Source organism: Vibrio sp. B1FLJ16 (genome assembly GCF_905175385.1).
GTDB lineage: Bacteria > Pseudomonadota > Gammaproteobacteria > Enterobacterales > Vibrionaceae > Vibrio.
Window position 1 is genome coordinate 576,419 of the sequence record NZ_HG992750.1, and the last position, 115,343, is coordinate 691,761.

84 protein-coding genes, 1 tRNA gene and 14 pseudogenes (1 of these 99 cut by a window edge) are annotated in these 115,343 nt (G+C 43.5%); 56 read left to right on the top strand and 43 right to left on the bottom strand.

What is annotated here, in order from left to right; all coding sequences use genetic code 11:
- Positions 1–781, top strand: partial view of a heme o synthase gene (gene cyoE / locus KHN79_RS16665; RefSeq protein WP_182011433.1) — the 3' portion only. It extends 128 nt beyond the left edge of the window; the window shows 781 of its 909 coding nt (coding positions 129–909); the start codon falls outside the window, past its left edge; its stop codon occupies positions 779–781.
- Between the two features lie 52 nt (positions 782–833).
- Here the strand turns inward: cyoE and KHN79_RS16670 are convergent, their stop codons facing one another.
- Positions 834–1,307: an FKBP-type peptidyl-prolyl cis-trans isomerase gene (locus KHN79_RS16670; protein ID WP_182011432.1), complete on the bottom strand. Its 474-nt coding sequence runs from the start codon at positions 1,305–1,307 to the stop codon at positions 834–836.
- Positions 1,308–1,583: 276 nt separating this feature from the next.
- Positions 1,584–2,219, bottom strand: a complete 636-nt coding sequence (locus tag KHN79_RS16675; protein ID WP_182010138.1) for a thiol:disulfide interchange protein DsbA/DsbL — start codon at positions 2,217–2,219, stop codon at positions 1,584–1,586.
- A gap of 277 nt (positions 2,220–2,496) precedes the next feature.
- On the opposite strand from KHN79_RS16675, the gene KHN79_RS16680 reads away from it, so the two are divergent.
- Positions 2,497–3,120 carry an OmpA family protein gene (locus KHN79_RS16680; protein ID WP_182010137.1) on the top strand — a complete coding sequence of 208 codons (624 nt, stop codon included), beginning with the start codon at positions 2,497–2,499 and terminating at the stop codon, positions 3,118–3,120.
- A 66-nt stretch (positions 3,121–3,186) separates the two neighbouring features.
- On the opposite strand, the gene KHN79_RS16685 is transcribed toward KHN79_RS16680, so the two are convergent.
- The 4 genes from KHN79_RS16685 to KHN79_RS16700 all read right to left on the bottom strand — a co-directional run bounded on the left by KHN79_RS16685 (position 3,187) and on the right by KHN79_RS16700 (position 5,042).
- Positions 3,187–3,546, bottom strand: coding sequence for a glutaredoxin (locus KHN79_RS16685; RefSeq protein WP_182010136.1), 360 nt, complete (start codon positions 3,544–3,546; stop codon positions 3,187–3,189).
- 116 nt (positions 3,547–3,662) lie between these two features.
- Positions 3,663–4,217: a hypothetical protein gene (locus KHN79_RS16690; RefSeq protein WP_182010135.1), complete on the bottom strand. Its 555-nt coding sequence runs from the start codon at positions 4,215–4,217 to the stop codon at positions 3,663–3,665.
- Positions 4,218–4,221: 4 nt separating this feature from the next.
- Positions 4,222–4,749 carry a YaeQ family protein gene (locus tag KHN79_RS16695; protein ID WP_182010134.1) on the bottom strand — a complete coding sequence of 176 codons (528 nt, stop codon included), beginning with the start codon at positions 4,747–4,749 and terminating at the stop codon, positions 4,222–4,224.
- A gap of 83 nt (positions 4,750–4,832) precedes the next feature.
- Entirely contained in the window at positions 4,833–5,042 is a 210-nt protein-coding gene (locus tag KHN79_RS16700) for a cold-shock protein (protein WP_005375625.1), read from the bottom strand.
- A 432-nt stretch (positions 5,043–5,474) separates the two neighbouring features.
- Here KHN79_RS16700 and KHN79_RS16705 point away from each other — a divergent pair.
- The 8 genes and pseudogenes from KHN79_RS16705 to KHN79_RS16740 all read left to right on the top strand — a co-directional run bounded on the left by KHN79_RS16705 (position 5,475) and on the right by KHN79_RS16740 (position 13,872).
- Positions 5,475–5,722, top strand: a pseudogene (locus tag KHN79_RS16705) (ribosome alternative rescue factor ArfA).
- 167 nt (positions 5,723–5,889) lie between these two features.
- Complete coding sequence (locus tag KHN79_RS16710; protein ID WP_182010133.1) at positions 5,890–6,636, top strand: outer membrane lipoprotein-sorting protein; 747 nt, start codon at positions 5,890–5,892, stop codon at positions 6,634–6,636.
- A 30-nt stretch (positions 6,637–6,666) separates the two neighbouring features.
- Complete coding sequence (locus KHN79_RS16715) at positions 6,667–7,896, top strand: FtsX-like permease family protein (protein WP_182010132.1); 1,230 nt, start codon at positions 6,667–6,669, stop codon at positions 7,894–7,896.
- Positions 7,886–9,122, top strand: a pseudogene (locus KHN79_RS16720) (FtsX-like permease family protein). The gene KHN79_RS16715 and the pseudogene KHN79_RS16720 overlap by 11 nt, the downstream one beginning before the upstream one ends.
- Positions 9,122–9,835 carry an ABC transporter ATP-binding protein gene (locus tag KHN79_RS16725; RefSeq protein ID WP_182010130.1) on the top strand — a complete coding sequence of 238 codons (714 nt, stop codon included), beginning with the start codon at positions 9,122–9,124 and terminating at the stop codon, positions 9,833–9,835. The pseudogene KHN79_RS16720 and the gene KHN79_RS16725 overlap by 1 nt, the downstream one beginning before the upstream one ends.
- Positions 9,828–11,025: pseudogene (locus tag KHN79_RS16730) on the top strand (hypothetical protein). The gene KHN79_RS16725 and the pseudogene KHN79_RS16730 overlap by 8 nt, the downstream one beginning before the upstream one ends.
- Before the next feature lie 144 nt (positions 11,026–11,169).
- Entirely contained in the window at positions 11,170–13,170 is a 2,001-nt protein-coding gene (locus KHN79_RS16735; protein WP_182010128.1) for a methyl-accepting chemotaxis protein, read from the top strand.
- Between the two features lie 225 nt (positions 13,171–13,395).
- Positions 13,396–13,872, top strand: coding sequence for a Dps family protein (locus tag KHN79_RS16740; protein ID WP_182010127.1), 477 nt, complete (start codon positions 13,396–13,398; stop codon positions 13,870–13,872).
- 70 nt (positions 13,873–13,942) lie between these two features.
- On the opposite strand, the gene KHN79_RS16745 is transcribed toward KHN79_RS16740, so the two are convergent.
- The 5 genes from KHN79_RS16745 to KHN79_RS16765 all read right to left on the bottom strand — a co-directional run bounded on the left by KHN79_RS16745 (position 13,943) and on the right by KHN79_RS16765 (position 18,148).
- Positions 13,943–14,566 carry an HAD family hydrolase gene (locus KHN79_RS16745; RefSeq protein ID WP_182010126.1) on the bottom strand — a complete coding sequence of 208 codons (624 nt, stop codon included), beginning with the start codon at positions 14,564–14,566 and terminating at the stop codon, positions 13,943–13,945.
- A 54-nt stretch (positions 14,567–14,620) separates the two neighbouring features.
- Positions 14,621–15,697, bottom strand: coding sequence for a PQQ-dependent sugar dehydrogenase (locus KHN79_RS16750; RefSeq protein WP_182010125.1), 1,077 nt, complete (start codon positions 15,695–15,697; stop codon positions 14,621–14,623).
- Positions 15,698–15,861: 164 nt separating this feature from the next.
- A complete protein-coding gene (yiaY, locus tag KHN79_RS16755) occupies positions 15,862–17,010 on the bottom strand; it encodes an L-threonine dehydrogenase (protein ID WP_182010124.1) in 1,149 nt (382 codons plus the stop codon).
- 331 nt (positions 17,011–17,341) lie between these two features.
- Positions 17,342–17,992, bottom strand: coding sequence for an isoprenoid biosynthesis glyoxalase ElbB (elbB, locus tag KHN79_RS16760; protein ID WP_182010123.1), 651 nt, complete (start codon positions 17,990–17,992; stop codon positions 17,342–17,344).
- Positions 17,993–18,004: 12 nt separating this feature from the next.
- Positions 18,005–18,148, bottom strand: a complete 144-nt coding sequence (locus KHN79_RS16765; protein ID WP_182010122.1) for a hypothetical protein — start codon at positions 18,146–18,148, stop codon at positions 18,005–18,007.
- 120 nt (positions 18,149–18,268) lie between these two features.
- On the opposite strand from KHN79_RS16765, the gene yddG reads away from it, so the two are divergent.
- Complete coding sequence (gene yddG, locus KHN79_RS16770) at positions 18,269–19,210, top strand: aromatic amino acid DMT transporter YddG (RefSeq protein WP_182010121.1); 942 nt, start codon at positions 18,269–18,271, stop codon at positions 19,208–19,210.
- Positions 19,211–19,238: 28 nt separating this feature from the next.
- Here the strand turns inward: yddG and KHN79_RS16775 are convergent, their stop codons facing one another.
- Complete coding sequence (locus KHN79_RS16775; RefSeq protein ID WP_182010120.1) at positions 19,239–20,132, bottom strand: cation diffusion facilitator family transporter; 894 nt, start codon at positions 20,130–20,132, stop codon at positions 19,239–19,241.
- Between the two features lie 176 nt (positions 20,133–20,308).
- Positions 20,309–21,187, bottom strand: a complete 879-nt coding sequence (locus KHN79_RS16780) for a LysR family transcriptional regulator (RefSeq protein ID WP_182010119.1) — start codon at positions 21,185–21,187, stop codon at positions 20,309–20,311.
- Positions 21,188–21,378: 191 nt separating this feature from the next.
- Between KHN79_RS16780 and KHN79_RS16785 the strand changes: the two genes are divergently transcribed.
- Positions 21,379–21,954, top strand: coding sequence for a methyltransferase domain-containing protein (locus tag KHN79_RS16785; protein WP_182010118.1), 576 nt, complete (start codon positions 21,379–21,381; stop codon positions 21,952–21,954).
- A 102-nt stretch (positions 21,955–22,056) separates the two neighbouring features.
- Here KHN79_RS16785 and KHN79_RS16790 read toward each other — a convergent pair whose 3' ends face one another.
- Positions 22,057–24,030, bottom strand: coding sequence for an acetoacetate--CoA ligase (locus KHN79_RS16790; RefSeq protein ID WP_182010117.1), 1,974 nt, complete (start codon positions 24,028–24,030; stop codon positions 22,057–22,059).
- Positions 24,031–24,252: 222 nt separating this feature from the next.
- Here KHN79_RS16790 and phhA point away from each other — a divergent pair, with 222 nt between their 5' ends.
- Both phhA and KHN79_RS16800 read left to right on the top strand, forming a co-directional pair.
- Positions 24,253–25,047 (top strand): phenylalanine 4-monooxygenase, encoded by a 795-nt coding sequence (gene phhA / locus KHN79_RS16795; protein WP_182010116.1) that lies wholly within the window; start codon positions 24,253–24,255, stop codon positions 25,045–25,047.
- Positions 25,037–25,375, top strand: a complete 339-nt coding sequence (locus tag KHN79_RS16800) for a 4a-hydroxytetrahydrobiopterin dehydratase (RefSeq protein WP_182010115.1) — start codon at positions 25,037–25,039, stop codon at positions 25,373–25,375. The genes phhA and KHN79_RS16800 overlap by 11 nt, the downstream gene beginning before the upstream one ends.
- A 107-nt stretch (positions 25,376–25,482) precedes the next feature.
- On the opposite strand, the gene KHN79_RS16805 is transcribed toward KHN79_RS16800, so the two are convergent.
- A complete protein-coding gene (locus KHN79_RS16805; protein ID WP_182010114.1) occupies positions 25,483–27,252 on the bottom strand; it encodes a choice-of-anchor I family protein in 1,770 nt (589 codons plus the stop codon).
- A gap of 204 nt (positions 27,253–27,456) precedes the next feature.
- Between KHN79_RS16805 and KHN79_RS16810 the strand changes: the two genes are divergently transcribed.
- Positions 27,457–27,801 (top strand): HopJ type III effector protein, encoded by a 345-nt coding sequence (locus KHN79_RS16810; RefSeq protein ID WP_182010113.1) that lies wholly within the window; start codon positions 27,457–27,459, stop codon positions 27,799–27,801.
- Between the two features lie 39 nt (positions 27,802–27,840).
- Here KHN79_RS16810 and KHN79_RS16815 read toward each other — a convergent pair whose 3' ends face one another.
- Entirely contained in the window at positions 27,841–28,149 is a 309-nt protein-coding gene (locus KHN79_RS16815; protein ID WP_182010112.1) for a cysteine-rich CWC family protein, read from the bottom strand.
- A gap of 121 nt (positions 28,150–28,270) precedes the next feature.
- Between KHN79_RS16815 and KHN79_RS16820 the strand changes: the two genes are divergently transcribed.
- From KHN79_RS16820 to KHN79_RS16830, 4 genes and pseudogenes are all read left to right on the top strand, one after another.
- Positions 28,271–28,486, top strand: a complete 216-nt coding sequence (locus KHN79_RS16820) for a DUF3820 family protein (RefSeq protein WP_182010111.1) — start codon at positions 28,271–28,273, stop codon at positions 28,484–28,486.
- A 29-nt stretch (positions 28,487–28,515) separates the two neighbouring features.
- Positions 28,516–28,758 carry a hypothetical protein gene (locus tag KHN79_RS16825; RefSeq protein ID WP_182010110.1) on the top strand — a complete coding sequence of 81 codons (243 nt, stop codon included), beginning with the start codon at positions 28,516–28,518 and terminating at the stop codon, positions 28,756–28,758.
- A 464-nt stretch (positions 28,759–29,222) separates the two neighbouring features.
- A pseudogene (locus KHN79_RS21640) lies at positions 29,223–29,360 on the top strand (flavodoxin family protein); the annotation flags it as partial.
- Between the two features lie 131 nt (positions 29,361–29,491).
- On the top strand, positions 29,492–29,857 hold the full coding sequence (locus KHN79_RS16830) for a helix-turn-helix domain-containing protein (RefSeq protein ID WP_182010109.1): 366 nt from the start codon (positions 29,492–29,494) through the stop codon (positions 29,855–29,857).
- 82 nt (positions 29,858–29,939) lie between these two features.
- On the opposite strand, the gene KHN79_RS16835 is transcribed toward KHN79_RS16830, so the two are convergent.
- From KHN79_RS16835 to KHN79_RS16850, 4 genes and pseudogenes are all read right to left on the bottom strand, one after another.
- A complete protein-coding gene (locus KHN79_RS16835) occupies positions 29,940–30,479 on the bottom strand; it encodes a redoxin domain-containing protein (protein ID WP_182010108.1) in 540 nt (179 codons plus the stop codon).
- A gap of 86 nt (positions 30,480–30,565) precedes the next feature.
- A pseudogene (locus KHN79_RS16840) lies at positions 30,566–31,223 on the bottom strand (DsbA family oxidoreductase).
- Positions 31,224–31,300: 77 nt separating this feature from the next.
- Entirely contained in the window at positions 31,301–31,867 is a 567-nt protein-coding gene (locus tag KHN79_RS16845) for a carboxymuconolactone decarboxylase family protein (protein WP_182010106.1), read from the bottom strand.
- Between the two features lie 10 nt (positions 31,868–31,877).
- A complete protein-coding gene (locus KHN79_RS16850) occupies positions 31,878–32,462 on the bottom strand; it encodes an NAD(P)H-dependent oxidoreductase (protein ID WP_182010105.1) in 585 nt (194 codons plus the stop codon).
- 329 nt (positions 32,463–32,791) lie between these two features.
- On the opposite strand from KHN79_RS16850, the gene KHN79_RS21765 reads away from it, so the two are divergent.
- The 5 genes and pseudogenes from KHN79_RS21765 (at position 32,792) to KHN79_RS16870 (ending at position 36,464) form a co-directional block, all read left to right on the top strand.
- Positions 32,792–33,178, top strand: a complete 387-nt coding sequence (locus tag KHN79_RS21765) for a low temperature requirement protein A (protein WP_259345769.1) — start codon at positions 32,792–32,794, stop codon at positions 33,176–33,178.
- A 22-nt stretch (positions 33,179–33,200) separates the two neighbouring features.
- Positions 33,201–33,983 (top strand): low temperature requirement protein A, encoded by a 783-nt coding sequence (locus tag KHN79_RS16855; protein ID WP_259345768.1) that lies wholly within the window; start codon positions 33,201–33,203, stop codon positions 33,981–33,983.
- A gap of 98 nt (positions 33,984–34,081) precedes the next feature.
- The gene (locus KHN79_RS16860; RefSeq protein WP_244812766.1) at positions 34,082–34,786 is read left to right on the top strand and encodes an ion transporter; all 705 of its coding nucleotides are present in this window, start codon (positions 34,082–34,084) and stop codon (positions 34,784–34,786) included.
- Positions 34,787–34,891: 105 nt separating this feature from the next.
- Positions 34,892–35,028 (top strand): annotated as a pseudogene (locus KHN79_RS16865) (DUF3820 family protein); the annotation flags it as partial.
- 185 nt (positions 35,029–35,213) lie between these two features.
- Positions 35,214–36,464, top strand: a complete 1,251-nt coding sequence (locus tag KHN79_RS16870) for a DEAD/DEAH box helicase (RefSeq protein WP_182010103.1) — start codon at positions 35,214–35,216, stop codon at positions 36,462–36,464.
- A gap of 289 nt (positions 36,465–36,753) precedes the next feature.
- On the opposite strand, the gene trpB is transcribed toward KHN79_RS16870, so the two are convergent.
- The gene (gene trpB, locus KHN79_RS16875) at positions 36,754–37,977 is read right to left on the bottom strand and encodes a tryptophan synthase subunit beta (RefSeq protein WP_182010102.1); all 1,224 of its coding nucleotides are present in this window, start codon (positions 37,975–37,977) and stop codon (positions 36,754–36,756) included.
- A 414-nt stretch (positions 37,978–38,391) separates the two neighbouring features.
- Positions 38,392–38,640: a hypothetical protein gene (locus KHN79_RS16880; protein WP_182010101.1), complete on the bottom strand. Its 249-nt coding sequence runs from the start codon at positions 38,638–38,640 to the stop codon at positions 38,392–38,394.
- A 209-nt stretch (positions 38,641–38,849) separates the two neighbouring features.
- Here KHN79_RS16880 and pcp point away from each other — a divergent pair, with 209 nt between their 5' ends.
- The 3 genes and pseudogenes from pcp (at position 38,850) to KHN79_RS16895 (ending at position 42,162) form a co-directional block, all read left to right on the top strand.
- Positions 38,850–39,488 (top strand): pyroglutamyl-peptidase I, encoded by a 639-nt coding sequence (gene pcp / locus KHN79_RS16885; RefSeq protein WP_182010100.1) that lies wholly within the window; start codon positions 38,850–38,852, stop codon positions 39,486–39,488.
- 259 nt (positions 39,489–39,747) lie between these two features.
- Complete coding sequence (locus KHN79_RS16890) at positions 39,748–40,734, top strand: GTP-binding protein (protein ID WP_182010099.1); 987 nt, start codon at positions 39,748–39,750, stop codon at positions 40,732–40,734.
- A 136-nt stretch (positions 40,735–40,870) separates the two neighbouring features.
- A pseudogene (locus tag KHN79_RS16895) lies at positions 40,871–42,162 on the top strand (DEAD/DEAH box helicase).
- 68 nt (positions 42,163–42,230) lie between these two features.
- Here KHN79_RS16895 and KHN79_RS16900 read toward each other — a convergent pair.
- Both KHN79_RS16900 and KHN79_RS16905 read right to left on the bottom strand, forming a co-directional pair.
- Positions 42,231–43,082: an arginase gene (locus KHN79_RS16900; RefSeq protein ID WP_182010098.1), complete on the bottom strand. Its 852-nt coding sequence runs from the start codon at positions 43,080–43,082 to the stop codon at positions 42,231–42,233.
- 6 nt (positions 43,083–43,088) lie between these two features.
- Positions 43,089–43,823, bottom strand: a complete 735-nt coding sequence (locus KHN79_RS16905) for an IclR family transcriptional regulator (RefSeq protein ID WP_182010097.1) — start codon at positions 43,821–43,823, stop codon at positions 43,089–43,091.
- 316 nt (positions 43,824–44,139) lie between these two features.
- Here KHN79_RS16905 and KHN79_RS16910 point away from each other — a divergent pair, with 316 nt between their 5' ends.
- Positions 44,140–45,606 (top strand): EAL domain-containing protein, encoded by a 1,467-nt coding sequence (locus KHN79_RS16910; protein WP_182010096.1) that lies wholly within the window; start codon positions 44,140–44,142, stop codon positions 45,604–45,606.
- Positions 45,607–45,633: 27 nt separating this feature from the next.
- Here the strand turns inward: KHN79_RS16910 and modF are convergent, their stop codons facing one another.
- A complete protein-coding gene (gene modF / locus KHN79_RS16915; RefSeq protein WP_182010095.1) occupies positions 45,634–47,088 on the bottom strand; it encodes a molybdate ABC transporter ATP-binding protein ModF in 1,455 nt (484 codons plus the stop codon).
- Positions 47,089–47,548: 460 nt separating this feature from the next.
- Between modF and KHN79_RS16920 the strand changes: the two genes are divergently transcribed.
- On the top strand, positions 47,549–48,691 hold the full coding sequence (locus KHN79_RS16920) for an endo alpha-1,4 polygalactosaminidase (RefSeq protein ID WP_211907308.1): 1,143 nt from the start codon (positions 47,549–47,551) through the stop codon (positions 48,689–48,691).
- Between the two features lie 25 nt (positions 48,692–48,716).
- Here KHN79_RS16920 and pelG read toward each other — a convergent pair whose 3' ends face one another.
- The 7 genes from pelG to KHN79_RS16955 are packed head-to-tail and all read right to left on the bottom strand — an operon-like array spanning position 48,717 to position 60,627.
- Positions 48,717–50,090, bottom strand: coding sequence for an exopolysaccharide Pel transporter PelG (gene pelG / locus KHN79_RS16925; protein WP_182010094.1), 1,374 nt, complete (start codon positions 50,088–50,090; stop codon positions 48,717–48,719).
- Positions 50,071–51,609 (bottom strand): GT4 family glycosyltransferase PelF, encoded by a 1,539-nt coding sequence (pelF, locus tag KHN79_RS16930; RefSeq protein ID WP_182010093.1) that lies wholly within the window; start codon positions 51,607–51,609, stop codon positions 50,071–50,073. The genes pelG and pelF overlap by 20 nt, the downstream gene beginning before the upstream one ends.
- Positions 51,606–52,574, bottom strand: a complete 969-nt coding sequence (locus tag KHN79_RS16935; protein ID WP_182010092.1) for a HEAT repeat domain-containing protein — start codon at positions 52,572–52,574, stop codon at positions 51,606–51,608. Before KHN79_RS16935 ends, pelF begins: the two co-directional genes overlap by 4 nt.
- Positions 52,552–53,883 (bottom strand): PelD GGDEF domain-containing protein, encoded by a 1,332-nt coding sequence (locus KHN79_RS16940; RefSeq protein WP_182010091.1) that lies wholly within the window; start codon positions 53,881–53,883, stop codon positions 52,552–52,554. Before KHN79_RS16940 ends, KHN79_RS16935 begins: the two co-directional genes overlap by 23 nt.
- A gap of 45 nt (positions 53,884–53,928) precedes the next feature.
- Positions 53,929–54,447: a hypothetical protein gene (locus KHN79_RS16945; protein ID WP_182010090.1), complete on the bottom strand. Its 519-nt coding sequence runs from the start codon at positions 54,445–54,447 to the stop codon at positions 53,929–53,931.
- A 12-nt stretch (positions 54,448–54,459) separates the two neighbouring features.
- Positions 54,460–57,996, bottom strand: a complete 3,537-nt coding sequence (locus KHN79_RS16950; protein WP_182010089.1) for a tetratricopeptide repeat protein — start codon at positions 57,994–57,996, stop codon at positions 54,460–54,462.
- A 21-nt stretch (positions 57,997–58,017) separates the two neighbouring features.
- The gene (locus tag KHN79_RS16955) at positions 58,018–60,627 is read right to left on the bottom strand and encodes an endo alpha-1,4 polygalactosaminidase (protein WP_244812769.1); all 2,610 of its coding nucleotides are present in this window, start codon (positions 60,625–60,627) and stop codon (positions 58,018–58,020) included.
- 916 nt (positions 60,628–61,543) lie between these two features.
- On the opposite strand from KHN79_RS16955, the gene KHN79_RS16960 reads away from it, so the two are divergent.
- The 4 genes from KHN79_RS16960 (at position 61,544) to KHN79_RS16975 (ending at position 68,967) form a co-directional block, all read left to right on the top strand.
- The gene (locus KHN79_RS16960) at positions 61,544–64,120 is read left to right on the top strand and encodes a DNRLRE domain-containing protein (protein WP_182010087.1); all 2,577 of its coding nucleotides are present in this window, start codon (positions 61,544–61,546) and stop codon (positions 64,118–64,120) included.
- 649 nt (positions 64,121–64,769) lie between these two features.
- The gene (locus KHN79_RS16965; protein ID WP_182010086.1) at positions 64,770–66,161 is read left to right on the top strand and encodes an amidase; all 1,392 of its coding nucleotides are present in this window, start codon (positions 64,770–64,772) and stop codon (positions 66,159–66,161) included.
- Complete coding sequence (locus KHN79_RS16970) at positions 66,161–67,132, top strand: C45 family peptidase (protein ID WP_182010085.1); 972 nt, start codon at positions 66,161–66,163, stop codon at positions 67,130–67,132. The genes KHN79_RS16965 and KHN79_RS16970 overlap by 1 nt, the downstream gene beginning before the upstream one ends.
- Positions 67,133–67,431: 299 nt before the next feature.
- Complete coding sequence (locus tag KHN79_RS16975) at positions 67,432–68,967, top strand: hypothetical protein (protein ID WP_211907309.1); 1,536 nt, start codon at positions 67,432–67,434, stop codon at positions 68,965–68,967.
- Positions 68,968–69,435: 468 nt separating this feature from the next.
- Here the strand turns inward: KHN79_RS16975 and KHN79_RS16980 are convergent.
- A pseudogene (locus KHN79_RS16980) lies at positions 69,436–70,465 on the bottom strand (IS110 family transposase).
- Between the two features lie 251 nt (positions 70,466–70,716).
- Here KHN79_RS16980 and KHN79_RS16985 point away from each other — a divergent pair.
- The 6 genes and pseudogenes from KHN79_RS16985 to KHN79_RS17010 all read left to right on the top strand — a co-directional run.
- Positions 70,717–70,985: pseudogene (locus tag KHN79_RS16985) on the top strand (transposase); the annotation flags it as partial.
- Between the two features lie 90 nt (positions 70,986–71,075).
- A complete protein-coding gene (locus KHN79_RS16990; RefSeq protein WP_182010084.1) occupies positions 71,076–72,218 on the top strand; it encodes a caspase family protein in 1,143 nt (380 codons plus the stop codon).
- Entirely contained in the window at positions 72,215–73,522 is a 1,308-nt protein-coding gene (locus KHN79_RS16995; protein ID WP_182010083.1) for a hypothetical protein, read from the top strand. The genes KHN79_RS16990 and KHN79_RS16995 overlap by 4 nt, the downstream gene beginning before the upstream one ends.
- Positions 73,515–74,612, top strand: a complete 1,098-nt coding sequence (locus KHN79_RS17000) for an MBL fold metallo-hydrolase (protein WP_182010082.1) — start codon at positions 73,515–73,517, stop codon at positions 74,610–74,612. Before KHN79_RS16995 ends, KHN79_RS17000 begins: the two co-directional genes overlap by 8 nt.
- Positions 74,613–74,801: 189 nt before the next feature.
- Positions 74,802–76,097: a DUF2235 domain-containing protein gene (locus KHN79_RS17005; RefSeq protein WP_182010081.1), complete on the top strand. Its 1,296-nt coding sequence runs from the start codon at positions 74,802–74,804 to the stop codon at positions 76,095–76,097.
- 73 nt (positions 76,098–76,170) lie between these two features.
- Positions 76,171–77,076: pseudogene (locus KHN79_RS17010) on the top strand (IS630 family transposase).
- A 286-nt stretch (positions 77,077–77,362) separates the two neighbouring features.
- Here KHN79_RS17010 and KHN79_RS17015 read toward each other — a convergent pair.
- A complete protein-coding gene (locus KHN79_RS17015) occupies positions 77,363–77,515 on the bottom strand; it encodes a hypothetical protein (protein WP_182010080.1) in 153 nt (50 codons plus the stop codon).
- Positions 77,516–78,840: 1,325 nt separating this feature from the next.
- The gene (locus KHN79_RS17020) at positions 78,841–78,981 is read right to left on the bottom strand and encodes a hypothetical protein (RefSeq protein ID WP_182010142.1); all 141 of its coding nucleotides are present in this window, start codon (positions 78,979–78,981) and stop codon (positions 78,841–78,843) included.
- A gap of 86 nt (positions 78,982–79,067) precedes the next feature.
- On the opposite strand from KHN79_RS17020, the gene KHN79_RS21770 reads away from it, so the two are divergent.
- Positions 79,068–79,190 (top strand): hypothetical protein, encoded by a 123-nt coding sequence (locus KHN79_RS21770; protein ID WP_259345767.1) that lies wholly within the window; start codon positions 79,068–79,070, stop codon positions 79,188–79,190.
- Here KHN79_RS21770 and KHN79_RS17025 read toward each other — a convergent pair.
- Positions 79,187–80,071: pseudogene (locus tag KHN79_RS17025) on the bottom strand (IS3 family transposase); the annotation flags it as partial. The gene KHN79_RS21770 and the pseudogene KHN79_RS17025 overlap by 4 nt on opposite strands.
- A gap of 68 nt (positions 80,072–80,139) precedes the next feature.
- On the opposite strand from KHN79_RS17025, the gene KHN79_RS17030 reads away from it, so the two are divergent.
- On the top strand, positions 80,140–81,171 hold the full coding sequence (locus KHN79_RS17030; RefSeq protein ID WP_182010079.1) for an IS110 family transposase: 1,032 nt from the start codon (positions 80,140–80,142) through the stop codon (positions 81,169–81,171).
- A gap of 222 nt (positions 81,172–81,393) precedes the next feature.
- Here KHN79_RS17030 and KHN79_RS17035 read toward each other — a convergent pair.
- Positions 81,394–81,662 (bottom strand): annotated as a pseudogene (locus KHN79_RS17035) (transposase); the annotation flags it as partial.
- A gap of 36 nt (positions 81,663–81,698) precedes the next feature.
- On the opposite strand from KHN79_RS17035, the gene KHN79_RS17040 reads away from it, so the two are divergent.
- From KHN79_RS17040 to KHN79_RS17065, 6 genes are all read left to right on the top strand, one after another.
- On the top strand, positions 81,699–82,085 hold the full coding sequence (locus KHN79_RS17040; protein WP_244812772.1) for a hypothetical protein: 387 nt from the start codon (positions 81,699–81,701) through the stop codon (positions 82,083–82,085).
- A 264-nt stretch (positions 82,086–82,349) separates the two neighbouring features.
- Entirely contained in the window at positions 82,350–83,648 is a 1,299-nt protein-coding gene (locus tag KHN79_RS17045; protein ID WP_182010078.1) for a hypothetical protein, read from the top strand.
- A gap of 31 nt (positions 83,649–83,679) precedes the next feature.
- Positions 83,680–89,442, top strand: coding sequence for a hypothetical protein (locus KHN79_RS17050; protein ID WP_182010077.1), 5,763 nt, complete (start codon positions 83,680–83,682; stop codon positions 89,440–89,442).
- A gap of 11 nt (positions 89,443–89,453) precedes the next feature.
- Positions 89,454–92,966, top strand: coding sequence for a hypothetical protein (locus tag KHN79_RS17055; protein WP_182010076.1), 3,513 nt, complete (start codon positions 89,454–89,456; stop codon positions 92,964–92,966).
- Complete coding sequence (locus tag KHN79_RS17060) at positions 92,894–95,968, top strand: hypothetical protein (protein ID WP_182010075.1); 3,075 nt, start codon at positions 92,894–92,896, stop codon at positions 95,966–95,968. The genes KHN79_RS17055 and KHN79_RS17060 overlap by 73 nt, the downstream gene beginning before the upstream one ends.
- Before the next feature lie 64 nt (positions 95,969–96,032).
- Complete coding sequence (locus KHN79_RS17065) at positions 96,033–96,701, top strand: hypothetical protein (RefSeq protein ID WP_182010074.1); 669 nt, start codon at positions 96,033–96,035, stop codon at positions 96,699–96,701.
- Positions 96,702–96,789: 88 nt separating this feature from the next.
- On the opposite strand, the pseudogene KHN79_RS17070 reads toward KHN79_RS17065, so the two are convergent.
- Positions 96,790–96,981: pseudogene (locus KHN79_RS17070) on the bottom strand (transposase domain-containing protein); the annotation flags it as partial.
- Between the two features lie 73 nt (positions 96,982–97,054).
- Here KHN79_RS17070 and KHN79_RS17075 point away from each other — a divergent pair.
- The 4 genes and pseudogenes from KHN79_RS17075 to KHN79_RS17090 all read left to right on the top strand — a co-directional run.
- Positions 97,055–97,297 (top strand): annotated as a pseudogene (locus KHN79_RS17075) (transposase); the annotation flags it as partial.
- Between the two features lie 56 nt (positions 97,298–97,353).
- Positions 97,354–97,530, top strand: a complete 177-nt coding sequence (locus tag KHN79_RS17080) for a hypothetical protein (RefSeq protein WP_182010073.1) — start codon at positions 97,354–97,356, stop codon at positions 97,528–97,530.
- A gap of 692 nt (positions 97,531–98,222) precedes the next feature.
- Positions 98,223–99,236, top strand: coding sequence for an integrase domain-containing protein (locus KHN79_RS17085; protein ID WP_182010072.1), 1,014 nt, complete (start codon positions 98,223–98,225; stop codon positions 99,234–99,236).
- Positions 99,237–99,239: 3 nt separating this feature from the next.
- Positions 99,240–99,542 (top strand): hypothetical protein, encoded by a 303-nt coding sequence (locus KHN79_RS17090; protein ID WP_182010071.1) that lies wholly within the window; start codon positions 99,240–99,242, stop codon positions 99,540–99,542.
- A gap of 31 nt (positions 99,543–99,573) precedes the next feature.
- Here the strand turns inward: KHN79_RS17090 and KHN79_RS17095 are convergent, their stop codons facing one another.
- The 3 genes from KHN79_RS17095 to KHN79_RS17105 all read right to left on the bottom strand — a co-directional run bounded on the left by KHN79_RS17095 (position 99,574) and on the right by KHN79_RS17105 (position 102,283).
- Positions 99,574–100,734, bottom strand: coding sequence for a site-specific integrase (locus KHN79_RS17095; protein ID WP_182010070.1), 1,161 nt, complete (start codon positions 100,732–100,734; stop codon positions 99,574–99,576).
- A 121-nt stretch (positions 100,735–100,855) separates the two neighbouring features.
- Positions 100,856–102,112: a tyrosine-type recombinase/integrase gene (locus KHN79_RS17100; RefSeq protein ID WP_182010069.1), complete on the bottom strand. Its 1,257-nt coding sequence runs from the start codon at positions 102,110–102,112 to the stop codon at positions 100,856–100,858.
- A gap of 80 nt (positions 102,113–102,192) precedes the next feature.
- Positions 102,193–102,283: transfer RNA gene (locus KHN79_RS17105), tRNA-Ser, on the bottom strand.
- 327 nt (positions 102,284–102,610) lie between these two features.
- On the opposite strand from KHN79_RS17105, the gene KHN79_RS17110 reads away from it, so the two are divergent.
- Positions 102,611–103,291 carry a MaoC family dehydratase gene (locus tag KHN79_RS17110; RefSeq protein WP_182010068.1) on the top strand — a complete coding sequence of 227 codons (681 nt, stop codon included), beginning with the start codon at positions 102,611–102,613 and terminating at the stop codon, positions 103,289–103,291.
- Positions 103,292–103,354: 63 nt separating this feature from the next.
- Here KHN79_RS17110 and KHN79_RS17115 read toward each other — a convergent pair whose 3' ends face one another.
- On the bottom strand, positions 103,355–104,182 hold the full coding sequence (locus KHN79_RS17115; RefSeq protein ID WP_182010067.1) for a phosphate ABC transporter substrate-binding protein: 828 nt from the start codon (positions 104,180–104,182) through the stop codon (positions 103,355–103,357).
- A 211-nt stretch (positions 104,183–104,393) separates the two neighbouring features.
- Here KHN79_RS17115 and KHN79_RS17120 point away from each other — a divergent pair, with 211 nt between their 5' ends.
- On the top strand, positions 104,394–104,747 hold the full coding sequence (locus KHN79_RS17120; protein ID WP_182010066.1) for a DUF3024 domain-containing protein: 354 nt from the start codon (positions 104,394–104,396) through the stop codon (positions 104,745–104,747).
- Positions 104,748–104,823: 76 nt separating this feature from the next.
- On the opposite strand, the gene rnb is transcribed toward KHN79_RS17120, so the two are convergent.
- Positions 104,824–106,827, bottom strand: coding sequence for an exoribonuclease II (gene rnb / locus KHN79_RS17125; RefSeq protein WP_182010065.1), 2,004 nt, complete (start codon positions 106,825–106,827; stop codon positions 104,824–104,826).
- 508 nt (positions 106,828–107,335) lie between these two features.
- Here rnb and KHN79_RS17130 point away from each other — a divergent pair.
- The 3 genes from KHN79_RS17130 (at position 107,336) to KHN79_RS17140 (ending at position 115,034) form a co-directional block, all read left to right on the top strand.
- Entirely contained in the window at positions 107,336–109,858 is a 2,523-nt protein-coding gene (locus tag KHN79_RS17130; protein WP_182010064.1) for an EAL domain-containing protein, read from the top strand.
- A 298-nt stretch (positions 109,859–110,156) separates the two neighbouring features.
- Positions 110,157–112,652: an EAL domain-containing protein gene (locus KHN79_RS17135; RefSeq protein WP_182010063.1), complete on the top strand. Its 2,496-nt coding sequence runs from the start codon at positions 110,157–110,159 to the stop codon at positions 112,650–112,652.
- Between the two features lie 438 nt (positions 112,653–113,090).
- Entirely contained in the window at positions 113,091–115,034 is a 1,944-nt protein-coding gene (locus KHN79_RS17140) for a DEAD/DEAH box helicase (RefSeq protein ID WP_182010062.1), read from the top strand.
- Positions 115,035–115,343: the final 309 nt, after the last annotated feature.

A 115,343-nucleotide genomic window follows, 5' to 3' on the forward strand; every position in this document is an offset into this window, starting at 1 on the left:
CGTTGAGGTTTTTCCCTGGGTACAGGCAGCAATAGGACTAACGGGAATAGGATTGATGGCTGGTTCAGCTGCGGCGTTTAACCATCTTATCGACCGCCGGATCGATGCAAGAATGGCCCGAACACATAAACGCCCATTACCTTCTGGTTATACGAGTCCGATGTCGGTAGCAATATTTGCCATGTGTTTAGGTTTACTGGGATTTGTGCTGTTGTTTGTTTGGGTAAACCCGCTTACCGCATGGATGACGTGCTTGAGCTTACTTGGCTATGCGGTTGTCTACACCATGTATTTAAAACGGGCAACACCGCAGAATATTGTGATTGCAGGTATCGCAGGTGCAATGCCGCCATTACTTGGCTGGACTGCAGTAACGGGTGAGTTACATGGTAACGCGTGGCTTTTGGTTATGATCATCTTTATCTGGACGCCGCCGCACTTCTGGGCTCTGGCGATTCACAGAGTAGAAGAGTATCGAAAGGTGGATATTCCCATGTTGCCGGTCACTCACGGTATTGAATACACCAAAACTTCTATTCTGCTGTATTCGGTATTACTCACTCTGGTCTGTTTGATGCCGGTATTGGTCGGTATGGTGGGATCTGTTTACCTGTTTGCTTCACTGCTGCTTAATGCCGGGTTTATTTATCACGCCTGGAAACTGAAGTACGCATCGGAGGATAACAGCGCCATTGAGACGTTTAAGTTTTCTATTTATCACCTGTTTGTACTGTTTATCGCCTTACTCGCTGACCACAACATTGATTTTACATTGATGTGAACACTCGGATAGAAAAATGCCGGACTGTTAAGTCCGGCATTTTTGGGTGGGCTTATTGGATTTCCAATAACTCAATATCAAAGATCAACACACTTGCTGGTGGAATTGGACCCGTACCGCCTTTTCCGTAACCCAGCGTGCTTGGAACGAACAAGCGAATTTTCTCGCCTTCTACCATGTACTGAACACCTTCTTGCCAGCCTTTAATCACTTGGTTCAGACCGAATGAGATTGGCTCGCCACGATTCACAGAACTGTCGAAAACGGTGCCATCGATTAATGTGCCGTGGTAGTGCACTTTAACTTTGCTGGTCGCAGTCGGGTGAACATCACCAGTACCTTTTTCCAGCACCATGTACTGAAGGCCGCTTTCGGTTGTGATAACGCCTTCTTTCTTGGCGTTTTCTAACAGGAACGCTTGTCCTTTAGCAAAGTTTTCATCTGCAACTTTATGGTTTGTCCATGTGCGGTAAATGAAAAACGCCGCCAAAATAAAAATGATGAGGGGAAACAAAAATTTAGACACGTTGGCTCCTTGTCTATTTAGGTTGCTGTAGGGTCTGTTGACCTTTCGAGCTGAATTTTGCAGCGATTTGTGGGTTCTTTATACAAGGCAGAGGCTTTGAAATGTAGTTGCTCTACCTGAAAAGCCGATAACGCAGTAGAAAGGGCCCACAAATGCTGCCCGAAGGGTTCGGCTAAAAGCGTTTTACTCTTTGTTGAGAGGTGTTTTGCTTAGAATGACTAGGCTACAAACCTCTCGCCGCGATTAACACGCTTTTATCTCGAACAAAATTAACCGCTAAAGGTCAACAGACCCTAATAAATAATTAATGGTCTCAGCCATCGCTTCAACACTTTCATGACCACTGGAAATGACCTGATATTTACCATTGATGATAAATGTTGGTACTGAGTTAATCTGACCGCGAGTCGTTATTGCTTCTGCTTTTTTAATGTATTCAAAAAGCTGCGTTTGTTGTGCTTTATCGAGTTGATAAGGACTGATCAGGTTACGGGAATCAAACGCTTTTTCTACTGCAGCCTGGCGTTCTTCAGCCGTTGCATCGGGCGCCATTTGAACAGCAGCAAATAGATCTGCCATAAAGGCTTTATCCGGAGTTGCTTCTAACTGCATTACAGCTGCATAGAAAATGATAGCGCTGATTTGAGCACTTTCATTAAAAGTAACATGCATCTTTTCGACTTGCTGATTGGTCAGAGACTCAATTTGAGGGATAAACTCTTCCATCGAACGGCAATGACCACAGGTTAACGAGAAAGCCTCAGTTACCGGAGCCAGCTGGTATTCCTGAAGAGATATAGGCAGAAGTTCGTATTGTTTGCCCTGTAGTGGCTGAGAATTGCCGCTGTCGCATGCAGAGAGCGCCGTTACGGCGGCAATAAAAGCAAATCCTTTCAAAATGTTTTTGAACATATTAACGCTCTAATGAGAAATTTTCGTTAGTTTATCGGTTAATGTTAACGACTAAAACCATTAAAACCGATTGTTACACTAAAGTGGGGCGATAATACCTCAATAGAGGCTTTCTGGCGGGATTATGTCAGTAGTCAAAGTGGCACGATCAGTGCATTTAAGTTGATTATCTCAATGTCTTTTGGCATTAGATTAAATTTCGAATGAACAAAAGTGCTAAAGAGAACACGCACTTAGTCGACACAGTAAGTAAGAGTTTTTCTACGTTGGTAACGGTATGAAGCAGTGGTTTTTAATTGTTTGTTGCATTCTTTCGGGATGTGGCAGCGTCAGTAAAGATATGGTTCCTGGAGCCAAGATGTTAGACACAGCGCCTAAAACGAACACTGAATTGAGACATCCGGAGTGGGGCTATGCACGCTCAACGGGTGTTATTGCTCCTCGTGTGCAAAAAACAACGAGCACTGCTGCAACAACGTCGCAAAATGTAGCGTCGTTGGAGATGTTCTTAGACAGGCATAATATTGCCCACGAGACGATTCGCGGCGGCCACTTGATGGTGCGCTTAAAAGATCAGGTTCACTTTCAGACAGGCTCTGCGCAGTTATCGTTACAGTCTCAGGAATGGTTAAGAAGTCTTGGCCATTACCTTTCAGGCCGAAGTGATGTAGATATCGTCATTAATGGTCATGCGGATAACTCAGGTACTGCAAGTTTTAACGATACGCTGTCAGAGAAGCGTGCGCGTGAGGTGGAAAGTCAGTTACTTAGAACCAATATGCCTCGTCAGCGAGTCTTCTCTCGTGGGTTTGGTGAGTACGTTCCACAATGCAGCAATGATACATCTACTGGCAAAGCATGTAACCGACGCGTAGAACTGATGCTGATCGTCAGTGAGTAGCTAAAACAGAAAAGAGGCACCAATCAATGGTGCCTCTTTTACATCCGCCAGTGTTCTAGGGGGAACTTAGGCAAATTCTTTTTCGATGTAGTTAACGATGTCCGATGACTCGTAAAGCCATTCTGTCTTACCATCTTTTTCGATTCGAAGGCATGGCACTTTTACTCGGCCACCGCCTTGCTCAAGATCCTGGCGATGACGTGGGTCGTTCTTCGCATCACGCAGTTCAATATTCACTGATTGGCGCTTCATTGCACGGCGTACTTTTACGCAGAAGGGGCACGCTTCAAACTGGTACAGAGCATAGTCTTCAGATTTTTTATCGACACTCATCTGGTCATCAGCACTACGTTTGATCCCGCGAGGTGAAAAAACGGCATTAAGCAATAATATGATTTTGCCTAAAAACCAACGGATAAACTTCATAACAAATCCTTGTGTTCTATAGATGGATGCCTTTTACATTTGCAATCATGATTAGTACCAGTATTGCGCCAGCGGTGGAGTCTATCAGTTGTTCGTGTTAGATAAAACCATGCTTTTTATATGGCTTTTTGTATGGAAAGCAGTCGCTTAAGTTTGCCTATTATGCTTTCGTTTGTTGATGGGTTAGCTTCTCGACCTAGGTAAAAACTGCGCATTAGTTCAGATCGGAATGCGTTCAGGTCAATGCATTTAATCACCAATTCACGCTGCAATATTGTTTGAGTTTGCTCTGCATGGTCGTGAGCTAAGCTGAAATCCATGTTTAGATAACCTTGGATGTAAAGCCAAAGGTGCGTAATAAGAGTAAGTTCTTCTGCTGAATTATTCGTAAACTTATTGGCGTGTTCATTACCGACAGAATCCGTTAACGCCTGGTGCATCTGCAGAGTCGTTTGGGCGTGTTGCTCATAAAGGGCACTGGCCTCGATATGTGATTTAGTCAGTAGACCCAGCAAATGTAGCACGGGAGCGGTTGCCGGCTTGTTTTCACATACTCGCATGAATAGTGAGTTTTGCTCATTTAACCAGCGTTTCTTTGCTGCTTCATGTTCAGTTACGAAGGGAATCGTTTTGATTCCCATCTCTTCAATCAGTTCACTCAGTGGCGTCATGACGTTACAGTTCCTTCACTGTTACTTCTATATGTTGGTCGTTTATATCAACATATATTGATGTACCAGTGATCATAACAGACAGGTTTGCGCCTCGGTCAAGGTACTGACAAATCCTGTCAATAGCTTCGTAATCAAAGTTTTCAACAGTGACTGGAAGCATTGAAAACTTGCCAGATACTTTTTCCCACCATACTGAAGCTTTAGTGTTATAGCTGTAAACCTTCACGTTCTTGGCCAGACGAGTCGCTTTTTTAACTCTCTCCGGATCCGGTTCGCCAATTTCTATCCAGTGGGTGATAGTCTGGTCGTCGGCTACGTGCCATAAATCGGGTTCTTCGGTGGTTGATAACCCTTTGGTAAATTCCAGCTCACTTGTTGCATTCAGACAGTATGCTAAAACGCGAGCTAACATTCGTTGAGGTTTTTCAGAGGGATGCAGAGCGATGGTCAGTTTGTGTGAATTATAATAGTCGTTGTTCATATCGGATATATCGATACGAAACTTATAAATTGTTGGTTTTAGCGCCATGTTCTTATCGTTGTGTTGTGCTTATAAATGGGCAAAAAAATAGCCAGCTAAAAAGCTGGCTACCATATCAAATTCTTTAAGAATTAAAGTACTTTGATTTGCTCTGCTTGAGGGCCTTTTTGACCTTGAGAGATAACAAATTCTACTTTCTGGCCTTCAACTAGAGTACGGAAGCCGTCACCAGTGATTGCAGAGAAGTGAGCAAATACGTCAGGACCGTTTTCTTGTTGAATGAAACCGAAGCCTTTAGTTTCGTTGAACCACTTTACTGTGCCAGTAGCTGTGTTAGACATGTCTATTTTCCTAAATATCTAAATTTGTGTAATCTTTCGCCTCAACGGCGCTTATAGCGTGGAAAAAATAAATTGCTATTGCGTACCACAGGACGACGGAGTTACGAGTAATCCAACGAAATGTGAAAACAAAGAACTTTCTTTCTAGCCGTAAATGAGTCTAGGTTAAATCCGGTAAGAGTCAACTGATATTAGTAGTTTAAGGGAAAATATTTGTAATTAGTCACTATTTAAACAGCATGTTTTTGAGTATTTTTCAATTAAATGACGCTGTTGTGAAGTTTTTGAGCACAATTTTTATTTTTATCAACTAAATTGACTTATTTTTATAGCAAAATATTTTTAAGGCAACTATCGCTTCACGAGCGTGTATCTTGAGGTAGTTTGGGTATATACTTTCGCTCAATCCGGCCAGACCATTAAGGAGAGTTTATGGCGAAGTTAAGACCTCGTCCTCAGTCGAGTGAGTGTGATAGAGACACGGAGTTCGGCAGAGGGCAAATAAAAGACAATGCATTAAAAGCGGTTGTCACAAGTCAGTTATTTACAACCAGAGTGGTACAAGCGAAAAAAGGTAAAGGCAGCTTCCGCCGTAAAATGAAGCACAGAGGCAAAGAGCCCTATTCAAAGTTCTCCCGGAGTGGATTTTGAATAGGGCTTTTTTCATGTCTTCCGCCTAGCCTTTACTCCTTTTCACTCACTCCCTTACCTTTATATGCCTCAGCTTTGATATTTCTGCCTTGCTTCACTTAGGCACAATCAGTTCCTTGCTATACTCAATTGAATTTCATGTTTTTATTATAATTTCTGGCGTTTGCTTCCAGGACGAGTTGGCAAGTTGAGACTTATGTTTAAACCGTATTTATTTATGATATCTATTATATTCTCCCCGTTCACGTTTGCTGTTTCTGCTTTTGATATTGTCCAAAAGTCTGATCAGATGATGCGTGGTGAATCGAGCTATAGTGAAGCGACCATGGACATTATCCGACCGGACTGGCACCGCTCAATGACGATGAAAAGCTGGACGAAAGGCACTGAGTTGTCCATGGTTTTGGTGACGGCACCTGCTAAAGATAAAGGAAGTGCATCTCTGAAGCGTTATAGAGAGATGTGGAACTGGGTACCCAGTATAGAACGAATCATTAAAATAGCGCCTTCCATGCTAAGCCAATCCTGGATGGGCTCCGACTTTACCAACGATGATCTTATAAATCAGTCTTCCATTGTTGTGGATTACGAGCATACCTTGGTGGGAGAGGGGGCCTTTGATGGCGACAACGTTTGGAAAATAGACGCCGTAGCAAAACCTGATGCACCTGTCGTCTGGAATAAAGTCTCTCTGTGGATTTCTAAAGATACCTATTTGCAGCGCAAGATAGAGTTCTATGACGAGTTTGATGAGTTAATCAACGTGATGACCACTTTCGACATCAAAATGTTAGGTGGCAGGACGGTTGCGACTCGCATGGAAATGCAGCCGATGGATAAGCCGGGTAATAAAACGGTGTTAATCACGCATCAGGCGCAGTTCGATTTCAACATTGATGATGATTTCTTTTCTCAGCAGCAGATGAAGTTATTGAGGGACTAAGTGAACTGTTAAAGGAAAAGAGGCGGGCGTATGCTGATTAAACTTGCATGGCGGAACTTATGGAGGCAAAAGCGAAGGACGCTGCTGACAGCGACGGCATTGGCTTTAGTACTCTTTCTCTCCCTGATAACAAGAGCGTTCCAGGAAGGTAGCTATACATCCAACATAAAAAACGCCGCTAAGTTCTACACTGGTTTGATTCAATTACAAAATCCGGAATTCAGCGACTCTTCCAGTATTGATGATGTCTTGCCCCAAAGCGAAGCTTTTATCTCTGTCGCGAAAGATAATCCCAGTATTGACGTCGTTCTGCCACGATTAGAATCTTTTGCCCTTGCGGCTAAAGATGAGCGTTCTAAAGGAGCGTTAATTATCGGAGTTGATCCCGAAGCCGAAGATAAATACTCCGGTATCAGCAGTAAAATCGTTAAGGGGACTTATATCGCTTCGGGAGAGAACTCAGTGCTTGTTGGGTCAGGGTTAGCCCATTATTTGCATCTAGACGTCGGCGATGAGTTGGTCTTGTATGGCATGGGGTATCATGGTCAGACGGCTGCAGGGCTATATTTTGTTTCAGGTATTTTACATTTCCCTCTGCAACAGCTAGATACTCAACTGGTATACATGCCCCTTGATACCGCTCAATCGTTATATTCTCTTGATAAACAAGTCACCGCCTGGGTGCTCAACGCGAAAAGCTTACGCAATTTGCCTAATGTCGTTGATCAGTTAAGCAGAGACTATGGTAAAGACGTTGCAGTTAAAGACTGGAAAGCATTATCGCCGGAGTTGTCGCAACAGATAGCTTTAGATAAAGCGGGCGGGATCTTTCTGATTTATATCCTCTATGGCATCGTTGGTTTTGGGCTGTTTGCTACTATTCTCATGACAACGTTAGAGCGACAAAGAGAGTTTGCCGTCATGCTCGCTACCGGGATGCTGAGAAGGCAGTTAATTTCCTTGATAACGATTGAATCGTTGTTCATTTCCGTTCTTGGGGTTCTGATTGGACTATGCATCAGTGCACCCGTTCTAGGCTACTTCTACTTCAATCCAATTGAAATCACCGGTGAAGCCGCGCAGGTCATGTTGGAAACCGGTTTTGAACCCATCGTACCTGTATCAGTTGATCCCCATCTGGCACTGAATCAAATTCTGGTTGTACTCCTTATACTCTTCTTATGCCTCTTGTATCCGATGGTGCGTTTATTACGTTTACCGATTGCAAGTGGGCTAAAAGGAGGCGCTCATGTTGATTAAATTGGCTTGGCGCAACTTATGGAGAAATAAGCTCAGGACGTCGATTATGATAGGGGCTATGGTGTTCGGCCTGATGGGTGTGGTTGCCATGATAGGTTTTATGAACGGCTTGGTTGATAGCATGATAAAAAAACGCGATTACCTGGCAAACCAGCCATTTGCAGATTCATCAAAGTGAATACCTGATTAACCCTGAAATTAAAGAAATTATCCCAAACTCAGATGTAATTGCCACGACCTTAGCCAATCAACTTGACGTAAAGGCGGTGTCTGAGCGTTTTTTAGCAGATGGAATGATTGCTTCTGCGCGCAGTACACGTGGCATTCGTATCAATGGTATCAATATTGAACAGGAAGGACGAATTACGCCCCTTGCCAGACATATTCAGCAAGGAGAGTGGTTGAATGAAGAGGGGAAGAACCCGCTTTTGGTTTCCCAAAAAACTGCGCAAAGATTAAAGCTGCGTATCGGTTCTAAAGTGATTTTGACGCTTTCTGATATTAAGGGTGATGTTTCTGGTGCGGCTTTTCGTGTAAGAGGGATTTTTAAAACGCCGTCTACAACTTTTGATGACCGCAATGTTTACGTTCGTAAAGCGGATCTGGAAAAAATAGCAGGGCTTGTAGGCGCTCATGAGATTTCCATCTTGCTCAAGTCAAACGACGAGAACGTTCTCGAACAAACCAGAGCTTTTACCCAGTCGTTACTATCTCAATCTATAGGTGACCAGCTTGTCGTAAGAAAGTGGCTGGAGATACAACCGTTGCTTTCTACTATGATGAGTTCGATGAACATCTCCAATCAGGTCATGCTGGTGGTGTTTGTATTAGCCCTGACTCTGGGAATTATCAATATTATGCTGATGTCGGTTTTCGAGCGAACGCGAGAGTTTGGAGTGTTGATGGCGGTTGGCATGCAGCAACATAAAATCCGCACATTGATTATTTTAGAGACCCTGTTTTTAGGCTTATCAGGTTGTGCTTTAGGCTTACTTGGCAGTGCTGTTATGCTAAAAATTCTGAGTATTACAGGTTTGTCTCTTAGCGGCTTGGCGGACGGGCTCGGAGCCTATGGCGTTGATACCTTGTTATTTCCCAGGGTGTCTTTTTCTGAATATCGAATGATCATTGTAGCAATTTTTGTTGCTAGCCTCTTTGCTGCTTTGTATCCGGCACGACAAATTCTCAAGCATCGACCAGTGGATGCCATGGCGGAGAAAACTTGATGACAATAAAACTCGAGCGGCTGACCAAAACATATAACCCTGAGAGTGATTTTCCGGTTCATGCAGTTCAGTGCGTGGATTTGGAAATAAAACAGGGAGAGTTTGTTGCCATTATGGGACCATCTGGTTCAGGAAAAACAACGTTATTGAACATGCTGGGTGGAATTGATGCGCCGACATCCGGAAGAGTTGAGATAGATGGTTGCCTTATTTCAGAAATGTCGGAGAAAGAGCTGATTGCTTACCGAAGAGATAATATTGGCTTCATCTTCCAGGATTACAGTTTACTGCCCGTTTTGACGGCATTGGAAAACGTTGAGTTTGTCATGCAGCTGCAAGGAAAGACTGAGCGAGAATGTCGTGAACGCGCGACTTCTTTATTGGAACAAGTCGGTTTGTCTGAGCAGATAGATAAGCGACCAAGTAAAATGTCCGGAGGACAACAACAACGTGTCGCGGTAGCGCGGGCACTGGCTCCGAAACCACGTTTTGTTATGGCCGACGAACCAACAGCCAATTTAGATGCGAAAAGTACGGCTGAGTTGCTCGATATTATGGAGCAGCTTAGCGAGCAGGAGGGTACAACCTTCATCTTTTCTACCCATGATCCCAGGGTGATCAAACGCGCACATCGCATAATCGTTTTCGAAGATGGGCGCTTAGCGAGAGATTTTATTAATATCGGTAATACGGCAGAGAAAGCCCATGCATAGACGGACAGGTAAACCAAAGTTCAACGGGTCGTTGGCCGTCTCTTTTCTGGCATTGGTAAGCGCTCAAGCCATCGGGGCAGTTCCTGGTTTAGAAGCAGAAAAGTCCTGGGACTTAGATGGTTATGTCAAATATATGGCCACCTATAGCATTCCGGAAAAACAGAGCAACACGCTCGATCATCTTATTCACAACCGTTTTAATTTCGAATATCGCTTTTCTCCGAGCTGGCATATCAATATCGGCATCAGAAATCGCGCGCTGTGGGGTGATGCGCTGGATATTGAACAGTATCCACAGTTAGTGGCTCTGGATAACGGCTATTTCGACATAAGCAAAAATTGGCGTGAAGATGGCGTCATCCTGAACACTCAGATCGATCGACTCTATATTTCCTGGCAACAGGATGACTGGAGAGGGCTGCTCGGCCGATTCCGTGTTAATTGGTCTATGAATACGATCTGGAATCCAAACGATATCTATAACGCTTACTCTATTTATGATTTTGATTATGAAGAGAGGGCCGGAACCGATGCAGTTATGGCTAGTAAAACATTAGATTTTGCCAGTGGTATCGATTTAGTTTTTGCACCAGCTAAAAAACCGGCGAAAAACAGTCTGTCATTGCGCTATTTCGCTAATAAATCTGGCTGGGATTATCAGGTGATTGCCGGGCGCTCTAAACGGGATTTCGTGTTAGGAGCAGGCTTTGCAACGGACATTTATGAAGCTGGTATTCGAGGAGAGCTATCATGGTTCGACCCCATTGACTCCCAGTTCGTAAGTGACAATACCGAAAGAACCATGGTCGGGAGCCTTGAAGCAGACTATAGCTTTGGAGGATCGCGCAGTTGGCTAGGGCGCGTTGCCTGGTTGTATATCTCTGAACCGCAGAAAGCGTTAAGCGCACTGGCTTACCTTAACTTGCCACTAGATGCCAAAACACTAAGTTTCACACAACATACTCTGTATACCGATATGAGCTTTGACCTTACCTCACTTAATCGTTTTACCGCCTCAATAAGTTATTATGATGATGGATCGTTTTTTTTCTGGCTTGTCGAATAGTTATTCACTTGCGACTGATTGGCAGTTGCTTACTGTTTTACAAAGCTTTAACGGAACAAGTGACAGCCTGTTTGGTGAAACTCCGGCGGTTTTGTTGTACGCAAATATACGATACAGCTTTTAGAGCATGCTTCAGATTAGTCGTTGTATCTAAATAGTTTTATTAATAACAAATAAAACCTTGTTTTTAATCCATTTGTGTTACTTATATTTAATGTTTTTGTAAATAGCGTTATATTTGAGGTTCATCGTTTTCAGGAGTTTATGGATGAACCTTACGATTTCAGGGAAGTTGCAGCTGAGTTTTATGCTGCTTGCCGTACTTTTTATTACTTCTGCGCTCTTTACTTATCGCAGCATCACTACCGTAGAACAACATGCTTCTTCACTGCTTACGTCAGATCTACCGACAGTAGATACGAGTCGTGGTATTCAACAATCTGTTCAAGCGTCGCTGTCTTCCATTCGAGCATACATGTTGCTTGGCGGAGATGAAGTGGCAGCAGAACAACTCAGCCAGGATGTGCAAAATATTATCTCGTCGACAGATGAATCATTGCCGACTCTGCAAGCCTTGATTTCGGAGCAAGATTTTCTCGATATTCAAAGTCAGTGGCATGGCATGAAAGGCTTTTTAAATCAGCTGCTTGAACTTGGTCATAGTGACGAAAATTTACCTGCACATAGCTTATTTACCAACGAAGCGGCGCCTATCGCTGAAGTGGCGCTCGATCAGATCCAAAGTCTGATAAATGAAGAGTCAGGAAACCTGTTTGGCGGTGATCGTAAACGACTTTTCAAAGTCTATGCAGACAGCTATACCTCACTTTCGAATGCCCTGTCAGCACTGCGTGACTTCCTTTTGTATGGACAAGAAGAACACCTCGATAAATATCGGGATTTGATCAAGTTCCATAATCAATCTGTTGAGGAGATTGAAGGGAAACTAGACAGGTTATCGGATAACGATAAATCACTGTGGTCATTGTTCAAGGAGATGCAGGGTCTGTATTTCCCGTTAGCTGAGCAGGTGATTACTTTGCGCCGCTCACCAGAATGGAATCAGTCAAACTTATTGATGGCAAATGAACTGTTACCTGCTGCAAATTCGCTGGACAAGAGCCTGGAAGCGATAGTAATGGCGCAACAGAATCGGGCGAATCAGAGTGGTGAAGGTATCAGCCAGTCCATTCAAAATGTACTGACATCAACGTTGATTGCTGCAGTACTTGTGATTGTGGCTGCCATCGCGAGTTCTAAATACATGGGGAACACGATTGGCCGCAGAGTCAGACAAGTGTCCGAGCGTGCAAAGACGATCGCCTCTGGAGATGTTTCCCAGCCGCCACTTAATGTTTCAGGTAAGGATGAGCTTGCTGTATTGACTGAATCTATCAACCGCATGAACGAGTCGCTGGCCAACATTGTAGCCGGCGTAAGCGGTAAAGCGTCCCAGGTCGATATCAGCATGGGAGAACTTTTAGAGTCCGCACAGGTAACGTCGACTAATGTGGAGCAGCAGCAAACTAACATTGTTGAAATGGGACGTCAGCTTGAAGAGATAGCAACTGCAGCGCGGAATACGTTGGCGCAAGCGCATCAGTCGGTTCAGAAATTGTCTGATTCTAAAGGTGAAATTGAGCAAGGTCGAGATGCGTTAGAGCAAAACAAAATCACGATGGACAGTTTGCATAGCAGCATAGAAAACGCGAGTTCTCGTGTTACACAACTAAGTAAAGAGAGTGAAGCGATAGGCCGGGTTACTGAAGTGATCGAAGGCCTGGCAGAACAAACCAATTTGCTAGCCCTCAATGCCGCGATCGAAGCGGCACGTGCAGGAGAGCAGGGGCGTGGATTTGCTGTTGTTGCAGATGAAGTACGCATGCTCGCATCGAGAACAACCCAATCAACGACAGAGATCAATAACATCATCAACGCTATACAGAGTTCAACGAACTTAGTTGTTGAAGAAATAGAGCACAGTCAGTCGCTTGCAGAAACCGGTGCTGAACATATAGAGAAGGCGGTGAGTAAATTAGTCACAAGTACTGAGCAAATCAGTTCACTAAACGACCAGATGGCTGAACTAGCAGCTGCTGCGGAACAACAGTCACATGCAACGCAGTCAATTACTGGTTTAATGAATGATATTACTCACTCTGTGGATGAGGTATCGAGCAACAGCCAGCATGCTTCTGACACTTCTCTACAGGTCAAAGAGCAGGTGACAGAGCTTAACCAGCAAATGGCCGCATTTAAAACCGCTTAAACGAAGCTGATTATCGCCCAACCATTACTCTATCGAGTATCACATGGTTGGGCTTTTTTTTATCGTTTCCTTAATCTCTCGATATCAATCACTTTTGATCTATTGAATTTGGTTATCAAAGCTATAGCTAAAACCGAATTTCCTTACTCAGTGCACCGATTTAATATAACTCCATCAGCAGCGAACACTGCAAAATAAGTTTTAACGTATTACCAGGAGCAAGATATGAGTACACAAGTAAGCCTAATTGGTCTGGATCGCGAACATTCTGAACAACTAGCACAACAGTTGAATCAACTACTTGCCCACTACCAAGTGTTGTACATGAACACACGTGGTTACCACTGGAACATCAAAGGGCATCAATTCTTTGAGCTACATGTAAAATTTGAAGAAATCTACACCGACCTGCAAGTAAAAATTGATGAACTGGCAGAACGTATTTTGACCTTGGGTTATACCCCAGCACATGCCTTCAGTCACTATCTGGAATCCAGTGAGATTCGTGAGCATCAAAATGCAACCTCCGGAGATGAATGTGTTAAAGGCCTTGTCGATGGTTTTAGCGTTCTCCTTCTCAAGCAGCGTGACATTCTATTCAACGCAGGAGAAGCGGATGATGAAGGTACAGCTGCATTAATGGGCGATTATATTCGTGAACAAGAAAAACTGATGTGGATGCTTAACGCTTATCTGCAGTAAGGAAAAAGAATCGGGAAATAAGATCAAAAGAGCACTTAGGTGCTCTTTTTTTTTTCGTTTGTTCGCCTGGTTAGTAATCTTGGCGTTGTAGGGACGATTGAAAGTAATTTAATAAATCACTGAGTTCTTTTACTGAGAGTGATGCCGAGTTAGCGAAGTCTGATACGTTACCATGGTGGACGAGACAAGAAGGCATCTTTGCATTGTAAGCCGCCTGCAAATCGTATAGGAAGTCACCAACATAAAGGACTTCATGCGGCATCAGACGCCAGTCTTTTGCTAATATCTGCAACGATAATGGATCGGGTTTAGGCGGGTAGCACTCACGTGTAATAACGCGTTCAACCTCAATTTGGTTATGTTCGAGTTTTCGCTGTGTTGCAATTTGGCAATTACGCGTAACGATTGCTGTTCTGATATTTTCTTTATCTAAGTAAGCCAGTATGTCGTGACATCCGAGCATCGGTGACGACTGTTCGGCATCAGAAATCTCATGATCAAAAATTACGTTATGGGCGTGCTCTTGATGATGCGGGTGTTCTAACTTTTCAACAAACTCCAGTAAGTCTTCAGACTGTGGGCAACCAAGCTGTTGGCGCAGCGTCTTGAAATCCATGTCCGAACTCACAAGTGTATTATCGAGATCGAAAATCACGGCTTTAATGCCATTTACGACTAGTGGGAACGGAATCATTGTGACCTCATGAATGCTATTTAAGATATTTTAAAAACCTAAGCCCAGTTTGGTTTATTTCTGCTCGAGACGAAAGATCTTTCCCGAGTCGGTTGAAAAGTAGAGATAACCATCAGGGCTGATGGTGATGTCCCTGATTCGCTCTCCAAGGTCTTCCATCAGGCGTTGATACTCGGTGAGTTCTCCATCTTCGACAGACACCACATTGATATGGGTAAGCTTTAGTGCCCCAGCCACAATTTTTCCGTCGAGATCCGGATATTTGCCCCCACGATATAGGACTAAGTTACTTGGTGCGATAGAAGGTATATAGACCAGTTTTGGATCTTCCATTTCAGGTAAGGACTTTGCCTCACCGACATCCAGCGGTCCCCAATACTCTTTCCCTTGAGAGACTCGTGCCCAGCCATAGTTGCTGCCCTTTTTAATCAGGTTTATTTCATCACCGCCTCTGGGGCCGTGTTCGATAGACCATAATTGATGGGTTGCTTCATCGTAAAATAAACCCTGTGGGTTACGGTGGCCATAACTCCAGATTTCAGGACGGGCATCAGTGCTTTTGAAAGGATTATCTGCGGGAACACTGCCGTCCAGATTTAGGCGTAAGATGGAACCTGCGTGAGTTTGCCGGTTTTGTCCGTTGTCGAGCTCACCACGGTCTCCAATCGAGAAATAAACTTTATCGTCAACAAACGCAATACGGCTTCCGAAATGCCTTCCGGTATCAGTAACCGCATCAGCGACCAAAAGATCGTTCCAGTTGACTAACTTGTTATTTTCGAGAGTTGCTGTCGCCAGAGCGACAGTATTTCCTTCGCTGGTACGTTTACTGTAAGTAAAGAAAAGCTGTGGGCGAATCTTGTCTGCATTTGGTGCAAGAGCAACATCTAATAAGCCTGCCTGACCAGAGGTATTGACATCAGAGACGGAATATAACTTTGTGCGTTTACCTGACTCAATATTGAGTAGTGAAATCGTGCCATTCTTTTCGTTAACCACAACCTCTTTTGAGTTAAGAAACTCTATTCCCCAAGGGATTTGGAATCCGTTTGCGATTTCCTTTGCTTCGTATTGAGCGCAGAGAGCGGTAAGCGGTAAACAAGCTAGCAGAGTGGTGATGACAGTTCTCATGGTTCCTTCCAATATCGACATCGTCGGTTAATATAACCTAACATCAGATAGACAAGTTTGTCAGGAAATCTACTGTATACAGATGTAAAAAAATCCCCGATGCAGGATCGGGGATTTCTAGGTTCAATAGACACTAATCTATCAGGAAAAGTTTCTCTTAAGCGTTACATTGCCGCTTCAAAGATTGCACAGATTTCTTCATGCGTAGCTTGTTTAGGGTTTGTGAAACCACAAGCATCTTTTAGCGCGTTGTCTGCAAGTGTAGGGATGTCTTCTAGCTTAGCACCAAGCTCTTTGATACCAGCAGGGATACCTACATCTTTCGCTAGTTCAACAATTGCATCAATCGCTGCTGCTGCGCCTTGCTCAGCAGACATACCTTCAACATTAACACCCATTGCTTTTGCCACATCAGCCAGACGCTCAGGACATACTTGTGCGTTGTAGCGCTGTACGTGAGGAAGCAGAATTGCGTTACATACGCCATGTGGTAGATCGTAGAAACCACCTAGTTGGTGCGCCATTGCGTGAACGTAACCCAGCGACGCGTTATTAAATGCCATACCCGCCATGAACTGTGCGTATGCCATTTGCTCACGTGCTTCTAAGCTTTCGCCATTTTTCACAGCTGTGCGCAGGTGTGCTTGAATCAGTTCAATCGCTTTGATCGCTACCGCGTCAGTGATTGGTGTTGCGCCAATTGATACATAAGCTTCAATCGCGTGAGTCAGAGCGTCCATACCCGTAGCCGCAGTTAGTGAAGCAGGCTTAGCAAGCATCAATTCTGGGTCGTTAACAGAGATAAGTGGAGTAGTGTGCTTATCTACGATAGCCATTTTAATGTGGCGCTCTTCATCTGTGATGATACAGAAACGTGTCATCTCAGATGCTGTACCAGCCGTTGTATTAATCGCGATAAGTGGCAGCATTGGTTTTGGCGACTGATCTACACCTTCGTAGTCTCCAATTTGGCCACCGTTTGACGCTACGAGTGCGATACCTTTTGCACAATCGTGTGGAGAGCCACCACCAAGTGAGATTACGAAATCACAGTCATTTTCTTTTAAAAGTGCTAAGCCATCGTTAACGTTAGTGATTGTTGGGTTAGGTTGAGTACCATCAAATACAACCGTTGGTACATTTCTTTCGTTAAGAAGTGCTTGTACCTGTTCTACTACGCCGATTTGGTTAAGGATTTTATCTGTTACGATCAAACCTTTTTTGAAACCTTGTGATTGAATACTGTTCGCCGCGTCTTTCAGGCAGCCAGCACCCATCAGGTTTACCGTAGGGATAAAAAATGCAGTTGTCATATGGATTGCTCCGTCGTTTCTTTTAAAAGTTGTAACTCATTTGAATTTACTGTCGCATACCCTTCTCCGGTACCAAGTTGATCTAGGACAAGTTACATCGGTGAGGGAGACTTTCATCGAAATAAGTGTGACAGCGATCTCGTTACACGCTATATCGGTGTAACACCAATATAACTTAGTCGAAATACTAATTTAATGGCTTAAAAGAATGTTAAAAATTGGGATCTATTGATGATTTGTATCTAATCTAGACCAAAGTATAAGAAAACCCCATTGATATTATATTTGTCAATGGGGTTGAGATTTTTGTATATAAGTTATCTATCAATAATCAGGCTATCTGGATAAGTTTATGTATCAACTTTTCGATGCCTGAGGCTGCTTGGGAGATGTTTTCCGCTAACATATAAGCTGGCGTTGAAAGTACATTGTGTTTTTCATCAAACACATACTCATCGACGGTACATTCAATGTGCTGTCCACCCATTTGATTAAAAGCGGCTGATGTCGCTTCATCATTACCAATCGTTCCCTGTACTCCTTGTTCATAAATCATCGGAATGATGACGGGCGCAATACAAAGATAACCAGCTGGCTTATTCGCATGGGCGAATTCACGGCAGGCTTGAGCGACATGTGTATTGATGGAACACTCCGCACCAGACACCGCAAAGTCAGTCAGGTTTTTTGCAGCGCCAAATCCACCTGGCAAAAGTAGCGCATCAAAATCGTCGACGTTGAGTCTGGCAACGTCTTCGATATTTCCTCGAGCGATACGCGCGGATTCCACTAGTACATTTCTTGTTTCGTCCATCTCTTTGCCGGTCAGATGGTTGATGACGTGTAACTGTTCAATATTGGGAGCAAAGCAATGCCATGTTGCGCCCGCTTTCTCTATAGCATAGAGAGCTAATACAGCTTCATTAAGTTCTGTTCCGTCATAAACACCAGAACCGCTGAAGATTACCGCGACTTTTTTCATCTGAGAGCTCCTTTATTCAATGATTTCCGTTTGTTGCTCTTTTTCTTTCAGAGATTGATTCGTTTCGACGACTTCGTTTTCGTCTTCTGCTTCTTCATCATAGTAGCGCACTAAAAAAGGTGTGAGCATTATCGTAGACGGGAGAAAGTGCTTCATATCAGCTCCAGACAGGTAGTGGGATAATTTTTATACCTATTTTTATAAAGGAGTAGGTTGAAGCGGATCATTTTTGCGTTAAGCTAGCGTTTTAGTTGGCATTCATGAGTAGTAGGTCACATGGAATCTGCGCAGTTTCGGTTCACGCTTTACGGCGGTATTGCCATCCTTTCCTGGAGTTGTTTGTTAGGCATTGCAAGGCTGGTTACTGAGAGTCTGGGGCCTGTCGGTGGGGCCGCCATACTGTACTCTCTTAGTTCTGTATTTCTACTGATAGTGGTTGGTATTCCCAAACTCTCTTACTTTTCTCCTAAGTATCTGATCTTAGGGGGAGCAATGTTTGTTTGCTATGAGATTTTTCTCGCTCTGGCTTTGGGGTACTCCAACTCTCGTGCACAGGCTATAGAAGTGTCAATCGTGAACTACCTCTGGCCAGCGTTGACCGTATTGTTTGCTGTGCTGGGCGGTAATAAGAAGCCGAACTGGTTACTCTATCCCGCGGTTACACTGGCGTTTATAGGTGTTGCCTGGACAGTGAGTGGTGATAATGGTTTGTCCATGCAGCAAATCATTACCAATGTCAGCAGTAACCCGTTAGTTTATTTTATGGCGTTTACGGGGGCAATAATCTGGGCGATTTACTGTAATCTGACTAAAAAGCAGCAATCGGGCCATAACGCGATAACACTGTTTTTCATCGCTACCGCGGTTTCTTTGTGGATTAAGTTTGCCCTGACTGATGAACCAGCTATGACATTCTCTTGGTCCGCCCTAGGCTATTTGCTGGCGTCTTCTGCTTTAATGGCTGGTGGATATGGCTTATGGAACGTAGCGATTGTGGGCGGAAACATGGTCTTTCTTGCAACACTGTCTTACTTTACGCCGATTTTTTCTGCATTGTTCTCCTCAATCATTCTTGGAGTCAGCTTAAGCCAAAGCTTTTGGTATGGGGTCGCCATGGTAACCCTAGGTTCTTTATTGTGCTGGTTGGTTACAAAAGAGAAGCGTGAGGAAACCGCGCAGGGGAAGATAGCCGCAGATACAGAAAAGCTCCCGGGTTAGGGAGCTTTTTATCATTGATAACTGTTTATTAATAAGCGACATTTAGCTGAAGCTGGAGCTTAAATCTATGTTTCGACAAGCGTGTGGTGAGTTGCTTACGTGTTTGCTCTAACGTTTCCAGTTCAAGCGTATCATCATCCACATGAAGATCGATGTTTACTCGTAACTCCTGACCAACTTTAGTTATTCCAGCCACTGTTAGTTGGTGGTCTGATACTTTTTCTATCTCAAGTACATCGTTATCTACCACCTGACATAGCTCTTTGCTTGGTGACATCATAAGTAGTTCGCGTAAAGCACCACATAACATATCAAACGGTACTTTCAGGAAGTAGAAGCCCATCAAAATCATCATTACCGGGTCTGCGTAAGTAGCGTATTGTGAAAATGGTGATAGGGAGACTAACCACGCCGCTACGAAACCTACAGTCACTGCCACACTTAATAGGGTATCCATTTGCCACTGCTTTGTTTCCGCTTCAACAAGACCTGATGCAGTACGACGGCTTTGTTTTGCCATAAACCACCAAGCATAAGAACAGCCTAATATGTTTACAACACCAAAGATTGTTGCCACAGATGCGTCGACTTCACGGCCGCCTGACATCAGTGATGAAATAGCAGAGTAAAGCGAAAACAGCACGACAACGAGAATAACTGATGCCTTGATCGCAATTACTACTGGCTCTAAGACTGCTTTACCAAATGGAAATACTGAATTCGATGGCTTGTTAATATAGTAAGAGGCTGCGAGTGACAATAATGTTAACAGTAAGCTGACTAAAGAGTATACACCGTCAAAAACAATAACAATTGACCCGACAAGCAGTCCTAGCACGATACCACCAGCAGCAAACCCAGACGCTAAAAGGGCTGAGATTGTTAGGATATAGTTTTCGTTACTGCTTTTGCGGACACACATGATAAATACCTTGAAGTTTTTTTTTCAGGTATATTCTTTGCTCACAACGCAATATAGGCAACCACAATTTGAACAATTACAGATGAGGAAATGAAGGTGTAGGGATTTGTCTTTTAAAAACAGGCTCTTACATGTTGCTTGAGGTGTCATTAAAATTGACGCTCACTGTAATGTGTTTAGAAGTCGAATAAATAATCGCTGAGTTTGTCTGCGAGCCATGTCATGGCCGGGTGTTCAATTTGACCGTTTGTGGTAAACATACAATAGTCTTCCTGAGTTAAACCATATGTGTGTTTGATTACGGCTAGCTTCTGTTGACGCAGGTAATGGCGAATCAATGGTTCAGGTAAAACGCCCCATGCATCTTCTTCCAGAATTGTGTTTAGCATGTAGTCAAAACTAGAGAATCCGATATACCGTGTAGAGAATGGCTGTAACTCAGGATTGTCTTTTTCGTTTAGGTAAACCATCAGAGCTTGCATTTGACTGCGTAACTCTTCGTCGGAAACACGGCGCATTTTGCTAAGTCGATGTTCTGCGCTGCATACCGACATCATTCGTATTTTACCCAGAGGATTTGTGACAATATGGGGATCATTTACGCGCTCGTAGTCGACACCAAAAGCGAAGTCTACCTGATGGGTGCTCACTAGGTTTGCCAGATCACCACTGGAAGCGAGGATTAAGTTAAAAGTTGTAGACGGAAACCGGTTATTTAATTTATGCGAAAGCTCCTGCCAAAGATCGTCAGGTAATGAATCGTCCCGTGCAATCCAAACTTCCGCGTTGAATCCGTCTGAAACCTGGCCGCAGGTCTTACGTATACGCTGTGCAACCACTAAAAGGTATTCGCAGTCTTTGTAAATTGCTTTACCTGCTTCTGAGAGAGTAAGTTGGTTGCCTGTTCGAACAAATAACTCGACATCGAGCTCCTTTTCCAGCGCTTTGATCGACATGCTGAGCTTGGTTCGGTTACAGTCGAGCTGCCGTGCGGCCTCGGATACGGAACCACATTCAGCGATAGTACAAAAGGCTTCTACTTGCGTTAAGTTCATGATTTAGCACGACCGAATAATAATTTGAAATCAAAAGGGATAGGGTAGATCCTTGGTCCCAAAGCAGTGAAAGGTTAACGAAAAAAATCCCAATTCGCCAGATAAGTCTATGGTCTTTTTGTGGTTTTGGGGTACCCTATACGTCACATGGCGATATGCGTGATATATAAGAAGTGAACATGGAGGCCACGATGGCACAAGATTGGGATGGCTTAGCAAAGAACTGGGAATCAAACCCTGCAACAAAGCAATTTGCGCAGTCAGTGTTAGAACAGCTACAACAATTAACTCAGCTTGATGGCATTAAAGTACTAGATTTTGGGTGCGGAACAGGTCAACTCAGCCAGTTATTGTCACCAATAGTGAAAGATATCGTGGCGCTTGACGCATCTGAAGAGATGATAGAAGAGTTAGATAAAAAGGAACTGGCTAACGTTGAACCTGTTGTGGATACCTTATCACGCGGTCTTGTGGCGCAGCATCCTGCGTTTCGCGGTCAGTTTGATTTAGTGGTCGCATCTTCGGTTTTAGCCTTTGTCGATGACGTAGATAGCGCATTGGACATCTCGCACTCGCTGCTTAACCACGGCGGTTTTTTTGTCCACTTCGATTTTGTATCGGAAGAGGGACAAGAAGGTTTGTCAGTCGCAAAATCACGAGATGCGCTCATTAAAGCGGGTTTTAATGATGTCGAAGTGAAGTCGGTTTTTGATATCACATCAGACGGGCAAACCATGTCGGTAATGATGGGTGTAGGACAACGCTAAGCCATTGTTAGTCTGAGAAAGATTGAATACAAGAAAAAGCGAGCCACCACTGAGCTCGCTTTTTTTGTTTGCTGTGTACTGTCCTAAAAAAGTTGATACCTTCTAGACGGAGATAAGCTTTTTAATTTCATCCAACACGTTGGCGTTAGCAATCGCACCGATGTTATCTATTTCTCTGCCATTAATTACTTGTTTGACGGCAAGTTCAACCAACTTACCTGATCGTGTTTTTGGAATATCACTGATAGCAAAAATTTCGCTTGGAACATGCCTTGCTGAACAGGCAGATTTAAGCTGGGACTTGATTTTCCTTATCATGTCATCGTTTAGTGAATCACTACTTTCCAGCTGAACAAATAGCCAGATTTGCTCGTTTCGGTCAACTTCTTTTCCGACGGCTATTGAGTCAACAATGCCTTCGATAGCGTTGACTTGCTGGTATATTTCAGCAGTGCCGATTCTTACGCCCCCTGGGTTCAAAGTTGTGTCACTTCGCCCATAAAAGATATAGCCGCCCGTTGTCGAACTTTTTTCAACATCGTCACCGTGGTGCCACACATTATCGAACTTGTCCCAATACGCATTGTGGTAACGCTCGCCAGTGTCATTCCAGAATTTGGCAGGGAAGTTAGGAATTGAATTAGCGCATACAAGCTCACCGCGTTCACCGACGATGTCATGCCCCTGAGGGTTAAAGACTCTTGCGTCAACTCCTAGCCCGGCAGACTGGCATTCACCCCGGTAAACAGGTGATACAGGGTTTCCTAACACAAAACAGCCACAAATATCGGTACCTCCAGAAATGGAAGCCAGATGAACATCTTCTTTTAAATGCTGATAGACGTAATCAAATTGTTCAGGGTACAGAACAGATCCGGTAGAACAGATGGTTTTCAGTGTTGGAAGTGAACGACTGCCTTTGGCTGAATATCCCGCTTTTTCGAGTGCTTCCAGGTATTTTGCTGAGGTGCCAAATAGTGATACTTCCGCATTTTCAGCCAGATTCCACAACACCTTATGCGACGGATACATCGGACTGCCGTCAAAAATCACGAGGCATGCTCCGCTCGCCAGGCAGGACACGTGCCAGTTCCACATCATCCAGCCACAAGTGGTGTAATAAAAAACTCTATCGTGAGGTTGGATATCACAATGAAGCTGATGTTCTTTTACGTGGTTAAGTATGGTGCCACCAACAGAGTGTACGATGCATTTTGGTTTTCCGGTTGTTCCAGACGAGTACAGAACAAACAATGGATCGTTGAAATTGACACGAGTATAAGTAAGTGGCTCAGGAGCGTATTGATTCAAAACGTTTTGCCAGTCTTGTGTACAAACATCACACTCAAAAATATATGGTTTCAGATAGCTGATTTGGCAAACTTGCTTCAATCCAACTAAGTTATCAGAGATGTACTGATTTTTCTTCGTCATGTCGAATACTTTGCCATTAAACGTATAACCGTCACATGTGAAAAGTACCTTGGGTTTTACCTGTCCAAAGCGTTCCAAAACGCTCTCTACACCAAAATCCGGAGAAGTTGACGTCCAGGTAGCTCCTAAACTGGTTGTTGCCAGCATTGCTATGACAGTTTGAGGAAGGTAAGGCAGGTAACCTGCAACCACGTCCCCTTGCTTTATCCCGCACTCTTTCAACCATTGTTGAACACTGGAGACTTCCTCGCAAAGTTGTTTCCAGGTGTAGGTTTGGCGCTCTTCACGTTCATTCTCAAACCAAATTGCGACATTATCGGCTGCTTCGTATGCGTAACTGAGTAAGTTTTCTGCGTAGTTAATCTGAGCCTCAGGGAACCATTGCGCATCGCGGTTGGGAACCGGCTGTTGCCACTTGCTTTTAGCTTGGCATTTTACCGTTTCTCCGGTCGTTCCAATTACGTCACAAAATAACCAGACTTCTTGCCAAAACTGCTCTGAGTGATCCAAAGACCATTGATGTAGTTCGGCAAAATTTTTGATGTCATTCCCTTGTCTGTTTATGTGTTCGATAAACTGGGTCACGTTGGCTTCGTTGATGCGGCTTTCGCTCGGCTGCCATACTTTGTTGTCGTCGCGCATAGGTTCCTTCTATAACAAGCTGATAACACTTTAAGTCTGTAAGTAATCGTCAATAAAGTCAAACTGTCGGAATTGTATTCGATGGTAGTAATATCATCGTGTTACATGATTATGTAAACAAATTGTTACACTCAATCGCGGTAAAGAAAATCGTTCAGGGATTGGAAGCGTGAGGGAGTGCGGATAGGCTTTATGTAAAGGAATTGTTAATGGAGAACTGCCATGACTCAATATCATTCTAAGCCCGTAGACCAGGATGGAAGGGTGGAATGGAGCCACGAAGAAGATGCTATTTGGCGTGATTTGGTGACGCGACAAATGAGTGTTATCCAGGACCGTGCGTGTCAGGCTTATCTACATGGCTTAACGCTACTGAATTTACCCCGAGATCATGTTCCGCAGTTACCGGATATCAACCGGGTGTTGATGGAGACGACTGGTTGGCAGGTAGAGCCGGTGCCGGCTTTGATCGACTTTGATCGATTTTTTAACTTATTGGGTAATAAGCGTTTTCCTGTCGCGACTTTCCTTCGTAGCCGAGAGGAGTTCGACTACCTTCAGGAGCCGGACTACTTCCATGAGATTTTTGGCCATTGTGCCATGTTGACGAACCCTGACTTTGCTGCGTTTACAGAGCATTACGGACAGTTGGGGCAAGCTGCAACACCTAAACAACGAGCGTATCTTGCGCGCTTGTACTGGTTTACCGTTGAATTTGGCCTAGTACAAGAAGGTGACAAAACCAAAATTTATGGTGGTGGTATTCTCTCTTCACCGGGTGAAACCATTTATTCACTGGAAAGTGATATCGCAATTCGAGAAGCTTTCGATTTACAAACCGTACTGAGAACGCCTTACCGCATCGATATCATGCAGCCGAAATATTATGTCATAAATGATTTCTCACAGCTTTATCAGATCAGCCAGTTAAACTTATTGAAGCAAGCCGATACGGCGATTGAGGCTGGATTGCTTCCCCCACTATTTGAACCAAAGGAACCTGCTAATGTTGAATGAACAAAAATGTGAAGCTTGTAGTTTAGATGCCATTGCACTGAGTAAAGATGAACAACAGTCTCTGCTTTTGCAGTTATCTGACTGGCAGATCATTGAGAGAGAGGGCATTCCTCAGTTAGAAAAAGTGTATAAGTTTAAAAACTTCAAACAGGCTTGGGCGTTTAGCAATAGCATCGCTGAGTTGGCAGAGGATGAGTTTCACCATCCGTCTATTTTGCTGGAATGGGGCAAAGTTACAGTAACGTGGTGGAGCCATTCAATTAAAGGACTGCACAAGAACGATTTTATCTGTGCATCCAAATGTGATGGATTAGCTATCTCAGGTTAGCTATTGCAGGATAACCAAGTCATTTAATCACTGACCAACTCAATCATATATAGATACAGATACGCCCGAATATGAGTTCGGGCGTACTTATTAGTGAGAAAAGTGCGTTAGAGCTCTATTCGGTACACAGAGGTCGTACCCGATACTTCGTTTCCTACTGCGAGAAAGTGATCACCATTACGGGTAAAGTAGTTAATAGACTCTGGTGCGAGATCCCCTGCCAATGGGTTGTAGTTATCATTTGCACATTCGTTATCCTTAACTTGTGTACACACTGGCTGGTCGTAGTCACGGTTATTTATATAGTGAAGGAACACAGCCTGCTTAGGTTGGCTTATGTCGTAAACCATTATGCCACCCTGGCGTTCCAGCCCTATAAATGCATAGTGGCGACCGTTAACTTCTGCAACTTCAATTGCTTCAGGTTCAACCCCTTTGTCGTCACTACGATCGTCTCCGCTGTCATTACTGTCGTTGGTACTGTTAAAGTGCTTTCCTTCATTAATCAGAGCGATCCTCGCGAAATCATCACCACTGTCAAAAACGAGTTCACCGTTTTCATCCCAGATGGAAAAAGATCGGGCACCAAAAGCCTGTACATTGTCGTTAGTAGACAGGGCCGCCGCTGGTTTTATGACTTTCAGACGAGCTAATTGGTTATTATCTTTTAATGCGGCAGCAAGAGGGTGGTTGTCGGCAACGTTAAGTTTTTTCCCGCGAACTTCATCTACATGACTTAAACAAGTACCTTGCTTGCTGGTGTAGTTGTCAGTCCCCAGGTAGTCATCCTCATCCCATTTCAAGTTTGCCTGATCGCAACGCTCTTGAGTGGTTTTAAACCCATACTCACGCCCATCGCCTTCATTAGCGGAAACGATGTAGGTTTTACCATTCACAGAATAACTATCGAGTGTGTCTGGCATATACAAGCCTACTAACTGAGGATAGCTCTTTAAGTTACCAACGATCTTGTCTTTATTGGATGCGTCTAACTTCGCCTCAGACCATGATTTTTCACCTAGCCCGACGATTTTTTCTACCGACTTGGTTTCTGGGTTGATGATGGCCATGGCGTTATTTTCTTGCAATGCCACATAAATCTTGCCGTTGTCACCAAAAGTTAAGTACTCAGGTTCCAGATCCTGAGCGACAGTCGCGTTCGGACCGGAGATGCGTACGTTTTTAGGTAGTTCGTTTGCACGCGAGCCATCAAAGGCTCTGAAATCGATTTGTGTTACCTCCGCATTCGCAACGCCTTGGCTTAAATCAACCAAGGTTACGCTACCTTCTGGGTCTACACTGTAATCGCCGTTTGGTTCGCCTTCATTGGCAGCAGCAATGTAACGCCCATCTTTAGAAAAGCCGACCATGTCTGGAAGTGCTCCGGCAGGGAAGGTGGTAATCAGAGATAAGTCATCTGAGCGGTAAAGCGCGATAATACCGTTGTCTTGCTTGTTACTGTTTTCGATAGCAACCGCAATAAGACCATTTGATACTGCAACACTGTTGGCTGCGCCAATATTAATGGATGCGGCGATCCCTGCACTATTCAGGTCAATGAAGGTACTTAGCGTCGGAACGCCTTGCTCATCCATGGATAACACATCCACACGTTTTGCCTGCGCATTGACGACATACAGTTTGTAGCTACAAGCGTCGTAGCTGACAATTTCTGCAGCAGAAGAAGCAAACGGAGCATCTGCAACAGACCTACCTAAAAAGGTCAGACTTTGGATGGTCGTTTCACCAGCAACGGGTGCAACAGTTGCTTTACACTGTGACGAATAGGAAGTGAGTGTACTCTCTGGTTGTGAGGAACATGCGATAGCAAGTGAAGAGAGGGCAATTACACCTATTGCTCTGTATGGGGTGGACATGATATCTCCTTATTAATCCGATATAATCTTATTTAATGCATTAATTTTTAATAACTATTCGCGATTATACGTGAGTGCTTTTGAAGCATTGGCTGACGTATGATTGGAAAAGGTATGAATATATGTATGATTAATTACTTTTTTATTGGCTTTTTATTAAATAAAGATGTCATCTGAATGATCGTATAAGGATTTGAAATTAAAATGGAACTACAACAGTTTTTGGACATGCTAGCGTCAACACCAGAACACATAGACTTTGAAACGACCATCGCTGTAATTGAAGGGAACTATGATTTCACGCCGACAGTATTTACGAATGGTTCGACAGAAAATGCAGTTGGTGAGAATAATGGCTCATGCAAAATCTTTGCATTTGGCTTACTGCATAACCTGGATAAGGACGCGACGCTTGCCTGTTTTGGACGTTTTTACCGTGAAGATGTTCTGAAAAATCCGGAAAATAACGATCACCAGAACATTCGTAACTTTATGGTTAGCGGATGGGATGGCGTGAAGTTCGAATCTCCGGCGCTTCAAGCTAAATAACCTAAGTTCAGGCTAAATAATCAAAGTTGAGCCAGTCGGTTATGCGACTGGCTTTTTCTCCAGACATTTTCTGCAAAGGCATAACTGTCCTTCGGTAGGTTTTGGTAAGTCTCTGGCCTCAATCTCAAAACACCAACATGTTTCTTTGCCTGCTGCGATATCGCAGTGCGCCTGAGTATTACACTCGGGACATTCATGTGTAGCGTCATTACCAGTAATTTGGTCTATGAGCACTTCTCGCTGTTCATCTGTCTTATCTTTCCACTGGATGATTTCTTCTATCGTTCTGTGACAACCAGAACAGATGCCGCCATTATTTTTACAAGCGGCACGACACGGTGACTTCATTGTTTTCTCTTAGTTACTTCTAAAGCCGCTCACTTTAGCATAAAGAATGTGGAACTGGTCGGAAGATCGCTGGGGTGGTACCCTTAGGCGAATTAAACTTACGACATTTCTAGTACAATTTATGTTAGAAAAAGAAAACCTGATAAAACTGGCCAGAACGCAAATGCCTTTTGGGAAATATGCAGGAAGAGTCCTGATTGATCTGCCGGAAGAATATTTGTTGTGGTTTGATAAGAAGGGATGGCCAAGTGGTGAGTTGGGTGACCTACTCAAGTTATGTCTAGCGCTGAAAATTGAAGGTTTGGATAGTGTTGTGAAGCCTTTAAAGCGCATGTAACCTGCCACAAATTAATTAAAAGATTTATTATGAATTTTGATATCGATGCACTGAAACACCACCAATTGGTCGAAGATGGTCAACTAGAGGGATGTTACATTCATCAGCCTGCTCAAGGTAGTCAGCAAGATGACAAAGCTGTTTTAGCAGAACGCCAAGCGTTGGAAAAGATGGGGTATAAGGTAATGCAGGTTAAAGCTAAAGGGCGGATAACAACGTTTTCCGAGGCGATGAAAAAGCTTGCGAAGAAGACTGGTCATAAGACTAAGTAGCAAGCTAGTGTAACCTGCCAAAGCCCTCCTAATTTCTCCACGATACCATGCGTTTTCATTAGAAAGAGCCAGACCGTCAGGCTGACTCTTTTTTGCCCCTTTGTTGGTTAAGTGTTGAAGTTTAAACAAGGTTGATCTTTTAAAGTTGACTTACAAAAAAGTAATTCATCAAATGCTAAATGGCGAAACTCATTTATGTCCAAGGACGTGCTGACGAAACAAGTTACAGTATGAAATAAGTTACGGTCATGTATATTGATAAGAAAAGTAAGCCGCATTTGCCTCAGGAAAACCAATAATACAGCCTATTTATGGAGGCATTATTGTCAATTACGCCAATTCATGCTTGGATTAGGTTACTAAAAGTATACTACTTGCATTCAATCTTTAGGTAACTAATATATACCGCAAGGTACCAGTGGCGTAGCGTTCACTTGTGTATCCACTTTATTTGCTAATTAACTATAAGTAACGTTCTTATCTTAAATGTCCACCAGCCATCTCTATTCTCTGAAAGAAAACTAAATGCGTCTTTGGTAGATAAAGTGGTGACGCTTTTAGAACAAGAACGTCATTCAGTTCGCGTAATGACCATGCAAGAACGATCTTTACGGTGAACTTAATTCAATTGATGTACTGTGTTACTAGGACGTAACACAGTACATCAAAGAGCTGCGGTTTCATGTCATTGGGGGAAATCGCAGCTATCTAGTTTCTGGATTGGCGAGGCTGTATGAAAGCAAAAGTTGAAGTTGACGTAAAAGGGCGTAAAAGTGTTGTTGATACCTGTACGGAGCCTTGTGCGATAGAAAAAGGTATGCGGATCTTGGGGGCAAAATGGAAAGGCTCAATCATCTACCATCTGAAAGATGGCCCTGTGAGGTTTAATGATCTTTCAAGAATGTTGGGCGGTGCAAGTAAGAAGATGGTAGACCAGCGTCTAAAAGAACTAGAAAGTGAAAACATGGTAATACGTCGTGTGATCAATGAAAAACCACTGGCAGTCAGTTACGAACTCACCGAGTTTGGGCGCAGTGCGTTAACGATTCTCGATGAGTTGAGGAAATGGTCTGAAAGCAACAACGTGCAGCTTAAATAACGTGAGCAACATTGATCAATACCTCTCTGTAACGTAACAAGGCAACCAAAACGGTTGCCTTGTTGTCTTTCGAACTGGAGGTTCAGTAGTCTAGCGTGCCACGGATGGGGTAGTGGTTCTCTGGGTTACGAATCCATGCCAAACCTCGGGTTAGTGCACCGAGTTCAGGTCTTACAAACGGGTTATTGGATAGGTCAACCACGTGTAAGTTACCGTGTTCATTGACGACAAACAGCCCCGGCTCTGCAAAGTTATGGTCGGTTTCGGCTTCAGAACGTGGTAGCGATATATAAAGCCCCAGAGTCTTCATTTGTTGCTCAGTAAGACCATAGGCGATTGGAAAACTGATATCGAGCTTTTCTAGGTGTTGCTCCAATAGTTGCTTCGAGTCACCAGAGACAGCCAGAATATCAACGCCTGAGTCACTAAATGCTTGTTTATAGGTCTCAATTTCATTCAGATATTTAGTGCAGAGTGGGCAATGTTTACCACGATAGATAAACACCGCTTGCCATGTTGCATCACCTTGAGGTTGGCCTAGCTTGACTTTGGTTCCATCCAGCTTTGTTGCCTCTAATGTAGGAAAAGCGTCACCCGCTTTGAGTTTTTGTGAGTATGTCATCTCGGCTCCTGTGATTGAAGTCACAACTAATTAGAAAAAAGATAAGACACTAAGAAATAAGTTGCAACCAGTATACTTTTAGTAACCTAGATTTGATTCGCCTGAGCCATTAACTCAGTTAAGATCTGTTTGTAACCTTCCACTGGATGTGCACCAGAAATACCATGTTCTCTGTTGAAAATCACCGTTGGCACACTAGATACTCCCATTTTTTGCCATTGTTTCTCTGTACTACGAATTGAGCTGCGTCGCTGCACATCGTCTAGCCAGCGCATCCCTTCTTCAGGGTCAAGACCTACAGAGATTAGCTCTTGCTTAAGAATATCACGGTCAGAGACGTCTTTCTGTTCACTGAAAAATGCCGCAAACAGACGTTTTTTTTAGTTCATTTTGCTTGCCAAAGTCTTTGGCGTAATCAAGTAGAATGTGTGCGTCAAACGTGTTCACCATCTTCATGTCATCAAAGTAGTTAAACTCGAAGCCATGCTCAGCGCCGATGCTGGCGATACGACTACGCGCGTTTTTACTTTCCTCTGCGCTACTGCCATATTTACGAGCAACGTGATCTCGAAGGTTTTCTCCTTCGGCAGGCATATCAGGGTTCAATTCAAAAGGTTGCCACTCAATCTCGACCCGATCTTCAATGCCAAGCTGTTCGATCGCTGCTTTTAAATGGTTGTATCCGATGATGCACCACGGGCAGACAACATCACTAATAATGTCGAGCTTAATTGTATTATTCATATGAGTTTCCTACTCAAAGCACTGCGCACACGCGGCAAGCAGTGCTTTGATTTGCGTTTGCTTATCTTTGACTGAGTTTAACGTTCGCTAGGGTGCGTCCACGCAAACTTCTGGAATGGCGCATCGGGCTCAGTATGTGCGAGTGCATTGGTGAAGTTTGAAATAAGCTTAGCAGACAAGCCAGTAAGCACTTCCAGCGCTTGACGTTTAGTAAATCCAGCGTCGAGGAATACTTGCAGTTTTTCATCACCGACATGGCCACGGTTATCAAGCAGTGCCTTGGTAAAATCATGCAGTACTTGCAGCTTCACATCAGGGATGGCAGATCCTTCACGCAATGCTTCAATCACGTCATCTGGCATTTTGCCCGCCTTCATCATCCATGTATGACCAGGAACACAGTAGTGACAGTTATTTTCAAAGTTTGCGGTCATAAATACCACTTGCTGCTCCAATGGACTGAACGTTGTGTTTTTCATAAACAGGTCGAAGGCAGTATTGTATGCTTCGTAGGTTGCCGGCGCTTCAGCGAGAACGGCGTGCAGGTTTGGCAGCATACCGAAGCCTTTTATAGACTGTTCTACCAGAGCTTTAGACTCTTCAGGCGCCGTTTCTGCATTGTAGTAAGTAAATTCAGTACTCATGAATACCTCCTTAGAAGTGTGCGTCTAAGTGAGCTTCAAAGCGAGCGAAATCATTTTCGACGTTAGCGTTCTTCATTACGTCGTAACAAGCAAACGTTGGTAGAGCAGACATGCCAAAGAAGCGGAAATTTGCGTGCATGTGGAACATCAAATCATCAACACTGCGACCTTGGAACAGGTACTCACTTTCATCATTAAATGACTCTTCTGGCGCGTTGAATGTGAAAGATAACATGTATTTAGTGTTAGTACGTGTGCCGCCAGTACCGTAGTTTTTCTTTGGTTCTTCAGCATTGCGACCGTCAAATGCACATAGAGCGCCACCCATACCAGCCGTGAATACATCGTCCATGTATTTCTTAAATGACCATGGAATTGTCATCCAGTTAACAGGAGATTGAAGAATTACGCGGTCTGCCCACTCAAAGTGTGTTAGTTGTTCATCGACGACAACCTCGTCTTGCATAGTAACAACGCGAACCTCATGACCCTTTGATTCAAGCTTAGTGCGAGCTTTCTCAACCAAAGCTGCATTTAGTTTGCCTTCAGAAAATGGAGATGGCTCGTGTGCGTTAATGATTAGAATGTTACTCATGATAATTAACCCTTCAAAGAATTGACTGTTTTACAGAGCGATTAATGATTTCGCTGTCTTGCGGTTTATTATGGTTACCTAGAACTGAACTACAACTAGTTAACTTTTGGTAACCACCATAAATTTCAATCAAATTTCAGTTAAGTTTTTGTTTAATATTGTTTTTAATTTATTTGTCGGCGTGGAGTTGGGAACGGGTAAGCAAAATAAGGTTACTAAAAGCAAACCTCTTGAAATATTTCAGGTGGTTACCATAATAAACCACATAAAGAAAACTGGGCACCAAGTCTAAAGGACGTGAATGTACGGATTTAGCCAAAAAACACCCATTGTGGCGTAAACCAAAACATCATCTTGATGCAGATAGCAACAATGACCATGTGCATTGGATTGAACTGTTTTACGATTTAGCTCATGTAGTGTCGATTTTCGTTCTTGGTAACTTCTTAAGCCATCATCTTGGCTTTACCGGGTTCGCTATTTTTGCTGCAATTTTTATCGTGATCTGGTTTGCGTGGTTCGACTTAAGCCTTTTTAACTCTATTTATGTCAGCACTGATGTCCAACACCGTTATATTATGGCGGCGCAGATTATCACCATTATGATCATGTCATCTGCGATAATGCGTATTGATGGCGCTGGTTGGGCGTACTTTGCGATAGGTTATGCGATAAACCGAGCGATTATGTCGCTGCTGTATTTCAGTAGAAGATAGTGAGACTTGCCTACCAAGTCGTATGTCACGAAATTTCGCGTTTGGTACAGTGATATTTTTTATTAGTGCCTTTATTCCCGCACCATTTAGCTACATGGTTTTTGCTGTTGGGATGGTGGTATTAGCGGCATTGTATGTCTCTCCAAGAGTTGGTGTGCTTTATAGTAAACGATTCTTACCACGCTTTGGACATATGGCGGAACGTTTCGCACTGCTGCTACTAATCGTTGCTGGGGAGGGCTTCTTTAAGCTTGTTATTACTCTTGCAGAAAAGGGCATCGATAATGTAGTTGGCGATGTGTTTGTGAACTACGCGTTTGGTGGGCTTTCTATTTTCCTATTGTGTTGGATTTACTTTGATTTTGTTGGCAATGGTAAACCGCGTGATAGTGCGCCTAGAACACTGGTTAAATGGACGATTGCTCACCTGTTCTTGATGCTTTCTGCTGTGACTATCGGTGTAGCGTTGTCAGCGGAAGTGAAAGTTGGTTTTATGGATCAATACCCATTCAAATATGCGTTGATTGGTTGTTTAGGCTTGGCGGTTTACCTTTACTGTTTACTTAAGATCCAGAATGTTATTGAGCTTCGAACTGCCCACCGTTTTGCAACCGCAAAAGTTCGTTATATCGGTATTACACTTGCTTGTGTCACGCTTGTAGCTGTGCCGTTTGTACCTTCGTTTATGGCTAATATGATGTGGGGCATGGCGCTGTTCTCGCAGATCTTTATTCCTGTAAGAACAGCTTTTAGAACGCTTACTAGAGAAGCAGAGCAACAAGTAGCTAAGAAAGAGCTAGATTAAGCCCTTTCGTTTGAACCGCAGAGTAGTTCGACTTTGCGGTTCAATGGATTACTATTATGTATCGACCAAAAGTACCCGAACAAATCACGAGTTTTCAATTGGCAGTATTAATACTGTCCGTGTTCGTGGTTATCTCTTTGACTGTTGAACTTATCTTTAAGTTACCGTCAGAAATTCTCCAGATACTGATTTACGTAGATACCTTCATTTGCGTGATCTTCTTTATCGATTTTGTGCAGCAATATCGTGCTGCGCCATCAAAGCTTGAGTATATGAAATGGGGCTGGCTTGATCTAATCTCTTGTATACCGTTGATGGAGATGAATCAGTTTGCTCGTTTGATTCGTGTATTCCGCCTGGTTCGGGCAATCAAGTCTATCTCTATGATTTCTCATGCGATTAACGAGAACAAGGCCTCAACATCACTACACTTTATGGTAGTGACTTCATTAATGATGATGGTGTTTGGATCTATCTACATTCTCTATCTAGAGCGAGGGATGCTAGGTGCTAATTTTCATACTGCTGGTGATGCGTTTTGGTGGACATTCGTGACTATCACAACTGTTGGTTACGGTGATTTTTTCCCAGTGACATTGGAAGGGCGTATTGTTGCCATTCTCTTAATCACAACCGGCGTTGGTATGTTTGGTAGCTTTACTGCTGTTGTCGCCTCTTGGATCATGGACACCTCGAACGAGCGTAAGATGGAGGTTCAGATTTTAGAAGAGGTGAATACTCTTAGAGCAGAACTTCGGGAGATGAAAGCACTGCTAAAACAGCAAGCGGAAAGAAATGAGTAGTCTGCTATCTTGCGATTAGACTTGCCATACTTGTAATTATTCATGAGTTGTTAATATTCAATTTTTCGTAACTCATTTTTGTCCAATTATGAGTTACAGCAATAAATGAAACTCCCGTAGGAATTTGTTTTTTATTGGTTCGATAAAAAAGGGTGGCCAAGTGGTGAGCTGGGTGACCTATTAAAGCTGTGTTTGGCATTGAAGGGTTGGATAGTGTAGTGAAATCTTTAAAGCGGATGTGACCTGCCTCAGTGACCTTAACTTTTTGCCACGATGCGATGTGTTTTGATGCTAGAGAGCCTAGCTGTCTGGCAGACCCTTCTAGTTTGCCCCAAACCATCTCTGTTTGATTCATTATCGCTAACACCCTCGCGCTAAATAGCATAAGATACACGGCCTTTACCCAGTACTGAGCCACTCACTCGTAATGACAGATAAAACACAGCAAGCGACATTTACCGATCTTGGCCTGATTCCAACTCTAGTCGAGCGACTAGAAGCGTTAGAATATAGTCAACCGACACCCATTCAATCTCATACCATTCCTATTGTCCTTGACGGGAAGGATATTGTTGGTGGTGCCAATACGGGTTCTGGTAAAACCGCTGCTTTTTCGCTGCCGATTCTGCAGAAGGTTCTTCAACAAGATGAATTAAATGATCGTCGGGGCAACTTTGTTTCTCATCTGATTTTGGTTCCTACTCGTGAGCTGGCATCGCAGGTGGCTTACAACGTTAAATCCTACTCATATCATATTAGAGATAAAATCAAAACGGTTGCCGTATTTGGAGGTGTATCAGTGAACCCTCAAATGCAGGCCCTGCGTGGTGGTAGTGATATCATTGTTGCAACGCCGGGGCGACTACTCGATCTGGTATCGAGTAACGCGATTAAGTTAGACCAAGTAAAAACGCTCGTGCTTGATGAAGCCGATCGTATGCTGAGCCTTGGATTTACAGAAGAACTCAATAAGATTCTTGCGTTACTACCAGAGAAGAAACAGACACTGCTATTTTCTGCAACTATCCCTGATAAAGTCACGACTTTGGCACGGCATTTACTCCACGATCCTGTTGAAGTTCAGTTACAGAGTGCGGAAGCGAGCACTTTGGTGCAGCGAGTATTTAGTGTAAATAAAGGAGAGAAGACCGCGGTGCTTGCGCATCTGATCAAACAGCATCAGTGGCGACAAACTTTGATTTTTGTGAATGCTAAGAATGCCTGTAATCACTTAGCTCAAAAACTCTCCAAACGGGGCATCACTGCCGAAGTGTTCCATGGTGATAAAGGGCAAGGCGCTCGTACTCGCGTCCTTGATGGTTTTAAGTCTGGTGATATTCAAGTTCTTATTGCTACCGATATTGCAGCGCGTGGTCTTGATATAGAAAAACTGCCGGTGGTGATTAACTTTGATCTTCCGCGTAGTCCTGCCGACTATATGCATCGAATCGGTCGCAGTGGCCGTGCAGGAGAAGTGGGTCTAGGGTTATCTCTTATCGATTACGATGACTACCATCATTTCAAAGTGATAGAAAAGAAAAATAAATTTCAACTTGAACGTGAGCAGGTAGCAGGTTTTGAAGTGGAAGACGACCAAAGTGAGGAATACTTTTTACCGATGAAGCCGCGTGCAAAGCCAGCAGGTTCAGGTAAAAAGAAGAAAAACCGCACTCAGTGAGTACGTAAACCATTAATTTATTTAATTACGGGAGTTTCTAGGGGAAGGGATGATGGCCAATCAGATCGGTTTTTCGCTTCCATCGATTCCTTTAAAACCTCATAGAGCCTTGCTCGATACGTCAAGCCGGGCTCTATTGCCTTCAAAGGGGTCATCTTATCGACGTGTCGCACGTCCATTAGGTGAACGTTTTTTAAATGCAGATGCTGCTTTAGGTTCCAGACCATGAGGGAAAGTACGAGCACTCGGTGGAAAATTGTATTTTTCTGCGCTCGCTCGTGGCATGCGCTTAAATCAGTGATTCAATTCCGTATTTAGCGCCGTAGTTCTCTACCACGAAATCAATATCTTTGTCACCGCGACCGGACAAGTTGATAAGAATAGAACCTTTCTCTCCTTGCTTAGCAAGCTTGATGGCGTAAGCCACAGCGTGAGAAGACTCAATCGCAGGAATAATGCCTTCTTCGCGTGACAGTTCAAAAAATGCGTCGATGGCTTCATCGTCAGTGATGGAGCCGTAGTTCACGCGCCCGATGTCTTTCAGGTAACTGTGTTGGGGGCCTACTGATGGATAGTCTAAGCCACTGGCTACAGAGTAAACCTCTTGAGGCTCACCTTGTTCGTCTTTAAGCATGTACGATTTAAAACCATGCATGATCCCAGGTTCACCCAAGCTTAGGGTTGCTGCATGTTCACCGACTTTATCCAGTGAACGGCCGGCAGGTTCTACGCCGTGAATCGCTACATCCTCGTCTTCTAAGAATGCACTAAACAAGCCCATTGCGTTCGAGCCGCCACCAACACAAGCGACCAGGTTGTCAGGCAGTTTTCCCGTCATCTCTTGAAACTGAACTCGTGCTTCGTTACCGATAATAGACTGGAAGTCACGAACCATTTTAGGGAACGGATGAGGGCCAACCACAGAGCCAATGGCATAGAGCTGAGTCTCTGGATCTTTTAAGTAGGCTTCAAATGCAGTGTCAACCGCTTCTTTTAACGTTTTGCGTCCATGTGTTGCCGGAATGACATTTGCACCCAAGATTCTCATGCGAACAACGTTAGGATGTTCTTTAGCGATGTCTACTTCGCCCATATAGATGTCACACTCCAAACCAACAAGTGCTGCCGCGGTGGCTAAGGCAACACCATGCTGGCCAGCACCTGTTTCAGCGATGAGTTTCTTTTTACCCATCTTCTTAGCGAGAATGGCCTCTCCTAAGCAGTGGTTTATCTTGTGCGCGCCCGTATGGTTGAGGTCCTCACGCTTGAGGTAAATATCGGCACCATACTTTCTGGATAAGTTCTCTGCATGGAAAATAGGACTAGGTCGACCAACGAAGTGCTTGTAAAGGCGGTACAATTCAGCTTTAAACTCAGGATCATTACAACACTCTTCATAGGCTGAGTTTATGTCTCGCATAATTTGTTCTAGCTCCGGTGGTACAAAGCTACCGCCGTATTCGCCAAAGAATCCTTCACTGTTAGGCATGGTGTAGTCGAACGAGTTTTTCATTTTTAACATCCTAGTTTTCATGAACACTGATACTTTTATACCCAAAATCAGATCGTTATATTGTGATCAGTTGCTTAAATCGCGATGGTGTTCTCGTGAACTAGTTAATTAGTACTAAATTGAAAGATGACACTTATGTTTATTCTCAGGCTGTATTAAGAAAGAAGCCCAAAGTTGCTAGGTTTCACCAGGAACTTTTGGGCTTAAAAGAGAGCTGGCAGTAGTATGCTCTAAGAGGGACTCTGAAAACGAAATATCGCTTTCCTACAATTGATAGTAGAAGGTGGTTGACATACTTTGTCAGGGAAGTGTTGCTATGTTGTTAGGTTTTTGTTTGCCTTTGAGTGGTGAGTTAAAAATAAAGAAGGGTATTGGAGGGAAAAGACTGCTTAACAAGCAGCCTTAAAACACAAATTAATGAGGACGGTTTGCACCGTAGCGAACGATGTCTTTTCCGTGGTCGTAAACGTGTTTTGATACCCAGCGACCCAAAAGCAGTTGGTGTTTTTCACCTAGAACAGCGACAAATGGACGACCATCACTATTGGTTGTTGCCAACGCAACACCAGCGACACCGTCCAAGCCTAATGCACCGCTTTCTACAAGTTGTAAAAATGCTTTCAGCTCTTCAATGGTTTCGATTACTTCATTATCGATATTCATTGTATTCAATCTCTTCGAATTGCAGATTCTATGTGGCACGTACTCTACCTAAGTTACGTTGAGAAACCAAGTGTCTACTGTTGCCAGATAAAATTTCAGTGACCTTCACAGAATGCCTACAAATGATGAAGTTGGTGTCATCTTGTATTTGGACTAGTGGAATAAGGGTGCAATAATTTTTAGCTAATCCTTAATAATTGAAAACTTGAATGAAAAAAGTTCTGATGACCGGTTTTGAACCTTTTGGCGGAGATGTTATTAATCCTGCTTTGGAAGCCATCAAGAGGCTAGAAGGGAAAGCGATTGAAGGCGGCGTTATTGTCACTTGTCATGTTCCAGTCACTCGTTTTGACTCGATTAACACAGTAATAGAAGCCATAGAGAAGCATCAGCCTGATTGCGTGATAACGGTAGGGCAAGCAGCAGGTCGTGCCGCTATCACTGCTGAGCGCGTTGCCATAAACGTTGATGATTTTCGAATTCCTGATAACGCTGGACACCAACCGATAGATGAACCAGTCGTTGCAGAAGGGCCGGATGCCTATTTTTCGACTTTGCCTATAAAGCGAGCGGTACAAACACTGCAAGAGCAAGGGATACCATCACTGGTTTCCAATAGTGCAGGAACCTTTGTTTGTAATCATCTGTTCTACGGGATTCAGCATCACCTTAAAAGTACCCCAGTTCGTCATGGGTTTGTACACATACCTTTGTTACCAGAGCAAGACCCGTCAGGGAATCAGCCGACGATGTCGCTAGATACCATTGTTGAGGGCTTAAAGTTAATAGCGGAAGTCTCCCTCAACTATGACAGTGATATTGTTATGGCTGGTGGACAAATTTGCTAAAACTCCCTTGAATACAAGATCTTCAAATCGTTGCCTCGCTTTTAAATATAGCCATACTCGCTGAACCTCCTATCTTGAGGATATTTGGGCGTAGTTGAACAGGCAAGTTGATAGGATTTGCTGCGTAAGATCCAGCGGATTCAATCAACGGAATTAATGACATAAGTTACGTAGCGGAACGCTATATAAAAGCATTGAAGGGTGTCGTATTGTCCGTATACTTTGCCCTAGCATAAATGCACTAACCTCGGAGAAAAGCATGTCAAATCGAGTACCTACCAACATACTGACCGGATTTTTGGGTGCGGGTAAAACGACGACGATTTTAAACCTATTAAAGAATAAGCCTGAAAACGAGAACTGGGCGGTATTGGTCAATGAATTTGGCGAGGTTGGAATTGACGGTGCTTTGATGACAGATAAAGGGGCACTGATTAAGGAAGTACCTGGTGGCTGCATGTGTTGTACTGCGGGAGTACCTATGTCTGTGGGGATCACAGCTTTGCTACGTCAAAAGCCAGATCGCCTGCTTATTGAACCAACTGGGTTAGGGCATCCAAAACAGGTTATCGCGACGCTCACTTCTGAGCAGTATTTGCCTTACGTTGATCTTAAAGCAACGATTGCTTTAGTAGACCCTCGTAATCTGAGTGATGAAAAGTACTTATCTAATCAGAACTTCGCAGACCAACTTGATTGTGCTGATGTGGTAATCGGCAGCAAAGTCGATCTTTGTGCCAGCCATGATATCGATGTATTTAATGACTGGATTACGGATCAGTCTCCGTCAAAAGTGTTTAGTAAACTGATTCATGATGGCGATCTGCCACTTGAAGTTCTTGATATTGAACGCATTCATGGCTGCGCTTCTTCTCATATTGAATCACACCATCATGATCACGCTCATCAAGAGCCACAATTTCAGATCCCGCCTGGTGAAGCATTTATCCGTAAAGAAAACAAAGGGCAAGGTTATTTTAGCTGTGGCTGGCTAATTGGTGCGGAGTATAAGTTCGATTTTGACCAGCTATTTTCGATGTTGTCGGCGTTAACGGCAGAGCGGGTAAAAGCCGTAGTGAATACGGATCAGGGATGTTACGCCTTTAATGTTGCCAATGGCGTCGTGTCGGTTAATGAAATCAGCCTTGATGGATTTGAATCGAGACTTGAAGTGATTGACTCTCAGTTATTGCCTTGGGATGAATTAGAGCGTGTGCTACTAAGATTGTCGGGTATTGAGCAGTAATATTTATGTCGCAGCGCTTAAATCGCACTAAAACTGAAAAAAGAGAGAAAAGTGAGATAACTCACTAAAATTCGGGTATAGTGCACGGCTGAATTTTTATAGCTATTTTTAGTGGTTTGTTTAAGGAATACGCTCAATGTCATTTTCATCTCAAGGTTTTGCTCCAGAAGTAGTAAAAGCGCTGGCAGAATGCGGTTATGAAAAGTTAACGCCAATTCAACAGAAGGCGATTCCAATGGCTCGTAAAGGCCATGATATTTTCGCAACTGCGCAGACAGGTACCGGTAAAACGGCCGCGTTTTCATTGCCAATGATTCAACGACTGTTAGACAGTGAACGCAGTGCTTCACGTAAAACAGCGCGCGCACTGATTCTGGCCCCGACCCGTGAACTGGCAGAGCAGATTGCTGACAACATCAAAGCGTACACTAAATATACCAATCTATCCGTAGCTGCGGTTTTTGGTGGTCGTAAAATGTCTTCGCAAGTGTCTGCACTAGAGAATGGTGTTGATATTCTTGTTGCGACGCCCGGCGTCTGGAAGAGCACATAGAACAAGGCAACGTTTCAGTTGCGAACCTAGAGTTTCTTGTGTTTGATGAAGCAGACCGTATTCTTGATATGGGCTTTATTCATGCCGTTCGTAAAATCATGCTGGATGTGGATACCGATCCGCAAATCATGATGTTTTCTGCGACGACGTCCAGCCAGTTAAATCTATTGTCGCAAGATATTTTACGCAAGCCAAAACGAATTGAAGTAGAGCGTGCGAATACGACCGCACAAACTGTTGCTCACGTGCTTTACCCGGTTGACCAGGAGCGCAAAACAGAACTGCTGTCTGAGCTGATTGGTCGTAAGAACTGGCAACAGGTGTTGGTGTTTGTTAACTACAAAGAAACAGCCAATGATGTTGTCAGAGAGCTTAAGATGGACGGTATTAAAGCGGTAGTGTGTCACGGTGACCGTGCTCAAAGTGCTCGCCGTCGTGCACTTGAAGAGTTTAAAACTGGTAAAGCTCGTGTGATGGTGGCGACGGATGTTGCCGCTCGTGGTTTGGATATTGAAGATCTGCCGCATGTAGTGAACTACGATATGCCGTTCCTGGCTGAAGACTATGTCCACCGTATCGGTCGCACTGGCCGTGCTGGTAAGCAGGGACATGCCGTTTCTTTTGTAAACCGAGATGAAGAGCTGACCGTAGTTCAGGTTGAAAACTTGATTCAACAGCGTATCCGACGAATTGAACTGGCGGGCTACGAGCCGAAACAGCGTGAGTCTTACATCGAGAAGCTGAACTCAAAACCAGCGTTTAAGAATCGTCAAGGACGTCGTAATAACCCAAACCAATCGGCCACAGATCAAGGTTCGGCAGAACGTCGTTTGGCGATGGTTAAGCGTTTGAAAGCGCGTCGAGCTTCGAAATAACAGGTTTTTAATTCGATGAGTTGAACATAAAACGCCCTTCAAAAGAGGGGCGTTTTTTTTAATGAAATTTACTTGTCGCTAAGTTGTATATCAATAAGAGGGGCTATCTGGTAAAGCTCCTCAATTATCTCTTTGGTTTGTTTTGAATAAACCAAGCGATCCCGATCTCCAACTAACTGTATTGCTCTGACTTTGCCTGATACCAAGCAAAGTCTGATGGTTCGTAACACCATTTGAATGTCCAGAGAAATATCGCCATCAAGATTGTTTTTCTCAACAAGTGATCCTAAATCGACAGAGATAATTACTTGGTCACAATGGTCCAGGTAGTTGCTCACTTGCTGCTTTACACTATTTCTGTGGCGGAAAGTAAACTCACGTCCCGTTACCCAGTCACAACCTAGATCTTCCGCATACTCCCATGTTTCTTGTTTTGTATCCTGCTCGGTTACCCCTGCAAAAAACAAGCGGACGTTCTGATATCTTGATAGCGCAAAATGAAACGCTGATCCTACGCGTGGTTCTAGTGTCTGATTTAAGTGCATCTGATGGCCGATACTAATAATTCCCACTTCATCGTGGCTGGAAACTACTACGGGTATCATAGACAAAATAGCTTCAGTGCAGTTTGTTACCAATACCGGAATAGAGTGGCGTGAGAGTGATAAACTCAGTGCTTCCTGAAAATCGCCATTCTCTAGTTTTGTATGTGTAAAGTGTCCGCAGTTCGCAGCTGTAGTGTGGTCATGTTGCTGATACAGCCATTCACTTGCATTTTCTAAGCTCTGATCCGCTAATTCTAAAGCACCTATCGACATGGGAGCCACGTGCTCACAAACCGTCATAAACGAAAAAGGGTAATGATGAACCGGTGCGTTTGTTGTGTGGTGAAATTTATAGCGTTTGAAAAAGCCCAACATGATGAATTACCTTTCTGGTGGTAGTGCCCTTGCTGCTTGCAACACGTGCAATACGATGCGTTGCTTATCCTTTTCGACCCGGTGTGCCGGAGCCATAACCGAAACAGCACCAACGAGCTTACTTCCTTTAAGGACCGGCGCACTGATGCCAGATACACCAGGGTCGATTTCAGAAGTGCTCACAGCGTATCCTTGTTTACGGATAGTGGAAAACTCTTGCTCCCATTCGTCGAGGGAATGTTCTTGTTTAAAGTAACGTAAAATCTTTTCGCTGCGACTTTTAGGCATATAAGCCAACATTACCTTGGATGAGGCGCCACGAAGCAGGGGTTGACTTTGACCCTGGACGAAGCTGCACCGCAGCGCCTGCATACTTTCTTTTTGTCTGACACACAACGCTCTATAACCGGAAGGAACCATATAAGCGGCCATTTCTCCTGTTTGTTGCACTAATCGCGACAATATGGTTTCAACCATATCGAGACCATGCTGGGCGCTTTCATAACTGTGCATCAGCAAAAGCGCAGCTGGCCCGACTACGAATGTCTTGTCGTGAACGCTCTCTTCGATCAAGTTCCATTCTTTTAACAGCTTCAAATGTCGGTAAAGGCTGCTTAATGGTACGTTCAATTGTTCGCTTAGCGTTTTCGCAGATACCGGGGATTGACTTACTGCAACTTTCATTAATAGCTGCAGTGCTTTCTCGTTTACCTGATTCGCGTTCGCTTTGTTTGTGGTCATGGATATGTTGTAACTTGTTGAGTGAATTAGGACAAATATAATTCTTAATGGCTGAGAAAATAAAAATAATTTTTAACCATATTTCTCATTTTATGAGAAATATCTAAGTTGCTTATCGGGTGTGTTTCTTTTTGACCAATTTTCTGTCTCAACAATGAGGCGATTGCTACTAAATTGCTACAACGATGAATAACGCTTTGTTTCGTTTGCGGTAAGAGATCGTGGGTTGCATACTCAAAACAGTTTTCCTGTTTCTGCCCAGTGACTGTATGTCAGTTGCCTCCCCGGAGCGGTTTATACAAGGGTATTCCTTCATATGCTCGATACAGCGGTTTTAAAAAAAACCATTTTATTTTTATTGCCTATTCCATTGGTGATACTCGGAGCCGCGTATTTAGCCCGTGAAAGTGTGCAGCGTGAACTAGAGCATCTATTAGATACAAATATATCAATTGCTGACGCAATACTCTTTCAGGTTGATATAGAAAATCGAACTGCATTACTCCATCCTGAACATTGCGAGGAACTTCAGCAAAACTTGATGTTTGAGCGTGATATCGAAGAAATGCTGATTGTTAAAAACGGACAAATCACTTGCTCCTCGAAATTGGGCAAAGTCAGCAAATCTTTGGATGAGTACATAACGTTTCCGCGTAATCAGGCTCTGGCTTTTGGAGAAATTGAAAATTTAAATAGCCGCTTTTTGTTAGTCGTTACCGAAGGGGAGGAAGACTATCAGGTAGTGACGTTAATCGACCGTGACTACTTTGGTGCAACAATCGGTTTTAATAACGATCTACATCTAAAACGTTCTGCACTGTTCATTGGTGATCAAATTGTACCGCCTGGTGCAAAAAGAACAGGCAGTAATCCCATAGCAATAAAATCCTCAAAAATGTTTGAATTTGAAGCCTTAAGTGAAGCCAGTGATCTATTTCTGAAACAGCGAACTACCTCATACCTGTTGTATTCAGGGCCTGTGATTCTGATGATTTATTTTCTGATATACACGTTACATAAACTGAACGATCCTCACCGAAACTTAATAGCTGAGCTTAAAAAAGCATTAAAGAGGGGAGATTTAACCTTACATTACCAGCCACAGATTAATGCAGACACCGGGAATGTATTCGGCTATGAAGCACTAATACGCTGGGAGCATCAACAAAAGGGGTTTATCTCCCCAGATGAATTTGTACCGGCTGCGGAGCAGAGTGGTTTAGCCACAATTTTAACCGACTTTGTCTTGGAAAAAGCAGCGGAAGACTTTCTGAAGCTGAGGTTTACTCATCCGGTACACCTGGGCGTTAATATCCCGCCTGGGTATTTTGTCGGGAAGAATGTGATTAGGAAGATCCAACTGATTCACAGAGCTCTGAGCGAAAATAATGTGTCGCTGGGGATAGAAATTACTGAACGTCAGCTTATCGATGAAGAGGCGAGGAAACACATTGCAGCTTTGAGAATGTATGGTATTGACGTGTTGATTGATGACTTCGGTACGGGGCAGACATCGTTAGCTTTTCTTCAGCATATGCGAATTGATTATCTTAAGATTGATAAGTGTTTCATCGAGACAATAGGCATTCCAAGCGTCAGTGCTTCTGTATTGAATGCCATTGTCCATTTTGCTGAAGAGTTAAAAGTAAAGTTAATTGCTGAAGGGGTCGAAACGGCTGAACAAGCAGAGCACCTTAAAAAAATGGGCGTGCAGTACCACCAAGGCTATCTTTATTCAAAACCTTTGCCGTTCAATCGTCTCGTGCATCGTCCAATCACTTAGATGTACATCTGAGTCCCTGACATAGTTTTAACACTGCGAAGCCTGAGCTCGGTAACATTGTTGTTCATCATCAAAAACAAACTCCAGATCGTTTTGAATCGCTTCTAAACGATCCTCTTGATAGTGGGAGACATACAATAGCTGGCTCAAGTTTTCACGCGCGATAAGCTCTAACGTGTTCTTAACCAGACGTCGGCCCAAAAAGTCTAGCCCTTGGTACGGCTCGTCCAAAATGAGCAGTGTTGGCTGTTTTACAATTGCGCGGGCAATCAGTAACAAGCGCTGCTGACCGTATTCCAACTGACGAAATGACGTTTTTTGATATTGGCTCATGTGCAAGATTTCAAGCCACTCTCTTGCGACGTCCATTTCCCTGCGTGTTGGTTGATGATACAACCCTATAGAGTCATAGAAGCCGGATAAGATTACTTCTAATGCACTGCAATTTACGCGGTACTGTAAGTGAAGTGCAGATGACACCATGCCAATGTGTTGCTTTATTTCCCAGATTGTCTCGCCTGTTCCGCGTTTTTTACCAAAAATATGTATGTCATTACTGTAGCATTGCGGGTGATCGCCAAATATCATCCCAAGCAGAGTACTTTTACCGCATCCGTTAGGGCCCTTAACTTGCCAATGCTGGCCTTTATCTATTCGCCAGTTTAAATCCGTGAATATCTTTTTATCAGTATATTCGACATGGCCATTTTTCAGTTCGAAGATAGGATTTTCAAAGTGTGTGGAGTGCTGATGCTGACGTATCAGGTTCATCATTTCTTCACTCTGCTTCTCTGACTGAGATTTAATCTGCTCTATGATCGGATGCGAATCCCAGTTCTGCTTATCCATGGTGCTGTCGAGTTTTCCTGCGTTAAAAAGAGCGACACGGTCTATCCACTCTGGCATATCGGATTCGCGGGAAAAGGTAACCAACATTTGTACAGACTGAGATAGTGTGTGTAAATAGGTCGCAAGCGATGCTCTATGGGCAATATCCAATCCAGTAAAAGGGTTGTCGAGTAAGACCAAATCAGGCTGTGTTGCTAACGCCCGAGCAAGCATCACTCGTCTGGTTTCACCGGTAGAAAGCACACGGAAACCACTTTGCTGAAGATGAATGAGATCTAATTCTTCTATTAACTTTCTCGTCAACGTCTGGTTTTGGCTGTGCTCAAATATTAACTCATAAACGGTAGTACCCTGATCCATTCTGTCGAGAAAGTCGGTGTCGTCTTTTTCCAGTTCGATATCTAGGAGTCTTTGCTGTTCTGACAGAGATACTTGGGCGGCTTTCAATCCGCCGAAATCTAGCTTGCCATCCGTAGGTAGCAACTCACCACAAAGCAGATCTCCAAGCAGGGAACCGATATCGCCTTCAGCACTAAAAATGCCCCAAGAGTGCCCGCTGTCGATATGCCAATGCTGGATATTTAGGGTCGAAGTGCTTCCTTTCGCAATTATGTTGTCAAAACAAATCTTCACTGTGCTTCCTTTCTTGTTTGAGCTGTATTTATGTTTCTTTCTGATGTTATACCAAGCTTGCACTACGGGCGTAAGTATATGGATCACACAGAGGAGTATCTAATTGCCGGCTTGGTTCGTAGTATCTAGGCCTGCGATACTTGGACCGTGGTCATCAACGGTAGGGGAGTCTATCAAGTTCCGATGGCTGCGATTGAAGATGGCTAGGCGAGTTATGGCTTCCTTATTAGGAGTAAGGGGGTCTTACTATGTCTCAGAGCGGCTTAGTTCAACAATTGAGACAAGCACCAAAAATAACATTTGGTCAGTTGGTGTTATCTATATTTTACACTGAAGCGTCTAATGCTTTTATATTAAGAGTATGATAGTAGGGCTAGATGATATGCATACATCTACTCATAAACTTTTTATTAGATTATGAATGATAAAGTGTGCTGTTTATAATAAGTAGAGTAAGACAATGAAACACATCGAGCTGTGTAGTAGAGACATAACTTTTGCTGTTGTTATCAGTCTGACTTTGGTAGCAGCTTGTGATTCCGGCAAAATTGACAATGAACCTCGAAGTTCTGAAGAGCCACTTGTTGTTGAACCGCCACCCACTGAGGAGCCTCCCTCTATCGTGGAAACACCACCGACTGTCGAGCTGCCACCTATCGTGGAACTACCACCCATAGATGAGTCTCCATCTGTTGTGGAACCAGCACCCATTGATGAGCCGCCACCTGTTGTGGAACCACCAATCATTGTCGAGCTTCCGTCTATTGTGGAATCACCACCTATAGAACCTACGCCAACCGACCGTTCGGAATGGTGGGTTCCAACCCCTGGTTCTAAATGGGTTTGGCAATTGCAAAACTATGACGACTTGACGATTGATCCTGACATCGGCATTTACGATATCGATTTGTTTGACGGTATAGAGGGTGGCGACAATAGCCTAATAATGAAACTAAAAAATGCCGGTAAAAAAGTCATTTGTTATTTTAGTGCCGGAACGAGAGAAAAGTGGAGACCCGATGCTGATCAGTTCACACCGAGTTCCATCATTGCTGATGGTGACATGCAAGACTGGTCAGATGAAACCTGGCTGAATATCGGTAATGAACAGGCGTTAAATGACACCATCAAGCCGATTATGGCTGCCAGGCTCGATTTGGCCAAAAGTAATGGTTGTGATGCCGTTGAACCAGATAACGTTGATGGATTTGATAATACTGATGAAACCTTTGGGCTAATTACTCCAGAGCACCAATTAAGTTATAACAAGTGGCTTGCTAAAGAAGCCCATGCCAGGAATTTGAGTATTGCGTTAAAAAATGATACTGACCAATTAAGTGAACTGGTCTCATATTTTGACTTCGCGATAAATGAGCAGTGTTATGCTTACAGTAATGAGTGCCAATCCTATGAAAACACATTTTTAAATAGTAATAAGGCGGTGTTTAATCAGGAATATTATACCGGCGGTAAAAGTGGTGAAACCGATCTGGATACATACAAAAATGTGGCTTGTCCATATTTTATCAGTGTTAAAATTTCATCTCTGTGGAAAACGGGCTACGAGCTAGATGGGGTAGGGTTGGAATCATGTGATCAATGACACCTACATACTGTATTACTAACGGCTATGGGCGTTGCAACATAAATATCTGATATTCAAGGTCTTCAAATTGCTTGTCGAGTGTTATCATACCAATAACTGATACGATAAGCATAGTGGTGGCAAATCCATAGCCATAGAATACTGGCCCAAGCATGATGGTAATAGCGGATAGTGTGAGGTTCCCAATTGCCATTAATAATATGAGCCATAATGCTGACATTTTTTTGTCTAGATAAAACATGACATTCAGTATGGCCATAAACAACACTTGTAAGCTAACACCGACTAAATCAATATAAAACAGATGTAAGTAGGTTAAGTCAATATTTAATAAGTTAAGAATATCTTCCGCCCATAGAATTAAAAGCAGCAGGGCAATGCCCTGAACTTTAAGTATTGCATACAAGCTTTGTCGGCAGGCAACAACCATATTATTTTTTAGAGTATGAATTTTAGTAAGAGTTGCCCCTTTACGAACCGCATCATAAAAACGTATACACGCATCAGCAAATTCTGTTTCCATATTGAGCATAAAAACGGCCATACCAGGTACGACCGCCAAATAGGCGATGAAAATGGGCAGGTCATATATATAGGAGGCTCGGAATACATCGATGACTTGGTGAGAGGTCCCCGCGTTAAACCAGAATACAAACTTATCCAACCATACCCCAAGGTTATAAAGTACGCCGCAGAACATCAGTGAATAAAACGCTTTTTTGGGATTAAGAAATTCAAACGACATCAATCGTTCAGCGGGAAACTCCCGGATAATGTCATACAAGAAGGCAAACGTTAGGATGCCCTGGCAGAAACAAAAGATCAGCATTAGCCCCAACAGATTAGAGGGTGGCAGAGAAAAACTAAGGCCGAGCATCAAACCGTAACTTACTGCCATCGTTATCAAAATGCGATAGTACTTCTTCATACCACTCAACAGTATAATGGCCAGCCATTGATTACTTAGCAGGATTAATGTGGTGAAGATGACAATCTTCAACGTTGGCTCGAGAGTACCGGCAAGGTTTAACACAATAGCACCTGCGGCAGCGGCTAATATGCTGATTACGAGCATGGCACCAAGCAGGTTAGGTAAAATGCGATGTTCATGCCCTATGAAAACAAGATCGGACATGTAGCGGGTCATCAAAAGCTGGAGTAGTCCGCTTATAATAAGCGACCCTGCCATCAAGTAGGTGACAATAACTAGGAATTGAATCACGACTTCGGTAGGAAAGCTCATACTGAGCGTGACCAAGCCGATAACAAGCATGACAAGGATCGTCATTATCCAGGTTCCTGAACTGATAATACCTGCCAACCCGTAAGCTTCTATGATCGATAACAGTGTGTTTTTTTTCAGGATCTTCCTTAATTCAAACCCAATCCCCGCCATTGATGGCCTCCTGATACAGCTTTTGATACGCACCGTACATTTTGGTTTCGTTATAATAACGAGCCACTCGCTTCTTACCGACGTCACCGGTTTTTCGCCACGTTGCAGCATCTGCCAGAATTTGAGTAATAGCAGTGACTCCTTCCTGAGGGCTAGCGATAGGTATGATCTCTCCAGCGGAACCGAGCGCGGCATCTTCCCCTTCGGCACCTTTTATTATCTCTCGACAGGCACCAACTTCGGTTGCAATACAGGGGATGCCTGACGCCATCGCCTCCAGAAGTACCAGTGGCTGCGCCTCACTGATAGAGGTCAGCATCATTACGCCAATTTTCGGCATGATTTCCGCCACGTTTTGACTGCCGAGCATTTTAATATTGTTGCCCATGCCTAAGCTTTTGATTAGTAGTTCGCATTCGTAGACGTAGTCTGGATCTTCTTCAGCTGGGCCGATGATCCAGCCTTCCAGGTCTGGTATTACTTCCACCGCCATTCGTATGGTACGAATAAAGGTTTTAATGTCTTTTATTGGTACCACACGGCCCACCAAACCTACGACTAAAGGGGGGTGTAATGGTCTTAGCTCATAAGCTTTTTCAAAACGATCCACATTGATGCCATTGACTATCACCTGCGTGCGATCATCCGGTGCGCCATCTTGGTGTTGCCGTTGTCGGTTCCCTTCATATAGGGCTATGATTTTATCAGCTTGATGATAGGCGGTAAGTCCGAGTTGCTCAAAAAATTGCACCCAGGTCTTTTGCGTTAGATCCATCCCTTTATACATAGATATATCCAGTGCCGCGTGGTCGTTTTTTGCCCACTCTGCCTGTGACAAATCTATTTTTCTCTCCTTGGTATAGATTCCGTGTTCGGTAAGAAGTAGTGGCTTTTCCGTGACTTGGTGACATAGTGCGCCAAGAAAGCCAGCGTATCCGGTTGAAACACTGTGAAATACTTTCGCATCCGGCAGGTTTTGCGATACTTTCGATAAAATGAACAACGGTTGATAAATGTTCCGGTAGGTCCAGAAGTAGTCAACGAACGATTCGGTATCAGCATAGGTGTTATACAGATAGGTCAGCATGTCCCAAGAAGCGCGACTGTAAAGAAAGTCCTCCAAGGTTAGATGTCCGGGGGTGCCAAGTATTTTGGAAACACTGAGAAGCAATTCACCTGGGATGGGCGTCGAACTGTTGTCAAAATAAGACAGGAAAGCACGTAATGTTGCAAAGTGTGTCTCGTTACCTAAACAGAGTCGGGGGTTGCAATTTTTGGCATCTGCTAATAGAAGGTGAAGTTCAAATCCAACAACATTGTCTGGTAACGGATAGGCTGGGTCTTTGTACATGCCAGGCTGCCCACCTAGAAAAATAATATAAAATTTAACGTCTGGCAGACCGAGAATAATCTGGTGTACCCAGCTAGAGACACCACCCCGTACATACGGGTAAGTGCCCTCAAGTAGCAGGCAGACGTCTACAGGCTCTTTGGGCTGATTCTGTATGGATACTTTCATTTCCAATACTCTCTTATCTGACTAAGTAATTCACCTTGTTGGTCGGGAAAGTAAGTAACGAACTTTCGTACCTCGCGGTAATTGCCGATCATATAGGCAGCTTCCGCCAGGTAGGGGGCAACTTGTTTTGTTATGGCTCCTTGGTTCTGGGCGTTGTTCAGTATCTGGGTGGCGTCTAACGGGCGCTTCTGCTTAAGAAGAACTCTCGCTAACAAAAGGTTAGATGAGGCTGATTCTTGTATTTTATTGGCCTGAATCAGGTTCTGTTCGGCCTGTTTTAGATAGTGTTGAAACAGAACACCTTCAGCAATGCCAAGATAACAAAGTTCCCAGTACTGCTGCGCAATCTCATACGCTTTTTGAGCTGTTGCCTTATGCTCAAATTGCTTTCTCAATAAACTTATCGATTCATTTATTTCCTTCTCTATTCGTTCCAGAGAGGCATAAGCCTGTAATCTTACATCGTCGGAAAGATCTTTCATCGCAAGCTGCAGCAAGGGGACGGCGTGTTTATTGGGTAGATTACGAATCGCCGTGATAGCGAGTAAATGTCTTTCTGGGTCGCTGTCATACAGTAGAATTTCACGCAAAGCCCCAACGCCCAAATGTTCGACAGGGGTATTTTGCAGCTTCTTCGGCAATGGATTATCTTCATGCGCTTGCCAGCTGATGTTGCTTACTTTTCGTGGCAGATGCAGTGCGATCATCAGTGAACCTAGCGTTCCCAATATGCCGATAATCGGAAGTAACAAGTTAAAAATAAAAAGAAATCCCATCGAACTTTCTTTAGGGTACTTATAGTTAGCTGGCAGCATTAACCAGCAGGCGGCACTCAAACTGGCACAGGCCATAGTGTGGGAAGCCAGCGCGTATGACTCAAAATGAGTTGTAACAGAGTGATGGATTAGTAAGCTTAAACTCAAGCCCTCAAGCACCAAGGCACTAAGAAGCAGCCATATTTTCATAGGGTTCTCCTAGTTGCGCCATAACCTGTTGAATGTCCTCCCAATTGTGTTCTACTGACAACGGGCCAAAGATCTTGAAATTGCCGTCAACGGACGGTATTTCTAGCGGAATCACTTCGGTGAGGCGATTGGCAAACTGCTGCGCTCCATACAAGGTTGTCATCGGAAGCAAGATGACAAGTGCTTGCTGGCCTTTGGTGGTCTGACAGGACCAGTAAATATCTGCCCCACGATGATGCTCGATTACTGAGTTGAGTGCTCGTTCATGCTTGTTTTTGATATCGATATAGACGATGAGTGAGCTGTCTATTCCGTAAAGTTTGTTGTTATTTCTGGCTCGTTCCAGGTAGTCGATGAATTGCGACCTCTGATTTTGTTGCAGAGTCGGCGCTATGATCTCGTCGGTCAGCAGGTCAGCAGAATAGTTGGCAATGACGGAGATTAAAGCAATATTGGTCGGAGTGAGCATGTAAAATTTGGTGCTTTCTGCCAGAACAGCAGCCTGGATTTCGCCATTAGTATTAACTAGTGGAATGCAGAGTTGGTAGCGAGACTTATGCTCCTGTTGTTCAGATAATTTTGCAATAGAAAGCAGCTTCTGCTCATCCAGCATTTCTTGCAGCATAGGGTCCGCGAGGTCTAACAGATGCTGTTCGCCGCGTACCGCCATCGCGGCGGGGTTAATATGTTCCCCATTAACCTGGTAAAACCCGGCCACTTCTATACCACCAATTTCCGACATTAAGTTGAGGATAGGCTCAGCAAGGTTTTCCTGGCGATGATCAGTATACTGGGTTGCAATATTTTGCAGGGCTTTAATACTGGATCGAAGACTGCTGTTTTGACCGGCTGTGCGCTGTTCGAGCTGATCATGTGACACTTTAAGCAAGTGGTAGTTTGTGGTGAATAGGGCTAGCTTATCGCGCATATACTGATGCTCTATCGATAATCGATGGCAGGTGTTGTTCCAGTGATTTTGAAATTCACCAGCCAAAACGGAAGCGAAGACAATACCGATTCCATGAGAGAGCGGAAAGTGTTGGAAATTGCCGTCTAACTTCATGATATAAGCGATGGCAATGTTGGCTACGACTGCGCAGGCGAATCCCTTGGCGAGCCCATAACGTAATGCAATCAGTATCGGACCAATCAATGGCCAGAAAAAGTTCTGCTCTGCGAATGGCGGTGTCAGTAATTCCGATTGAGTCCATATATAAATTACGATCAGCGTGACAACTAGCGTCTCTAGCCAGGCCACACTATTGTTTTGATATCCTCTTACCATCAGCCTAATGTTCTGTTTGCTCATGTAGCACCTTTAAGTCTGAATGATTTTTGTGAACCAAACAGGCCACTATGGCTGAGTGATGATTATGCCGTCGAGCAATTTTTCAATGACAACCTGACCAGTGCCTGTAATGCTCTCGCGTCCCCAGCCCACTCGGCTACCTGACGCTCGCCAGTACACCTGGTCACTTTTGGCGGATTTAATTTCTAACGTTAAACCCACCGCAGGCTCGCCATCTAATCCGCTTTTGTAATGCCACTCTTCGACTGAGCCGGTAATAACATAATCCACCGGTTGGTCTGCTAACCACGCTTCGGCGTTTTGCTGTTTCACACTCGAATCAAGCACACTACGGAGATCATTACTGTTGGTTGTCGGGTAGCTCATTGCGTTGATGCCTTTTACATAAAGCTGCGTGGCGATCAATTGTTCCGCTTTTTCTGCCGCCATCGGAGCGTTGGCATTATTGATCATTGGCATGATGACCCAAGAGCCAGCTGCATTAAAAGTCGGGCTATCTGGTATTTGGTAATTGCTGCATGAGAGGAGAGCCATGCTCATTGTCATTAGTAGGATATTCTTCATCTTATTGTCCTTTTAGAAACTGTAGTAGTAGCCTAATGTGAGTTGGAATGACTCAGTACCGTTTCGATCCTGGCTTTGCCAGCTAGTGGTCAGGTAAAGCTCATCACTGCCGAGAATTTCCCAACCCAGTCCGGCACTTATAGTGATATCCGGCTTTGAAGTGACCGTGTTGTAGCCGAGTGAAGTATCAAGCCAGTATCTAGGCGACGGTACCGTAGGGCCAGGTAGACCTGGTGTGCCGTGATACAGTCGTTGACCAATGGACAGCCTTTGATACCTTTCGGCGATAAAATCGCTGCTTGTTATAGGCGTATTACCCTGGAACCACTGATTGAATCCGCTTAAAGGTGAATTGTCGTGTTTGATGTTGTGCGTTGAAATATCGATGTATGCCTGCCAGGCGGGATCGTTAAAAAACAGCTGCTCAGTTACGCGCAGATTCATGTCCCAGCCCTGGCCGATATTGTCGTCAAAGCGTGTTTTTAAATCGTGGTAGTTGAGCCGTAAAGAGAGGAATTCTCGGCTTGTCAGTTTATAAAGGGTGCTAAAGCCAAGGGTATTGTCTTGCCCGGCAACGGTTAACAGTTTACTCGCTTCAATTTGTGAATTCAGGCCGAAGCTGAATTTAGCATGCCAGTCATCGTTAATGGCAAGCTGATAATGCCCATTTAACCCGAGCCGTTGATCACCAATACCATCTGCGATGTCAAAACCAAATCCAGCATTGCTATTGGCAAATTGCTGGTGGTACGAACCTCTCAAGCGACGTTCGCTCTTAACATCATTACCCCTAAGGTAATCTGTTGCGCTGGTTTGTTGGTAGTCGCTGCCAAGTCGCCAGAAACCATAAGGGTGCGGAGCATAGAAATCCAGGCTGTAACGGGTGATATCCCATGAGCTAATAGATGATACCTGGCCACGTAGACTGAGATTTTTATCCGGATTCTGCTGCGCATGCATTTTGAGTAACTGCGCTTCAGAGGCTTTATCCTGCATGTTCCCGAGCTGACGTTCGCCTTCATTCCATGCTGCTTGTTGCTGACCAACTTTCTCCATCGCAACATACTTGTCGGTAACTGGTAAATTTACCGAGTTCGCCAGCAGAGTTTCTATGGCATCTTTATCGTTATGCTGTATTGCCATGGCGAGTTTCTGCCAGTCTGGTAGAGGGTACTGACCTAAAGCAGTATTCTGTTGCCAATAGAGTATGCGATCGGTTTGATTATTGGCCAGGTAATGGCTGTACAACTCGGCGGTGCGTTCGGGGCTCGGAGCCGTTGTTGCTTCAAATTCAATCATCGACTGTGCAAAAGCAGGGCTGGTAAACATACCAATTAGCGACCGGTAGCTGGCATCGCCCCCCTGGCTGGCCAGTAGTTCTTGTTTTCTTTGGTTGAGAACGAAATGGCGCAGCTCGTACGCTTTGTCTAACTGGCCGGTTTTTTCCAGCAAAGTCGCGTAGTTGAGCAAGGTGGAAACATCGGGATCATCGTTATTGAGCAGCAACTGTTTGTACCACAGGTCAGCTTCAGTCAGGTTCCCCAGTTGTTGATTGGTGGTAGCAAAGGCCAGCCATACATTCTGGTCGTCAGCCAATACCACTTTATAGCGCGAATAGAGCTCTGACAGGCGCTCATGGTCGTTGGTTTCAATTGCTATCCACATTAAGCTGTTTATAGCAGTCGGGTCTTCCGGAGAAATTTCCAAAATAGTCTGCAGAATTTGAGTTGCCTGGTCAGTGTTTCCCTCTTGTAAAGCAAGCTGAACCCGTATATTTAACACGCCTAAATTACGGGCGAGTGATGGTGCGCTTGCTGCCAGGTTAACTAACTGATTCAGGCTGTCACTATCACCACTCTGTTGGCTCTCAGCGATTAGCATCAACAGAATTTGTTCGTTATCTGTCTGTTTAAAAAGCGTGACTAGCATTGCTCTACTATCGCTATCAAGGGGTGAAAGGACTTTGACATACCGATAAATGTCTAGCTGCTCACTCTGGCGTGCAGCAAGTTGGTTAAAACTTTCTACCGCAACAGGGCGGTTACTGGTTTCCCATGCCAGTGCCGCCACTCTTTTCAGATATGTGGCTTCTGCATTCAGCCAGTTACGCGGGGTGATCAGGGCATTTAAGGCTTGCCGCGGCTGGAGCTGCATCAAATACATGTCTGAGGCTATCAGTGCTTCTTGCTGAGTAGGTGAGCGAAGTTGTCTCAGGTCGCGCCACTGCGAGATAGCTGCCTGGCTATTGTTCTGATAGCTATAAAGGCGCATTTTATGGCTGATCAGCTGCGAATCGTTAAGGTGTGTTTGTGCAAGTTCGATAATACTTTTTAACGCAGCATCTGTTCCCTGAGACTTTTCAATTGCATCTATCCACTGTGAGTATTCATCCTGACGAATCAGGTTCTGTTTGGCCAGAGCATCCAGAAAAATGCCCTCATAGTAAATATCACTTAATGCCTGAGAGTCTTCGAGCCCATTACGGATCTGCTCTTCATTTGGGGAAAGTGGCAAAAGGGAAATGCTGACCGCCTGAGCACTTTTTATATCATCCTGCCAGCGGTAAATTTGGTGCAGTGCCTCATAATCTTGTGTGTTTCCTTTAAGTTCGATTGCTTGTTGTAACGAGGACTCTGCTATCGATAGCTCACCCAGAGCGACGGCAATTTCAGCACTGTGGCGATAATGGCTTGCTTCCGGCTCGACTTTAACCAGCTTGTCCAGCTGCTTGAGGGCGACATCCAAATTGCCGACTTTCTCAGAATGGTCGATTGAAGCTTTTAGGAAATCAGGGTCGTTAGCGAGAACGCCTTGATACTGCTCGATGAATTCTCTACCTAGTTGAGGCTGATCTATGGCAGTAAACTGGTCAAACAGAGCATTCGCATGCGGGATATCTTCAGAATGCAGGAACGCTTCTTTGCGTAATGATAAGGCGGAATCGTAGTCTTCGCTTTGTAATGCCTGAGATATTAACTCGTCGTAATCAGTCACGCCACTTTCAAGGTAAGGATATAAATAGTTCAGCGCTTTTAAGGGCAGATTAAACCCAATGGCGGCATCGGCAAAACGTCGCGCTAGGTCACTGTCAGGAACAGCATCGATCTGATCAAAAAATGCGGTTAACTTCTCGGCGGCTTCTTGTTGTTCTACTGGTGTTGCATTGTAGTAACGGGCTAGCAGCACTGATAAATAAGATTGGGTTGCCTGCCAGTCTCGCTGGCCATTGCTGTCAAATAACATCGTTTCCAACAAACGGCTGGCATCGTCAAGTTGACCTATTTGAACGTACTTATCGGCTATTTGCCTCACTATATCGCGATTTTTCGGGTCAAATTCATACATCTGATTGAGAAAAGCCAGGGATACCTGAGGAGAGGTGGACTGCTCGATAAGTTGAATCAACATTAGCCTAGTTGGGGCCACCAACCACATTGTGCTGAGTGAAAAGATAGCGACAAGAGCCAGAACAAACTTGTTAATAAGTCGTGGTCTCATTTTATTCTGAGCTATGTAAGTTTGCTCTAGCGAGTTGTCGCGTGCTTTCATCAGGTGCCCCTCATATTCCAACTATTGCTGAGGTACACAGCGCAGTGTCCCGGACAGAACTCCGCTGTTGGGTGAATGGAACTGGATGGAATCTTTTGAGATAACGCGCTTGCTAAGAGGTTCTCCTGTAAGTGGCTGACAATCCTGAACGCCATAGATTGTCAGTTCTAATGGCTGGTGGGATTGTATTGACCAACTGATCGCGCTTCTGTTTTGCTGCCATTTAAGCAACACACCGTTAGCACTTTGCAACCGGACTGATTTTGTATCGTTTGAGTGAGTTGAAAATACTGTGCGAGGTTGCTTTAGAATCAGGAACTTGCCATCTTCAGCTTGGTTCCACCCTGCTAAATCGGTTCCTGTTGGATAACCAAGTTTATCAGGCAGTCGAATGCTTTTTATGCCGGAAGAGGTGACCTGCCAGCGGCCATCTAAAGTTTTTGCAACTCCCGTTTCATACAGACTCTGGGCTCGCAAGGCATACTCACTGAGAAAAAGCGGTGTTGTCGGTTGAGTGAGAGCCCAGTCATAAACAGATTTCAGAGCCTGGAGTGAGGCAGGGTACTGTGCAGAATGCATGTTGTAATAGATACTGATTGGTTTTAATCGACGTGGCTCGCCCAAGATAGCAAAAGTTTCAAGCACACGGTGATAACCATCATAGTTCGCGGTCCATTGCTGGGTATAACTGAGTTCATTCGCGATAGGCGCGTAGACTTGTACTGCATTGGGATACCATTGAATTGCCGCAGAAACTCGCGTCATGTCATCGTTACCATTAACAGCATAACTGTTGCCGCCATTCACATTTAGCAAGTGTGCATTAGAGGCCACTGTTAACGCTTGCTGGTCTGGGTCAGCCTGACCGGACCAAAGTATCAGTTTGGCTTTTTTATTGGCGGGAGAGAGTTGAGCATTAATGTAATTGGTACTCCCGACTATCTCATGTCGAACATTCGTTAAAGAAGATGGTGTATTGGAATTTTTCTTTGCAGTATCCGGGTTCCAATATTGCGGGTGACTATAGGTATGAGAGGCAATTTCTACATTGATTTGGCTAAATATCTTTTTGGCGGTCTGGATGAACGCTTGTTTTTGTTCGTCTGTTATTTCACTGCTGGCTATGTCTCCGGCAACCACTGACACTGTAACAGGAAGCGGGTATTTGGTTAGGATTTGCTGATAAATGACTTCCCCGGCAATGGGCGTATCTGGTAGCCAGGTTTTGGAGCTGAAACCATCACCATCAATATGGCTGGTCAAAATTCGTTGGCCTGATTCTGTGGTGATATCGGCCGCAGGAATCACCGGAAGATTCAGTGTCGCTTCGATAAGGCGGAACGGATCAATCGCCCAAGACTCCTGACCATTCGCAAGGTAACTAATAGGTAGTGGACTCAGCGCCGCGCCACCCCAAGGTGCACTAAACAAGAGAGCAGACTGACTACCAGACTTATCAGCGAAAGAAACCAAGGTTTTGACGTCGGAATTGTTCGATTGCCAGGCAGGAGATGGGTCAAATGCGCTGAACGATACAGGGTAACGCCCACCCGTCCAATTCTTTCCTTTTTGCTGCTCTATTTTCCCCGTAAGTGTTCCATCAGATTGAATTCCGATCTGAGCTAGCAATTTGGGGTTGGTAGGCAAGGCGTTAATAAATAGAACCGGAACGGAACCGATCAGTTTATTCAACCAGTTTTGTACGGCTGGAAACCTCTGGAACGCGCCTTCATCTAACCAGGTGATTACACCGGCATAGCGACTAATGTCTAAGTCACTTAAGGAAAGGGACTTTATATCCACACATTCAGGGACATAACCCAGGTATTCAATAGGCATCGCCAGGTTCCGGTGGCACGTAGAGGCCGCTGGATTCATTTCCGAACTTTCATATATTCCCAACACTCTTCTGGCAATTGGCTCAATGCTACTTATACCAAATTCATACAATAATCCGTCACTGATATAAGGCGTGTTTTTTTCATCAATGAGGCGCTGAGCGGCTCGTTTTTGATCGGCCCTTCTTGAAGCAGGAATATAGTCAATGACTATGGTTTCTATCCCTTTAGCTTTGACATGATTGAGCTGGTTGTTGAGCCATTTAGAATCATTAGCGGTGGTTTTACCGTATAGCTGATTAACAGGGTCATACTTATGATAGAGCGACTCTGCAACCACGGCATAAGGTTTAAAAGATAGTGAATCCAGGAGCTCAAATCCACGATTAAACATTATCTTAGGCTTGTCGGGAGAGTCGGTAATTGCATTCAATATATTGGTCAGAGCACTTTTTTGTGTAGGTAAGTCGTAGCCATTTTGGCTAAGCAGGGTGTAGCTATCTAAGGTATCCAGAAACAAGCCATCGAAGTGCTGATTGGTCAGAGACCTGACCTGGGAAAACAAGTAATTCCGCCAACTAGGTGAAGACAGATCCATCACATGGCTGTTCCAATTACCGTTTTTGATTGGAGACGCTGATTGCAATGAGTCGGGTAGTTTCGTTCCTCCGTATTCGCCCACACTAAGATAGGCGAATACCAATGTCCCGGAAGTTTGAAGCGTTGCCGTCTGCTCCGGGGTAATCAGCGTCGGATTGACCACCACGCGGTCATAATTCATTAACTCGCGCACTGAATCGATCCGATTGTAATAGAAGGCAATAGAGGGGGGCATGCTCCCAAAAGCGGGGGCATTCAAACTTCCTAATAAAAGAAAAATCAGTAACGAAGAGCGCATGCAACACCATAGCCTTATATTTGATGTGGATAGAGTGTGTATCTGTTCTAGAGATATTGCAAAAAATAAACTTGACTCCAAATAATCGTTGCAAATTCTTAAATTTGAGAAAATAGAAATCCATTTTATTAGTTAGAAAGTAACAAAAACCTTAGTGCTTTAGACTGAACGTAATTCGGTAAAATCAGGCAGATTAAGACTGGGAAAGTTATTTGATTGATTTATAAAGTGGGTTAATTTGAAGACTCAATAATTGGTATTCCACTGCCTATTTTCTCCTGTCCAAAGATGGCCGACTTTAATAAGAAATTTAACTACACCTGCTATATCAAACCACCCGAAAAGTTCGTTAAAAGTGTTACTACTAGTGGCTGACTTTTGTCACGATTTTAAGCTGAGATTTCATGCATAGCACTGGATTTCAGTGCAAGTTAGTAAGTTGCCAATTCTCTTGAAACCCCCGTCGGGAAAGGACTTGCAACAATGTTAACTTAATTGAACCATTGTAATTCATCGCGTTATCACGGTGGGGAACGGAAAAAATTCACTTGTTGATAGTATTATTTCTAAGATTTGCTTAAACGGATACCTTGTCTACACTTGAACCCACTTAACAGTGCTCATATCAGTCTACTGACAAAACAGAGTCAATTTTGAGGCTGAAGGCATAACCAAGTCAATTGAGCGCTGACGTCATAGAGCTTGCGTTGTCATGAATCAGAAATTCTGAAGTAGATTTACAGAACGGTGGTTTGTATGGTGTAACAATGGCTTAAATTGAAACCAACCTCTTTCTTAAGGATAAGAAATTATGCTATTAAGAAACATTGTTGAAAAGATATCCATCAAACCGTTATTTTTCTTATTATTGCCCTTTTTTGCTACTTCAGTTTCGGCAGACCCACTGCCTGATGTTGCGTTAAAGGTGCTGGTTATCTCACCTACAGCAGAGACAAATGAAACCAATTCAGATGGCAGCGTGAATACAAATTACGCGCGCGGTCTGGACGCCATCGACGATATGCTGGACGAGATGGGAGTACCATATGACGTCCTTGATGCTAGTACTGAAGTACTAGACTGGGATAAGCTAGTCACTAACGGTCAGGGTAACTATAACGGCATCATTCTGACTAATTCATTTCTTTATTACCCAAATGAAGGCAATCCATGGAACTCTGCCTTTACGTTAGATGAATGGAAATTACTTCATGAATATGAGCGCACTTTTAATGTGCGCGAGTCAGTAATGTCTGGCGATCCGATACCGTGGTGCTGGGCGAAACAAGATTTAGATCTCGATTACGGTATGGACTGGCAAGATGTAGAGTCTAATTATGCTGATTTAACCGCTAGTTGGAACATTCCTGCCGGCTCTGTTAACGATAAAGAAGTATTTGAATATGTTAATAGAAACCAGTCTGTAGCATTGGTCGGTGAAAAATTTCTGGCTACGCCAAGAAGTATTCCTCTTACCTGTAGCGCAGACGTGGTGCTCGATGCGACCGCAACACCACTTCTAATTGACCAGGCTTCAGGCAAAGCTTTGATATCCAGGGTTGAGTACCCTGATGGGCGCGAAGTACTTCTTTCGACTATTACTAACGCCTGGTATTTAGTGTTCTCCCAGGTACTCAATTACGAGTTCTTAAATTTTGCTACTCAAGGTGTATTCATCGGTTCGCGTAAAGTTTATCTGTCTGCGCATATTGATGACATATTCATTGGTGATGACCTGTGGAATATTGGTACTAATACTACTGGCCCTAACAGTTACCGGACAACTCCAGCCGACATTCAGAATGTTGTAAGCGCCAACGCGAAATTCATAAACAGTAATTCAGCTCTAATGTCTGATTACAAACTGGATTTCGTCTATAACGGTATAGGTGCTGCAAGACCACCTTTAGAATCTCAGCAGGACACCTTTATCGATTCTATGTATCGCCGTGCTGACAATGGCGATCAAAGCACTTCTTTTTCATCGAACCTCTTCAAACTATACAAACAACATGCGCTGTTCGATTTTGGCAGTGTTCAGTTACCTGCTGGCATCGACAGTTTTCAGGAAGCTGCGACAGCGATACTCACCCTTACTACCGCAAATAATGTCAACTCACCTAGTGGTCATATTTGCATGGTGAATAAAGCCTGGGATGAGTCAGCCAATTGGCGAGATAGATTAGGCACTGGATCTTGTGTTTCTTATACCTATAAAGCGAGCAATGGCGCTGACACTCAAGGTATTATTGAAGCTAATGTCACTTCACTTGTAAATCAGTGGAAAGAGTCCGGTGGCTCCAATAATTTTGGATTCCTTGTAAGAGCGAAGAAAAATACTTGGGTTGAACTTTATACCCGCGAAGCAGAAAACGAAAGCTATCGTCCGAAACTCTACATAGAATATGTGTCTGATTCCCAGCCACTGACTGACGCGATAGTAGCGAATGCAGATCACTTCCGATTTATAAACCATACTCTGACACACCGAAAACTATTCGAAAGCACAGGGGCAACTTACGATATCGTCTTTGCTGAACTGGACGAAAACCTCAAGGTATGGGAAGAGCTAAACCTCCCGGACTTTGACAATGATTCTAAGGTACTCGTGACAGGCGAACATTCGGGTTTAGAAAATGGTATTGGTGAATACACTGGCGGAGACTATGCACTAGAAGATTTAATCCCTTATCCAGATGGGCTAAATTATGCACTTGTTTACGCAATGGAAGCGTTGGGTATCGAATATGTTGCTTCAGATTCTTCTCGTGTGAACCAAAATACAGAGCAGAAACTTCCTGGTAGTAATATTATGCTGCTACCGCGCTATCCAACATCGGTATTTTACAATGTTACTACGCCAGCAGAATTAACAGACGAATATAACTATATATTCTATGAGCGTTATGGCGAAATGGATCCACCAGTCGATCCTTGTACCGTTCCGGCAGCAATTTGTGCACCTCGTAGTTATTCACAAATTTTGGCGGCTGAAGCGGAAACAGCATTCCGTCATATGCTGTCGTATAAACCTTGGCCTCACTACTTCCATAGCGCTAATCTGCGTAATTATAGCGGTGGAGATACACTGGTTTATGACTGGCTAAATGTTGTCGTGAATAAATATAAATCTTATATGCGCTTACCAATCGTCAATATCGATTACTTGAGTAACGGTGAAAAGAGTAGAGAGAAACTGCTTGCGAGCGAAGCTAATGTAAGAGGCGTATGGAACCGAGATACCAATACAGTCACCGTTACTGCCGACAGTCCTGTAACAGTTCGAATGACAGGGGTGGGCAGCGACAGTTATGGCGGCCAATATCAATTGAAAGCTACAGTGGATGCGAACGGGGAAGTATTTACCGTAGACCGCTCACTTGATTAAGGTGTCGTAAAGCTAAGTTTTACTAACTAATTAAAAAACCCGAAAAACAAACTGTTTTTCGGGTTTTATTTTTTCTACAAACTGTTTAATTACAAACACAGCATGCACTGTTTGTGCTGCATACTCATTTCTTTTAAACGTTATGTACTTAATCTAGTAAATATATTGTTCACGTGATTTGTTAACCAGCTTACGACAGTAAATGGTGCGTTTCTTCATACGGCGGGAAGACTTGTTTATTTTTTGAACCAAAAAGGGGGCGCAGGTCACGCCTTGGTAATTATATCGAACATGTGTGTTGATTATTTTTTACGTAATTTGTAGTGTAATTGTTAAAAGAACTGAGTTCAGCATCATCATTCTTCGCTAGTCAAACTGTAATGTATGCAGCTGATTTGTGGGTGTTTATTTAGGCGTTGAGATGCAGCTGCTGTGCATGACGGTTTCACTTTTCGGGTGCGATCCCCTCTGCTAGGGAGGTTCGGTGGCATGATTAGGTTGCGAACATAGCCGTCATGATGGTGACTTTGTTCGGAATATAAACAAGCATTAGCTTAATGCGATGAGAGATGATTAGCTTACATTTTGTAAGTGTTGAATTTGTGAAAATCACCGCCATGGCACGTGACGCCGGAGTTAGGGGATAGAAATGGATGTCATTAATAAAACGGCCGTGGAATTAATCGCCGACTTAAGAGCTTTCAGAATTTCAGCGGTCGAGCTGATGGAAAGAACCATCGCTCATGCTAGGCGAGTGCAAGTTCAGTTTAATCCGTTCTCTGTGACTATGTACGACGAGGCCAGGGCTCAAGCCAGAGTTGCCGATGAGTTGCTTGCGGAGGGCTTAGGGGGAATATTGTGTGGCTTACCCATTACTATTAAAGAGTCTCAATATTTGGCTGACACTCCTTGTACCAATGGTTCCTGTAGTCAGGTGGATTTTATCCCAGAACAAACCAGTGAAGCAGTTCAACGTTTAATTAATGCCGGAGCCATCATCTTTGCTAAAACGACTTGTCCGGAGTTTAGTTTAAGCGGCACTACTCGCAGTGAGCTGTTTGGCTTAACGAAAAACCCACGTGATGATTCCAGAACCAGTGGTGGATCGTCGGGTGGGGCAGGGGCTGCGATCGCAGCAGGAGCTGGAACCTTAAGCTTTGGTGGTGACGGTGGTGGATCAATTCGTATTCCTGCAGCTTTTTGTGGAATCACAGGTTTTAAACCAACGTTTGATCTTATCCCCCGAGAGCCTTGCTCTCCAAGTTGGAGCACTCTCGTTTCTTATGGGCCGATGACACGAAACGTTGCTGATGCAAAACTTATGTTTGATGCGTTGACTCTACAAGCAGACAGTGAATTACATCACCCGAAATCATTACTCGAAACAAAAGTCATTGTGTCTGAAGATCTTGGTCACCTACCGATTGATGACGACGTTCGACATACTTTTCGAACCGTCATTGACACGCTAATCAAATCTGGAGTGGAGGTCGTTTATGATCATCCGCAATTGCCGGCTTCAGTCATTGCTTGGGTGACGAGTGCGTACTATGACACTTGGTATTATCAGTCACTTAAAGAGCAGCCACTTGAAGGTATAGAAGAAGAAACGTTACGCTCATTTCAGTTTGCCAGTACCTTAACGGAAGAAGAGTACTTAGCGGCAGAAGAGCATAGAAATGTTATATTGGCAGCTTATCAAGCTATGTATGAGCGTAATGGCTGTCAGTTGTTTCTCTCTCCCACGGTGGGGTGTGAAGCATTTACGCATGACCGACGATATCCCAAGTATCTCGGTTCAACCAAAATTGAGTTACCCTGGCTGGATTGGGCTGGCTTTCTATATGACGCAAATTTGTGCGGATTTCCGGCTCTGGCAATGCCTATGGGGTACGGTAATGAGAGCTTGCCTCTATCACTACACATTACGGGATTATGTGGGCTGGACAGCCAAATCTTAAACTTTGCTGAACAATTAGAATTTTTATTGGCGTTGGACTCTTCTCCTGTTTATCTGCCTAGTACAGAGGAAGCTGAGTGATGGCATTATGGCAGGTAAATTTTTCAGACAATAGGTACATGGATGAAAACTTGAAACATCGATTTCACCATGCATGGCTGGCATATCAAGCGTGGTACCTGGACGAAGGAGAGGCTGCACGTCCGACATATTTGCAATGTATTCAGGCAATAAAAACTCATATGCCAGAACTGTATCCAACTTATAAAAGATTGACGGAACATTTAGATGCCAATGATCTCATGGCGAGGTTTCTGAGTTTATATAATCCTCCAATTTTTTATAGCGGCTGTTCTCAGTTGGTCACTAAACAAGACAACTGCGCATGGCTAGTAAGAAATTATGACTTTCCGCAGTACCTTTTCGAAGGTCAGGTCATGCTTAGTCAATGGAACGAGAAAAAAGTACTGGGCATGACGGACTGCTTTTGGGGTATTTTAGATGGCATAAATGAAGATGGCCTAGCATGTTCGTTAAATTTTGGCGGCCATGGTGTAAAAGGAGAAGGTTTTGGCATTACCATTGTTTTGCGCTATTTGCTTGAAACATGCAGTAATGTCGAGCAGGCTATTAATAAACTGAAAACGATACCTGTCCATCTTGATTATACGTTGGCTTTGGTAGATGCAAACGGGGAGCACAGGACGGTTTATTTAAACCCAGGTAATAGTCCTGTTATCACTAATCATTATATTTCAGCCAATCATCAAGTAGTGGTTGAAAATGAAGAAGCGCTATTTTTGCCGGACAGTGTTGAAAGGCTCGCTAAACTAGAAGAAATAAGCTGTAACTATACCGAACCTTATCAAATAGCGAGTCAGTTTTTACAGCCGCCATTATACCGAAGTCATCAGGAACACAGGTATGGGACACTATATACCAGTATGTATGATTGCGCGAACAAGCAAGCACATTATGTCTGGCCGTGTACCGAGCAGGTCGTGGGTTTTGATAACTTTAATTCTCGGTCTGTTGTCATTACGAGAACTTAACGACATCAGTTAGAGAGTGTACTTTCGGCAATTACTAGTAAAAGTCATTGTTTTATTAACATTCAGGTGAACGATATCATTCTTATATAAAGTGCTTATTCACCTGAGAGTAAATAGCAGAGCGTAGAATTACATTAATAATGTTAGATCGAGGATTGATCTGGATATTCCCCGCTACGGGGAAGAATACGAAATTCTTAGGTTACCCCCATAACCAAGTTTCAGTTAACGAGTAAGCTGTCTGTATTACTGCTACTCATTACAAGCGATGTTAATTTTCTACATTAAGGACGATGGAAATGTTGGAAACAATGAAGGAATTATCCAAAAGAATAAGAGGTAATTCTAAACAAGTTACGCCAAATTTGTCAGTAAGCAGTGATAAAGAACAAACGAAATTGAAGGGAATGACGGATATTTATCGATTCTTCCGTGATAATGATACGCCGATATATTTTATCTCACCTACTGCTTATAATATATTAGGTTTAGGTCAGTGGATTAATGCGTTCAATTATATTACCCACTTTGATTCATTTGATGGTGGACATTTCCGAGTATTGAATCCAAAAATGGAGCAACCTCGGGATTTTGAATCAATGGAAGATCTGGTGAACTACCTGGTGAGCCATAAAGACAGCATTGATATGTTTGAGCGAAAAGGTTCAAAAGGAAAGATTCTTACCGTCATGTTTGACGAGACGACTGAGCAACTTGCCAAAGAACTCGATATGGAAATCGCTTTACCCAGTCATGAGCTACGAAAATATTTAGATTCCAAAATCGTTACAACTCGTTTAGCCAACGAGGCCAACGTTCCTAGTGCCCCTAACGTATATGACATTGAAGTCTCAAGCTTTAAAGAGTTGATGACCGTAGCGAGAAAGAATGGTCTCGGAACGAAGCTTGTGGTGCAAACTCCATATGGTGATTCCGGTAAGACGACTTTCTTTATTAATAGTGAAGCGGACTGGAATAAACACCAAGATAATATTGTTGATGAAACACTAAAGATCATGAAATACATCAACCACATCCCCGGGACAGTAGAAGCGGTTGCGACACGTTGTGGGACCTTAGTTGGACCGCTTCAAACTGACATTACCGGTTATAAAGAGCTGACTCCTTATGGCGGAGGCTGGTGTGGCAATGATATTTTCCCAGACTTATTGCAGGGAGAAATCCGTAGCCAAATTATCTCCATGGTTAAACGCATGGGTGACAAATTATATGAGACGGGATATCGCGGTACTTTTTGTTTTGATTATCTGGTTGATACTGATGATGGCAAAGTTTATCTAGGTGAAATTAATCCGCGTCTAAGTGGTGCGAGTCCTCTGACAAACCTGGTCACGTCCAAGTACGGCGGCGCACCGCTTATGCTGTTTCACTTATTAGAGTTCATGGATGTCGACTTTGAGATCGATATTGAGAAAATCCAACAACGTTGGGCTGATTATGATAGCTGGACGCAACTGGTACTTAAAAGTACTGACGATAAGGTTAAGCGAATTACTAAAGCCCCCAAAACCGGTATTTGGACTATGTCCGAGAATAGTGATATCAAGTTTGTTCGCGACTCAATTGACTGGACTAACGTCTCAAGCCAAAACGACGCATTTTATATGCGCGTTTACGGAGTAGGAGATTACAGTTATCTCGGGGCGGATTTAGGCATTTTGGTGAGTAGAGGTAGAATGCAAACCGATGACCGTGATCTTACTCGCCGTGCCCGGAAATGGGTTAAGGCGATCCACAGAGAATTTGCATTTGAAGAGGTATTGCCACAGGAGCAAGACGATATGGTGCAAAATTCTATGCGAAAAATGATGTAGGCATCCCAGAGACAAATAATTACTGAAATAGATTCATAGTTGTTTCGGAACGAAAAAGGCCGCTAATTTCTTAGCGGCCGTTTTACTATATGTGGCGTAGAGTCGGGGTCGCGACCGACTAGGGATTTAACAAATCCCATTGATTTTTTAGCGCGCATAAACGACGAAAGCCCGTTGATTTCTCAACGGGCTTTCTAAATGTGGCGGAGAGATAGGGATTTGAACCCTAGAAAAATCATCTCGATACATATAATTAACTGATTATTAGTGTTTTTATCAATTCGCTACCACCGAATGACCGAAAAGTTGACTAACCAGATTGATATTAGATTATCTAGGGATTTTTGCAATTAACAAGGGCTTTGTTGCGTAATCAGAGTGTAGTAAGGATGGCTCACCGTTTCTTCATCAGATATTACAAACTCAGTTACTGGTAGGGAGCTACACCTTGAACTTACTTGTATTTCCTCAAACGGGATTAAATGCTTGATTGATATCGTATTCGCTATTCTTCGCTAAGATACGCCAAGCCACACGGACAAGTTTGTTTGCTAAAGCGACAATAGCTTTTGCTTTGCCACGGCGTGCAATTAATCCCCTCAACCAACCTCCCATTGCGTCTGTTTTACTCGCGCCACATCGGACTACCGCTCAAGCCCCATGAATGAGTAATACCCTTAATTCACGATTACCTGTTTTCGATAACGAATCGAGGTTACTTTTGCCTCCTGTACTATTTTGTTTCGGAACCAGTCCACACCACGCTGAGAACTGCCGACCATTTTGGGAATTGTTTACCAGTGCCTACTTCACTAATCAATGCCGCTGTTAAAATCGGGCCGAAACCAGGAATACTCCGAATAGCTTCATACCTTGGGCTTCGCTGACTCAATAACGCTATTTCCTGAGTAATTTCACCTATACTTTCGCTGACACTGACAAATTCACAGTATAGTGTTTGCAGTAAGTTCCTCATTACAGGAGAAAGCTCATTTTCTGCATCTTCAATCGCTAGCGGTAAATGACTCCGTAGTGCTTTAGCAGACAGCGGGAAGACAACTCCGTACTCAACGGCCAACCCTCTTATCTGATTAGCAAGATCTGTTCTCCACCAAACGTTTACGGACGCTGCGTATCGCTTTGAGGTCTTGTTGCTCAACAGACTTAACAGGAACAAAATGAATGTCGGGTCTAGAAAAGGCTTCGCAAATAGCTCTCGCATCATTGGCGTCGTTTTTTGCCGCCTAACAAATGCTTTTACGTGTTGGGCGGGTATCAGTGCTACTCTAAAGCCTAGCTCCTGAAATATTCTGCCCCAATGATTTGAAGTTGCGCATGACTCCATCGCAAGAGCAGTTTGCTCTGATACTTGACGGACAGTATCGATAAGCCTATCACGATTAACTTTTCGGTTTGACAAAATTTGTCCATCAGTACTCAATACATATACTTGGAAGAGATTTTTGGCTATATCGATGCCGACAACTTTAATAGACATGCTCGTTACTCCTGTTCTCACTGGTTGCACCATTAGTTTGGTACAACGACGCTAGAAGGGCGGTGCGCCCATCACATCAAAGCCACTCAATTTGCAAAATCTACAGTTTGAATATAGGTTTTATAAAAGCATCAGGTTTATTCTGATCAGGGTTACAAGGTAGTTGGTGCTAGTGGGGAGTGGCGTTGTTGACTAAAGTTGTTGACTAAATTAGTTGAACCTTTCCTCAACCCTGCGATCTGAACCCGTGTGATTCAACAGGTCTGAAAGTCTTTGGGGAAGGCAAATGGAAAGTTAAAAAGCATTGGGTAGAAAATCATAGGGCTTGGCGTAAACTGCACCTTGCAGTTGATGTCGATACCCATGATGTTATTAACGTAGAAGTAAGCCTCGTTTCGTTAATGTTGGTGACAGTGAAGCCCTCCCAGCCTTAATTAATCCACTTCTCAAAGAGGTTCATTCAGTATCAGCAGACGGCGCTTACGACACTAAAAAGTGTCATAAAGTATTGCAGAATAGGGCTGTGTGCCTGTTCGAAACTAACAGGTAAGCTCCGTACGATGACTGCGCCCCTTGACTGATTTGATCAACAACTCCATTGGGAGGAGAAATGGCGACTTTTACAATATTCGAAGATCAAAATTTAATGGCTTCAGGCAGGTCTGTTATGCACGCCATTATCATCGGTGTTGAGTGGTATCCAGATGCAGAAGTAGTACTTAATGACCTTTCATCACCTGCTCACTCTGCTAGAGCCATTGCTAGTTGGCTATTGGATTGTAAGTCGTATGATGACTATGATGACTATGATGACGAGTACCCTTTAGCTTCATTGTCATTACTAATCACGGAAGCGAATCCAAAGCAATTCCAACATCCTAAAATAACCACTTTAGTACCTGAGCTAGCTGACTCCACAAACGTCAAAAGTGCAATATCAGAGTGGTTCCAAAAATCTGACAAAAATGAAGAAGACATGACACTCTTTTATTTTTGTGGTCATGGAGTAAGTAACGGATTAGGTAGTCAGTCATTACTGCTTAGTGATTATGGCAGGGATAAACTTAACCCAATGGACGGAGCTATTGACTTTAAGAGCTTTGAGCGAGGAATGAAGACTTGTGCAGCCAGTAGGCAATTATATTTTGTTGATGCATGTAGAAATACTGCCCATATTGCAAAAAATACCCAACAAGCGGGCCTGCCAATGGTTTCCTCCAACATCAACCGAGCCTATCAAAGTAATGTTCAACCAGCTATCTATTACGCAACAGTGGAGGGCGAAAAAGCTTATAGTAAAAAAGATCAAGTGAGCTTTTTTACTGACGCTCTTATTCGCGGCTTAAGGGGAGGAGGAAGTGACAACCGAGAAGCTGATGGTCGTTGGAGAATTTCTACAACCGATCTGTTCAAGTCGATACACTTTAGTATAAATCATCGAAATCCCGATCACGACCTACTACCTCAGGCCAAGTTTAGCATGTTTTACTTCCATATTTTGGATGATGAGCCTGAAGCGCATGTACTAGTATGTTGTAACAATGGACAAGATAATGATAAAGCAAAAATGGAGTGCTTAAGTAATGGTAAAGTGACTGATTTTAGAAATATTTTAACTCCTGAGTGGTGGGAAATATTTAAAATACCAGGTCAATACGACTTTAAGGCATTTATTAGCGCCAGCACTGGGCAGTGTGATGGTGTCTATATAAGTCCTCCCTATAAAAAAGTTAACGTGTGGGTATCGCCATGAAAAAGGAAGTTGCGATTCGTACTCAGCTTGTCGGAGCAAACTCAACGTCACCAAATAGAGTTATGGGCACGCTTTATTCGTTAGAAAATCAAAAGAGTAAGAGAAAGTTTATTACAGATGTGATACTGCCCATTCAGGATTACGCAAATAACGACCCATTTTTTATGGATGTGCCTGATGCAAAAGGACCTGGGGAGTACTTGCTTCAATTGAACCTTCCTGATGGCGACATCATCAATGAAATTTTCGCATATGATGGTAACGACGAAGGTCCCTTAGAGATTTATTTGCCTGACAAGGGAAAAAGAGAAGCGTCACCTTGGCAAGCTCAGATTCTGGGGGAGTCAAACTTTCACTTGCACCGAAGGCTCCAAGGTGAATTTATTGACGGCGTTCCTGCTCCTTCACTAAGAGTTTACATCGCAGACTTGAAGGAGATTATGCATGGATATGATTCTCAGTATGAGTTTTGCAGTAAACTAATACTGGGAGAGCCGGATAAGGCTCTAGACTTGTGCAAGCTAACTATAAAAAAACAAGTTTTTCCTAAAAAGGTAATTGATGGGGCGCAGTTTTTCGTTTTTCATGGGGATTTTTTGGACTTTACCCCTTTTTGTGAGAAGTCTCAACGCCCACTTTTAATTGTCCGAACAAAATCAAGCCTTAAATGGATACTTATTCCATTTCCTTGGCATTATCACGGCTGGGTGATTCCAATCGAATTGTTATTTTCACCCACTTCGTATGATTTTGATTTGTCTGTTTCTGTACAGCATCCAACCATAAATGGCGCGTTGGGATATTTGCGTCAAGGTGCGAGCTTTCGAGGCGCAAATTTATTACAAGCAGAAAAAATGCTGTATGAAAAGATTAGCTCGCCGATAGCAGCGGCACTTAACGGTTACTTACTGTTTCAGAGCTACAAAAGGGACTCCTTTGGGGATGAAATACCTAGATGGTGCGACTGGATTAACAACCTTAGCAATAGGTTCAAGTGGCTACCGGACGGGGCAATTTTAAAAGCGGCTCTGTTTACGCAATTCAAAGTCGGCGATAGAGATGAAGCCTATAATGCGGCTATTGATGCATATAACCATGGCTTACCTTATTTCTCTTTCGGCATCGAGCTATTGCTTGATGTGATGCACTTCTTTGCAAACGAAGACGAGTCGCAAGCGAAAGACGTGATTCCTCATCTTGATATTATTGCAAGCCGAATGGATGCTAAAAGCATTTTTAGTTCTTTGACGATAACATCGACTACGCAGGTCAATAACGTTTTGTCAGGGGCGGGTAATGACTAAATTTATTAACGTTTCTATGTTACCAGCGAAAGAAGGTGATTGCTTAATTGTAGAGTATGGTGATGGCAGCAGCCACAAGCACGTATTGATTGACGCTGGTAGAGCCTGGACCTATGAACATGCCCTAAAGCAAACGTTAACCGCACGAAATATAAAGCAATTAGAACTTTTGGTTGTCTCACATGTGGACAGAGATCATATTGATGGTATGCAAAAACTACTGACAGATACTGAGATAGATTTAACTGTAAAAGAAGTGTGGTTCAACACTTATTTGCACTTGGAAGACAAGTCGTTAAGCGACGAAATTGACGAAGATGACGTGGAGTCTTTTTCAGTCAAAATGGGTGAATATCTTAGTACGTCAATCTTGAAAAAAGGTTGGCCGTGGAACAGCAGTTTTCAAGGTAAGTCAGTAAAGGTTGAAAACGCTACTGATTCAATACATTTGTCTGGACTAAGCATAAGTTTGTTGTCGCCCACTAATGAAAAGCTTAGTGCTCTGAAGAATACGTGGGAGCGAGAATGTGAAAAGGCAGGTCTAGTGCCGGGGTTTGGAGTTGAAGATTACGAAGCCTTAAATGATGACGTAGAGTCTTTCGACATATTAGATATTGATGAACTTGCGACAAAACCTTTTAAAGGTGATAGTGCAGTGCCCAATGGTTCAAGTATTGCGTTTGTTTTGGACTATGATAACAAACGCGTTTTATTTGCGGGCGATGCTCATGAAGATGTCCTTGTTGATGAAATAAAAGCATTGGGATTCAGCGAAGCTAACAAGCTAAAACTGGATGCATTTAAAGTTTCGCATCATGGTAGCAAAGCTAATATCTCAAAAGAGTTATTATCATTGGTTGAATGCAAAAACTTTTTGATTTCTACCAATGGCAACTATTTCAAGCACCCCAACGACGAGGCAATTGCCAGAATAATTAAATTCGGTACTCCAGGCCTTACATTGCATTTTAACTACAACACTCAGCACAACAAGCATTGGGACAAACGATATTACAAAAAAGAATATGGGTACCATACAAAGTATCCAGAGCATGATGAAGACGGTTTTTACTCATTACTCATTGATTAAAAAGATCGCTATGTTCCCCTTAACTGTGGTTAGTATTTCATCTGAAACTCTAACCACCTGAGTTTGCGATGATTAACGTTAAAACCATCGTTTAGAATTTCTGTTGTAACCTACTGATTTATAACCTTTCATAAAGTTAGCAACACTTAAAGGGAACATAGCCAAAAAGATACATGAAGAGGGGGAGCAATGACCCAGAAGAGAATAATTTTATGTCTGGATGGGACTTGGAATAATACTTACACAGAGTCTGAACGGGATGACGGAGATTCCGTCCTTAAACCTACCAATGTACTTAAACTTGCTAGAGGCGTGTTGCCCATTGATGAATCGGGTGTATATCAGGTGGTTTATTATAACACCGGTGTAGGTGGGAGAACGCAATATCCGGGTTTTGCAAACAGTACCCTTAACAAGATAGATAAAGGCTTGGGAGGTGGTTGGGGGGCAGGTTTTGAGACCAATATCGAAGATACTCTCACTTTCCTCATTAACAATTATTCAAAAAAGAGTGCATCTAAAGAGCCAGACGAAATTTTTATTTTTGGTTTTAGTCGCGGTGCCGCTACTGCCCGGGTTCTGTGTAAATTTATAGACTGGCTTGGCGGCATCCCATCTAAAAAAGACGTTTACTATATTCCTATCATTTTTAGGGAGTATCTTCGCACCGAGGGTAAAAAGCCTGCAAAAGGTGTAATCAATGAAATAAACAATCCTGCGGACAAACCAGCTAGAAAGCGGATTTCCAGCTTGAACGAAATATCAATTTCAATGTTGGGGGTATGGGATACTGTATTTTCGTTGGGCTCAAAAACTATTAATTATGGCCGCAAACGGTATTTAATTGATGAAGTCCCCCCTAACTGCATCAAACATATCTACCATGCAATCTCAGTTGATGAAAGACGGGCAGACTTTAAACCTGAGATTTGGTCTGATGTGACTTCAACTGAACAAGTGATGGAACAAAGATACTTTCCTGGTGTTCACTCAAATATTGGCGGCGGCTATGTCAACGATGGATTAGCTAACTGTAGTTTTCAATATATGTTGGATAAAGCGGGTACATTAGGGGTGGAGTTTGATAGGTCATTCACCAATAAATATAGAGCGTATCCTAAAGATAAATTATATAAGTCCAAAACTCTGTTTTACTACGTTTTGGACGGTCTTAGATTTAAGGATGGGAAAAGGGAAATTAAGATTGATAATGAAAGTATTACAATTGATGTTTCAGTCATAGAGAGAATGCTTTCTGACCCGAGTAAACGAAACAGCAAAGGCGAATTGATTCATAAGAATTTAATTGAGTTTTATCGTCCTGAAAACATCATCAAACTTATTAAATCAATAGAAAACCCTTTTAGTTATTGCCTGTCAATTTGGGAAAAACAAAAGGAGAAAGCGATGGATGAATCGCAAAAAGAAAAGTTAAGAAATCTTTTCGAAGAACTTAAAATTAATTCTTTAGAACAAATTCTTTAGAACAAATTCTTTATATACCTGTGATCATTGAAGATGCTTGATTTTCAATAGAATCAGGATCATGCTACCAACCATGAAAATTACACTGACTCCTCAGCAGAAACTACAACTCGAACAAATGCACGACATTGAACGTGATAGCCGAGTTTGCGACCGTATAAAGGCTGTTTTGTTGGCTTCTGAAGGCTGGAGTCAAACCATGCAGTTAATCGAGCATTTGACTGAGAAAACCTATTCTCATACGCATCAAATTGTCGCCTACGTTAAAGAGACATTTGGACTTGATTACACGGTCTCTGGAATGAACAAATGGCTTCACCACAATGGTTTTAGCTACAAGCAACCGAAAGGCGTTCCACATAAGTTTGATGAAGCAAAACAACAAGCATTCATAGAGGCTTATGAAGCGCTAAAGACAAGCTGAGGCAAGGATGAGTCGATAGTCTTTATTGATGCCGTTCACCCAACACTATCAACAAAAATATCTCATGGCTGGATACGAACTGGTCAGGATAAAGTGATTGAAACAACGGGCAATCGCAGTCGATTAAACATTATTGGCGCACTGAACCTTTCGGATATTGGTGCAACCATTGTTCGCGACTATGGGAGCATTAACAGTGAATCGATTGTTCGCTTTTTCTGTGAGTTAAGAAAGAGTTATCCCTTAGCCCATAAGCTTCATATCATCTTGGACGGTGCGGGATATCACCGAAGTGACTTAGTCAAAGATGCGGCGTTTGTCCTGAATATTGAACTGCATTATCTTCCACCTTACAGCCCAAACCTCAACCCAATAGAGCGGCTATGGAAAGTTATGAATGAGCAATCGAGGAACAACGTTTACTTCAAAAGGAAACGGGACTTCAAGGCTGCGATAGAGCAATTTTTTGCTGTGACTCTTCCAGAGATCGCAGGCTCTTTGACATCGAGAGTTAATGATAATTTTCAGGTTCTCAAGCCAGCATCTTCAAGTTGATTCGGTATAAACGTTAATTCAGGGAACGAGAAACTGTCAGGTGAGTAACGAAAAACGTTATAAATCTAAGTTAGGCATATAGACGGCTAAAGCATCTATGCGAAATTCATTAGTTCTAAGTACGTTTATCGGTATTTTTAACGAGCCATTGACTTATGACTGATAAAAGTTCGCTCTTCTTTTCAACGAGATAAAATTTAGCCTTGAAGGTTCTGGTATTTGCAAATGGTGCTTAAGGTACACCTTGCTCCTTAAGCACGGCTTCAATGGCAATTGCCATTTTACCTTATAGGTATTTGGCCTCGAATTCTGCTAAAGCTTCTTCGTTTGTGTAGTGTTGCGCGGGATAGCACATTTGCAGCGCGCCAGTTTCTTCATCAATGATTTCAATGATGTCTCGGTTACGTCTAGCGATAAGGTGAAGTTGTTCTATTAGCATAACAATGCTCCTTACTGTGAGAGTGAAATGGAATAGCGCGCTACAAAACCAAGCTATCATATTTGCAATCGCCCACAAGCGCAGAGCGTTCAAATAAAAACCACAATAGGATATTGATGAGAGAGAGTTAGGCGTAACTACTTATGCCTCCTGATGAGGCGTTCTTCCGTCCTAACGGTTAATAAGGAGTATGAAATAGAGTTTGCTCCTTTCTCATTGGTACAGAGACCCAATGTATACACGAGCAACTCACGTCGTTATCGGTGGGTTTAATTTCTAGAGTTAGACCCACCGATTTTTCTTTCGGTCTCTACGCCGATCACGTCTGTATGAGCACCTGTTTTTAGGTTATCGTTTCTCGTAGCCTATATTCCTTTCTTTTGCTGTTACTCATTATTCTTGGTTCAAGATATTCCAGTTCTCCTTATCGTTGCCTTACACCAGATGCAAACGCAATAGCGTTTAGATACTGTGCACACCTGCAATTAAAGGAGAATTTACATGATGAAGAAATTATCGCCCACCTCAAGCCTGATGTTCTCGCCAATTGGTAAGGCAGAAATGCTTTCAGAGAACCTTAAGTCGAAAGGGAGGTGACAGTGATACAATGATGTTTAAACGTACATCACCACTTCGTCTAATTTCAGTTAAGAAATTAGACGAAGTACCGAAAGCCGCTTCAGCCTAGGAGTGGCAAGCCATCCAGAACACTCTCGCTGGAAGTATCGAGAAGTTCGGGCACTATTCGGTGATTGAGTACGATAGCAGACGACAACGTTCCGGTGCTGCTATTCCAAATGCCAACTCAATACATAGTGTTTTATTGATGCATAACGACAACACATAGCCTCTGGTGGAGGATGCAATAAGCCCAAATACAGCTGTCGACTGTGCCACCAGTTTGAACGAGGATGCAACACGCCCACGGTTCCACAAAAGGTGGAAAGCGTTCAAAACATTAAAGTGAGGATGCAACAAGCCCTTCGCTCTCTAAAAGAGAGAACACCTTAATGCTCCGACGTCATCATTTATCGAAACAGCTTCTGGCTGCGCATAAGCGATGTGTTGTTTGTTTTTACTAGGTTAATCAATGGAGCACACTTCACGCTGGAAAGCCTGAAAGTGTGCCATTCTTACCCATCACACATAATGTGGAGAGAGTTAAGTGTTAAGTAATCACACATTCAGCCAACTCGGCTAAATTATTTTTGCCCCAAAGTGAGCCAGACTATTTGCTTAGTCCTACTATCCACTCAAAATGTAACCTAAGTTTTCTAGTGGCTAGATTCAAATTCAGTTTAGTGAACTCGAATCGATCGCAAAAACTATGGGTTTGTCTTGTGCTTCGTAACAAAGATTTTATTTAGTGGGCTTACAGTACCAGCGAAGTGTTCACCAATTACATGCGTATAGATTTGTGTCGTTGCTACACCTGAGTGGCCTAGCAATTCTTGAACAGTACGGATGTCTACAGATAGCCATTGAAGGGAAGGTAATCATCCATAAAGTTTGATTAAACACGTTGGTATACTTTTACCAAGAGCATGAGCTAATGAAGCGCCAATACCTTGCTTATTATCGTTTCTCTGTATTGTTGATACTCTCTCTATTTGATGTTGGAGTGATGGGATTAGGGCGGGGTGATCTGCACCAGCCAGACTGGACATTTCATTAAGCGACATTTTGCTGTTCAAAGTTAACTGGGCTTAGATACCCAAGAGCACTGTGCCTTCTCGTCCGGTTATAATCAACTTCTATGTACTCGAAGATAGTTTGACGCATCTCTTCTCTGGTCATGATCGGCTCATATTGGATCGCTTCAACCTTCATTGAATGGAAGAAGCTCTCAACACAAGCGTTATCCCAGCAATTTCCTTTCCTGCTCATACTTTGCTTTAGATTATAAGCAGTGATTAGGTCTCGATAGTCTTTTGAACAATACTGACTACCTCGATCACTGTGAACGATAACCTGCTCAGGGAAACCGCGACGGAACAAGGCCATTGATAGTGCATCACTGACCAGTGTAGACGTCATTCGGGTATCCATTGACCAGCCGATTACTTGTCTTGAGTAAAGATCAATGATTACAGCCAAATACAGCCAGCCTTCACTTGTGGCAATATAGGTGATATCTCCCGCCCACTTTTGATTCGGAGACTCAGTGTTAAAATTCTGAGCTAATAAGTTCGGGGCAACTGGCATTTTATGTTTGCTATCTGTCGTACATTTAAACTTGCGTGCCGCTTTCGGCGTTAAACCTTGACGCATCATACTGGCGGCAATGGTTTTTACATTACGGTTATCACCATTCTCAGCCAGATCTTTCTGGATGCGCCTTGAGCCATCACGACCTTTACTATTGTCAAACGCGTCTTTGACTTTTGTATCAAACTGTTGGCGTATTGCCTCGCGCTGGATTGCCTTGTGGCGATGCTTAATCCAGTAATAAAACCCACTTCGTGAAACCTCGAACACCTTAGCCATGCGGACGACATTGAAGCACAGCAGGTGTTCGAGCATAAATTCATAGCAATTTACTTTAGATTTCTCGCGATGTATGGAATCCACTCATTCTCTGCAAAACTTAGGCATAGGCAGGAACATGAAAGCGAGGAGTCATCATGCTAAGAACGAACGTCATCGGTATAGATTTATCAAAAAACGTGTTACAGGTTTGCCATATTAGCCGCCAAGGAGAACTGCTCAGCAATAAAGCAGTAAGCAGGCAGAAACTTAAGGAGTTACTCGCTAAATCTAAGCCATCTCTTGTTGCTCTAGAAGGCTGCGCTAGTTGCCACTACTGGGGCAGATACGCTGAGTCTTTCGGCCACGAAGTACGGATAATCAATCCGAAAAAAGTGAAGGCATATGTTGATGGCCATAAAACTGATGCCAATGATGCTCTTGCCATTGCTAATGCGGCGCTCCAGATAGGAATAAAATACTGCAAGCCCAAATCAATGGAGCAACAAACCTTGATGTCTCTTGAAGCAAATCGCCAGTTTCTATCAAAAACCATTGTGTCATTGGGGCTGCACATCCGAGGCATCATTAACGAGTACGGTATCGTCAAAGCAAAAGGTACTAAAGGGCTGGCTGCATTGGTCACTTCAACACTCTATGAAAGCGATGTTCTGCCAGCAAGCTTAGTCACAACCTTGTCGATGCTATGGCAGCAATACCTTAACCTGAAAGATGAACTGAGCAAGCTCCAGAAATCCATGAACTCGACAACTCGTCAGATAGAACCTTGTAAAAGGCTCATGGCACTGGAAGGTGTCGGTGAAACAACAGCTTCCATGCTCTACGCTACTTTAGGTAACGGAACGCAATTTACCAATAGGCGGCAAGCTTCAGCGTTTGTTGGGCTAACACCGAAACAATACAGTTCAGGCGGTAAAGTGACGATGCTGGGCATAGATAAGTTTGGCGCTGTCAAAGATCTCCGTTCAATGCTATATCTTGGTGCCATGGCATATATTTACCGATTGCCCGAATCGCCAAATAACCAAAATCAGGCATGGCTTATCAAGTTAGTCAATAGAGTTGGGTTCAAAAGAGCCTGTATCGCCTTGGCAAACAAGACGGTCAGGGCAGCTTGGGCAATGCTCCACTATGAAACGGAATATCAGCCCAAGCCATTATCTATTTAGCTATATGAATTAACAGATTATAAATAATGATGTTCAATGGTTAGACCAGCCTACTGAGACCCTGACTACTTCGCAATGCTATGAAAAGCTTCTTTCGCGACAAGGACGTTAGGTGCGCACACATCAAAGGTTAGAAGGTAGCTCCTTCAATAAGAAACCGAATATACGACCGCATCTTATCCACTGCACATTTTTATCTTGTAAAACCCGTGGATTCCATATACGAAGTAGGTGGCGGCCTTTTTTACGATATCTAGCTCTTCAGCTTGCTCAGCCAATTGCCTTTTAAGCTTGGCGACTTCAGCGGCCAGATCTTTTTCACGCTGACTGGTACTGATGTCTTTCTTCGAGTTCTTCAGCCACCCGTAGATCTGAGAACTGTGCAACCCGAGCTGTCTCGCTGCCGCAGCTACACCCACTTTCTCTGCTAGCTTAAGGGCTTCTACCTTAAATTCAGGGGAATGTTTGATTCTAGTTTTGTTAGTTGTCATTGTTCACCTCGTTAGTGATTGTACTCACTTAACTCGGTGTCCAAAATTGCTGGGGCGGATCAGCCCACTCAGGAGGCTCGAACCTTTCACTGTGCATATTTCTATTACCGGCAAACCCCTCTTGTCATCATAGAGGTTGATATCAGCGATATTAATGACAGGCACAGTCTGGGCTCAAGACTATTTGGTTTTTCTGAAAATGGTAAAGATGGACTGGCTCAAGTAATGAAAGCATGTTCCGAGAAAGGCGTTCGTTGGTATCCCAAAGCAAACGAAGCTCATTGTTCAGCAGTGGTAGAAATTAAGCATACATCTAGAACCAAAAAAGTCGATGGTGAAATGGTTCATAGAACTGAAAGTGAGTATAAAACCGCGTGGATAGAAACTCTGGATAGAGCCGTTAAGAGAGTATTAACACGGTAACCAAGGACAGTAAGAGGAGAATGTGGTTGCTAAATGAATTAATCACTACTATGACTATATGAGTCTAATTGCTTTTAATTATTTAGACCTAATAAAAAGATGTGTATAAGGACTGGTTTACGCTATCGATTAAACAATGTGAATTGTGTTTCCACAACAGAATAAAAATCAATTGGCGATTCAGGAATTTAGAAAGGTAAACATACTGCACTTAAAGGGCTCATCAGTGTTTGCAATGCTTACGATGTTACAAAGGGGAAAAGTATGCGTAAGAAAAGTGTTCTGTTATATACGCTAATCGCACTAAGTATCTCTGCATGCAATACTAAAATTGTTTCGGATCGTTACATAGTTGACCGTACGGTGATGTTGACGGACAAAGAGGGCGGTCCGATTCCTCCATTGTGTAAAGAAGATACGATTTCAGAGAACCAATTGGGTTCGTCCAGTCCAAAAAAAACAGGGATGGTGATAAAGCCCGGTGACGTTATCCATCTGGCAATTTGGTCACCAGGCAGAATGGATCAAGGGAGCAAATCGAAGGATCACATTAGCCCCCCAAGTTACAATATTCTGCGTTTACCGATACGAAAATTTTTCGTTCCAGAGTCTCCAGAAGGTGAAGAAAAAAAGTGGTTTGAAGTCTCTGTACTTAATGATATCGAACGATTAGTCCTTGCTAATGCTCTTACGACAAACCGGAATGCTCTGCTGGGTGATAATCCGTCACGTGAATGGATACAAAAATATATGGTCGAGTATGAAGCAGCATTATGGAATGCATTTGTCGATTCCATGCGAATAAGACGTGTCGACCTAGTTGGTAAAATTAAGGATTGCACCGACAACGGCAAAGCTAGGGAATTAACTGCTAAAGATATGGAGTATATGCGCCAGAGCATTGTTTCTTTAACTTTCGATATGAGTAAATTGCTCGGAAGTCTAGAGGAAAATGATAGTGCTGTGACGAGCTTTAAGAAGGCTTTCGATTTTGAAAACAAAGCAGCTGATATCTTGGGCTTTAAGGAAAGTGCGAGTACTCCATATTCTGCCTTGGCAGGCAAAAAGGTACAGGCGAAGGATCGTAACCAAGCATACTACTTGACACCCTTTCATCCTGCTTTCCAATCATTTTTGAACTTAGTATCTGTGGAAGTGAATGGAATCGATTTCAGAATGCAACAAATGCCGGAGCGTGCGTGGTCTCTGCATGACGTGGAAGCATCTGGTATATGCGGTGATGGCGCCAAAATTAGAGCGTTTACGTTTCGTAATGATAGAACCTTTTCCGTCGCCAATTACTCCGAAAAGGCGGGTTATGAAGTTAAGCGACTTAACGAAAACCGAATCAAGAATAACAGTGAACAAGACAAACGACCCTACCAAGTTGGGACACAGATAGGACCAAAGAAAAAAGGTCTGCTATCAATTTTCGCTGTTAACTCAATACACCGATACGATCTAACAAAAATCTATATTTCCGACATTGAACAGATTGTTTGGGAAGGTATACCAGAAAAAGGGGATATAGCGAGTCTTAGAGCGCGCTGCTTGATGGATTGATCCTGCTTATCTTATAAAAAGGGGTGGACTGATGGCGACACTTTATTTGTTTGGAAAAGAACTCAGTGTAAGCGAGAGTGATACACAATCAGAACCGTCTCCAATTGAAAATGGTCTCGGAGAATTAAGCCTCTGGTTGAAACCAGGTAGCAATAAAATTCAGATCTGGTTCGAAGGGGATGTGCCTCTCGGATACGTCTCATTCAAAGCCACCTTTAATTGCAGAATAAAGCAAGAGTGGGTCGAGCTTATTCCTTTTGATAGTGATGCGTTGCCTATTGCGCAAACTGTTAGAGTTTTGCCAACGTATCTCAATCAATCAGGGAACGATTTAGAACTGCTTATTCAGGCAATGCCTCATGAGTCTAAACTCGGGGTTGGTTTCTACGACGAGTATAAAATCGCAGAGCAGACTTTAGGTCATGCTGGGTTTGGCTCTGCTACCGAGGCTAGTCTTATTAGTTGGGTAAGCGAGATCAATGAGGCTTATATAGGTTTTAGCATTGGGTCTGACGCAACCAAACATAAGATTATCTTTCTTAATAATTCCACTAACAATACAACCGGTAATGTCAGTGTATCTCACATTTTTGATACGGAAGAAGAGTTAGGTGATGGCTTTGTTCATGAACAGTCTCTCGCATTTATAAAAGCCATCGCGACTGATAAAAAAATTGAAGCGTACTTAACAGCGGTAGATGGAGCACTTTGGTTACACGCGGATATTCTTGACACCAAACTATCCGGTATCGACGGCAAAATTAAAACCAATAATCAATTGCTGTATCAGTACGCCTTGGTGAATGGCCAACTTGTTACATCGTCTACCCACGATGGTGTGTTATGGGATACCACCTTGTCATGGCGAGGTGCCGATAAGGGTGATTATGAGCCGGCTGTTGTTATGCCACGATTGATGGACGAAAGCGGATTGCCACTTGCTTTCGTTGGAAATGATCCTTATCGGTTCGAGAAGGGGATTCCCATCATATTTCGCAGAGGTTTAAAATGCGAGATAGCGGAATGGCTAGATCCTGAGGATCTTGAACTCACCAATGCTGCTGTTGTTGTCGGCAGGTTCGGTAGCGACGGGGAGCCAGCTTCGATCGAAGGCCGACTTCGTCGGATCGATCCACTGACTGTTTCGCGCAAGCGTCGCAAGAATCGCAAGAATGATCGCTTGAAGAAACCCTCTTGGATGAATCTAAACGATCATTCGGTGAAACTTTTTCGTGGTCCGTGGGAAATTCACGGCATTGCTCTTGGTACTTTCCTTGAATGGTCGAAATCCGATGCCAATCCAAGTGATGATGGTATTGCATGTAGCCTCGAATTCAGTCGCATTGATGATAGTGCGTCTCAGGATATGCCCATTTTTGTTAAATCGAATGTTAAGTTGACTGACAGTGGTGTCTGGACACTGGTCAGCCAGCTCGAAGAGCGCGACGTTACAAGAAAGGACGGTAAGGAGCACGAGCGGGTTGGTCGCAGGACAGCGAGCCCGGTTGTTGCTGGCGATCCTTTACTTCCCGCCATCGATACCAACTACGCGCTGGCCAATATGACAGGTCGAGGCCGACAACAGCAATTCATCAAAACAGAAGGCGATGCTTGGGTAGCGGGGGAAGTTGGTCAACAATATACCGGCGGTTTGTTCAGTCAGGACAAAATGGATGATCAACGCCATCGTTCTGGCACCCGCATTGGGGCGCCTGAAACCCAGCGATTCCATGATGTTATTGATGTACCACCGTTGAAGGCACTGTCACCACACGATACGGGCCGTACAGGTGTCACGTTAATTCCTGTTCAGCAGCCGAGGGCTGTCGGTGCTGAAGCCGTCACCAATGCTGATCTTTTTACTGATAATCAGATAGCTTCAGATCTAAAAAAGATGAGCACATTTTTGTTCGGCGGTACTGGTGAAAAAGACAATGAGATCGTCAAGACATTCACCGATCCACTTAAAGCTCCCAACAAGAACTTCAGCGATTTGTTCGAGCGCTTTGAAGCCATTTGGAATGGTGGCAAAGTTTACATTGAGTACCTGAACGGAAAAGGCAAACTTAAAAATGAACTGCCGGAAGTTGAAAAGGCTTATGTAGCATTGCGCTTGTTCCTTTCGTCGCCATTGCCTAAAGCAGACGATCCTGTCCTCGAATACAAGTTCGATCAAGCAGCTCAATCGCTGCGCGAATTGGCTCGTCAACAAAGATGGCCTGCAGGTCTCGACGTAACGATGCAGAAGATAGAAACACAGTTACTTACAGTTACAGAAGCTGAGCTCAAACAATGGTGGACCAACAGGACCATTCCCTCGCTCACTAACGACGAGGCAGAGATCATCCTTGAATATCTGTGGCGCCCTGCGGATCAAGCGCTCTACCGATCGGCGGTGCGTCTTTTAGTTACTGATGTGCAAAAGCTCAAACAGCACCTTAAGATCATTAAAGAAGAGATCGTACGATTTCCGAGGACATGGAATAACAACGTCAACAAACAGCTCGAAGCGATCCCGGGACTTCTTAAACAGGGTATTGAAGAGCGCTTCGACGCCATCGTTAATTACTGGTCACAACAAGTAAAGAAAGGTGCTGAAGCTGAACTCGATCGACTTTGGTCACAATATGGCAATAAGCTGACCGATCAAGTTTATGAAACACTCGTTGAATACCAAGCGGCTGCCGGTAAGGCGGTTGAAGTCTATAACGGCATAAAGACTATCGCAGATACCGTGAAGTCTTATAAGGAAATTATTGAGGATCCCGCCAAACGCGATGCCGTGATCAATGCATGGCGAAACGCTGTAAAAGACGATCTTGAAAAAGTTGCTTGGCAGCGACTTAATGAGCTACGCGAGCGTTACATCGGTGAGAACGAGGAAGAACTGATCGAGCGTATTGCGGATGTATACCTCTTCGCAGAACGGATCCATACAAAGTTCCTAGCCATCAAATCACTTGGTGATCTTCTGACTCAAAAGCCTGACTACTTATTCATGACTAAGCGTTTTAAAACGGCGCAAATTGAGGAAGAGGATTTTCGTCTCTGGAACCACAACTTCGATCTCGCGAAGACAATTAGAGACAAGCAAACAGATAAGCTAAAGGGCTGGCGTTTTTTTCCGGATACCGAAACTACCATCATCGTTAAGCTCGGCGGTAATCGAACGTTAGCAACTATTTTAAAAGAGATTCACAATTCGTATGTTGCACCGAACCGACCCAATCCACTCGGCATCATTGTCGATCCTGCAAAGCCGGAACAGGTGAAAGATCCGGTGAAGGTGCTAGTCAAACAATTACACCCTGACATTCTCGTACCGAGTTGGCGAGGTGTTTTGTTTATCAGACCGACTGCCGACTTAGCAGAAGACAAAGACCTCAGCGATCTCGTCGGGTTTTCAATGATTACTGCGCAGTACGTAGCAGTAGGCGGTGGACGGATTGCCGGTGGTACAGAACTCGAAGCCTTTTCAGAGCTTGACGTTTACGCCTACATCCTTAAGCAATCAGAAGTGAGTAATCCCGATGATATAAGCAAGAAGGAAAAACCACGGCGTGATGTTCACCTAACCCTGACCAAGTTCGAAGCGATGATTAAACGGACCCAACTGGAGTCCGGTGAGATTGCGTTCAAACTCGATGCTAAGGATCTCTTCGGTACCACGGCGAGAGATGTTGAACCTGCAAACAGTAATGCAAAGTTCAAGTCTGTTGTCGTCCGAGGAACTTTGCCACCAAAGAAAGAAAACAAAACCGACGAACCTCGTTCGTTCGAGTTCGGTGCCTGGTTTGAAAAACCCGAAGAGTTCGAGCTTAACGTACTTTTCCTCAAGAGCCTTGTTATGCACTCGATTCGCGTCGCTCGCTCTAAAGGTAAGATGGCACTCGAAATCGATGCCGATCTTAAATTTGATAATAATGTCAAGTTTGGTGATTTCATATTCAACCAGATAGATTACGACGGACTAATCGCAAAGCTAAAAGACTTTCGTATCGTTCTTCCATCGTTAGGGGAAGGCGGCGTTCTGGATATTGGTGTACCACGCCTTCTGGATTTTGAATTCCCGTCCGTTAATATCAATTTGCCAAAACCAAGGGCACTTAACTTGGGGGGGCTAGAGTTGAAACCGTATGGACTCGGATACTTTCGTTTCAAGAATCTACCCGATGTTCCAAGCTTCGATACTTCTGCATTCAAAGCACTGCTTTGTGGTCATATATGGCTCGGTAACTTACCCAATCCTTTTGAATTCGAAGAGGGTTTGGAGGTCGACTTTCCACATATCAAATGCCGCATCGATTTTGGTGAATTGCCGGCACTCGGTGCCGTCGATGCTAAGGGATTGGTGTTTGATGCGGTGCTGGGCTTCTATCGCTACAAGGATTGCGAGGGCAAAGAATTGTCCCCACCTCGCCCAGTCATCGGTATTTCAAGAGCGGCGGCAGAATATATCAAGATTGATTTGTTCCGCTTACTGTCTCTCGAGATCGAGGATTTTCGTTTTGCTCAATACAATGCGCTGAGTGATGTCAATAAACCAAAAGATTTCAATGATCCGGTTTCTGCCGTAATGGCAGAGAATGTCCGTATCAAGCTGTTCGGTTGGAATCCTCTTAGCGATGACGATATTCTGCAATTTTTGCTCATACAAGGTGAACCCGGTGACAACCGCACGCGCACTACCAAGGGTGCACTCGGTTTCCTTTCTTCTGCTAGCGCCGATAACTTTATCGGCATTAAGTGGCTGATCCTCGCGCACAATCTTGCGCTCGATCCTAAGGTTCTAAACTATTTAATGTGGACACCGATCGGTGATGATAATACGACGAATATTATCGAAGAACTTGTCGAGCCGAAGGATAGACTGCCTAGTGCTGGTAATAGGGGTAAAATAAAAGCACAGTTAACCAATGAAGAGTCATGGTTGACGGGCGCTGCGTTCAAAATCGGTAGTGGCTTACTCGATACCTGCAGTTTCATCCTTCATGACCAACACTATTATGGTATCTCATTGGCTGCGGACTGGTTGGAAGAAGCCGTTGGTCAGCGCCGGTTAATCATGGCTTATATCCCTGGACCGACACCGGGTCAAGATCGTTTTCGCACCAATTTCCGAATTCCTGCTCTGGATTTTCTGGGCGTGCTTAAGTCAGGTGAGTTCGCTATTGAATGGGGAGTGAATCTTGACTTCCTACTTGATGTGGGTTTCCCGTGGTCGACGCAAGGTGACTATGACTGGTTCAGGACATTCTCGATTCCGGTTGGTACTTACGAAGCAAAAATGGGTTATTTCTTCGAAAAAACCACTGCGATTTTGCCTTCTGGGGAACGGGCGTTAGCTATTTCTGCCGGAATGGGATTCTACGCTGGTTATTACTTTGGGTACTCATCATCGATTATCTGGATCAACGCGGGTATTGGTATTTTCGGCGTTTTACAGGGCACGCTCGAGTTCGCCTATGAAATGGAAGACAACACCAATTTACCAAATCCTTTCAAAGGGCGGATCCGCAGGATGGAAGTTGTCGGTGTTCTCGGTATCCTGGCGTATGTCGACGGCGGTATTGATGTCTGGGTTCTTTCGGCTCGGATACGCGCTTCGTTACAAGCTTCAGTTGCAGTAGCCGTCATTTACATTCCAGGTGGTGTTTCAGCACTGACCTATCAGGCCAATCTTAGTGCTCGTTACTCCGCATCGGTGCGTGTAGGCAAAGGGCCGTTCAAATGGACTTTTAGTGTGAGCGGGAGTTATAGCGTTCCAGTCAACGGGCAAGTGCTCCTTAACTAGGTATATAAAGAATGACAGAGCAGAATTCAAAACCAATCTTCGTATCTTTTGACTTCTACCATGCAGGTATCTATTCGGTGGATCAATCGGGTGTTCGTGAGCGAGGTGATCGAGAAAGTTATGCGCACGAAAATCCGTATGTTTATGTTATCGCCAATGCCTATATTCTCCGTGCAGTTAAAAATACACCGGATGGCCGCCCAGTACCGGTACCCGGTACGGAGTCTTTTTTGACTTTCGAGGAATATCTCAAAAATTGGCTAGATGGTGATGAAAGTACCGATGTTCATTATGTGACCGCCGATCGGGAAACGATTAACTCTATATATAAGAGTATCCCTGAGAGTGAAAACGACTCAAATGTGGTTCTTGAGCGCATTCCAGTGCCATTTCCACGCCATACCGCACTTTCGCTTAAGATGAAATTGACACAAGCCAACCGTCCTCCAGTGGTCTATGACCGGACACATACTATCGGCGAAGCCGTCGCGCCATTCAAATTGTCAACGAAAGACTGGTTTCGCTTTGCAGCACAAAACTTCATAGAGATACCGATAACCAAAATGGGTGCCGTCCCTGTTGAAGGTGGTGACATCAATTCTGCAGCCGACGTGATCACCACGGCTCAAGGCAAAGAAATTCTTGATTGGGCAGGACTTATCTTGCAAGACATTCTCGGCAAACCGGAAGGTGATCGTTCCGATGTGGAACAGACCATCATGTCGCTTGTTCCCGGTGTCAAGGTTGATACGGTCGCTCAAGTATTGCGTAATGGCGATCCATTCAAGGGATGGGAAATCGTGCATCTGCTTCGTCGGCTACCGCGGGAAGATAGTCAAGCGATCGGTCCGCATAAGTACACGCCTCCAAAACCTGTTTATTCACGTGAACAGCTTGAAAAGCTTGAGAAACACTATACAAAACTGCAAGACGATCCGGCTAAACAATCGGAACTGTTTAAACAGGTGTTTGGTGATGCATTGGGCGATGGCGGTGACACTTATGCAGAATTTCTTGGTCGCGAATTTGGCCTCAACTACAAACGCGCAAGCGATATAGGTCAGCCCGAGGTGGTTGCCGAGGTGCTTAAAAACCTGCAACAGGGCGTCACCGATTTATTTGCATACGGAGAACGTCTGCGCTGGCCAAAACCAGATGCAATATCAGCTGGACCCAACAACAAAGATTTAATGATTCTGCGTCCCGATAATGGTGATGGATGGTGCACTACCAACGCTCAATCATTGCTCGGACAAGTGTTTCGAATCGGTCCGCTTGATCACAAGTTCGGTCTTGAGGATATAGAAGTTGAAAGCGTTAAGGTTGGAGGGGAATCACTGAAAAAGTTGAGCGGTGATGTTGATGATGAGGCAACCAAAAAAGTTGCTCAAGGCTTCAAGACATTGATGACAGAACTCCAGTACGCATCGCAAAATGATCTTAGCTTTTCAGCGAAACTTGAACGCGACAAACGAAACCCAGACGGCATAATCTCTTATGTACCCAAAGGTGTCGCTGGCGATACTTCCGCCAGTTTGAAATCTCCGAAAGGTAAACAGATCGTTCGTATACCGACATCGCTTCTCGATGCACTAGAAACCAAGCGTCGTGTTTCGTTCCCACCAGCATTCCACGAACGCAGCTCGGATAAACCTAGAAAGGACAATGCGTTTCGCATCGAAAGCCCACCGCGTCGTTTGCTCGAACCCAAATCACTTTTTACAAATGGTGAATACATCCTTGAGTCTAAAAAAGACCAGGGTCACAAATACCGGCCTTCTGTATCCTTCAAAGTACAAGTACGTCGCATTGGCATGGTTGGGCTAAACGGCAATGCTAAAGCCATCTACGAATTCAATCTAGCGAACCAGCTTCATAGAGATGACCATGCTGTATTCCATGCTCGTCTTTTATCCGCAATTAGTGGCGCAACGTCTCTACCAACTGAGCTTTGGGTATCCCAGTTTGAAAGCGATGGACAAACCGTTGCTGTACCTAAGGACTATAAACTTACGAAGTCGAGCTTTATAGATCTTAATGGTACGGGTTCTTATTACGGCACCGATGCCAATGGGCAGACTTTCTTCCGCATTGTCGATAGGCAAACAGATGAGGCCAAGCAGCTTGGAACCTTGTTAGGTAATATTCCCGAGGCTAAAAATCCAAACGAAACAACGGTCTTTACGCTTGATCTCGTAATGGGTGTCGGGCGCAGCTCGGCATTCAATGTGCTAGAAGTTTTAAGGCAAGCGGATTTCGACAAAGAAGGTTTAACGTTTCATCCGAATTCGGTCTTCACAACAAAGCTCAGTTTGTCAGCCGAGCGTATTCATGAACGCTTCAACCTTACACTTAATCCACATCCGCAGACGCCGGATGAAGACGGCGATCTCGATAATAACCCGAATGAGAATGCAGACGGAATCTTCGATGATTTTGCTAACTTCAATAAGTTGCGTCTCTACCTTGAGGATCCTAACGACCATAATACACCGGCCATCTCACTGACTTATCCCTCGGCGCTGTTGCCGCTACCATTGCGTACTGATACTGATACAAAAGATCATCTTCAAGTTCATGAGTATTCTGAATGGTCATCCGGCAATCCACACTTCAGTTATTGGATACCTCATCAGTTCTCAGAAGAGATAGTCGGTAATGAAGAAGATCATGATACTTATTCGAATCATGAAGATACAACCGAGGTTGGCCGTTATCTGGTTCGCCTAAAAGCCGGCCAGCAATGGCAACTTAACGGGCATATCGAAAACGGTTATAGCTATCGAGTTTGGCTCGACAGCCTGAATATCGATTTACCACTTTCAGATGATATTCGTCATATAGCAGGTGTGGTGAATCGCCAAGAAACCGAGATCAAGGACGATGTTAAGGAGCCTAAACCTGTCAGTCCAGCCATTGTCTTTACCCATGTAATCAACGATGACGGCACGAATGAACGTGTGGTTCTTCGACTTAACCGCGAATATGCCAAAGAAGCATTGGCCGCCTACGAAAATGTTACGAAGGATCCAGTCACCGATGAAAAGGTACTGCCAGGTAAACGACCCGCACAGTTGCGTGAGTTGTATGATGCCTTGATGGATATTCACCGCGCGGCTACCGGCATCAATCCTGATACAGATGTTGATGCCGGTGCACTTAGATTAGTGCTTGAACGGTGGAATTTTGATAACAATAAAAATGTGCCACGCGCCGATGCATTTAGGTTCCCTGAGATGGAACGCGAATTCCCCGATATTGTTGGTAACCTGTTATTACGGGATCGGGGAACTTTTGATGTGCCACCCAGCAAAGTGACACCTTGGACAGATCTGCTTAGTGATTCATTCGGTGGTTCAAACGGATTCCGTGCAAAATTGGAAAAGGCAATCGATGACAAAAATCACCCTGCATTCGAGAATATCAATATAAGTCTGGGCCCGGGAAACCCATGGTTTGGACACATGATGATGCGGGTAATACATCGATTTCTCAGTCGACGAACCTACTTCGTTTGGGCATGATCATTCGCCGCCCAAAACATATGGTGTCGCCCGAACTGACAACCGGCACACTCGCGGTCTTGTTAAAGCAGGATGCGAACGAGTCAGATAAGCTGCCGCGTATCGATGACGCCGATCAAGATGAAGCCTTCCGTGAAGATCTGAAAAATTCAGCAGTAATGGCGACCCAAAAATATCTCGCCGCCGCTGGTCGTACAATGTATGCCGAAGGCGCTTCGCAACTTCACAAATCTTTCCATTGGGTGCGTAGTACACCGTTCGATATTGAGGAAGAAGATCCTTCGGGTATCCCGACCTCGTCAGGTGATAAATCGGCGCTGGAAGAAGATCTTCCCGCAACTCGTCGTCGGCGTCTATTCGGTGAAATAGTTGACCTTGCTGATTTCCCAAGTGGAATGCGATCGCGAGTCGAGAAAACTGTTGAACTCTACTATGTGCTGTTCGGATTCCTTCCCGTAGCTAAACATCCACACTTCATCGATGCGCAAACGACTTCAGAATTTCTTCGGTTCCTAATTGAACTGTTATCGGATATTGCTGCCGGCCATCGTCTTGAGCGTTTTGGTATTGATGTATCAGATTTACAGGCCGAAAAATATCTTGAACTTAAATTCCGTGCAGAAACAATTCGAGATAGGTTGGCGAATAAACTGGTTAGTGATTTTGTTGCGCGCGTTGATGACAGAGAAGGTCTGTTGGGTGAAGACAAACCACAATCAGAAGAGGCGCGGGCGCTATTTAAGAAAGTCGATGATCAAGTCAATGAGCTTATGAACAGTGATGGCAACAGGAGCATTACTGATGCCATTAAAGGTGCGCTGAAACGCGATCTGTCATTGTTCAATTGGGCTAAGGCACTCGGTGTTGGTGTGTTCGATAAAGAGTCTTTTTCGGAAAGGCTTTATAGCTTAATGATCCACAAGAAAGTGCGTAAAGACCGTATCGTTAACGGTGCGTTGCCTGGTGGACCGACAGATGAAACAAGGTCTAACCAGTTGCGACCACTGACTTTTCCACACTTTCTTGGAAGGCCTGGCAACATTGATACAGGGGTGAAAGCTAACCGTTTCTTCTTAGAGATCCTTGATGACAAACGTTATGACAATGATTTTGAGATAGCAGAAGCTACGTATGATCAAAATAATCGCATGACAGCCCGCGGCGGTGCCTATGGAAGAACTGCGGAAAGTTTAATCGAAATTAAGGATACCTATCCAACCGACTACGAAGCTGAAGCGGCTAAGCCATTCGAACCGCGAAGCGTTGAAGTGGATGTTGTTCACTACAATCCCGAATGGCGATACAAGAAGAAGAATGATCCTAGTGGTCAATTAGTTAAGAAATATGTACTGCCATCTCGGGATGCGCCAGAAACTCCACAAGTATTGGAGCCTGATCTCGATGAAATTGTTGACGACAATGATCGTACACCTAATCCCTGGTTCTCTGAATTTCCACCAGAAAATGTCGAAGGAAAAGATACGCATGTTCGGTTCAAAGAACGGATTAAAGAATTGCTGGTAGATGGGCGACCGCACCCGGACGATGCAGAAAAGTATGAATTTGAAGCGAAGAAGCCACACATTGAAGGCAATGTGGAATTGAAACATATGGAAGACAGCTTTGCTGTGGCTGAGTTTGATCCTAAACATCACCCTGGTGAAGGTTCGCCGAGTGACGGTTGGTATCATGCAGATAGTTACCTCACGCACTTCACTTTCATCATTGATGGTGATGAGGAAACGCGTCAGTCGGGTGGTTCAGCCGATATGTACGACGGCTTCTTGAACGATACCTATGTTATCGAAGTTGATTCTCGTGAAAAAGCTTTCGATGGTGAAGAAAGTAAAGAGCAGGCTTCTTTTAAGGGTGGGAAGGGACTTCGTAACAGGTTCGTTCACCAACAGACGTTAAATGAGCAGGGCAAAGTAAAGGAAGCCGAAAACGAAACCTATACAATCTCATTGAAAGATGCATTGGATGAGATCGAGGCTTGGGCCCTAGAGCCTGGAAAGTTAGATAAAGTATTAAAAGATAATATCCCCTCGAAGGAGCATCGCGTATCTATCCTCCGGCCGAACAAACGACAGAAAAATAACTCAATTAACTCTAAAGTAGATCAACGCGTTGAAGCACGTTATACAATGCGCCGTAAGATCGACGGTCAGGAGAGCAACCTACATGTAAAAGGACTCAAAACAGACGGCGAATCAGGCAAGGTGAGCGCCCTCGGTTCCGTCGTCGCAGTCGATGCGTTTCGTATGTACTCGAAGGATGGTGAGGATCAAGAAAATGACTACGGCCGAATCGTTCTTCGTGTTACCGTGCTAGATGACCCATGGCGTCATACTCGATGCAGAGTGCGCGTTTTAAGAAACGATGTTGATGTCGATGGTGATATCGATCCAGACATCAATCCGGACTTCGTTATGACTTCACCCAACTCGGATTGGGCGATCTATCCATCTTACTTCATCATCTATAGTGAAGATAAGGTGCTTGACTTCGCTGAACCAATACGTGCACTTAAAGTGATTTCGGATGACCCGCAAAAAGCTGCCACAGAATGGTCTGCTATGCATAAAGGTACGAAAGACTTTGGTCCGATGTTGCATAACGTTTTAACACAGCAATTCACCGATGATGAGTGTAAAAAGCGTCCTTACTGGAATACCGACAAATTGATCCGCCATAGCATCACTATTGATGGTGTTGTGGGAATGATGATTGACGACCAACATCCGAGCTGGACTATCGAAGGTAAGGATTCGGACGAAAAAATCCATGAGCGTCATGACCTCATCATTAAGCAGAATCTACGAAGCGCTACCAATTCGCGCCTTCCCTCCACTGAAGAAGGTATGGCGCAACTGACCAGCAGGTTACGTAAAGAACTCATCCGCACGGACATGCCGAATATTGTCGTCACTTGGTACGATGAACAGGAAGTTCCGCTGATGGAAATCAATTGGCCGGTCGTTTGGCAAGATGGTGAAGTTTAAGTGACATTGACATTGAGATTTAAGATCTCGATGTGCATGAATTTTATTTGAATAAGGAACTATAGTGATGAGTAACTTCGCAGTAATACCTGGTGTTGGTGTGATTACATGTCAACAAGCCGCAGAGTATAGAGATACGCGACTTTTGATGGAATATGATGCGGCGATACGTGAATATGATGCTGGCAGAGAAAGACGCATCCAACTCGCAAAAGAGAAGTTTAATGCACATATAGCGACTATTAGGCAGGAGTGGAATAAAGCAAACGCGGCCAATAAACGAAAGATCGCCGCTAATGGTGTTGGTCTAGCGTTGTCGATTGGTGGCGTAGCCGCAGGCTCATGGATGAACACGCGTGCAGGGCTTACCGCCGTTGAAAAACAAAGTGCAGATATTTTACTTAATAGGGGTACAACCTTTGTAGAAACCGCGGTAAGCGGTGGATTAACTGGCGATATCAACACGGCCAGTATTCTTTTGCTTCCCGTTCTTACCGTGGCTGCTGTGGTGAGTTCTCCTGTGGTATCAGTGGCTGCGACGGCAGCGGGTATTGGTATTGGTTTAATTGGATTGGGTGAATCGTTAGCGGACTATTTCCTCGATGAAAGTGAATATCAAAATAATGTAGACATATTCGTCAGTGCTTTAGAAAATTTATCTGAACGATCGGTATCTAGTGATATAGCAAAAATTATGCAGATAAAGAATGAGATCGATGGTGCGTGTGGTTAATGGATAAATTATAAAAAAGTAAGAAAATGTATGAGTCACAAGGTAAGCGGTTAGTACCTGGCATTATTGACCAGAGTCTTCAAGCCTTTTAGGCTTCGGTGATATTCCATGGCAGAAGGGACTCGATCTGCTCTACTGTTTCGGCATACGGTAGTTTAGTCAAGAGTGTGTGAAGGTATTTATGAGGCTCCAGCCCATTCAGCTTCGCATTTTCCACTATGCTGTAGCAGACAGCACTGGCTTTTGCCCCTTGTGAACTATCTGCGAACAACCATGACTTTGTTTCCTAAGTCAGGGAACTAAATCATCAGCCTACGAACTGATTAGCTAAGTTCGTTAAAATACTTAGACTAATGGCCAAACCTCGCTACAAAACAACCAACTGGAAACACTATAACCAAGCTTTAATCAATCGCGGTTCACTCACATTTTGGATTGATGAAGAGGCTATTCGGTTATGGAAACAAATGAAGCAAGGCAAACGGGGAAGACCTCGTTTGTTTAGTGATCTAGCGATTACAACAGCCCTCATGGTTAAGCGGGTATTTTCAATGCCGTTGAGAGGTTTGCGAGGATTCATCAATTCGTTTTTTAAGCATCATCATCTGTACCTGATCCTAGCGCTATAATTCAGTAAGAGAGGTGATGGGTGATGTTAGAGAAAATGGATGCCTTTTTTGCATCAATGGGTCTAACCGGAGACGATCTAATCTGGTTCTGGCTAGGTTCTATAATCTTCAGCTGCCTAGTGATGGGGTTCATTCTCTGGATCGGAGGCTGGGGTGCACGACATGCACGTAAGCGAGCAAATCGCCACACGGATTCATAAACGCCACTCTAAACCTGAAACCTGCCATGAGCGATAGCTTCAACACATGTTGTTCGAATGATAATCACCAGGAGACTGCGGGTATCCTTTTTATTAGCACTTTTAGAGGCAGAAGAGTAACCTGTATAAGCCATGCTGAGGACTCTGCTGCTGTGGCTTACCAATACGCATGCTAACAAAGGTTGTAATGTTCGTCGGCTTCGTATGCTCAATGGCCGGGCTGTCATTTGTATTAAACTATACAGCAGAAACCTATGACTAGGGGTAATGCATGAATTACGTTCTCGGCCCGATTATAATCACACCTGAACTTTTTTTTATTCTGTGGCTTTCGATGCTCTGTCTTGGGTTAACAGGAATGGGCTTGTATATCCATTTTCTGATTAGAAACTCAAGAAATACTAGAAAGAATTCCACAAACAATGATGCCAACGGTGAGGTCAAGATTAAACGCTAGTCCCAATACCAATATATTAAGGAAGTCTCGCCTTAAAGAAGGGCATATTAATCAAAAGGGATTGATCCCCCTTTACTAATAACTACTTATCTATCAATGCCTGAAAAAGGGCATGTCAATCAACGCTATTGTCTTTCGGCACTTACGGCCTGTCGGGTGTCCCACCTGAATAGATCCGCAACACAATTCCGCTTTGTTATTTTTGTCTTAGTTCTCCTCATGACTGGAGGGCGAAATGAGCAAGAAAAATTACGTGGGTCATCTCATCCACACACCAAGAGATTTTACCAAGCCTAACTTTAACTTAGGGTCGAGAGACATGGTTAAAGCTCTTATCAATGCCAGCTTTGAAAACCAAGGTGGCATCGTCACGAATACCCACAGAGCGAGATTGCCCGCTCTCAAGTTGTTTATCGATTTCATTAAAACGAATAAGTCTATCAAACGGTTAAACGATATAGAGAAACAACACGTATGGTACTTTGGCGAATTTCTGAAAAACAGCGCAGATAAAGAATTACTCTCTCATGTGACGGCTCGCGATTACCTTTCTCACGTCAATCGCGCTTTGGCACAAGCCAGAGGTGATGAAGCTTGTGTCGTGAAAGCAACTCGTGATTTGGATTTTTTACCAAAATCCGGTATTGCTACTATCGATGAAGCAATGAAAGAGGCAATTCATAGTAAAGCGCTTACGCAGGTGAACCCTGAAGTCGGTTTTGTCATGCAGTTGCAGCGCGCCTTTGGCTTTCGATTTCGAGAAGCCTCGTTATTCGATGCGACAAGGGCGCTGGAAGAGCTGAATAAAGGGCTACAGCCCATGTTAGTGCGTGGAACCAAAGGTGGACAGCCACGTGCGTTACCTGAAATCACAGAAGCAAAACATCAATTGCTGGTGCAAGTGGCGACCTATCAGCAGTCACATCAACAGCATTCGCTTATCCCAGTACATCAGTCGTTGAAAGCTTTTCAAAGTGATGCCTGGCGACAAACCAAAGCCGCTGATGATGCATACCGGAGCCATGGTGAGCGCAAACATTTTGCTTGTCAGTATTATTTTGAGCTGGTGGGCGTTCGTTGTCCGGTACAAGCTAGCATAGCGCACGGTAAAGCGCATTATCAGTATATAGCCACCACATTGAACATTAGCGAACCCGAGGCCAGACAGCGCGACAGAGAGGCTCGTTTGAGACTGTCTGAATTGCTCGGTCATCATCGCATGGGCATCACCAATGCGTATTTGGGCTAAGTCATGAATACACATACCAGAAAACAAATCCTGACGATTATGGCGCCGTATCACAAACGCGGTATTCCTTATCGTAAAAAACAGGTGAAACGCCTATTGATGATATTTGAAGATATCTTTCACCATGAGCCTAACGTCGCAGAGCAGTTAAATCGCGTTGGACGTCGACAACTTATTGGTTATTGGGAGCGAACCAAAGAGGAAGGAGAGCAAGTTCGCAGAGAAAAATACGCCATTTTGAAGCTGTTCTTCGAAACCGCGAACTTGAAAGTGAGAGTACCGATACCCAAACGGATAAAGCAGTAAGTCATGAGCTATACCTTACCCATAGCTGCTATTAAGAAACAGGGACTTTATGGAGCGGACCGTTCTGTGTGAAGTGGTCAACGACTTTTCTCTTGTTCCAGAGCAATGGAGGACGGGAACGTTGAGTTTTGGGTTTGGAAGCTGAGCGAAAAACAGAGAGGACAGTCTTAATCACCTGCTGGGGAACAGTCGAAAATCTTTGACGTAGTGATAGCTTGGCTTCGGCAGCATTCGACTTGAAAGTTAAGGCGTCCCCAAGGCGTACCATATCTTCCTTCCCATTGCATGGCAGGTATTGAGCGTAATGCGCCTCTGTGGTTTTGGTATCGGCATGCCCCATCATACGAGCAATCAAAGCGACAGGCACACCGTGAGAGAATGCGTGAGAAGCAAAAGTATGGCGCAGTTGCGAAGGGCCTCGGTGTTCAACGTCTGCATCCTGCAGAAATTTTGTGAAAAAACGTTGAGAGAAGTCTTTGCTGTTCTTAAACATGTTGCCGGTTAAATCGTCAATAAAAATGGGTTCGATAGCAACGTTTGTCATTGAATTAACGCTTTTGTCTTTCATTTTTATCGTGTGCTGCGGACCATGACCGGTGAGGGAAAACTGTTCTTTTAATAATTCTAGAGCCTCGTCAGTTAAAGGGATGACGCGCTTTGATTGCTTCGTTTTAGGCGGATAACAATAGTCTAAAGCCCGGGCCCGGTTAATACTGATAGTACCATCCTCCCAACTCACATCGCTCCAGGCGAGTACCACCGCTTCTTCCATCCGTATTCCGGTATAAGCCGCAAAAAATACCAAGCGTTTGGCGGAATACTGCAACGTCGATGTGTTCTCCATTTTTCGAAGTTCATCTTTTGTGAAAGGCTTCTTCTCTATAATTTGGTCACGAGACAAACTTTTGATGCCTTCGCAGGGGTTTAGTGACCATAAGCCATTCTTGTGTGCAATATCACATAACTCCCTAAGCATGATCAGACGATTGTTGATAGTGGCATTTGAAAACTGACTTTGCCAATCCAGAATCAACTCTATCAGGTTGCAATGACTCAACTTATTGAAATCAAAGTTCTCTTCTATGTCCGCACAAATTTTGTTCAGGCTACTGTTGTAACCTTTTGCGGTTGACTCTTGATAGGTCGCGTTGTTTTTCTTCTCTAACAGAGTTTTATATTGCCCCAGTTCCATTGTTCATCTCCCTATCACACAGGCGGCGCCTGGCTTCTAGAGAGGGGAATGACAAGACAAAAAAACTCGAAAATGTGTTGTGCTATTTTTTTGGAGAAACCTATTTTTTAATTTGCCTATGTCAGAGAATATCGACTTTAAACTCAGAGATAACCTCGTTAAGTCTTTGCTGTGAAAGCCGTTTACCATAGCGACCATAAGTCATATTAGGGTGAACATGTCCCACCACTTCTGCGACTTCATGTTCAGGTACATTCCGTTGTTTTAACGCATCAATGAAGGTGTGCCGAAATCCATACGCGGTGGGTCGCGACTTTGCCGGCATCCCAATTGTAGTTTGTAACCGGCCGAACTGGACCCGATACCCCTTTGACCAATCTAAATCTTTACCGACAGGCTTCCAGTCAAACAAAGTGCCTCTGTTCAACACCGTGCGACGAGCCACATAGTCAAGAAAACCCATGTCTATAAGAGTTTGATGAATAGGGAGACTGCGAAGGGCATGTTTGTTTTTGATTTTCTGCTCTGGGTGTTGATCCGTAATGGTGAGGGTGGCTGAGGAACCCTCGCTTGCAATGTCTTTGACACGAAGTTGGCAAGATTCTGAGGGGCGAAGCCCCATATAGATAAGCAGTAATGTCGTCCATTGAAAGGACTCAGACGTGTGCTGAAAGGCCCTACTCGAAAGCAGTTGCTCAATCTGTTTACGGGACCATCTAGGACGCTCCTCAGAGGCAAACTGATGCGTTCGAAACGATACGGTGACCCCATCGAATGGGTTTTTAGTTAAGTGGTCTGTCATGGTCAACCATTTGGCAAATTGTTTTGCGGCGTGCCAGTAGTCCTTCTTGGTCTTTGCACTTTGGTCTCTGGCTTGCAAGTGGTCAGAAAACTTAACGACGTCAGCGCCAGTGATGGAAGAGAGGGTTAGGTGGTGCGTTTCCAAGTAGTCCAGAAAATACCGTGTACGCTGGTCGAGTTGATGAACGCTAAGGTTTGAGATTTGAGCGTTGTTCTTGCTCTCGATAAACGCCTGTTGCCAGGCTCTATCAACCTTATTATCGCATTGTCTTGAAGAGGGGGCGTCCGGCTTTGTCGATTCAAGTTTGATCCCGGAGGGACAAAATCGCCGTTTTAAAGACTGGATCGACAAAACGACTTTCGCACGTATTTCCTTAACGCAATCCCTATCTGGATGGAAATTATCTAGGGACTGGAGTATCGCGCTGATGATAGGTTGACTGCGTCGAACCGCGATAGCTCGCTCTTTCGTTTCAAGACTGAACTTAAAATCGAATGGGAAGCCGAGTGCAACCAAGCGTTTGGGAGCGCAGACACGACCATAGTAGACAGAGTAGTGATTTTTATACAGATACATTGACTCACCTTATTGACTCAGTAAGCCATTCAAGTGGGTCAGAAATGAAAAAAGCCGCTGATAAATCAGCGGCTTAAATGTGGCGGAGAGATAGGGATTTGAACCCTAGATACGCTATTAACGTATGCCGGTTTTCAAGACCGGTGCTTTCAACCACTCAGCCATCTCTCCGTTGCGGGTCGTATAATAGTGAGTAGCGCTAAGCTTGTAAAGCGTTGAACTAACGAAAAAGAACTGATTGCTTGTTTAGTAATCACAATTTCCATTCTGCTGATAAATTAAACAGAACAAAATAGACGCTCAAAGTCACACTTTGTAGAGTGTTTACTTCACTCTAGAACAAATAAATAAAATGGTGTTTTATTGCTATTATTATGAAAGGTAAGGTTTTTTATGCTTTGAGGATACAGGTGTTCGCCCGAAAGTGATTGCATCAGTTTGTGAACTGATTCAAAATATCTGGTATAGCCAGTTGTGCTTAAACTAGTAAGGAAATTTATGAAGGTCACTAATCTATTTAAAGACAAAGTTGATGCGATCTCTGCTCATCAAGCTGAGTTTAAAAATTGGATGTCTCCATCGCCACGCGACTACTGGAGTGACTTTCTGGATAAAGCTCAACATAGTTTTCTGTTCTCGAAAGTTCGCGAACACCAATTGCCAGCGGTCAATGAAGAGGTTTCCCCTCAGCCAGCGCCAATCGTCATGGCACCTGAAGCCCAAAAGCTTTATGCAGAATTAAAACAGCAAATTGGTGAAGTGATTCATGTCGGTGATTGGTTACATGTATCGCAAGAGCGTATTAATCAATTTGGTGCGATCACTGAAGATATGCAATGGATTCATACTGATCCAGAACGTGCTTCCGCAGAGTCTCCGTTTAAGACGACTATTGCTCATGGCTTCTTGACCCTAGCATTGTTACCAAAGCTGACTGACTCAGTTGATGAAGAGAAATCGCTTTTCCCGACAGCCAAGCTGGTCGTAAATCTGGGGTTAAACCAGGTACGTTTTCCGTATCCGGTAAAATCGGGTAATAACGTTCGCGCTGTGAGTACATTGTCAAAAGTAACGCCAATCAAGAAAGGTCTTGAGATTGAGCGTGAAATCAAAGTGGAAATTGAAGGTGTGCGCCGTCCGGGTGCGATTGTTGTCTCAGTTATTCAACTGCATTTCTAAACGACGTTTAATTGACTAAATGAAAAAGAGAGCATTTTTATGCTCTCTTTTTTGTTGCAGTCACTACTGATTGAATTTCTTCACAGGTGTGTAGCCATATTCTGCAACCGCTTTTTGACCTTCATCTGATTTCAAAAATGCGATGAAACCTTTCCCTGCCTGTCCTAATGAATCCACTTTGTACAGAATTAAGAAAGGTCGCGCCAGTACGTACTTGTGGTTCGCTATGTTCTCTGATGTCGGCTCAATGCCGCCCAACTGGATAGGTTTTACTGAGTGGTCAACTGAACCTACTGAGATAAAACCAATCGCACGGGAGTTATGGTTTATGATTGTTTTTACCATGCTATTGCTGTTTACGACTAGATTATTGGGGCTGATATCGGAAACCAAACGGTCATTGATGATTTTGGTGAGGCCCATTAAGCTTTCAAAGCTGTAACGTGATCCTGACGACGCTTCTCGTGTGACAACCGCAATAGGTTGGTCGGCTCCGCCAACTTCTTTCCAGTTTTTGATTTTACCTTTATAAATATCAAATATTTGCTGCTGAGATAGGTTCTCTACTGAGTTTGCACGGTTTACAACAATCGCGATGCCATCGTAAGCGATTGGAATAACATTAAGATCTTCACCCTTTTCGATTTCTGTCAGGTAGCGGGAGCTCATTCCAATCTCAACAACGCCTTTGTTCACCATGGTGATGCCAGCGCTCGAACCTATGCCTTGGACAGCAATGTAATCATCTGGATGGGTCTGATTATATTTTTCAGCCAGGACGTCCATTACGCGAGCAACGGAAGTCGAACCTGAGATGTGTACTTCTTTTGCCATCGCTGAAGGAAGAGAAATGGCCATGGCTAGCAGAGTCGCCACAGTAAAACGAAACATATTAAACTCCATATACGGGATAAAGCAGCGCCTATACTATTTCGTTCAGGTTACACTTTTGTGAACCGGGAATGCTTTAATAATGGAAAAGTTTGTTGTAATGGTTTGAGCGGAATGACTTTAGATCATTGAATGAGAAATTGCGATTGACGCTCCCCGCTTTTAGGGGCACTTGGGTATATACTAAGAACTACCTGTCAGGAGATTGTTCATGTCCGTATCCCAAATGGCGACCAGTCGTTTATACAAGTTAGTTCACGCGCTATGTTCTGCACGTAACGCTAACTTGCCTGTAGAGCAGGGTAAATGTCTTTATGAAGCAATAGAAAATGGGGTGGAGCTTCATCGTGCTCATTTCTTGTTAGATTCCCAGCACAGTGAATATACGTCTCCGGTAGCTAAAATTTTGTTCGATGCACAGACACAACTCTGGCGCTTTTACATTCCGAGTTACCGAACAGGGGATTTGAAGTGGATACCGTACGCTACGCTACCGTACTGTCAGTCACTTGATGTGCTGTTAGCTGAGCTAGACAGCGATCCGCAGGATTGTTTCTGGGAGTAAATCGTTTACGGGTTTACTTGAATAAAAAAGGCGCTCTTCGGAGCGCCTTTTGAATTTTTATATAGTGTCTTCAGCTTTATTCACTAACCGTTTGCTCTGCTTGCGCTTTTGGCGGCTCTGCGAATACCTGAGTTGGCTTTGCAACAAGGCTACGGTTTTCTTGATTAACATCAGCCAGAACCACTTCAAGTGTGTCGCCAAGTTTGTACATAACCTCTTGGTCGATAGAGATCGTACCGTTTTCACCGTTACACTCGATACGTTCTTTATTATCAACAATGAGCGAGCCAGGAATAAAGGCTGCCGCGCCATTCTCAAGCAGACGAACACGTGCACCTGCACGATTGATATCGAAAATTTCACCTGTGTAACGAGTCTGCTTGCCAGGCTCATCGGCAAGAGTGCGAGCATATAGCCAATCTGACACATTACGTTCAGCAATTTTGTGGTGCTTACGATGCAATGCCAGCTCTTCACCAACCTGATCATCCGGTTTCTGAACAGGTTCTTTGTCGAGAATAACGGCTTTTAGCATACGGTGGTTAATCATGTCGCCGTATTTACGAATAGGTGATGTCCAGGTCGCGTAGATGTCTAAGCCCATTGCGTAGTGTGGAAGAGGTTGGTTACCCACTTCACTGTACGCCTGGAATTTGCGCAGGCGGTTATCCAGGTAAGAGCTCTCTTGGGTAGACAGCCAGCGACGCAATGCGGCAAAGCCTTCCAGTGTCGCAATCGAATCTGCTGTAAAACCAAGGACGCCTTCTGCGTCAACCAACTGAACTGCGTCTTCAATTTTCTCTGTTTTCAGACCGGAGTGAGTATTGAACACACCAGTTTCAAATTTAGCGCGTAGAGTACGACCAGCACAGATGTTAGCTGTGATCATAGACTCTTCTACAAGGCGGTTTGCGCTACGACGCAAGTCTGCGTGGATCGCGATAACGTCGTTGTCCTCACTCAGTTCGAAGCGGTAATCCGGACGATCAGGGAACACTACAGCATTCTTTTCGCGCCAGTCAGCACGAGCAATAGAGAATTCATAAAGATCGCGAACAATCGTTGCGATTTCCTCTGATGGTTGCCATGCGTCTGAACTGCCATGCTCCAGCCAGTCAGATACGTTGTCGTATGCCAGGCGAGAGTGAGATTTGATATTTGCTGCGAAGAACTGAATATCGTCACCAATCACACCGTCTTTGTTAACTGTTACTGTACAGCAAAGAGCAGGGCGGACTTCCCCTTCGATTAATGAGCACAGGTCGTCTGCTAGATCACGAGGTAGCATTGGAATGTTGCGACCAGGTAGGTAGATGGTGTAACCACGCTCACGCGCAACTTTATCCATTTCGTCTTCTGGTGTGATGTACGCAGTTGGATCTGCAATAGCAATCGTCAGTTCGAAATCACCAGACTCTGTTTTTTTCGCGTGCAGCGCATCGTCCATATCTTTGGTTGATTCACCATCGATAGTCACGAAAGGTACGTGGGTCATGTCCAGGCGCTCTAGGTCTGCGTCGTCTTTTAATTCCCAGTTCTCGATGCCTGCAGGTTCTGAATTAGGCAGATCGTTTTGTGCCAGCGTTACCCACCAAGGTGCGATTTTATCATTGGCATCGGTAATTTTTTCTGAGATTTCTACGAAGAAACCGTTATCACCCTTTAATGGGTGACGAACAAGATGAGCAACTACCCAGTCACCTTCATTGAAGTTATCGGGCTTCAGGCCTTTCTTCAGTTTTGCTTTCAGCGACAGCTTTTTTAACTGAGGGTGATCAGGAACAACATTCAGCTTTCCTTTGAACATTTTTACCCGGCCAATAAAGCGGGTAAGAGACTGTTCTATCAGTTCTTGAGGTTCTGCAACTTCTCTTTCATTCTCCGTACGGATAATGGCAACGACTTTGTCACCATGTATGCACTTTTTCATGTACGCTGGCGGAATGAAGAAACTGGTTTTACTGTCTACTTCAAGGAAACCAAAGCCTTTATCTGTTGCTTTGATTGAACCTTCTTTTTTAGGCAGGTTCTCTTGGATTTGCTGCTTAAGCTGGGCTAATAGCGGGTTGTCTTGAAACATCTTGATTTTCTATCTGATTGTTTTTAAATAAATTTATTGGTTCACCTAAAGACTACCTAATATCCATCCTCTTAATGTGAGTGAAAGTATTAAGTTGCTCGATGGTCGCAATAAATTTACCGAAAGAGTTACTGCGCCACATGTTACCTAGCATAGTAATGATTGTATAGTGATCATTACTTTCAGTGTTATACCCAAGTGACTTCAGGTGCCGAAGTCGGTGTCTGTCTTGTTTGTATATATGCATAAATGTTTATTGCGTATGCATGTATTTTTTGAAAGTGACCTTAAATGTTATGCGACTCTGACTAGGATAATTATATCTAGCACGTGGGAACCTTATGGGTCACTATGTAGGATTAATCTGAAACGTCTAAATGCATATGTTATTTTCATATTTTTTGATTTCCCCCTGTTTTATGTAGCGATTGCAATAGGTTAAAACTAAGCACATAAATAAATAAATTATCAAAACGTTTTATCTTTTTGAGCGTTGGTGTGAAAGTTCATGAGTAGAAGCCTGAAGTCAGCAATCATAACCCCTTTCGTTATCATATTTTTTATTACCTTTGTTGGTATGACTGCTTTCCAGTTGTATCAATTCGAACAGAGAATCGGTGATGTTGGGGCGAAAAAAATGTCAGCCGTTACCGAAAGCGTTGGAATCAGGTTAGATTATTTTTTGAAGAATCCACTATATGTAGGTAAGGCAGTCGCGAATTTAATTGCTTTTGACAATGTTAAGCAAGACCAAGACTTATCTTTGGTTCAACATTACTTAAAAATAACAGTTTCAGATAGTTACAAACAAATACCTCAAATTGACATGATTGGATATGGGACCGATTCAGGAGATTATGTTGCTTATCGCAAGAGTGATAACAACGAGTCGCAGTTGATTCTTAAAGACAAGCGTACTGATGGAAAAATGACTTTCTTTGAAGGGAGGTCAACACAATCAGATGCCAGCATGATAATTAGTCGATACGACCCGAGAGAGAGACCGTGGTATTCTCGTGCAATGCAAACCAACACTGCGACGTGGTCAGATGTGTATACTAGTGTCTTTGAATACCATCCCACTCTTACTGCTGCTATTCCTGTTATTGATGATTCCTCTAATATAAATGGTGTTTTGGGCGTAGATATTAGAATTGGCACGTTAACGCAATTTCTACTTGATCTGAAAAATAAATTCGATGTGATGATTTATATTTTGGATGATAAAGGAAATATCATTTCTCACACAGGACTAGAAAATACGAGTAATTCTGATTATCACTCTAACAAAATCAGGTTTGATACCTTAGTCGACCCTGTTATTACTCAAAATGTAAGATACCTTTCTGAATCGGGCCTTGAGCAGATTCATGACACCATAACTTATCAAACAGAGTTTTCAGGTAAAACTTTTTTAAATAGTGTGGCACCTTATACTCTGAGTAGTGATGATGGTGTTATGGCTTATGTTGGTATCACTATACTAAAAGATACATTATATGCAGAGACAATACACAACCGAGTGACCAGTTGGGTAGTAGGCCTTATAATTTGTATCGTTGGTTTGTTTATTGTCGCCAATCATATTAATAAAATTATATTTCCGATCGAATTGGCTATAGCGGCAGCCAATAAATTAGCGAATGGACATAAGATTAAATCCATTACTACTAAGAATAGTCCAGTCAAAGAAATTCAAATGTTAGTATCGAGTTTTAATCGTATGTCAGTAACTGTTGACAGCACTATTAAGAAACTCGAAAGCAAAGCATTTTACGATGAAGTCACTGGATTTCTGAATAAAGCGGGTATGGTAGACAGTTATAATCGTCATGACAACAAGTCTGGTACTTTGTTTATTTTTGGTGTGGATGAATTTAATAGTATTTATGATTCATTAGGTTATGACAAAGGAGATTTGGTCAAAAAGGAACTCGCAAATCGGTTTTATAAAGTCATTGAAAATGACGTCTTAATGGCAACGCTTGCTGGTGGGAAATTTGCTGTATATTTACCCAAGGAGTTAGATTTCACCCAAGCAAAAGCTTATGCTAAGAGTATTAAGCAATTTTTAACTGAACGTTTAGTGATTGATGGAGTAGATATTGCCTTTAGAATGTCAGTGGGTGTAGTTACGGAGACCCAACAGTACTCTGGGATGGAGCAGTGTTTACGTAGTGCGAATATCGCGCTTTCTGTAGGCAAACAAGGTTCAGGTAGAATTTTCCATTTCAACAGTGCAATGTTGGAAGATATAGAACTTAAGACTAAAATGTGTGCCGAGATTAAACAAGGGATCGAAAAGCAAGAATTTGTTCCTTTTTATCAACCGTTAGTTGATTTAAAAACCGGTAAGGTTATTGGTGCAGAAGCGTTAGCTCGTTGGATTTCTCCTAAATTAGGCATCGTCCCACCAAACAAATTCATTCCTATCGCGGAAGAATACGGTTTTATCGATCAACTTGGCCAGTCTATTTTGTTGCAGGCGTGTACCGATGTAACTAAGGGTATTCACGAAGGCAAATGGTCTTCAGATTTTAAAATGCATGTGAATATTTCTGTGCTGCAGCTTTCGCGTTCTTCTTTCTTAACGAGTTTACAAGAGATCATCAATAGCACGAATGTGAATCCTAAAAATCTGTCATTAGAGATCACTGAATCGGGGCTTGTTGAAAATACGGGCATTTTTAAACGTAATTTAGATGCCATTATTGCAATGGGTATTCATGTCTCGATCGATGACTTTGGTACAGGTTACAGCTCACTTTCTTATCTACAAGAACTTGATTTTGATTGTTTGAAAATTGACCGTGCATTTATTAGTACGTTGACGGAAGAGAACTGTGATTCTTCATTAACTGCGATGATTCTAAACATATCGAAAACGATTGATTCTTATGTTGTCGCTGAAGGCATTGAGACTGAAACACAAGCTAAGTTACTAAATAAACTCAATTGCCACATAGGTCAGGGGTATTATTTTGGTAGACCCGCTCCTTATGAGGATTGGGCGTCGAATGATTCGGTGTAGTTGAATCATTTGATGTAACTTAACGGCGTGCGATTACGCGATAATGATTGCGTACGACTATACTTTAGTATAAGAGTAAAAAGCGAGCTTTCATGCTCGCTTTTAGTTTTATTGCGTCATGTTTGAGTATTATTCAACTAGAACTGAGAATTATTATTTTAGGGTGTGGGAATTTTAAATCTTACCATATCAGATTTTTCTGAAATCTTTCTATTTTAATTTTATCATTTCTTTTGAGGTGAAGAATCTATTAAATTGTAGGGGATATAATTTAATAGTCATATTATAAGAAAAAATCATGAGAAAAAGTCTAAAGTCAGCGATAATTATACCGTTCTTTATTATATTTGTTATTACTTTTTTGGGTGTTTCTATTGTCCAATTCTATAACTATGAAAAAAGAGTTGGCATTATAGGAAATGATAAGATGTTATCTGTTTCAGATAATATTAAAATAAAGCTAGATCACTTCCTTAACGAACCGTTACATTTAGCAATGATGATGGCCAAAATAATTGAATCTGAAAGTATTACAAAAGAAAAGGAACTGTCCAGAATTCAAACTTATCTTAAAAATTTCATTTCAAATATCAATGTTGAAGTTCCTCAAATAGATATTGTTGGTTATGGTTCAGAGTCTTCAAATTATATTGGTTATCAAAATAATTCCGATAACAAGAGTCAGCTTATTCTAAAAGACCAACGTACGAATGGGAAAATGACTTTTTTTTCCGAGGACTCGCCAAAAAGTAATACCGTTATGGTCATCAATAATTATGACCCTAGAGATAGGCCATGGTATTCATTTGCAGTTGAGATGAAGCGTCCTGTGTGGTCAGACATATATACTAGTATCTATAATTCCACACCAACAATATCAGCTTCTGTTCCCATTGTGGATAACTTAAAAAACACAAGTGGTGTGTTGGCTTTTGATATTAATATTAATACCTTGACTGAATTTGTGCTTGATTTGAAAACTAAGCACAATGTGATGGTTTATATTTTAAATGGTGATGGTAGAATTATTGCTCATTCTGAGGATAGTGACTCTAGTGGCTTGTCTAATTTAAGAAAAGCGCTTCCGCCAGTAATGACAAAGAGTTTAAGGCATTTGTCTTCACAAGCTATACTTGGCGAGTTAGAAGATACAATAAGTTATCAAACGGATGTTGAAAGTGAAGTCTACTATAATAGTGTAACCCCTTATGTTCTTTATGGTGAAGCTGGACTCCGTTGGTACATTGGTATTTCTGTGTCTAAAGATTCTCTATATAAAGGTATCTTTGTAAATAGAGGAACCAGCTGGATTATTGGTGCTTTTATTTGCCTTATTGGGCTTTTTATATTTGCTATATACATAAATAAAATTATATTGCCTATCGAGTTAACAATCACTGCCGCTAAACAAATAACATCAGGGGATAAGATAGGAACTATTGCTAATAGTAGTAAAATAAACGAAATAAAAATGTTGGTGACGAGTTTTAATCGTATGTCAGTGAAAGTTGATAGTACGATTATGAAGCTAAAAGATAAAGCCTTTACCGATGAATTAACTGGGCTACTGAGTAAGGCGGGATTGGTAGACAGCTATAAAACGCTTGATAACAAACAAGGTGCTTTGTTTATATTCAGTATCAGTGCTTTTAATAATATTAATGATTTACTAGGGTACGACAAAGGTGATTTAGTGATTAAGGAAGTTGCAAATCGTCTGAATAAATTTGTTGAAGATGATGTGTTTATCGCAAGAATTGATGGTGGTAAATTTGCTCTATTCTCATCAAAGGACTTGGATTTCCGACAATCTAAAGCTTACGCCGAGCGTATTAAGCAGCTTTTAACGGAGCGTCTGATTATAGATGATGTAGATGTTGCTTTCAGAATCTCTGTGGGTGTTGTTACAGATGTTCAAAAATATTCAGGAATGGAACTCTGTTTGCGCAATGCCAGTATCGCACTGTCTGAAGGGAAAAAAGGACAAGGACGAATTTTCCACTTTAGTGACGAGATGCTGGAGAAGATTGAGCATAAGACTCGAATGTGCGCCGAGATTAAAAGAGGCATCGAAAAGCATGAGTTTATCCCGTTTTACCAACCTATTGTCGATTTGAAGTCAGGTAAGGCTGTCGGAGCCGAAGCGCTGGCTCGTTGGATTTCACCTAAATTAGGTATGGTTCCACCGGATAAGTTCATTTCTGTCGCGGAAGAGAATGGCTTTATTGAACAACTGGGTGATTCAATCCTTTCTCAGGCTTGTCTGGATGTTACTAAGGGTATTGCTGAAGGAAAATGGCCAGCAGATTTTAAAATGCATGTGAACATTTCTGTATTGCAGCTTTCACATTCATCTTTCTTTACCAGTCTACAAGACATTATCAATAGTACAAATGTTAACCCGAAAAACCTTTCATTAGAGATCACCGAGTCAGGGCTTGTGGAAAATACGGGGGTATTTAACCGTAACCTGGAAGCTATTATTGCAATGGGTATTCATATATCGATTGATGATTTTGGTACGGGTTATAGCTCTCTTTCTTATCTACAGAAACTGGAGTTTGATTGTTTGAAGATTGATCGTGCCTTTGTGAGTACATTGACTGAAGAGAATTATGAGTCATCGTTAACTGCGATGATCGTAAAGATATCGCAAACCATCGATACCTATGTCGTCGCAGAGGGGATTGAAACCGAAACACAGGCTAAGCTACTGAGTAAACTCAATTGCCAGCTAGGTCAGGGTTACTACTTTGGTAGGCCGGCGCCTTACGATGACTGGGCAGCGAGCTGATTTCGCGTTGTTAAACATATTTACTTAACTTGATGGAGTAGGGGACACGATAATCAATGCGAACTATTATTATCTGTAAGCACAACAGCGCTGAAAATTTTACTCAATTAAGGGGCCCTGAAAGTTGGTGAGCTCCTTATGATTTGGTGACGAATTTGTCAGTGCTATGGGTGTTTACCTTCTAGGATAATGGTGGGTTGGTGGTAAAATATGCAGAAATGCCATAATTGAGAATAAATTGTGATGTATTTCAATTTTTTCTGGCTTTTTTTATGCTTTTAAGGAATAATCCGCCTCCCTTAGTCGTCCCTAATGGCTTATCGCGGTTGTGTACTGTACTAATTTCTATATTAGTAGTGGATTTCGTATCTGGATGAATCAGTATCGAATTGGAAGAGCATATGGGACTGTTTTTTTGTTTAATTAAGTAGGATCCCAATGCAAGATTCTGTTATTCAATTCAGTGATTTATCTCTGAATGATTCTATCCTTTCTGCTCTAGACGGAATGGGTTTCGTGTCACCAACTCCGATTCAGGCTGCGGCAATCCCTCACCTGTTGGAAGGTGCTGACGCGCTGGGCAAGGCACAAACGGGTACAGGTAAAACGGCAGCATTTTCTCTGCCTCTTCTAAACAAACTAGATCTTAATCAACGTAAACCACAAGCAATCGTACTTGCTCCAACTCGTGAGCTAGCGATTCAGGTTGCCGCTGAAATGAAGAACCTTGGTAAAAATATCAAGGGCTTGAAAGTTCTGGAAATCTACGGTGGTGCATCTATCGTGGATCAAATGCGTGCGCTTAAAAGCGGTGCGCATGTTGTTGTTGGTACACCTGGCCGTGTTCAAGACCTTATTAACCGTGAACGCTTACATTTAGACGAAGTTAGTACCTTCGTTCTGGATGAAGCGGACGAAATGCTAAATATGGGTTTCGTTGACGACGTGACTGCAATCATGGAGCACGCTCCTGAGTCAGCACAGCGCGTTCTATTCTCTGCAACGATGCCTCCAATGCTGAAAAACATTGTTGAGCGCTTCCTACGTGATCCTATCACTGTTGACGTTGCAGGTAAGAACCACACTGTAGACAAAGTTCAGCAGCAGTTCTGGGTAGTAAAAGGCGTAGAGAAAGATGAAGCGATGTCTCGTCTTCTTGAAACGGAAGAAACTGATGCATCTATTGTATTCGTACGTACTCGTCAAGACACTGAGCGTCTAGCTGACTGGTTATCTGCACGTGGCTTTAAAGCGGCTGCACTGCACGGTGATATTCCTCAGTCTCTACGTGAGCGTACTGTTGATCACATCAAACAAGGTGTTATCGACATCCTGGTTGCAACTGACGTTGTTGCACGTGGTCTTGACGTTCCACGCATCACACACGTATTTAACTACGACATCCCATTCGATGTTGAGTCATATATCCACCGTATCGGCCGTACGGGTCGTGCTGGACGTAAAGGTAAGGCGATCCTTCTGGTTCGTACTAACCAAATCCGTATGCTTCGCACAATCGAGCGCGTAACTAAGTCATCAATGGAAGAGATTCAACTTCCTATGCGTGACCAAGTTGCGGAATCTCGTCTTGCAAAACTAGGTGCAGAGCTCGAAGCTGAGAAAGAACACAAATCACTAGATAAGTTTGCTGAGCTCGTTGAGAAACTACAAACTTCTCTGGACATCGACCCAGCAATGCTTGCTGCTATGCTTCTTAAGCGTCAGCAAGGTAAGCGTCCTCTGTTCTACATTGGCGCAGACCCAATGGTTGAAGCAATTGAACGTGATAAGCAACGTCGTAAAGAGCGCCGTGAAGGTGGTCGTGAAGGCGGTCGTAGCTTCAATAACCAAGACTGGGATACTTACCAGCTGCAAGTTGGTCGCGAGCAGGGCGTTCAGGTTAAAGACATCGTTGGTGCTCTGGCAAACGAACTTGGCCTAGGCAAAGGCTCTATCGGTGCGATTAAGCTAGCACAAGGTCATACATTCGTTCAGCTACCAAAAGCAATGACTTCTGAAGCTGCTAACAAGCTAAGCAAGCTACGTATCCGTCAGCAAGATGTCGGTGCAGTAGTTTGTGACTTTGATGACTTCCGTGAATCTCGTGGTGGTCGCCGTGACGGTGGACGTCGCGATGGCGGTCGTCGTGATGGTGGTGGTTACCGTGGTAATCGCGATGGTAACCGTGAAGGTGGTCGTCGCGAGGGCGGACGTCGTGAAGGCGGTTTCCGTGGTAACCGTGACGGCAACCGCGATGGCAACCGTGAAGGTGGCGAGCGTCGTTTCGACCGTAACCGTGGTGGCGATCACCGTGGTGCACACCGTGGTGAACGTGGCCACGGTAATGGCAACAGCCGTGGTCGTCGTCCACAAGAAGCATAATCGAGTCTGTATATTTTAAATACAGAGGCAGATAAAAGCTGAATTTGAAAGCCGGGCTATTAAAGCTCGGCTTTTTTACACCTGAAGAAAATCGCTCGTTGCGTTAATTTAGTATTAAAGAGTAATTGATTAATGAGAGGCATTGCCTATTACACAGGTATGTTTGCTTCATTAATTATTATGGCTGTTTATTGATAATATCTTGTTTTCAATTGGGTTCATTATTGTTTACTGCTCTTTCTGGATATTTTTCATCCTTCAAATAAAATTAAAAGATGCTCTAGATCAATAAAAATTGTTCAATTAGAA

Excerpts from the sequence above, each read along its gene's own strand:
- KHN79_RS16890 (WP_182010099.1), top strand. The coding sequence starts at position 39,748 with ATGTCAAATCGAGTACCTACCAACATACTGACCGGATTTTTGGGTGCG.
- KHN79_RS16785 (WP_182010118.1), top strand. The coding sequence starts at position 21,379 with ATGGCACAAGATTGGGATGGCTTAGCAAAGAACTGGGAATCAAACCCT.
- KHN79_RS16905 (WP_182010097.1), bottom strand. The coding sequence starts at position 43,823 with ATGACCACAAACAAAGCGAACGCGAATCAGGTAAACGAGAAAGCACTG.
- pelG (WP_182010094.1), bottom strand. The coding sequence starts at position 50,090 with ATGGCGGGGATTGGGTTTGAATTAAGGAAGATCCTGAAAAAAAACACA.
- KHN79_RS17030 (WP_182010079.1), top strand. The coding sequence starts at position 80,140 with ATGCTAAGAACGAACGTCATCGGTATAGATTTATCAAAAAACGTGTTA.
- KHN79_RS17015 (WP_182010080.1), bottom strand. The coding sequence starts at position 77,515 with ATGCTAATAGAACAACTTCACCTTATCGCTAGACGTAACCGAGACATC.
- KHN79_RS16790 (WP_182010117.1), bottom strand. The coding sequence starts at position 24,030 with ATGCGCGACGACAACAAAGTATGGCAGCCGAGCGAAAGCCGCATCAAC.
- KHN79_RS16995 (WP_182010083.1), top strand. The coding sequence starts at position 72,215 with ATGAAAAAGGAAGTTGCGATTCGTACTCAGCTTGTCGGAGCAAACTCA.
- KHN79_RS16775 (WP_182010120.1), bottom strand. The coding sequence starts at position 20,132 with ATGTGTGTCCGCAAAAGCAGTAACGAAAACTATATCCTAACAATCTCA.
- KHN79_RS16680 (WP_182010137.1), top strand. The coding sequence starts at position 2,497 with ATGAAGCAGTGGTTTTTAATTGTTTGTTGCATTCTTTCGGGATGTGGC.
- KHN79_RS16920 (WP_211907308.1), top strand. The coding sequence starts at position 47,549 with ATGAAACACATCGAGCTGTGTAGTAGAGACATAACTTTTGCTGTTGTT.
- KHN79_RS16725 (WP_182010130.1), top strand. The coding sequence starts at position 9,122 with ATGACAATAAAACTCGAGCGGCTGACCAAAACATATAACCCTGAGAGT.
- KHN79_RS17100 (WP_182010069.1), bottom strand. The coding sequence starts at position 102,112 with ATGTATCTGTATAAAAATCACTACTCTGTCTACTATGGTCGTGTCTGC.
- KHN79_RS16805 (WP_182010114.1), bottom strand. The coding sequence starts at position 27,252 with ATGTCCACCCCATACAGAGCAATAGGTGTAATTGCCCTCTCTTCACTT.
- KHN79_RS17130 (WP_182010064.1), top strand. The coding sequence starts at position 107,336 with ATGAGTAGAAGCCTGAAGTCAGCAATCATAACCCCTTTCGTTATCATA.
- KHN79_RS17005 (WP_182010081.1), top strand. The coding sequence starts at position 74,802 with ATGACCCAGAAGAGAATAATTTTATGTCTGGATGGGACTTGGAATAAT.
- KHN79_RS17135 (WP_182010063.1), top strand. The coding sequence starts at position 110,157 with ATGAGAAAAAGTCTAAAGTCAGCGATAATTATACCGTTCTTTATTATA.
- KHN79_RS16900 (WP_182010098.1), bottom strand. The coding sequence starts at position 43,082 with ATGTTGGGCTTTTTCAAACGCTATAAATTTCACCACACAACAAACGCA.
- KHN79_RS17140 (WP_182010062.1), top strand. The coding sequence starts at position 113,091 with ATGCAAGATTCTGTTATTCAATTCAGTGATTTATCTCTGAATGATTCT.
- KHN79_RS16990 (WP_182010084.1), top strand. The coding sequence starts at position 71,076 with ATGGCGACTTTTACAATATTCGAAGATCAAAATTTAATGGCTTCAGGC.
- KHN79_RS17095 (WP_182010070.1), bottom strand. The coding sequence starts at position 100,734 with ATGGAACTGGGGCAATATAAAACTCTGTTAGAGAAGAAAAACAACGCG.
- KHN79_RS17080 (WP_182010073.1), top strand. The coding sequence starts at position 97,354 with ATGTTAGAGAAAATGGATGCCTTTTTTGCATCAATGGGTCTAACCGGA.
- KHN79_RS16800 (WP_182010115.1), top strand. The coding sequence starts at position 25,037 with ATGTTGAATGAACAAAAATGTGAAGCTTGTAGTTTAGATGCCATTGCA.
- KHN79_RS17055 (WP_182010076.1), top strand. The coding sequence starts at position 89,454 with ATGACAGAGCAGAATTCAAAACCAATCTTCGTATCTTTTGACTTCTAC.
- KHN79_RS16740 (WP_182010127.1), top strand. The coding sequence starts at position 13,396 with ATGAGTACACAAGTAAGCCTAATTGGTCTGGATCGCGAACATTCTGAA.
- elbB (WP_182010123.1), bottom strand. The coding sequence starts at position 17,992 with ATGAAAAAAGTCGCGGTAATCTTCAGCGGTTCTGGTGTTTATGACGGA.
- pcp (WP_182010100.1), top strand. The coding sequence starts at position 38,850 with ATGAAAAAAGTTCTGATGACCGGTTTTGAACCTTTTGGCGGAGATGTT.
- KHN79_RS16690 (WP_182010135.1), bottom strand. The coding sequence starts at position 4,217 with ATGACGCCACTGAGTGAACTGATTGAAGAGATGGGAATCAAAACGATT.
- KHN79_RS16975 (WP_211907309.1), top strand. The coding sequence starts at position 67,432 with ATGTTGGAAACAATGAAGGAATTATCCAAAAGAATAAGAGGTAATTCT.
- KHN79_RS16935 (WP_182010092.1), bottom strand. The coding sequence starts at position 52,574 with ATGAAAATATGGCTGCTTCTTAGTGCCTTGGTGCTTGAGGGCTTGAGT.
- trpB (WP_182010102.1), bottom strand. The coding sequence starts at position 37,977 with ATGAAAAACTCGTTCGACTACACCATGCCTAACAGTGAAGGATTCTTT.
- KHN79_RS16835 (WP_182010108.1), bottom strand. The coding sequence starts at position 30,479 with ATGACATACTCACAAAAACTCAAAGCGGGTGACGCTTTTCCTACATTA.
- KHN79_RS16695 (WP_182010134.1), bottom strand. The coding sequence starts at position 4,749 with ATGGCGCTAAAACCAACAATTTATAAGTTTCGTATCGATATATCCGAT.
- rnb (WP_182010065.1), bottom strand. The coding sequence starts at position 106,827 with ATGTTTCAAGACAACCCGCTATTAGCCCAGCTTAAGCAGCAAATCCAA.
- KHN79_RS17045 (WP_182010078.1), top strand. The coding sequence starts at position 82,350 with ATGCGTAAGAAAAGTGTTCTGTTATATACGCTAATCGCACTAAGTATC.
- KHN79_RS17085 (WP_182010072.1), top strand. The coding sequence starts at position 98,223 with ATGAGCAAGAAAAATTACGTGGGTCATCTCATCCACACACCAAGAGAT.
- KHN79_RS16815 (WP_182010112.1), bottom strand. The coding sequence starts at position 28,149 with ATGAAGTCACCGTGTCGTGCCGCTTGTAAAAATAATGGCGGCATCTGT.
- KHN79_RS16750 (WP_182010125.1), bottom strand. The coding sequence starts at position 15,697 with ATGAGAACTGTCATCACCACTCTGCTAGCTTGTTTACCGCTTACCGCT.
- KHN79_RS16710 (WP_182010133.1), top strand. The coding sequence starts at position 5,890 with ATGTTTAAACCGTATTTATTTATGATATCTATTATATTCTCCCCGTTC.
- KHN79_RS17060 (WP_182010075.1), top strand. The coding sequence starts at position 92,894 with ATGGTTTGGACACATGATGATGCGGGTAATACATCGATTTCTCAGTCG.
- KHN79_RS16830 (WP_182010109.1), top strand. The coding sequence starts at position 29,492 with ATGAAAGCAAAAGTTGAAGTTGACGTAAAAGGGCGTAAAAGTGTTGTT.
- pelF (WP_182010093.1), bottom strand. The coding sequence starts at position 51,609 with ATGAAAGTATCCATACAGAATCAGCCCAAAGAGCCTGTAGACGTCTGC.
- KHN79_RS16675 (WP_182010138.1), bottom strand. The coding sequence starts at position 2,219 with ATGTTCAAAAACATTTTGAAAGGATTTGCTTTTATTGCCGCCGTAACG.
- KHN79_RS16715 (WP_182010132.1), top strand. The coding sequence starts at position 6,667 with ATGCTGATTAAACTTGCATGGCGGAACTTATGGAGGCAAAAGCGAAGG.
- yddG (WP_182010121.1), top strand. The coding sequence starts at position 18,269 with ATGGAATCTGCGCAGTTTCGGTTCACGCTTTACGGCGGTATTGCCATC.
- KHN79_RS16945 (WP_182010090.1), bottom strand. The coding sequence starts at position 54,447 with ATGAAGAATATCCTACTAATGACAATGAGCATGGCTCTCCTCTCATGC.
- KHN79_RS16870 (WP_182010103.1), top strand. The coding sequence starts at position 35,214 with ATGACAGATAAAACACAGCAAGCGACATTTACCGATCTTGGCCTGATT.
- KHN79_RS16850 (WP_182010105.1), bottom strand. The coding sequence starts at position 32,462 with ATGAGTAACATTCTAATCATTAACGCACACGAGCCATCTCCATTTTCT.
- KHN79_RS16910 (WP_182010096.1), top strand. The coding sequence starts at position 44,140 with ATGCTCGATACAGCGGTTTTAAAAAAAACCATTTTATTTTTATTGCCT.
- KHN79_RS16880 (WP_182010101.1), bottom strand. The coding sequence starts at position 38,640 with ATGAATATCGATAATGAAGTAATCGAAACCATTGAAGAGCTGAAAGCA.
- KHN79_RS16825 (WP_182010110.1), top strand. The coding sequence starts at position 28,516 with ATGAATTTTGATATCGATGCACTGAAACACCACCAATTGGTCGAAGAT.
- KHN79_RS16970 (WP_182010085.1), top strand. The coding sequence starts at position 66,161 with ATGGCATTATGGCAGGTAAATTTTTCAGACAATAGGTACATGGATGAA.
- yiaY (WP_182010124.1), bottom strand. The coding sequence starts at position 17,010 with ATGACAACTGCATTTTTTATCCCTACGGTAAACCTGATGGGTGCTGGC.
- KHN79_RS16940 (WP_182010091.1), bottom strand. The coding sequence starts at position 53,883 with ATGAGCAAACAGAACATTAGGCTGATGGTAAGAGGATATCAAAACAAT.
- phhA (WP_182010116.1), top strand. The coding sequence starts at position 24,253 with ATGACTCAATATCATTCTAAGCCCGTAGACCAGGATGGAAGGGTGGAA.
- KHN79_RS16700 (WP_005375625.1), bottom strand. The coding sequence starts at position 5,042 with ATGTCTAACACAGCTACTGGCACAGTAAAGTGGTTCAACGAAACTAAA.
- KHN79_RS17000 (WP_182010082.1), top strand. The coding sequence starts at position 73,515 with ATGACTAAATTTATTAACGTTTCTATGTTACCAGCGAAAGAAGGTGAT.
- KHN79_RS17050 (WP_182010077.1), top strand. The coding sequence starts at position 83,680 with ATGGCGACACTTTATTTGTTTGGAAAAGAACTCAGTGTAAGCGAGAGT.
- KHN79_RS16685 (WP_182010136.1), bottom strand. The coding sequence starts at position 3,546 with ATGAAGTTTATCCGTTGGTTTTTAGGCAAAATCATATTATTGCTTAAT.
- KHN79_RS16810 (WP_182010113.1), top strand. The coding sequence starts at position 27,457 with ATGGAACTACAACAGTTTTTGGACATGCTAGCGTCAACACCAGAACAC.
- KHN79_RS21770 (WP_259345767.1), top strand. The coding sequence starts at position 79,068 with ATGAAGCGCCAATACCTTGCTTATTATCGTTTCTCTGTATTGTTGATA.
- KHN79_RS17110 (WP_182010068.1), top strand. The coding sequence starts at position 102,611 with ATGAAGGTCACTAATCTATTTAAAGACAAAGTTGATGCGATCTCTGCT.
- KHN79_RS16765 (WP_182010122.1), bottom strand. The coding sequence starts at position 18,148 with ATGAAGCACTTTCTCCCGTCTACGATAATGCTCACACCTTTTTTAGTG.
- KHN79_RS17115 (WP_182010067.1), bottom strand. The coding sequence starts at position 104,182 with ATGTTTCGTTTTACTGTGGCGACTCTGCTAGCCATGGCCATTTCTCTT.
- KHN79_RS16780 (WP_182010119.1), bottom strand. The coding sequence starts at position 21,187 with ATGAACTTAACGCAAGTAGAAGCCTTTTGTACTATCGCTGAATGTGGT.
- KHN79_RS16745 (WP_182010126.1), bottom strand. The coding sequence starts at position 14,566 with ATGATTCCGTTCCCACTAGTCGTAAATGGCATTAAAGCCGTGATTTTC.
- KHN79_RS16735 (WP_182010128.1), top strand. The coding sequence starts at position 11,170 with ATGAACCTTACGATTTCAGGGAAGTTGCAGCTGAGTTTTATGCTGCTT.
- KHN79_RS16960 (WP_182010087.1), top strand. The coding sequence starts at position 61,544 with ATGCTATTAAGAAACATTGTTGAAAAGATATCCATCAAACCGTTATTT.
- KHN79_RS17120 (WP_182010066.1), top strand. The coding sequence starts at position 104,394 with ATGTCCGTATCCCAAATGGCGACCAGTCGTTTATACAAGTTAGTTCAC.
- KHN79_RS16845 (WP_182010106.1), bottom strand. The coding sequence starts at position 31,867 with ATGAGTACTGAATTTACTTACTACAATGCAGAAACGGCGCCTGAAGAG.
- KHN79_RS17090 (WP_182010071.1), top strand. The coding sequence starts at position 99,240 with ATGAATACACATACCAGAAAACAAATCCTGACGATTATGGCGCCGTAT.
- KHN79_RS16855 (WP_259345768.1), top strand. The coding sequence starts at position 33,201 with ATGTCACGAAATTTCGCGTTTGGTACAGTGATATTTTTTATTAGTGCC.
- KHN79_RS16965 (WP_182010086.1), top strand. The coding sequence starts at position 64,770 with ATGGATGTCATTAATAAAACGGCCGTGGAATTAATCGCCGACTTAAGA.
- KHN79_RS16820 (WP_182010111.1), top strand. The coding sequence starts at position 28,271 with ATGTTAGAAAAAGAAAACCTGATAAAACTGGCCAGAACGCAAATGCCT.
- KHN79_RS16950 (WP_182010089.1), bottom strand. The coding sequence starts at position 57,996 with ATGAAAGCACGCGACAACTCGCTAGAGCAAACTTACATAGCTCAGAAT.